This is a genomic window from Kribbella sp. NPDC056861 (genome assembly GCF_040687575.1).
GTDB lineage: Bacteria > Actinomycetota > Actinomycetes > Propionibacteriales > Kribbellaceae > Kribbella.
In genome coordinates this window covers 577,439-692,781 of record NZ_JBFBNQ010000005.1, presented here as the reverse complement: position 1 = coordinate 692,781, position 115,343 = coordinate 577,439, and the positions used below count along the sequence as shown (strand labels likewise).

The 115,343-nt window shown below is 68.2% G+C and carries 97 protein-coding genes (2 of these 97 running past the window's edge); 50 read left to right on the top strand and 47 right to left on the bottom strand.

The window, feature by feature from the left end; genetic code table 11:
• On the top strand, nucleotides 1-939 hold the 3' portion of the coding sequence (locus AB0P21_RS27440; RefSeq protein ID WP_363700083.1) for an acyl-CoA dehydrogenase family protein. 273 nt of this gene lie to the left of the window's left edge; only the last 939 of its 1,212 coding nucleotides appear in the window; its start codon lies beyond the left edge, outside the window; its stop codon occupies nucleotides 937-939.
• Nucleotides 940-984: 45 nt separating this feature from the next.
• On the opposite strand, the gene AB0P21_RS27435 is transcribed toward AB0P21_RS27440, so the two are convergent.
• Nucleotides 985-7,284, bottom strand: coding sequence for an RHS repeat-associated core domain-containing protein (locus tag AB0P21_RS27435; RefSeq protein WP_363700082.1), 6,300 nt, complete (start codon nucleotides 7,282-7,284; stop codon nucleotides 985-987).
• A gap of 162 nt (nucleotides 7,285-7,446) precedes the next feature.
• Here AB0P21_RS27435 and AB0P21_RS27430 point away from each other — a divergent pair, with 162 nt between their 5' ends.
• Entirely contained in the window at nucleotides 7,447-11,457 is a 4,011-nt protein-coding gene (locus AB0P21_RS27430; RefSeq protein WP_363700230.1) for an RICIN domain-containing protein, read from the top strand.
• 53 nt (nucleotides 11,458-11,510) lie between these two features.
• A complete protein-coding gene (locus AB0P21_RS27425) occupies nucleotides 11,511-14,774 on the top strand; it encodes a DUF2961 domain-containing protein (RefSeq protein ID WP_363700081.1) in 3,264 nt (1,087 codons plus the stop codon).
• Nucleotides 14,775-14,807: 33 nt separating this feature from the next.
• Here the strand turns inward: AB0P21_RS27425 and AB0P21_RS27420 are convergent, their stop codons facing one another.
• The 4 genes from AB0P21_RS27420 to AB0P21_RS27405 all read right to left on the bottom strand — a co-directional run bounded on the left by AB0P21_RS27420 (nucleotide 14,808) and on the right by AB0P21_RS27405 (nucleotide 19,235).
• Nucleotides 14,808-15,608: an alpha/beta hydrolase gene (locus tag AB0P21_RS27420; RefSeq protein WP_363700080.1), complete on the bottom strand. Its 801-nt coding sequence runs from the start codon at nucleotides 15,606-15,608 to the stop codon at nucleotides 14,808-14,810.
• Between the two features lie 13 nt (nucleotides 15,609-15,621).
• Complete coding sequence (locus AB0P21_RS27415) at nucleotides 15,622-16,122, bottom strand: SRPBCC domain-containing protein (protein WP_363700079.1); 501 nt, start codon at nucleotides 16,120-16,122, stop codon at nucleotides 15,622-15,624.
• Between the two features lie 11 nt (nucleotides 16,123-16,133).
• Nucleotides 16,134-16,469, bottom strand: coding sequence for a metalloregulator ArsR/SmtB family transcription factor (locus AB0P21_RS27410; protein ID WP_363700078.1), 336 nt, complete (start codon nucleotides 16,467-16,469; stop codon nucleotides 16,134-16,136).
• 69 nt (nucleotides 16,470-16,538) lie between these two features.
• The gene (locus tag AB0P21_RS27405; RefSeq protein WP_363700077.1) at nucleotides 16,539-19,235 is read right to left on the bottom strand and encodes a sialidase family protein; all 2,697 of its coding nucleotides are present in this window, start codon (nucleotides 19,233-19,235) and stop codon (nucleotides 16,539-16,541) included.
• Nucleotides 19,236-19,391: 156 nt separating this feature from the next.
• Between AB0P21_RS27405 and AB0P21_RS27400 the strand changes: the two genes are divergently transcribed.
• The 4 genes from AB0P21_RS27400 (at nucleotide 19,392) to AB0P21_RS27385 (ending at nucleotide 24,536) form a co-directional block, all read left to right on the top strand.
• A complete protein-coding gene (locus tag AB0P21_RS27400) occupies nucleotides 19,392-21,881 on the top strand; it encodes a glycoside hydrolase family 20 zincin-like fold domain-containing protein (RefSeq protein WP_363700076.1) in 2,490 nt (829 codons plus the stop codon).
• 138 nt (nucleotides 21,882-22,019) lie between these two features.
• Nucleotides 22,020-23,000, top strand: a complete 981-nt coding sequence (locus AB0P21_RS27395) for a transcriptional regulator (protein ID WP_363700075.1) — start codon at nucleotides 22,020-22,022, stop codon at nucleotides 22,998-23,000.
• A gap of 154 nt (nucleotides 23,001-23,154) precedes the next feature.
• On the top strand, nucleotides 23,155-23,529 hold the full coding sequence (locus AB0P21_RS27390; protein ID WP_363700074.1) for a hypothetical protein: 375 nt from the start codon (nucleotides 23,155-23,157) through the stop codon (nucleotides 23,527-23,529).
• A complete protein-coding gene (locus AB0P21_RS27385; protein WP_363700073.1) occupies nucleotides 23,520-24,536 on the top strand; it encodes a DNA topoisomerase IB in 1,017 nt (338 codons plus the stop codon). Before AB0P21_RS27390 ends, AB0P21_RS27385 begins: the two co-directional genes overlap by 10 nt.
• 9 nt (nucleotides 24,537-24,545) lie before the next feature.
• Here AB0P21_RS27385 and AB0P21_RS27380 read toward each other — a convergent pair whose 3' ends face one another.
• Entirely contained in the window at nucleotides 24,546-24,983 is a 438-nt protein-coding gene (locus tag AB0P21_RS27380) for an SRPBCC family protein (RefSeq protein WP_363700072.1), read from the bottom strand.
• Nucleotides 24,984-25,049: 66 nt separating this feature from the next.
• On the opposite strand from AB0P21_RS27380, the gene AB0P21_RS27375 reads away from it, so the two are divergent.
• Nucleotides 25,050-26,222 (top strand): zinc-dependent alcohol dehydrogenase, encoded by a 1,173-nt coding sequence (locus AB0P21_RS27375; protein WP_363700071.1) that lies wholly within the window; start codon nucleotides 25,050-25,052, stop codon nucleotides 26,220-26,222.
• Complete coding sequence (locus AB0P21_RS27370; protein ID WP_363700070.1) at nucleotides 26,219-27,163, top strand: SDR family NAD(P)-dependent oxidoreductase; 945 nt, start codon at nucleotides 26,219-26,221, stop codon at nucleotides 27,161-27,163. Before AB0P21_RS27375 ends, AB0P21_RS27370 begins: the two co-directional genes overlap by 4 nt.
• Here AB0P21_RS27370 and AB0P21_RS27365 read toward each other — a convergent pair.
• Entirely contained in the window at nucleotides 27,160-28,719 is a 1,560-nt protein-coding gene (locus AB0P21_RS27365) for an NAD(P)/FAD-dependent oxidoreductase (RefSeq protein ID WP_363700069.1), read from the bottom strand. The two genes, AB0P21_RS27370 and AB0P21_RS27365, sit on opposite strands and share 4 nt — an antisense overlap.
• A gap of 90 nt (nucleotides 28,720-28,809) precedes the next feature.
• Nucleotides 28,810-29,481 (bottom strand): GAF and ANTAR domain-containing protein, encoded by a 672-nt coding sequence (locus AB0P21_RS27360; protein ID WP_363700068.1) that lies wholly within the window; start codon nucleotides 29,479-29,481, stop codon nucleotides 28,810-28,812.
• Between the two features lie 280 nt (nucleotides 29,482-29,761).
• On the opposite strand from AB0P21_RS27360, the gene AB0P21_RS27355 reads away from it, so the two are divergent.
• On the top strand, nucleotides 29,762-30,319 hold the full coding sequence (locus tag AB0P21_RS27355; protein WP_363700067.1) for a sigma factor-like helix-turn-helix DNA-binding protein: 558 nt from the start codon (nucleotides 29,762-29,764) through the stop codon (nucleotides 30,317-30,319).
• 309 nt (nucleotides 30,320-30,628) lie between these two features.
• Here AB0P21_RS27355 and AB0P21_RS27350 read toward each other — a convergent pair whose 3' ends face one another.
• Nucleotides 30,629-31,066 carry an SRPBCC family protein gene (locus tag AB0P21_RS27350; RefSeq protein WP_363700066.1) on the bottom strand — a complete coding sequence of 146 codons (438 nt, stop codon included), beginning with the start codon at nucleotides 31,064-31,066 and terminating at the stop codon, nucleotides 30,629-30,631.
• A gap of 216 nt (nucleotides 31,067-31,282) precedes the next feature.
• On the opposite strand from AB0P21_RS27350, the gene AB0P21_RS27345 reads away from it, so the two are divergent.
• From AB0P21_RS27345 to AB0P21_RS27330, 4 genes are all read left to right on the top strand, one after another.
• The gene (locus AB0P21_RS27345; RefSeq protein ID WP_363700065.1) at nucleotides 31,283-31,756 is read left to right on the top strand and encodes a hypothetical protein; all 474 of its coding nucleotides are present in this window, start codon (nucleotides 31,283-31,285) and stop codon (nucleotides 31,754-31,756) included.
• The gene (locus AB0P21_RS27340) at nucleotides 31,753-32,946 is read left to right on the top strand and encodes a Dyp-type peroxidase (RefSeq protein WP_363700064.1); all 1,194 of its coding nucleotides are present in this window, start codon (nucleotides 31,753-31,755) and stop codon (nucleotides 32,944-32,946) included. The genes AB0P21_RS27345 and AB0P21_RS27340 overlap by 4 nt, the downstream gene beginning before the upstream one ends.
• 36 nt (nucleotides 32,947-32,982) lie before the next feature.
• Nucleotides 32,983-35,610, top strand: a complete 2,628-nt coding sequence (locus AB0P21_RS27335) for an AAA family ATPase (RefSeq protein WP_363700063.1) — start codon at nucleotides 32,983-32,985, stop codon at nucleotides 35,608-35,610.
• A gap of 76 nt (nucleotides 35,611-35,686) precedes the next feature.
• Nucleotides 35,687-36,709 (top strand): zinc-binding dehydrogenase, encoded by a 1,023-nt coding sequence (locus tag AB0P21_RS27330; protein WP_363700062.1) that lies wholly within the window; start codon nucleotides 35,687-35,689, stop codon nucleotides 36,707-36,709.
• A gap of 19 nt (nucleotides 36,710-36,728) precedes the next feature.
• Here AB0P21_RS27330 and AB0P21_RS27325 read toward each other — a convergent pair whose 3' ends face one another.
• Nucleotides 36,729-37,481, bottom strand: a complete 753-nt coding sequence (locus tag AB0P21_RS27325) for a GAF and ANTAR domain-containing protein (protein ID WP_363700061.1) — start codon at nucleotides 37,479-37,481, stop codon at nucleotides 36,729-36,731.
• A 126-nt stretch (nucleotides 37,482-37,607) separates the two neighbouring features.
• Complete coding sequence (locus tag AB0P21_RS27320) at nucleotides 37,608-38,231, bottom strand: NAD(P)-binding domain-containing protein (protein WP_363700060.1); 624 nt, start codon at nucleotides 38,229-38,231, stop codon at nucleotides 37,608-37,610.
• Between the two features lie 160 nt (nucleotides 38,232-38,391).
• Between AB0P21_RS27320 and AB0P21_RS27315 the strand changes: the two genes are divergently transcribed.
• Nucleotides 38,392-39,285 carry a LysR substrate-binding domain-containing protein gene (locus AB0P21_RS27315; protein WP_363700059.1) on the top strand — a complete coding sequence of 298 codons (894 nt, stop codon included), beginning with the start codon at nucleotides 38,392-38,394 and terminating at the stop codon, nucleotides 39,283-39,285.
• Nucleotides 39,286-39,296: 11 nt separating this feature from the next.
• On the opposite strand, the gene AB0P21_RS27310 is transcribed toward AB0P21_RS27315, so the two are convergent.
• Nucleotides 39,297-41,084: an alpha/beta fold hydrolase gene (locus AB0P21_RS27310; protein ID WP_363700058.1), complete on the bottom strand. Its 1,788-nt coding sequence runs from the start codon at nucleotides 41,082-41,084 to the stop codon at nucleotides 39,297-39,299.
• 184 nt (nucleotides 41,085-41,268) lie between these two features.
• Here AB0P21_RS27310 and AB0P21_RS27305 point away from each other — a divergent pair, with 184 nt between their 5' ends.
• Both AB0P21_RS27305 and AB0P21_RS27300 read left to right on the top strand, forming a co-directional pair.
• On the top strand, nucleotides 41,269-42,474 hold the full coding sequence (locus tag AB0P21_RS27305; RefSeq protein ID WP_363700057.1) for a histidine kinase: 1,206 nt from the start codon (nucleotides 41,269-41,271) through the stop codon (nucleotides 42,472-42,474).
• Between the two features lie 26 nt (nucleotides 42,475-42,500).
• Nucleotides 42,501-43,148 carry a response regulator transcription factor gene (locus AB0P21_RS27300; RefSeq protein WP_363700056.1) on the top strand — a complete coding sequence of 216 codons (648 nt, stop codon included), beginning with the start codon at nucleotides 42,501-42,503 and terminating at the stop codon, nucleotides 43,146-43,148.
• On the opposite strand, the gene AB0P21_RS27295 is transcribed toward AB0P21_RS27300, so the two are convergent.
• A complete protein-coding gene (locus AB0P21_RS27295) occupies nucleotides 43,059-43,607 on the bottom strand; it encodes an RDD family protein (RefSeq protein WP_363700055.1) in 549 nt (182 codons plus the stop codon). The two genes, AB0P21_RS27300 and AB0P21_RS27295, sit on opposite strands and share 90 nt — an antisense overlap.
• A gap of 145 nt (nucleotides 43,608-43,752) precedes the next feature.
• Between AB0P21_RS27295 and AB0P21_RS27290 the strand changes: the two genes are divergently transcribed.
• The 6 genes from AB0P21_RS27290 to AB0P21_RS27265 all read left to right on the top strand — a co-directional run bounded on the left by AB0P21_RS27290 (nucleotide 43,753) and on the right by AB0P21_RS27265 (nucleotide 53,256).
• Entirely contained in the window at nucleotides 43,753-44,208 is a 456-nt protein-coding gene (locus AB0P21_RS27290; protein ID WP_363700054.1) for a HutD family protein, read from the top strand.
• A gap of 3 nt (nucleotides 44,209-44,211) precedes the next feature.
• Nucleotides 44,212-44,775: an ester cyclase gene (locus tag AB0P21_RS27285; RefSeq protein ID WP_363700053.1), complete on the top strand. Its 564-nt coding sequence runs from the start codon at nucleotides 44,212-44,214 to the stop codon at nucleotides 44,773-44,775.
• 97 nt (nucleotides 44,776-44,872) lie between these two features.
• Nucleotides 44,873-45,952 carry a LacI family DNA-binding transcriptional regulator gene (locus AB0P21_RS27280; protein ID WP_363700052.1) on the top strand — a complete coding sequence of 360 codons (1,080 nt, stop codon included), beginning with the start codon at nucleotides 44,873-44,875 and terminating at the stop codon, nucleotides 45,950-45,952.
• Between the two features lie 10 nt (nucleotides 45,953-45,962).
• Nucleotides 45,963-49,421: a sugar-binding protein gene (locus AB0P21_RS27275; protein WP_363700051.1), complete on the top strand. Its 3,459-nt coding sequence runs from the start codon at nucleotides 45,963-45,965 to the stop codon at nucleotides 49,419-49,421.
• A gap of 125 nt (nucleotides 49,422-49,546) precedes the next feature.
• Nucleotides 49,547-52,219, top strand: coding sequence for a sugar-binding domain-containing protein (locus AB0P21_RS27270; RefSeq protein WP_363700050.1), 2,673 nt, complete (start codon nucleotides 49,547-49,549; stop codon nucleotides 52,217-52,219).
• Nucleotides 52,216-53,256 carry a LacI family DNA-binding transcriptional regulator gene (locus AB0P21_RS27265; RefSeq protein ID WP_363700049.1) on the top strand — a complete coding sequence of 347 codons (1,041 nt, stop codon included), beginning with the start codon at nucleotides 52,216-52,218 and terminating at the stop codon, nucleotides 53,254-53,256. The genes AB0P21_RS27270 and AB0P21_RS27265 overlap by 4 nt, the downstream gene beginning before the upstream one ends.
• Here the strand turns inward: AB0P21_RS27265 and AB0P21_RS27260 are convergent, their stop codons facing one another.
• From AB0P21_RS27260 to AB0P21_RS27235, 6 genes are all read right to left on the bottom strand, one after another.
• The gene (locus tag AB0P21_RS27260; RefSeq protein ID WP_363700048.1) at nucleotides 53,257-53,892 is read right to left on the bottom strand and encodes a LysE family translocator; all 636 of its coding nucleotides are present in this window, start codon (nucleotides 53,890-53,892) and stop codon (nucleotides 53,257-53,259) included.
• Nucleotides 53,893-54,072: 180 nt separating this feature from the next.
• Nucleotides 54,073-54,666: an ATP-binding cassette domain-containing protein gene (locus tag AB0P21_RS27255; protein WP_363700047.1), complete on the bottom strand. Its 594-nt coding sequence runs from the start codon at nucleotides 54,664-54,666 to the stop codon at nucleotides 54,073-54,075.
• Entirely contained in the window at nucleotides 54,660-55,466 is an 807-nt protein-coding gene (locus tag AB0P21_RS27250; RefSeq protein WP_363700046.1) for an ATP-binding cassette domain-containing protein, read from the bottom strand. The genes AB0P21_RS27255 and AB0P21_RS27250 overlap by 7 nt, the downstream gene beginning before the upstream one ends.
• Entirely contained in the window at nucleotides 55,463-56,323 is an 861-nt protein-coding gene (locus AB0P21_RS27245) for an ABC transporter permease (RefSeq protein ID WP_363700045.1), read from the bottom strand. The genes AB0P21_RS27250 and AB0P21_RS27245 overlap by 4 nt, the downstream gene beginning before the upstream one ends.
• On the bottom strand, nucleotides 56,320-57,294 hold the full coding sequence (locus AB0P21_RS27240; RefSeq protein ID WP_363700044.1) for an ABC transporter permease: 975 nt from the start codon (nucleotides 57,292-57,294) through the stop codon (nucleotides 56,320-56,322). The genes AB0P21_RS27245 and AB0P21_RS27240 overlap by 4 nt, the downstream gene beginning before the upstream one ends.
• Nucleotides 57,288-58,868: an ABC transporter substrate-binding protein gene (locus AB0P21_RS27235; RefSeq protein WP_363700043.1), complete on the bottom strand. Its 1,581-nt coding sequence runs from the start codon at nucleotides 58,866-58,868 to the stop codon at nucleotides 57,288-57,290. Before AB0P21_RS27235 ends, AB0P21_RS27240 begins: the two co-directional genes overlap by 7 nt.
• A gap of 137 nt (nucleotides 58,869-59,005) precedes the next feature.
• Here AB0P21_RS27235 and AB0P21_RS27230 point away from each other — a divergent pair, with 137 nt between their 5' ends.
• From AB0P21_RS27230 to AB0P21_RS27210, 5 genes are read left to right on the top strand one after another with little or no spacing between them, the layout of a single operon-like run.
• On the top strand, nucleotides 59,006-60,505 hold the full coding sequence (locus AB0P21_RS27230; RefSeq protein ID WP_363700042.1) for a CoA-acylating methylmalonate-semialdehyde dehydrogenase: 1,500 nt from the start codon (nucleotides 59,006-59,008) through the stop codon (nucleotides 60,503-60,505).
• A gap of 3 nt (nucleotides 60,506-60,508) precedes the next feature.
• On the top strand, nucleotides 60,509-61,651 hold the full coding sequence (locus AB0P21_RS27225) for an acyl-CoA dehydrogenase family protein (protein WP_363700041.1): 1,143 nt from the start codon (nucleotides 60,509-60,511) through the stop codon (nucleotides 61,649-61,651).
• Entirely contained in the window at nucleotides 61,648-62,691 is a 1,044-nt protein-coding gene (locus AB0P21_RS27220) for an enoyl-CoA hydratase/isomerase family protein (protein WP_363700040.1), read from the top strand. The genes AB0P21_RS27225 and AB0P21_RS27220 overlap by 4 nt, the downstream gene beginning before the upstream one ends.
• Nucleotides 62,688-63,584 carry a 3-hydroxyisobutyrate dehydrogenase gene (gene mmsB, locus AB0P21_RS27215; protein WP_363700039.1) on the top strand — a complete coding sequence of 299 codons (897 nt, stop codon included), beginning with the start codon at nucleotides 62,688-62,690 and terminating at the stop codon, nucleotides 63,582-63,584. Before AB0P21_RS27220 ends, mmsB begins: the two co-directional genes overlap by 4 nt.
• Entirely contained in the window at nucleotides 63,581-64,357 is a 777-nt protein-coding gene (locus AB0P21_RS27210; RefSeq protein ID WP_363700038.1) for an enoyl-CoA hydratase, read from the top strand. The genes mmsB and AB0P21_RS27210 overlap by 4 nt, the downstream gene beginning before the upstream one ends.
• On the opposite strand, the gene metE is transcribed toward AB0P21_RS27210, so the two are convergent.
• The 5 genes from metE to AB0P21_RS27185 form a co-directional block, all read right to left on the bottom strand.
• Nucleotides 64,344-66,635 (bottom strand): 5-methyltetrahydropteroyltriglutamate--homocysteine S-methyltransferase, encoded by a 2,292-nt coding sequence (gene metE / locus AB0P21_RS27205; protein WP_363700037.1) that lies wholly within the window; start codon nucleotides 66,633-66,635, stop codon nucleotides 64,344-64,346. The genes AB0P21_RS27210 and metE overlap by 14 nt on opposite strands.
• Nucleotides 66,636-66,667: 32 nt before the next feature.
• The gene (locus tag AB0P21_RS27200; RefSeq protein WP_363700036.1) at nucleotides 66,668-67,792 is read right to left on the bottom strand and encodes a bifunctional 2-methylcitrate synthase/citrate synthase; all 1,125 of its coding nucleotides are present in this window, start codon (nucleotides 67,790-67,792) and stop codon (nucleotides 66,668-66,670) included.
• A complete protein-coding gene (gene prpB, locus AB0P21_RS27195; protein WP_363700035.1) occupies nucleotides 67,789-68,688 on the bottom strand; it encodes a methylisocitrate lyase in 900 nt (299 codons plus the stop codon). The genes AB0P21_RS27200 and prpB overlap by 4 nt, the downstream gene beginning before the upstream one ends.
• Nucleotides 68,688-70,178: an MmgE/PrpD family protein gene (locus AB0P21_RS27190; protein ID WP_363700034.1), complete on the bottom strand. Its 1,491-nt coding sequence runs from the start codon at nucleotides 70,176-70,178 to the stop codon at nucleotides 68,688-68,690. The genes prpB and AB0P21_RS27190 overlap by 1 nt, the downstream gene beginning before the upstream one ends.
• Nucleotides 70,179-70,284: 106 nt before the next feature.
• Entirely contained in the window at nucleotides 70,285-71,712 is a 1,428-nt protein-coding gene (locus AB0P21_RS27185) for a short-chain fatty acyl-CoA regulator family protein (RefSeq protein ID WP_363700033.1), read from the bottom strand.
• Between the two features lie 147 nt (nucleotides 71,713-71,859).
• Between AB0P21_RS27185 and AB0P21_RS27180 the strand changes: the two genes are divergently transcribed.
• Nucleotides 71,860-73,200 carry an MFS transporter gene (locus AB0P21_RS27180; RefSeq protein WP_363700032.1) on the top strand — a complete coding sequence of 447 codons (1,341 nt, stop codon included), beginning with the start codon at nucleotides 71,860-71,862 and terminating at the stop codon, nucleotides 73,198-73,200.
• Here the strand turns inward: AB0P21_RS27180 and AB0P21_RS27175 are convergent.
• Nucleotides 73,181-74,359, bottom strand: a complete 1,179-nt coding sequence (locus AB0P21_RS27175; RefSeq protein ID WP_363700031.1) for a hypothetical protein — start codon at nucleotides 74,357-74,359, stop codon at nucleotides 73,181-73,183. The two genes, AB0P21_RS27180 and AB0P21_RS27175, sit on opposite strands and share 20 nt — an antisense overlap.
• Before the next feature lie 233 nt (nucleotides 74,360-74,592).
• Here AB0P21_RS27175 and AB0P21_RS27170 point away from each other — a divergent pair, with 233 nt between their 5' ends.
• Entirely contained in the window at nucleotides 74,593-74,799 is a 207-nt protein-coding gene (locus AB0P21_RS27170; protein ID WP_363700030.1) for an antitoxin, read from the top strand.
• A gap of 4 nt (nucleotides 74,800-74,803) precedes the next feature.
• Here AB0P21_RS27170 and AB0P21_RS27165 read toward each other — a convergent pair whose 3' ends face one another.
• Nucleotides 74,804-75,355: a hypothetical protein gene (locus tag AB0P21_RS27165; RefSeq protein WP_363700029.1), complete on the bottom strand. Its 552-nt coding sequence runs from the start codon at nucleotides 75,353-75,355 to the stop codon at nucleotides 74,804-74,806.
• A 66-nt stretch (nucleotides 75,356-75,421) separates the two neighbouring features.
• On the opposite strand from AB0P21_RS27165, the gene AB0P21_RS27160 reads away from it, so the two are divergent.
• Entirely contained in the window at nucleotides 75,422-76,471 is a 1,050-nt protein-coding gene (locus AB0P21_RS27160; protein WP_363700028.1) for a biotin/lipoate A/B protein ligase family protein, read from the top strand.
• A 3-nt stretch (nucleotides 76,472-76,474) separates the two neighbouring features.
• Here AB0P21_RS27160 and AB0P21_RS27155 read toward each other — a convergent pair whose 3' ends face one another.
• From AB0P21_RS27155 to AB0P21_RS27100, 12 genes are all read right to left on the bottom strand, one after another.
• Nucleotides 76,475-77,239: an IclR family transcriptional regulator gene (locus AB0P21_RS27155; protein ID WP_363700027.1), complete on the bottom strand. Its 765-nt coding sequence runs from the start codon at nucleotides 77,237-77,239 to the stop codon at nucleotides 76,475-76,477.
• 70 nt (nucleotides 77,240-77,309) lie between these two features.
• Complete coding sequence (locus tag AB0P21_RS27150) at nucleotides 77,310-78,560, bottom strand: aldolase (protein ID WP_363700026.1); 1,251 nt, start codon at nucleotides 78,558-78,560, stop codon at nucleotides 77,310-77,312.
• A 10-nt stretch (nucleotides 78,561-78,570) separates the two neighbouring features.
• Nucleotides 78,571-79,920 (bottom strand): 8-oxoguanine deaminase, encoded by a 1,350-nt coding sequence (locus AB0P21_RS27145; protein ID WP_363700025.1) that lies wholly within the window; start codon nucleotides 79,918-79,920, stop codon nucleotides 78,571-78,573.
• Complete coding sequence (pucL, locus tag AB0P21_RS27140; RefSeq protein ID WP_363700024.1) at nucleotides 79,917-80,822, bottom strand: factor-independent urate hydroxylase; 906 nt, start codon at nucleotides 80,820-80,822, stop codon at nucleotides 79,917-79,919. The genes AB0P21_RS27145 and pucL overlap by 4 nt, the downstream gene beginning before the upstream one ends.
• A gap of 7 nt (nucleotides 80,823-80,829) precedes the next feature.
• A complete protein-coding gene (uraH, locus tag AB0P21_RS27135; RefSeq protein WP_363700023.1) occupies nucleotides 80,830-81,150 on the bottom strand; it encodes a hydroxyisourate hydrolase in 321 nt (106 codons plus the stop codon).
• Nucleotides 81,147-81,638: a 2-oxo-4-hydroxy-4-carboxy-5-ureidoimidazoline decarboxylase gene (gene uraD, locus AB0P21_RS27130; protein WP_363700022.1), complete on the bottom strand. Its 492-nt coding sequence runs from the start codon at nucleotides 81,636-81,638 to the stop codon at nucleotides 81,147-81,149. The genes uraH and uraD (AB0P21_RS27130) overlap by 4 nt, the downstream gene beginning before the upstream one ends.
• Complete coding sequence (guaD, locus tag AB0P21_RS27125) at nucleotides 81,635-82,918, bottom strand: guanine deaminase (protein ID WP_363700021.1); 1,284 nt, start codon at nucleotides 82,916-82,918, stop codon at nucleotides 81,635-81,637. The genes uraD (AB0P21_RS27130) and guaD overlap by 4 nt, the downstream gene beginning before the upstream one ends.
• Nucleotides 82,915-83,742 (bottom strand): xanthine dehydrogenase accessory protein XdhC, encoded by an 828-nt coding sequence (gene xdhC, locus AB0P21_RS27120; RefSeq protein WP_363700020.1) that lies wholly within the window; start codon nucleotides 83,740-83,742, stop codon nucleotides 82,915-82,917. The genes guaD and xdhC overlap by 4 nt, the downstream gene beginning before the upstream one ends.
• A 17-nt stretch (nucleotides 83,743-83,759) precedes the next feature.
• Nucleotides 83,760-86,108 (bottom strand): xanthine dehydrogenase molybdopterin binding subunit, encoded by a 2,349-nt coding sequence (gene xdhB, locus AB0P21_RS27115; protein WP_363700019.1) that lies wholly within the window; start codon nucleotides 86,106-86,108, stop codon nucleotides 83,760-83,762.
• On the bottom strand, nucleotides 86,105-87,538 hold the full coding sequence (locus AB0P21_RS27110) for an FAD binding domain-containing protein (protein ID WP_363700018.1): 1,434 nt from the start codon (nucleotides 87,536-87,538) through the stop codon (nucleotides 86,105-86,107). The genes xdhB and AB0P21_RS27110 overlap by 4 nt, the downstream gene beginning before the upstream one ends.
• The gene (gene uraD / locus AB0P21_RS27105) at nucleotides 87,535-89,457 is read right to left on the bottom strand and encodes a 2-oxo-4-hydroxy-4-carboxy-5-ureidoimidazoline decarboxylase (protein WP_363700017.1); all 1,923 of its coding nucleotides are present in this window, start codon (nucleotides 89,455-89,457) and stop codon (nucleotides 87,535-87,537) included. The genes AB0P21_RS27110 and uraD (AB0P21_RS27105) overlap by 4 nt, the downstream gene beginning before the upstream one ends.
• A gap of 141 nt (nucleotides 89,458-89,598) precedes the next feature.
• Nucleotides 89,599-91,131 (bottom strand): helix-turn-helix domain-containing protein, encoded by a 1,533-nt coding sequence (locus AB0P21_RS27100; protein WP_363700016.1) that lies wholly within the window; start codon nucleotides 91,129-91,131, stop codon nucleotides 89,599-89,601.
• Nucleotides 91,132-91,342: 211 nt separating this feature from the next.
• On the opposite strand from AB0P21_RS27100, the gene AB0P21_RS27095 reads away from it, so the two are divergent.
• The 13 genes from AB0P21_RS27095 to AB0P21_RS27035 all read left to right on the top strand — a co-directional run bounded on the left by AB0P21_RS27095 (nucleotide 91,343) and on the right by AB0P21_RS27035 (nucleotide 103,463).
• Nucleotides 91,343-92,146 carry a TIM barrel protein gene (locus tag AB0P21_RS27095; RefSeq protein ID WP_363700015.1) on the top strand — a complete coding sequence of 268 codons (804 nt, stop codon included), beginning with the start codon at nucleotides 91,343-91,345 and terminating at the stop codon, nucleotides 92,144-92,146.
• Nucleotides 92,147-92,155: 9 nt separating this feature from the next.
• Nucleotides 92,156-93,040, top strand: coding sequence for a 2-hydroxy-3-oxopropionate reductase (locus AB0P21_RS27090; protein ID WP_363700014.1), 885 nt, complete (start codon nucleotides 92,156-92,158; stop codon nucleotides 93,038-93,040).
• Nucleotides 93,040-94,773: a glyoxylate carboligase gene (gene gcl / locus AB0P21_RS27085; RefSeq protein WP_363700013.1), complete on the top strand. Its 1,734-nt coding sequence runs from the start codon at nucleotides 93,040-93,042 to the stop codon at nucleotides 94,771-94,773. The genes AB0P21_RS27090 and gcl overlap by 1 nt, the downstream gene beginning before the upstream one ends.
• Nucleotides 94,773-95,963, top strand: a complete 1,191-nt coding sequence (locus tag AB0P21_RS27080; RefSeq protein ID WP_363700011.1) for a glycerate kinase — start codon at nucleotides 94,773-94,775, stop codon at nucleotides 95,961-95,963. The genes gcl and AB0P21_RS27080 overlap by 1 nt, the downstream gene beginning before the upstream one ends.
• Before the next feature lie 22 nt (nucleotides 95,964-95,985).
• Nucleotides 95,986-97,320, top strand: a complete 1,335-nt coding sequence (gene allB, locus AB0P21_RS27075; RefSeq protein WP_363700010.1) for an allantoinase AllB — start codon at nucleotides 95,986-95,988, stop codon at nucleotides 97,318-97,320.
• The gene (locus AB0P21_RS27070; RefSeq protein ID WP_363700009.1) at nucleotides 97,317-98,138 is read left to right on the top strand and encodes a bifunctional allantoicase/(S)-ureidoglycine aminohydrolase; all 822 of its coding nucleotides are present in this window, start codon (nucleotides 97,317-97,319) and stop codon (nucleotides 98,136-98,138) included. Before allB ends, AB0P21_RS27070 begins: the two co-directional genes overlap by 4 nt.
• 96 nt (nucleotides 98,139-98,234) lie before the next feature.
• The gene (locus AB0P21_RS27065) at nucleotides 98,235-98,432 is read left to right on the top strand and encodes a hypothetical protein (protein WP_363700008.1); all 198 of its coding nucleotides are present in this window, start codon (nucleotides 98,235-98,237) and stop codon (nucleotides 98,430-98,432) included.
• Between the two features lie 7 nt (nucleotides 98,433-98,439).
• On the top strand, nucleotides 98,440-98,958 hold the full coding sequence (locus AB0P21_RS27060; RefSeq protein ID WP_363700007.1) for a DUF6879 family protein: 519 nt from the start codon (nucleotides 98,440-98,442) through the stop codon (nucleotides 98,956-98,958).
• Nucleotides 98,939-99,790: a helix-turn-helix transcriptional regulator gene (locus tag AB0P21_RS27055; protein ID WP_363700006.1), complete on the top strand. Its 852-nt coding sequence runs from the start codon at nucleotides 98,939-98,941 to the stop codon at nucleotides 99,788-99,790. Before AB0P21_RS27060 ends, AB0P21_RS27055 begins: the two co-directional genes overlap by 20 nt.
• A 55-nt stretch (nucleotides 99,791-99,845) precedes the next feature.
• A complete protein-coding gene (locus AB0P21_RS27050) occupies nucleotides 99,846-100,214 on the top strand; it encodes a hypothetical protein (RefSeq protein WP_363700005.1) in 369 nt (122 codons plus the stop codon).
• Nucleotides 100,215-100,312: 98 nt separating this feature from the next.
• Nucleotides 100,313-100,489 carry a hypothetical protein gene (locus tag AB0P21_RS27045; protein WP_363700004.1) on the top strand — a complete coding sequence of 59 codons (177 nt, stop codon included), beginning with the start codon at nucleotides 100,313-100,315 and terminating at the stop codon, nucleotides 100,487-100,489.
• A 98-nt stretch (nucleotides 100,490-100,587) separates the two neighbouring features.
• Entirely contained in the window at nucleotides 100,588-101,646 is a 1,059-nt protein-coding gene (locus AB0P21_RS27040) for a hypothetical protein (RefSeq protein WP_363700003.1), read from the top strand.
• Nucleotides 101,647-102,005: 359 nt separating this feature from the next.
• On the top strand, nucleotides 102,006-103,463 hold the full coding sequence (locus AB0P21_RS27035) for a glycosyltransferase 87 family protein (RefSeq protein WP_363700002.1): 1,458 nt from the start codon (nucleotides 102,006-102,008) through the stop codon (nucleotides 103,461-103,463).
• Between the two features lie 48 nt (nucleotides 103,464-103,511).
• On the opposite strand, the gene AB0P21_RS27030 is transcribed toward AB0P21_RS27035, so the two are convergent.
• Nucleotides 103,512-104,441: a threonine/serine dehydratase gene (locus tag AB0P21_RS27030; RefSeq protein ID WP_363700001.1), complete on the bottom strand. Its 930-nt coding sequence runs from the start codon at nucleotides 104,439-104,441 to the stop codon at nucleotides 103,512-103,514.
• 84 nt (nucleotides 104,442-104,525) lie between these two features.
• On the opposite strand from AB0P21_RS27030, the gene AB0P21_RS27025 reads away from it, so the two are divergent.
• Nucleotides 104,526-105,317, top strand: a complete 792-nt coding sequence (locus tag AB0P21_RS27025) for a class I SAM-dependent methyltransferase (protein WP_363700000.1) — start codon at nucleotides 104,526-104,528, stop codon at nucleotides 105,315-105,317.
• Nucleotides 105,318-105,335: 18 nt separating this feature from the next.
• On the opposite strand, the gene AB0P21_RS27020 is transcribed toward AB0P21_RS27025, so the two are convergent.
• From AB0P21_RS27020 to AB0P21_RS27000, 5 genes are all read right to left on the bottom strand, one after another.
• Nucleotides 105,336-105,596 carry a WhiB family transcriptional regulator gene (locus AB0P21_RS27020; RefSeq protein WP_363699999.1) on the bottom strand — a complete coding sequence of 87 codons (261 nt, stop codon included), beginning with the start codon at nucleotides 105,594-105,596 and terminating at the stop codon, nucleotides 105,336-105,338.
• A gap of 78 nt (nucleotides 105,597-105,674) precedes the next feature.
• Entirely contained in the window at nucleotides 105,675-106,550 is an 876-nt protein-coding gene (locus AB0P21_RS27015; RefSeq protein WP_363699998.1) for a hypothetical protein, read from the bottom strand.
• Nucleotides 106,551-106,555: 5 nt separating this feature from the next.
• Entirely contained in the window at nucleotides 106,556-107,935 is a 1,380-nt protein-coding gene (locus tag AB0P21_RS27010) for a glycosyltransferase 87 family protein (protein WP_363699997.1), read from the bottom strand.
• Nucleotides 107,932-109,245 (bottom strand): DUF2064 domain-containing protein, encoded by a 1,314-nt coding sequence (locus tag AB0P21_RS27005; RefSeq protein ID WP_363699996.1) that lies wholly within the window; start codon nucleotides 109,243-109,245, stop codon nucleotides 107,932-107,934. The genes AB0P21_RS27010 and AB0P21_RS27005 overlap by 4 nt, the downstream gene beginning before the upstream one ends.
• Nucleotides 109,242-109,907 (bottom strand): glycosyltransferase family 2 protein, encoded by a 666-nt coding sequence (locus tag AB0P21_RS27000; RefSeq protein WP_363699995.1) that lies wholly within the window; start codon nucleotides 109,905-109,907, stop codon nucleotides 109,242-109,244. The genes AB0P21_RS27005 and AB0P21_RS27000 overlap by 4 nt, the downstream gene beginning before the upstream one ends.
• Nucleotides 109,908-110,029: 122 nt before the next feature.
• On the opposite strand from AB0P21_RS27000, the gene AB0P21_RS26995 reads away from it, so the two are divergent.
• Nucleotides 110,030-110,728 carry a response regulator transcription factor gene (locus tag AB0P21_RS26995; protein WP_363699994.1) on the top strand — a complete coding sequence of 233 codons (699 nt, stop codon included), beginning with the start codon at nucleotides 110,030-110,032 and terminating at the stop codon, nucleotides 110,726-110,728.
• Nucleotides 110,725-111,864, top strand: a complete 1,140-nt coding sequence (locus AB0P21_RS26990) for a HAMP domain-containing sensor histidine kinase (protein ID WP_363699993.1) — start codon at nucleotides 110,725-110,727, stop codon at nucleotides 111,862-111,864. The genes AB0P21_RS26995 and AB0P21_RS26990 overlap by 4 nt, the downstream gene beginning before the upstream one ends.
• A 1-nt stretch (nucleotide 111,865) precedes the next feature.
• Here the strand turns inward: AB0P21_RS26990 and AB0P21_RS26985 are convergent, their stop codons facing one another.
• The gene (locus tag AB0P21_RS26985) at nucleotides 111,866-112,234 is read right to left on the bottom strand and encodes a VOC family protein (RefSeq protein WP_363699992.1); all 369 of its coding nucleotides are present in this window, start codon (nucleotides 112,232-112,234) and stop codon (nucleotides 111,866-111,868) included.
• Between the two features lie 62 nt (nucleotides 112,235-112,296).
• On the opposite strand from AB0P21_RS26985, the gene AB0P21_RS26980 reads away from it, so the two are divergent.
• A complete protein-coding gene (locus tag AB0P21_RS26980) occupies nucleotides 112,297-112,749 on the top strand; it encodes a MarR family transcriptional regulator (protein WP_363699991.1) in 453 nt (150 codons plus the stop codon).
• Between the two features lie 10 nt (nucleotides 112,750-112,759).
• Nucleotides 112,760-113,167, top strand: a complete 408-nt coding sequence (locus AB0P21_RS26975) for a hypothetical protein (RefSeq protein ID WP_363699990.1) — start codon at nucleotides 112,760-112,762, stop codon at nucleotides 113,165-113,167.
• 16 nt (nucleotides 113,168-113,183) lie between these two features.
• Here AB0P21_RS26975 and AB0P21_RS26970 read toward each other — a convergent pair whose 3' ends face one another.
• The gene (locus AB0P21_RS26970; protein WP_363699989.1) at nucleotides 113,184-114,221 is read right to left on the bottom strand and encodes an alcohol dehydrogenase catalytic domain-containing protein; all 1,038 of its coding nucleotides are present in this window, start codon (nucleotides 114,219-114,221) and stop codon (nucleotides 113,184-113,186) included.
• 9 nt (nucleotides 114,222-114,230) lie between these two features.
• The gene (locus AB0P21_RS26965; RefSeq protein ID WP_363699988.1) at nucleotides 114,231-115,199 is read right to left on the bottom strand and encodes an aldo/keto reductase; all 969 of its coding nucleotides are present in this window, start codon (nucleotides 115,197-115,199) and stop codon (nucleotides 114,231-114,233) included.
• Nucleotides 115,200-115,331: 132 nt separating this feature from the next.
• On the opposite strand from AB0P21_RS26965, the gene AB0P21_RS26960 reads away from it, so the two are divergent.
• Nucleotides 115,332-115,343, top strand: partial view of a helix-turn-helix transcriptional regulator gene (locus AB0P21_RS26960; protein WP_363699987.1) — the start only. The gene runs 867 nt beyond the window's last position; 12 of the gene's 879 nt are visible here — the first part of the coding sequence; its start codon is at nucleotides 115,332-115,334; its stop codon lies beyond the right edge, outside the window.

Sequence of the window (115,343 nt, the reverse complement as noted above, 5' to 3'; positions counted from 1 at the left end):
GAGATGTGCTGGGGCGACGTCGGGCTGCTGCTGTCGATGCCGCGCCAGGGCCTGGGCAACTCGGCGATCGCGTCGGTCGCTTCCGACGAGCAACTCGAACGCTTCGAGGGCGTCTGGGCCGGGATGGCGATCACCGAGCCCGGCTGCGGGTCGGACTCGGCGAACATCCAGACCACCGCCCGGCTGGACGGCGACGCCTATGTCATCAACGGCGAGAAGATCTTCGTCACTGCCGGCGGCCGCTGCGACGCGGTGGTCGTCTGGGCGACGCTGGACAAGTCGCTCGGCCGCGCCGCGATCAAGTCGTTCGTCGTCTTCAAGGACACCCCCGGCATGACCGTCGAGCGCTTGGAGCACAAGCTCGGCATCCGTTCCTCCGACACCGCCACGATCCGCTTCGAGAACTGCCGGGTGCCCGCCGAGAACCTGCTGGGCAATCCGGAGGTCGATGCGGACAAGGGTTTCGCAGGCGTCATGCAGACCTTCGACAACACCCGCCCCCTGGTCGCCGCGATGGCAGTCGGCTGCGCCCGCGCCGCCCTCGAGGTGACCCGCGACCTGCTGTCGGAGGCCGGCGTCGAGGTCGACTACGACCGCCCCGTCCACCTCCAGACCGCGGCGGCAGCGTCGTACCTGCAGATGGAAGCCGACTGGGAAGCCGCCTACCTCCTCACCCTGCAGGCAGCCTGGATGGCCGACAACGGCCGCCCCAACTCCCTCCAGGCCTCGATGGCCAAGGCCAAAGCAGGGCGAGTAGGCAACGACATCACTCTGCGGTGCGTAGAACTCGCCGGCAGCGTCGGCTACTCCGAACACGAACTCCTGGAGAAGTGGGCGCGAGACTCGAAGATCCTCGATATCTTCGAGGGCACCCAGCAGATCCAGCAGCTGATCATCGCGAGAAGACTGCTCGGCAAGAGTTCTGCCGAGCTGAAATAGCCCCAGATCTGTGCTCCTTGACCAGCGCAACCGAAGACAACGGCCTTACTTGGCAGGTGGTTTGAGGACCTGTTTGATCAGCTGGAGCAGCAGTGAGGCTCCGAGAGCGAAGCGTCCACCGCGGGATCTCGGTACGCCGACCTCGTTCGGATTCGCCGGATTGCCGAACTTCTTCGTGCCGTCCGGGTAGTACTCGGGCGACTCGAGCTGTGGGCCCTTGTAGGCGTCCATGCTCCAGGGGTCGAACGGCTGCGCGAGCTCCATCGCCGCGTCGAGCCGGTCCCGCAGCTGTCCGACCTGGTACTTCGGGCCGCTCTCGATCGAGCGGAAGGCGAATTTCGGGTTCTGGTGGAACAGTCGTTCGCCGGCTCGCTTCTGCTCCGCGGTGGCCCAGCGATGCCGGCCGGCCCCGGACGACTTCGGGCTGTTGGTCTCCAGCTTGACCCGGGACTTGTGCGGTTTGGGGGTGTTGCGGATCTGTGCCCTGGCACGGTGTTTGCCGACACTGGCGGGTTTGCGAGCTCGGGGCCCGGCTCCTCGATGGGGAGCGGGTTTGGCCTTGACCGGCACCCGCCGTACGGTCCGGACGACTTGTGGGACGAACCGCCGGACCGTCTCCACCGTTCGCTTGATGACGGTGATCGCCCGGGTGATCCAGGTGGTGACCGAGCGGAAGACCGTGGAGACGGCCTGGGTCAGCCATCCCCAGAAGCTCCGCAGGTTGCGGATGACCGTGGTGGCCACCGTCCGGACGACAGGAGTGGTGACCCTGACCACCGTGGGGATCGCCCGGGCGATCCGGACCACGACCGGAACCAGCCGGATCGCGAGAATGATGATCGGGATGAAGGCGATCTGGCCGTCGGGATCGGTGTAGGTGACCGGGCTGTTGTTGGCGTAGGCGTACCCGTTGAGTTGCTGACCGTCCTCGTAGTCGGCGACGGGATCCACCGAGATGAAGCGACCGGTGGAGGGGTCGTACTCGCGGGCTTGGAGATGCACCAGATCCGTCGAGGTGTCGGTGACTCCACCGACGAACCCACGTTCCCCGGGCCAGTTGGTCGGAGCGGCGCCGCGCAGTTCTCCGTACGGCGTGCTGCGACGGCGCTGGAAGGTCTGGGTGTCGGCGTCGATCGCCAGGTTGGGAGTGCCGTTGTGGTCGGCGCCGAGCCAGGTCAGCTTGCCGTTGGTGCGGACGGCGATCGTCTGGTTGGCGTGCCCGTAGTACCGCGTGCCGACCAGCTTGCCGTCGGGTTGCAGCAGCAGCTCGTTGTCGCCGAAGTACAGCGCGGTGCCGGTCGCGTCGCGGCGCAGGATGCGGGTGCCGTCCGCGTCGTACAGGAACGACGTGGTGGTCGATCCCCGGGTCACCTTCTGCAGCTCGCCCTCGGCGTCCCAGGTGAAGGTCTCGCCGACGCCGGCCTTGGCGCGGGCGGTTTGGTTGCCCGCGGCGTCATAGCCGTAGGTGTCGGTCTTCGTCCCGGTCGGTCCGGTGGTGGTGACCTTCTGCAGCGCGTGCGGCCGGGGTTGCCCCGTCGCGGGGTACTCGTACGTGCTGGTCGTCGTCGACGCGGCCGTGCGGCGGACCTCCGAGGTCCGGTTGCCCGACTTGTCGATCGTCCAGGAGTGCCAGTACGGCGCGGGGCCGCCCAGCGCCCCGGCACTCGGAGCCGCACCGCAGTCGCCGTCGGCCGGGGTCCACGCTCCGGTCAGCCGGCGAAGATGATCGTGGCTGAAGCACTGGGTGTCGGTGGGCTCGCCGCTCTGCGACGACGGCGTGTCCGTGATCTGCCGCACGTTGCCCGCCGGGTCGTAGGCGTAGGTGACACTCGAGATCCGCCGCGGCGCGGTCTCGCGATCGGTGACGACCCGGGACAGCCGGCGAGTACCGACCTCGTACTCGTACTTCTGCTGGATCCACTTACCGGCACCCTGGGCCATCGTGAGGGTCTCGAGTTCGCCGTACGGGGTGTAGGCCGTGTTCGTGACGTACGGCGTCAGCCCGGTCAGTGTGGTCGGCAGGTCCTTCGCGTTGTATCCGAACCGCAGGGTCTCGGCCGGGAGGCCACCCATCGCCGGTTGCTCGCTGGTGGCGACCTCGCCATCGGCGTTGTAGGTGTTCTTGAGTGAATAGGTCCCGGCCAGCGCCCCCTCGGAGGCAGGCAGGGTCAGCTGCATCCCGGTCGGCCGCCCGCCCGCGTCGTAGCCGGAGATCGAAGTGATGTAGGCGTTCCCGTCCACATAACGGGTGGACGAAGTGGCCAGTCCCTTGCCCATCGTGTCGTAGGTCCACGCGGCGCGTTTGGTTCCGGACAGCGATCCTTCGTGGATCGCCGTCTTGCGGCCGGCCTCGTCGTACGCGTAAGCCAGCGTCTGGCCCCGGCCGTCGGTCATTGTCAGCAACCGGTCGGCGGAGTCGTAGGTGTAGGTCGTGGTGCCCTTGTCGGGGTCGATCTCACGGATCTTCCGGCCGGCCAGGTCGTAGTCGAAGCGCCAGACGTTGCCGCCCGGATCGGTGACCGAGGCCAGTTGGCCCGCCTTGTGATAGGCGTACTTCGTGGAGTCGTAGCTGCCGGTGGGGGTGCCGGCGACGAACTGACGCTGCTCGACCAGGCGTCCCTGCACGTCGGAGTACTTGGCGATCGGCTGTTCACCAGCCGGCGGTACGACGGTGTGCCGGGCCGCGGTGGTGTCGTAGCTGGTCCGCCACTTCTCGGTGCCCTCGGAGACGAACCGCTCGGTGACCGGACGGTCCGCGGCGTCGTAGTCGAGCAGCTTCTGGGTCGGCAGCTCTGCCTCCACCGGCAACAGCACGTCGTCGCCGGGCGGCGCGTCGTTGTAGTACTGGCCGTTCTCCTTCACCACGTTGCCGCGGGAGTCGTAGACGTAGTCGGTGACGATCCGCCCGCCGCCGGCCGCGGCTTCCTGCTTCTGCCGCGATCGCGAGAGACCGTCGAACAGCTCCTTCTCCACGTCGATCGAGCCGTCGGTCTGCAGTGTCCTGGTGGTGATGACGCCGGCTCCGTCGCCGTTCAGCACGTAGTCGTAGTCCATGTCCGGTGTCTGGGTGCGGTCTCGGCCCTGCAACCAGACCTTGTCGGTGCGGCCCAGCGGGTCGTAGGCGATCTGGCTGGTCCGTCCGTCCGCAGTCCGGACCGCGGTCTCCTCACCCCAGGCGGGGTCGAGGTCGGTCGTGGTGGTGTGCCCGTTCGCGTCGGTGTCGACCGTCTGGGTGACCGGGCCGCCGTCGGCCGGCGTGAACGACTTGCTGGTCGACCGGTTCATCGCGTCGGTCAGCTTGGTCTGACGGCCCAGGGCGTCGTACTCGGCGGTGTAGACCGTCTGGTACTGCGGTACGCCGTTGGCGTCGAACCCGGTCAGCCGCTCACCCCTGGTCGGGTTCCCCTTCGTCGGCGGGGCGGTGTGGCTGGTCGCGTTGTCGTAGTAGATCCGTTCGTCGCTGATCACATCGCCGGTCGTCCAATTCTGGGCGCACGGGACCGAGACGACCTGCTGCCGGCTTCGCAGCTCCTGGAGTCCGGTCGCGGGGTTCTGTGCGTACTCGTACCGCGTACAGGTGTCATCGGTGGTCGTCGACAGGTCGTTGGCGTCCTGGCTCGCCGTCAGCCGGCCGGTGCTGTCATAGCTGTTGGCCGAGGAACTCTTCCGCAGGCCGCCGTCGACCGCCTCGTCCTGACGGGTGGCGGACTCCTCCACCTTGAACGCCTGCGTCGTACCCCAGGTCCGGACCCTGGTCGAGGTCGGCGCGGAGATCCACTGATCGGTGACACTGCGCGAAACCATGACGGAGCCGTCGTAGGTGAGCTGCTCACGCAGTACGCCGGACAGCGCGTTCACGTCCTCGACCACCGCACCGGTGGAGTCGGTCAGCCGGACGTCCTTCTGGCCACCGCCGGCGAGCTTGTCGCCGTCCATCCCACGGTGATAGCGATGCTCGACCACCGACTGCCGCCCGGCCGAGCTGCCCTTGGTGACCCGGACCCGCTCGTAGCCGCGCCACTGCGACCAGGTCTTGCGGCCGATCTCGACCAGGCCGTCCTCCTCGTCGTGGCGCCAGGCCGGGGGAGTGAGGTACTCCACCCGGGTGACCACCGGCTCCAGCCCGGAGACCCGGTCGGACTCGGTGACCTCGGTGACGACGTACTTGTTGAACCAGTCCTGCCGCTCGGCCTGGCCTTCCGGGGTCCATCTGGTCGGATGGCAGCGCTTGCCGTTGGTGTCCGGAGCCGGAACATTGCCGGGCAGGCTGCAGTCCTGCGGGGAGTAGCTCACCGCGAGCTCACCACCGGTGCCGTAGTGGATCGCTTTGACCCGCCACCAGTTCATCACCGGGATGCCGTCGGTGCCGGCGACGCGGTTCGGCAGTTGCAGGCCGGTGAAGTTCACCTCAGGCGTGCTGATCGCGCCGCCGACGTGGCCGGCATTGCTGATCGCTGCCAGCCACAGACCAGGACGAGTGCCGTCACCCGGGTCCGGGAAGCTGTGCCGCAGTGTCCAGCTATCCACCGGGGCGAAGCCCGTGCCCCGCCAGACCTCGGTGGTGACCTTGGCCAGCCGCTTCTGGGTCCAGAAGGTCGGGTTGAACTTGTTCGGACAACTCGTGGTGCTGGAACACACCTGGTCCAGCGGAGTGTCCGGGTACGTCGCCGGCTGGCTCGGCGTACAGGCGCTGCCGGGAATGCATCGCTCGGCGGTACTGAACACGACCCGGGCGACCGCGGGGGTGGTCAGGGCCTGGCCGTCGCGCTGGCCGTACTCGATCCGGTTCAGGTTGCCGGCCCGTACATAGCTGGAGACCGCGGTGGCGGTGACGTTGCGGCCGTAGTTGTTGATTTCGGTGTCGTAGAAGAAGCTCATGGTGTTGCCCTGCCGGTCGACCACGTAGTCGAGGTTCCACCGGTAGGCCTGCTGGCAGTGCGAGGTGGCAAAGGTCCCGGTGGAGCAGGGCTCGCCCTGGTGGTTGCCGAAGACGGGGACGGTCCAGGTGGACTTCGTCTCCGGTTTGCCGGAGGTCCAGCCGGCGAGCCGATTCAGACCGAAGTACGACTTGGTGCCGTCGGCACTGGTGATCACCCAGTACTCGCCGTCGTTGTCCCCGTTGACGGCACCGGTGATCCGCTCGACCCTGGTGCCGTCGTCGACCCGGGGCCGCCAGACGCCGGTCTGGTCGTCGCGGATCAGTTCGCCGCTCTTGCCACCGAGGGCGAAGGTGGCGTTGTCAGTGGCCCAGCACAGGTCGCCGGTCGGCTTGGTCCCGTTGCTCCCGGACTGCTCGGACTTCGACCCGCAGGACGCGTAACGACGTTCGATCGCGCCACCAGGGTTGAGATCGAACCCTTCTCCGGCCCAGGACGGCTGGTTGTTGGTGGAGGTCGTCCGGCCGTCGACGGAGCCCGACGAGTACTCCAGCGATACCTCGGCCGCAGGGCCTCCGGTACTCGGTGGCAACTCCATCGGGTAGCTCCAGCTGAAGTCACCCGACGGCCCGCCGACCTGCCAGCTGCCGGACGGGGACAATGCCGAGGCCTTGAAGTCTCCGGCGCCGCCCGCGGCCGCTGCCTGCACAGCGTAGAGGCCACCGTCTGCCTGCTTGCCTGTGGCAACTGCATCGGCGGTCAACAGTCCGGATCCGTCGTTCCGAGTAGGCAGCGGCACCGCGGCGCAGCCGGCCGCGGCGGGAGTGCTGAGCGCGCACTCGGGCAGTCTGACGAGGCGCAGCCGGCTGCTCCAGTCACCGCCGTACGCATTCGCGAAGGCCTGGTAGTCGAACTCGATCGCCACCGGCCCGGCCACCGCGACTCCGTCGGTGCGGGTCAGGCGGAAGGGCACGGTGGCAGCTTGACGATCCAGAATCTGGACCGATACCCGACCGGGAGTGGCAGCCGCGACCTGACGATCCCTCACCGAGGCCGAACGGTTGGCAGCTCTGGTCGGGCCGACCCGGATCGGCGTACCGGCTGCCGGTGCCATCACGCCGCGCGGTGTGCCCGGTTGCCCGGCCAGGACTGCGCCCCACTCGACGGAGGTGACGGCCGGCGCGGGCACGACGACCTCCGCCGTTCGGGCCCGCGGCCAGGCGACCGGTGGTGTCGCGGTCCGGGCCTGCTTCTCCGCCGGGTCGGCACGGCGAGGTTCGACCGCGGCCGAGGTGCCCCGCACGGACTTCTCCGTGCGTGGCGTGAACGCGGGGTCGTCCGGCGTGCGACCGGCGGAAGCTGCCTCGGCCGCCGGTCCGTGCAGACAGACGAGTACCGCCAGAGCTGTCACTGCGGCGGTACCGGACAGAAGGATTCGGCGAAGGTGCCGGCGGGTCGGACGGGACATGGGCGGGTCCTCCTGCGCGCAGTGGCGTTGGTGGTCGAAGTGTCACGAGGTCCGGCGGGACGGACAATCTATTGGTCCCAGCACGAATACCTGTCCGATCCACCCACGACATGCCATGGTTCTGGCCAACCACGACCCAGGGTGAGGGCGACGCCGGTGACCATGCACAGAACGACCATCCTGCTGGCCGCGTTGTCGCTGGCGCTGATCGCGTCGCCGGGCATCGTCGTCGCCGCTCCGGCTGCCGACGTCCGGAGTGCGGCAGTCGGGCAATCTCCGGTCGCGGGAGCGAGCAGTACGGGTGAGCGGATCGAGTTGGTTCACCTCCGCGACGAGACGACGCGGGTTTTCGCCGAGCCGTCCGGGCTGCACACCATGGAGCAGTACGCCGAACCAGTACGGGCCCGGAAGGGGAGCGGCTGGGCGGCGATCGACACCGAGTTGAGCTTCGGCCCGGACGGAATGGTTCGGCCAGGGGTCACGGTCGCCCCGCTGATCCTGTCCGGTGGCGGTAGCGGCGCCCGGCTGGTCACCCTCGGACAGAAGAACCGTCAGGTGACCATGGGCTGGAGCGGACGGCTTCCCCGGCCGGTGCTGAGCGGTGACACCGCGTCGTACCGCGAGGTGCTGCCCGGTGTCGACCTCCTGCTCAGGGCCGAGCCCGCGGGGTTCGCCCAGGTGCTGGTGGTGAAGAACCGCAAGGCTGCCCTCAACCCTGCCCTGCGAACGCTGCGCTTCCCGATCCAGGCTGCCGGGCTCGCCGTGAGCACTGCCGCCGACGGCACCACTGTGGCGAAGGACGACAGCGGTCGAGTGGTCTTCAGCGCGGGCTCGGCGGTGATGTGGGACAGCCCCTCCGAGGACGCGGCGGCGGCAGAGAAGACGGCGGCCCGGCGCAGTGGGGCCCAGTCGGCACGGCATGCGACGATTCCGACGACGAAGTCCGGCTCCGAACTGTTGGTGCGCCCCGATCCGGAGCTACTGACCGGTGCGGCTACCCGCTTCCCGCTCTACATCGACCCCTCCTGGGCCGGCGTCGACTACCGGTGGACCCACGTCAACCGGCTGTACCCCAATCAGTCCTACTGGAACTACGACCGGGCGCAGGGGCCGAAGGTCGGCTACGCCTGGGACCAGTCGGGCAATATGTACCGTTCGCTGTTCCAGATGGAGACAGCACCGATCCACGGGAGCCGGGTGATCGGGGCGAGGTTCGACATCGTCCTGGACCACAGCCCGTCCGGAACGGCGACGCCGGTCGACCTGTGGCAGACGGCGGCGATCGACCCGGCTGTTCCGCTGACCTGGAACAACTCCGGTGGTCACTGGCTGGCCTTCCTGGCGCAGGCCAGCGGGAACGCCTGGACCGGCGGCGGCCAGCCCAACCAGGCGATGGGTTTCGCCTCCGGGCCGCTGACCAGCCTGATGCAGGCTGTCGCGGACCAGCGCAGCCCGGTCATCGGTTTCGGTCTGCGTGCCGCGAACGAGGGCAACCGCTACCAGTGGAAGTACTTCGTTCCCGGCACGGCTCGCATCGTCGTCACGTTCAACAACGGGCCGCGGATGCCGATCAAGGTGAACCTGACGAGGCCACGTCCCTGCGGTACGGCGACGGCGCCGACGGTGATCGGCAGCACCCAGCCGCAGTTCTCGGCCGTGGCCAGTGATCCCGACGGCGACAACATCGTGACCCGGCTGTCGATCCACCGGGCCGCCGACGACGTCGCCGAGTACGAGCTCGACTCCGCGGCGACCACCTCGGGGGCCGCGTTCGCCTGGCCGCAGGTGCCGGCCGGAGAGCTGACCGGCGGCACCACCTACTATTATGTTGCTCGAAGCAACGATAATGTCGCGGGCGACGGGATCGAGTTCGGCCCGGCCAGCGCGCGCTGCTACTTCACCGTGGACACGGTCCGGCCGGGGACGCCGCGGCTGACCTCGACCGACTGGCCGGACGGTGACATCGGCCGGCCGGTGGGCCGGACCGGCGTGGTCACCTTGCGCCCGGCCGCCGGCGACACCGACGTGGCCGAGTACGTGTACGGCTTCCAGCAGGACAAGGTCACCTCGCGCATCAAGGCGAGCCCCGACCAGAGCGCGCAGGTGCCGATCACGGTCTGGCCGGATGCGAGCGGCGTACCGGCCAAACGCCTGTACGTGAAGGCGGTCGACCGGGCCGGTAATGTCAGCCCGTCGACCCAGGCCTGGGACCTCAGCGCCGACGGCCAGAGTCCGCCGGTCCAGTACCGCCGCGGGGACGTGAACGGGGACGGCCGCGCCGACGTGACCGCGGTGCTGGACCACGGCTTCGGCCGTACCGCGGTCTGGAACGTGATCGCCAACGCCGGTGGACTGCACACCGGCACGATCGCCTTCGACACCGGTGACAACGGTGGGTTCGCGCTCTACCGCAGCCGTGCGGTGCAAGGTGACTTCGACGGCGACGGGCGTGCCGACATCGGCCTGTTCCGGGAGGAGGCCGGCCGCCGGATCGCTCTCTATCTGCTGAAGTCCGACGGCAACCGTTACGACGCGGCCTCGAGCCCGGTCTGGCACAGCGGTACCAGCGGCTGGGCGCTCAGTGCCTCCCGGATCGTCACCGGCGACGTCGATGGCGACCGCAAGTCCGACATCGCGGTCCAGCTCGGCAACGGCGACGGCACCTGGCGCACGCTGGTGTTCCGTGGCGGCGCCCTCAGCGACCCGCAGACCTGGCTGCAGACGGTGGCGGGTCAGGGTGACTGGGCGCAGAGCGCACCGTTGCTCGCGGACATCGACGGTGACAACCGCGACGACCTGGTGTCGATGAAGAACCTCGGTGCCTGCCGGACGACCACCGAGATGTTCCGCTCGACCGGGTCGGCCTTCGCCGGTACGCCGGTAGCTCTGCACGACAGCGGTGCCGGAACCTATTGCTGGGAGCGCAGCAAGCCGGCGGTGGCCGATGTCGACGGCGACGGTCGCGATGACATCGTCGCGTCGTACGAACACGCTCAGACGGACCTGGCGCTGAACGTCTTCCGGTCCACCGGTTCGGCGCTGACTTTGACGCAGGGCTGGCGTGACACCGGCCGTTTCGACCCGGCCCGGACCGCGCTGAGCGTCGGTGACTTGACCGGCGACGGCAAGGACGACGTGGCCCTGGTGCATTCGCTCGACGGCGGCGGGCGTGAGGTCTGGACGGTGCCCTCGACCGGTTCCGCGTTCGGTCCGGCGACTCTCGGCTGGCGCGAAACCGCGGTCGGCGCGAGTACCGGCCCGAAGTTCGATATCGAGGAGCGTTCCTACGAGCTCGTCAACCGGGGCAGCGGCCGGTGCCTCGAGGTCTTCAACGCCAGCCAGAACGACTCCGAGCGATTCCAGCAGTACGACTGCTTCGGCGGGCTGCACCAGCGTTTCCGGCTGGCCGAGGTGGCCGGCACCGAGCAGTTCGAGGTACGGACCGTACATGCCAACGGAGTGAAGGTGGACGGGAAGGCCCGCTGCCTCAACGTCGGAGCTCAGCAGACCGGCGACAACACTCCCGTGGTGCAGTCGCCCTGCATCGGCACCGGGAACCAGCAGCTCACGGTCGAGTACGTCGAGGGCAGCAGTTACGACACCGTGGTCCGGCTGAAGTTCGCCCACAGTGCCAAGTGCGCGGCCGCGCAGGGCGGTGGTCTCGGCAACTCCGTCCCGATCGTGCAGGACAGTTGCACCGCCAACGCCAACCAGCAGTGGATCCTGCGGCCGGCGCTCAATGCGGTGCAACTCGACAACCGCTATCTGATTCGGTCGGTCAACGGCGGTCGGGTCGTCGACGTCGCCAACTGCGTCAACGCCGACGGGGCGGACATGAGGCTCTGGGACGCCGTGCCCGGCAGCCCCTGCCAGCGATGGCAGATCAAGCCGCTGGGCGACGACGTCTACCAGATCGTCGACCCGAGCAGCGGTAAGACGATCGACGTACCAGGCTGTCCCGGATCGGCGGGTACCGCGGTCCATCTGTGGAGCCTGGGCGATTCACCGTGTCAGCGCTGGCGGATCGAGCCGGCGATCGCCGGTAGCTGGAGCATCCTGCAACTCACCGGCGGCCGGTCGCTCGATGTGGCCGGCTGCAGCTCGGCCCTCGGCGCCGATCTCCTCACCTGGCCGTACTGGAACGGCTCCTGCCAACGCTGGACGCTCGGGTAGCGGGCGGGACCGGATCGTTGCCCATCATGCGAGTCTCACCGTCAGGAGCTGCGATGTCCGTTCGTCCCCGCCTGCTCGGCACGATGGTCACCGCCCTGGCGATCGTGCTCACCTCACTGATCGCCCTGCCGGTGACCTCGACCGCGGTGATCGCCGCCGCGCTGCCGAAAGGACCGGTCGGCTGGCAGACCTACCGTGCGCTCGATCAGCTGCCGTATCTGTCTCCCGGCACCAGTGCGCGGATGTTCTCCGGGTTCGCCCGGGACGGCAGCAACAACGACGGGTTCGACGGGAAGTACTCCTGTCTGAAGGAGATCCCGGCGGGGTGCGTGATCGCCGAGGACAGCGGGCCCGGTCAGATCGACTCGATCTGGTTCACCCGGCTGCGCAACGGCGTTCCGGACGTCACCGACACCGGCACGATCTCGATCACGCTGGACGGTGTCGCGGTGCTCAACCGCTCGCTCAAGGAGGTGACCGACGGGGTCGGGCCGGCACCCTTCAAGAGCCCGCTGGTTGCCAACCACACCAGGTCCGGCGGTGGCTTCCAGATCAAGGTGCCGATGCCGTACCGCCAGTCGATGCAGATCGTCGTCCAGCGCAACCCGCTCTTCTACCACGTGAACTACCGGCACTTCACCGACGCCGACGGCATCACCCGGTTCGATCCCGCCGATCCCGCCACCGACGTCCTGCAGAGGCTCGCGGCCGCGGGAACGGCCGACCCGAAGCCCGCGCAGCCCGGTTCCACCACGACCACCAGCACTCGCTCCGTCGCGAACAACGCCGAGGTCGCCTTCGGATCACTCGACGGTCCGGGCGCGATCAGCCGGCTTCGCCTGCGGTTCCCCGGCGCGACGCCTTCCGACGCGACGCTGGCCGGTCTGCGGCTCAGGATCAGCTACGACGGACGGACCACCGTCGACTCGCCGGTCGGCGAGTTCTTCGGCACCGGACTCGGCGCCTACCCGGTCCGGTCCCTGATGTTCGCCGCGGATCCAGCGGCGGGTGGCTGGTTCACCAGCTGGTGGCCGATGCCGTACCGGTCGAACGCCACCGTCACCCTGGTCAACCGCAGCGGTGTGGCGATCAGCAATGTTGAGGTGGAGCTCACCCAGGCGCCGGACCCGAAGTGGACCGCCGACCTCGCACCCGGTGGGCCGGCGGCGTACTTCACGGCTGTCTCGAAGGCGGGACGTCCGGCGTTCGGCGACGACTGGACCGTGGTCGACCAGTCCGGCCGTGGCAAGTTCGTGGGGATCTCCCACACGATGTCGATCGGCGCCGAGTCCGGCGTGAACCAGGGCTACCTGGAAGGTGACGAACGGATCCAGGTCGACGGATCGAGCACCCCGCAACAGCACGGCACCGGGACCGAGGACTTCTACGAGGGCGGTTGGTACTTCTACGGCGGTGCGTTCACCGCGCCGTTCAACGGCAACCCCGGCCACGAGCAGCAGGCAGCGGGATGTGCCCGGACCTGCGACGGGGTCTACCGGTTGATGATCGGCGACGCGGTGTCCTACAACAGCGGATTCCGGTTCGGGATCGAGCACGGCCAGCAGAACGACTGGTTCGTCGACTACGGGTCCACGGCGTATCTCTACACCCAGCCGACGGTGAGTACCCGGGAGACCGACGCGGTCGATGTCGGTGACGCTGCTGATCGGATCGCGCACCAGTACACCGATTCCGGTGCCCAGACCGAGCTGACCAGCACCTACGAGGGGGATCTGGACAGCTTGCCGCGAACCGACCAGGTTCGGTCCGGCACCGGTACCGCGTCGTTCCGGGTCGCGGTCGACCCGGCCAACCAGGGCGTCCTGCTCCGGCGTACGGCGGACCAGGCGGCGAAGTACCAGGAGGTCGCGGTCAGCGTGGACGGCGTGCCGGTCGGGAACTGGCGGCAACCGCTGGGCAATCCGCAGATGCGGTGGCTGTCCGACGAGTTCCCGCTGCCCGGCTCGGCCACCTCGGGCAAGTCGGCGGTGACGGTGACGCTGACTCCGGTGACGGGCGCCCCTGCCTGGACTGCCGCTCGATACGTGGCGGCAAGCGTCGTCGCGCCGTACGCCGACAACACCGCTCCGGTCGCCCCGACCGGGGCAGTGGCGACGCCCCGGGACCACTCGGTGCTGCTGGGCTGGAACCCGCCGGTCGACGCCTCCGGAGTCGCGCAGTACAAGGTCTACTCGGGGACCTCGGCGAGCACGGTCACCACCCTGGTCGGAACGACACCGGCGCCGGCTTTTCTCCACCAGGCGGTGCGAGGCGGGCAGCAACGGTACTACCAGGTCGCGGCGGTCGATGCTGCAGGCAACGAAGGCGCCAGAACCCCGGTGCTGGGCGCCACCGTGCGGAAGAGCACCGAGACCGACTTCACCGGCGACGGCCGCGACGACGTGGCCACCTTCACCCGGGGGACTCCGGCCGACGTCTTCGTGGCGACCTCGACCGGTACGTCGTTCGCCGGCGACGGCGTGAAATGGCATGACTTCTTCGCCACCGGGACCGAGATCCCGCAGACCGGCGACTTCAACGGTGACGGGCGGGACGACCTGGTCACCTTTACCCGCGGCAGCACCGCGGATGTCTGGGTCGCCCTGTCCACCGGGACCGGGTTCGCGCCGTCGGTGCTGTGGCACGAGCACTTCGCCGTCGGCTCCGAGGTACCGATGGTCGGTGACTTCAACGGGGACGGCAAGGACGACATCGTGGTCTTCACGCGGGGGAGCGCCGGGCTGGTCTACGTCTCGCTGTCGAACGGCTCCCGGTTCGTCGAGGACGGCTGGTTGTGGCACGGCAGTTTCGGCCTGGGGACCGAGGTCCAGAGCGTCGGTGACTTCAACGGGGACGGTATGGACGACATCGCCACCTTCACTCGCGGCTCGACCGCGAAGGTCTATGTCGCGCTCTCCAACAGCCGGTCCTTCGTCGGCAGCGCGGTGGTGTGGAACGGCTTCTTCGCCCTCGGAGCGGAGACCCCCGACGTCGGCGACTTCAACGGCGACGGGCGCGACGACGTCGTCACGTTCACCGGCGGAGACGCTGCCGACGTGTTCGTCGGAGTCTCCACCGGTGGATCGTTCACCGGAAGCACGGTGCAGTGGAACGACTTCTTCGCCAAGGGCACCGAGGTCCCCGGAACCGGTGACTTCGACGGTGACGGGCTGTCGGACGTCATCACGTTCACCCGCGGCCCGCTGAACGACGTCTATGTCGGCCGCTCCACCGGTACGGCGTTCGGTTCGGGCCTGTGGCACGGCAACTTCGCGACCGGCACCGAGTGGCCGATGCCGTCAGCCCTGCGCGGGTAGACCAGTCAGCTACTGGGCAGGCCGATCGATTGGTCAGCCGAGCAGGAACGTGCGGGCCTGCTCGGCGACGGGATCGGGGGCCGCCCAGAAGGCCCCGTGGTCGTGGTCGGCCAGAGTCAGCACGGTGACGTTCGGCAGGATCGCGGCCAGGGCCTCGGCGCCCGTGCGCATGAACGCCTCGCCGTTGCCGCCCACGGCGACGGCGATCGGCGCGTCGATCGCCCAGCGGTCGGTGGGCAGTGGTTTGCCGTCCTGGAGGCCGCGCCAGATCTGCAATTCATAGGAGTAGGTGTGGGCATAGGCAGCCATCTGCTCCCATGACGGGTCCGCCTTCATCATCGGAAGGTACTCGGCGGGGACGCCGACCACCTCGGTCATGAAGTACTCGCTGGCCTCGCTGCGCTTGCCGGCCGCGACCAGCGCTTCCAGGTGCTCGACGGAGTCGGCAGGAACTGGCGGCCGGGAGCCGTCGACGATGAACGGAGGCTCGTAGAGGTAGAGGCCGCTGACCTTGTCGCCGAGCGCGCTGGCCGCATCCAGTGCCAGCCCACATGCACCGGACCCGCCGGCCAGAGCCGCGGTGCCACCGAGGACGTCGATCAGCGCCGAGATGTCCTCGATCTCGCGTGCCGGGTCGTAGGGCTGCGGGTCGCCGCTGGCGCCGCGGCCGCGACGATCGAAGCTGATCACGGTGAAGTCCTTGGCCAACGCCGTGACCAGGCCGGCGACGGCGGCGTGGTCCTCCGCGACGTTGCTGACGACGATGATCGCGGGGCCTGAGCCGGTCTGCTCGTAGGCGATCGTGGTGCCGTCGGTCGAGGTGATGGTGCGCATGGTCGTTTCTCCTTCAGTGGGGGTTGTCCTGCGGGTCCACCAGGCCGGCGAGCCGTTCGAGCGCCTCGGCGTAGCCATCGGCCATCTGCAGCTCGACGGCCCGTTGCAGCGCCGCACCGTCGGGGAAGCTCGCCGCGACGTCGACGGTGCAGCCGGTGCCGGCAGCGGCGAAGGTGACCGTGGTGGGGAAGGTGTCGGTGCCGTCGGGCTGCCAGGCCTCGTCGGCGAACGTGTCGTCGTAGGCCAGTTCGGCCCACGGATCGACCACGCTGTAGGTGGCGACACCGCGCACCGCGGCAGCCGATCCGTCCACCGGCGCGATCTGGAACCGCCAGCGACCGCCGGGGCGCACGTCCATCTCGTACACGGTGGCAGCCCAGCCCTGCGGCCCCCACCAGCGGCTGATCGCCTCGGCGTCGGTCCACGCCCACCAGGCGCGGTCGACACCTGCGGCGTAGGTGCGGCTGATGTGGACGGTGTTGTTCGTTGTGTCGATCACGATGCCGTCGGGCACGGTCGACCTCCTCACGGGTTCTGCTCGGGTGCGCGGTCGTCGTCGAGGAGCGCGCCGAGGCGATCCATCCGTTCCGCCCACAGTGCGGCGAAGCCCTGCACCCAGTCACTGATCACATGCATCGCGTCGGGGTGCAGTCGGTAGATCCGCTGCTGGGCCTGCTTGGTCACCTCGACCACGCCCGCCTCCGCGAGCAGCCGTAGGTGCCGGGACACCTGCGGCTGCCCCAGGCCGAGCTGGTCGACTATGCCGCCGACCGAACGCGGGCCGTCCTTCAGCAACTCGACGATCCGGAACCGGTTCGGCTCCGAGATCACAGCCAGTCGATGCTGCACGGTCGCGGTCATGCCATCAATATATGCGATGATGTATATGTATGCAAGTAGATGTACGTGAGTAGCGAGGTGTGGGAGGTCTCATAGCGTCTCCTGGCGCACCAGGCCTTGGTTGCCGGTGAGCACAGGCGTCGCGGCCAAGCGGGGAGCGGCACAACCGCGGTTGGCCGCTCCCAGCATCAGCACGCCGGTTGTCGCGGTGATGTTGACGGAGCCGTGAACCACGCCGCCGCAGATCGAGAGGGTCCGGGCCTGGGTCGCGGAGACGCCGCCGGTGACGCTGGAATCCTTCGAGATCAGGCTTGCCTGCCGGCCGACCCTGATCGAACCGACGACGGTCGCCTGGTCGAGACACACCGTGCCCGTGTCGATCTCGAGGTCACCGTGGTGCCGCCCGCTGATCGTCCGGTCGCAGACGCTGTCGAGGACGACGCTGCGAGACCAGATGCGAGGTGCGGCCGGCCTGACCGGCGCCCAGTCCGCGCCCCGGTCCCCGAGCGCGACGATCCGGTCCGGGCCGGTGGCAACGATCGTGCCGTTGCCGGAATTGCGGTAGTCGATCGTGATCGGAGCGGTCCAGGTAGCGCCGGAACCGTCGTCGGAGACGAGCAGCGACTGGCCGGGGCGGCCGATGGAGAGCACGAGTCTCCCGTTCGGCATGGCCAGCAGGGTGGGATAGACCCCGGTCACGGTCAGCCCGTTCGGCCCGGCCTTCAGCGGGACGGGGGTCGTCCAGTGGAATCCGTTGTCGGTCGACCGCGACACGTACATCGGCTGGAAGCTGCCGGTCCGGATCACCGCGAGCAGAGAACCGTCGGCGACCCGCTCGATCGCGGCCTCGTCGAAGCCCTCGTACCGCGGGTCCGTGGACAGGCTCGGGTTGACGGCGATGGTCGCCCGGACCGACCAGTTGGTGCCGCCGTCGGTCGAGGCGAGCAGGATCTGACGGTACTTCGGGTCACCCTCGAAGTAGCCGTAACCGGACTGGTAGAGGGTGCCGTCGGAATCCTCGACGGCGTTGTGGACCAGGACGAAGCCGCCCATCGTCCGCCCTGGCCGGCTGGAGTTCGGGTCGATCGGCCGCATCGGCTGCGGAGCGGTCATCGTGCCGGTGCGATGGGTCCAGTTGCGGCCCTGGTCCCGCGAGATCGCGGTGACCACATCCGCCTTCCTGTTCTGTGAGCCGGGAGTCATGAAGGTGTGGTAGAGCACCGCCAGCAATGTGCCGTCGCGGAGCCGGGTGAAGTGGTACGACTGCTCGTTCGGCAGCGGATTGCGAGCGTCCTGCCGTTGCCAGCTGAGCCCGCCGTCCAGGCTCGACGTCAGTCGGGTGCCGACCGCTCCGGTTGCGTCTCCGTGGGCGGCGTAGGTGGTCAGTACCTCGGGGGCGGTGCCGGGGATCGCCACGGCCGAGTGTGGCATCTGCAGGGGTGATCCGGTCGAGTGTTCGACCGTGACGTCGGCCCCGACCTGCAGCGTGGAGCCTCCGACCGGCGGAAGAGGTACAGCCGCACCCGCAGTGAGGTCGTCGATGAAGACCTGGTCGCCGGCGGTTGCTGTTCCGTAGCTGGCGAACTGGTAGCCGGTGATGTTCGCGACGGCGCGCACGCCGACCGGACCGAGGACGCCCACCGGGCTACCGTCGACCAGCACCTGGGCAAGTTCCTGGTCCGGCGCAATCCGAAGTCGCACCGTGCTCCAGGTGCCGATCCGCACCGCACCCGGAGGAGTCAGGGGTGTCCAGCCGAGCCAGTCGAACCAGCGCACCGAGCCATCGGCGAACACTGCCACCTGGTAGACCACACGAGGTTCACCCGCCACGCCCTCCAACTGTCCGGTCAAGGCGAACGAGAAGCCGTTGGCCAGGCTCGTGGGGAGCACACCGAACTCCAGGTCCAGTCCGCGTTGAGGCGCTACCGGGCAGACGACGACTGCCTGAGTCGTGGTCGACCGATCGTCGACGAGAAGAGATCTGCTGCCCTGACCGGCTCTGGTGCTGCTGACCGTCGCCGGTTGCTTTCCCGACGGCGTCCCGCAACCGACCGGTACTCCGCCGAGTGGCTCGGTCTCGAATCCTCTGGCCTCGGCCACGGTGAGATCGTCGATCAGCACCTCGTCGCCCTGTGGGGCCGTGCCGCTGCTCGAGAACTGGTAGCCGCTGATGTCGATCAGCGCCGACGGGTCGGCCGGCTGGGCGGTTCCGATCACGCGATCGCCGACCGAGACGGTGACGGACCGCTGGTCGGCCGGAACCTCCAGGGCGATCGTCTGCCAGTTGCCAGAGGCAATCGTTCCGGGAGGTGCCAGGGCCGACCACCTGGCGCCGTCGTACCACTGGATCGCGCCGTTGGCGACGACCCCGAGATGAAACGCCAACCGGGTCTGGCTCGGGGCGGACTGAAGGTGGCCGAGGAGCGAGGCGGTGAATCCGTTGGTGAGACCGACCGGATAGATCGCGGCCCGCAGGTTCGCGCCGCGCTGTGGGGCGATCGGGCACTGTACGACGACCTGCGCGGTGGCAGAGCGGTCGTTGATCCACAGCGACCGCGTACCGGAGCGCCCTCGTTGGTTCGTCACGACGGCCGCCGACTTTCCGGTCGGTGTGATGCACCCGGTGGCCGGCTGGCCGACGGTTTCGGTCTCGAACGTACGCACCGAGGCGGCTGGGGATGTCAGGCCCGCAGCCAGCGCGGCTCCGGGGTGGTGCTGGACAGCTGTGCTCACGAGGGCCGCCAGCACCAGTGCGCAGACGGCCGGATTACGGCGCAACGAAGTCATCGGCAGCTACCTCCGGATCGATCGGTGCTGGCGAGTCTGAACGAGTGTCGCCACCAGAACCACGCTTTCGGCTGTGCACGAACAGGCTGCGGCCGGCGCCGATCAGCGGTTCGATGACTCGCGGACCTGCAACTCCGGCCAGCGAGGGTGATCCAGATGGCAACTGTCAGCCGCCGAACCGTGCTGGGCTCGATGGGAGCCCTTGCTGCCGGGCCCATGATCGGCCGGCCACAGACGCATCAGTCGCTCGGAGCGGAGGATGCTGCGTCGGCCCCGGTACCGACCATCCCTGCTGTCCAGCAGTGGACTTCCGGTAGCGGGGCCTTCCGCTTCACGTCCGCGACGAGGCTGGTGGTGGACGTCGCCGCGGCCGGTGCGTTGACGCTGACCGCGGCCACCGTCAGCGATGACCTGGCCGAGGTGTCCGGCCGACGGCTCAGCCCTGTCCAGCTGTCCACGCCGTCACCAGGAGACATCTTTCTCACGTTGAGCACCGCCGACCCGGACCTGGGGACGGAGGGATACCGGTTGACGATCGGTGACACGATCCGAATCGAAGCGCGGGCAGCGGCAGGAGTCTTCTACGGCACCCGCACCGTGCTGCAACTCCTGCGGGTCTCGTCCACCGTTGCCGCGGGAACGATCCGCGACTGGCCTCGTTACCCGGAGCGGGGTCTGCTGGTCGCCAACGAGAACAAGCAGTTCACCAGCAGGTGGTGGCGCGACCAGGTGCGGGAACTCGCGTTCCTGAAGATGAACATGCTCTGGTTGTACGTCGGCTACCCGAAGGCGACGGTCAGCGAGATGGCCGCCGTCGCCGAGTTCGCTCGCCGCTACCACGTGACAGTGATCCCGCAGTTCAACATGCCGGGTCACCTCGAGGGAGTTCCGGGCCGTCCGTATCTGCGGGGCAATCCGGCTCGGGGCGTCCCCGACCGGCCGCAGAGTCTGGACCTGTCGATCCAGGCCGGCTACGACTGGGCCCGGAGCAAACTCGACGAGCTGGTCCCGGCGATCGATTCGCCGTACTGGCACACGGGTGCGGACGAGTACCTGATCGGGGGCCGGTACGAGGACTATCCGCAGCTCCAGACCTACGCCAAGCTGCACTACGGCTCGGCTGCCACCGCACGGGACACGGTGTACGGCTTCGTCGGGCGGGTCAACGACGCGGTCCGGGCGCGCGGCCGGACGCTGCGAATCTGGAACGACGGCATCTATCCGAACGCGGTCGTCCCGATCAGTCAGAACGTGCTGATCGAGCACTGGCTGGACTCGGGCCGGTCCGCGGCTGAGCTGCTGGGGTCCGGGTACCGGTTGCAGAACTGCCACCTCAAGCAGCTGTACTACGACGTTGGTGGGCCGAGTGTGCTCGATCCTGCTGTCGTCTACGACCAGTTCAGGGTGGGGGCGTTCCACGGCAGCGCGGTCGCGGACGATCATCCGGGGCTGCTCGGCGCGAAGGCACACGTCTGGGTTCCGGTCGGTACCTCGATCGGCGAGGCAGAGATCGGCGCCACCCTGTCTGCTCCACTGCGCTCGCTGGCCCAGATCACCTGGGGCTCCCCGAAAACCGCGCCGAGGTACGGCGACTTCGTGCCGCTGATCAACCAGGTTGGCCACGCTCCGGGCACCGGCTACTGGCTGTCGGACACCAGTGGGTTGCCCGGCCGCGCCTTCGTCAAGGCCACTGAGCAACATGTTCTGGCCTCCGCGGGCACTACCGGCGGCATTCTGCACTGGCGCTATCGCTCCAGCCTGGTCGCCGAGCGATGGGCCGGCCCCGTTGTATCCGGTCAGCCGGTCGGCTTCCAGCACGGTGAGGAGCACCATGTGTTCGCCCGGACCGTCGACGACTCGCTGGCCCACTGGACCGGAGCACCTGGCCAGCTCGACGACCTTCCGCGGCTGGACGACTGGGGAGCCGCTCCCGGGACGGTGAGATCGGCTCCCGCCGGTTGCGCGTACGGCGATCAGCAGCATGTCTTCTACCGGAACGCGAACGGTGGGCTGGAGCACCGGTTCCACGACCGTTCGTCAGGAGCTGTGGTCACCGAGAACTGGGGTGGCGAGCTGATCGGTGGGCCGATCGCCTTGACCTTTCTCGACGAGCTGCACGTTTTCGGTAGCGGCCCGGACGGAACCGTCCGGCACTGGTGGTACTCACCTCGGCAGACCACGACGCCGTTGCGGGAGACCTGGGGACCGGCCGCAGCGGTGGCGAGTGGCCTCGCGGGCTACGCGATCGGCGATCAGGTCCATCTGTTCTTTCGCGGTCCCACGAACCGCCTGACGCACTACTTCCACGATCGGTCGGACAACAACCTCGTACGTCAGGACTGGGGTGGCGAGCTGGCCGGAGATCCGGCGGCCTATGTGTTCGGCGCCGAACAGCACGTTTTCGGGCGCGGGCCGGACGACTCGCTCAGGCACTGGTTCAGCACTCCGGGGATGGCTCAGCCACCGGCCCGCGACACCTGGACGGGGCCTGGCCCGGTCACCTCCAGCCCGGCGGGCTATGCCATCGGCAACCAGCAGCACGTGTACTTCCGCAGGGCCGACGGCAGCCTCGGGCACCGCTTCTGGGACTCCGCCCAGCGACGTCTTGTGGTTGACGACTGGCCGGGCAGCATTCCGGTGGGGTGAGTTCGTCCAGGCTTTAGTCCCTCGCCGAAAGGGTTGTCGCCCTGACCGCTTCATGTCAGCCTCCAGACACACTAGGTGCGCGCTGCTTCACTGATTGTCACGGCAGTTCGATCGAACCAGTGGCCTGGAGGAGGCACCGTGCTTCGGATTCACTTCACCGCCGAAGATCTGAGACGAATCACGATTGCCTCCGGCCCGGCGCCGATGTGGGAGCTGTTGCTCAGTCTGCACATGGTCCAGCACCGGGACGGCCGGCTGGTGTTCGGCGACTGGCGGCGCGAAGTACGGGCGAAGGTGCCGGCCGAGCAGTTGAGGCTGCTGCTCCAGTTGGCCCCGGCCACCGGGTACTCACCTGACTTCCTCACTCCGACCGAGCCGGTCGCAGACTTCGAGACCGGACTGCAGACGGTTCTGTCCACGCCGCGCCGATCGCTGCGTCATCAGTTGTCACTGCTGGGCAGCAAGCACACCGCCTCACCCTGGCTTCACCAACTGGCGCGAGGTGATTCGGACGCGCTCCGGAGGCTGGACGGGGCGATCCGGTCCTACCACGACACGGCCATCGCGCCGTTCTGGACCTCGATCGGAAGCCGGGTAGCGGCCGACCAGGCCCAACGCGGCCGGACGCTCGCCCGGCTCGGCGTCGACGACCTGTTGTCGTCGCTGCACCCGCGAGTGCGATGGCGACCTCCCGAGCTCCAGGTACTGGGGATGCGGGAGAGGCACCTGCACCTGGAGGGGCGAGGGATCCGGCTGCAACCGTCGGCGTTCTGCTGGCAGGCGCCCACGAAGCTGCGCGACCCGTTGCTGCAGCCGATCCTCGTCTACCCGATCCACCACGCGTCGGGTCTGCACGACCCGCGGCTCGATCTCGGCAGCCGGAGCAACGACGCGCTCAGCATGCTGCTCGGCCCGACCCGGGCCGGCGCCCTCGCCGCGACGCTGGCCGGCTGCACGACCACGCAGATGGCCGAGATCTGCCAGGTCTCAGCGGCGTCGGCCAGTCATCAGGCAGCCGTCCTCCGGGCGGCCGGGCTGATCACGACTCGGCGAACCGGCTGCTCCGTGCGGCACGAGATCACCGAGCGCGGACTGTGCCTGCTGTCCGTCCGGACCTGACTGCCATCGTGAACGCTCCGTACCAGCTGAGCTGAAACAGCCTCGACCCGAACTGGCGGTCGGAGGTTTGACTGCGCCGAATGGGTGGGTACCGGTCGATTCTCTCGTCAGGAAGCGCGCGAGATGGTTGGTGATGACTGACGGGGAGTGGGCTATGACGGTCGTGGAGCGCGATGCGGTCGAGCGAATGGATCCGCGGTGCGAGTACGACGCAGGTGTCGCGCGCATTGTTGTCGGTGGGGTCCTCGACGAGGCGACCGCGGCGGCGGCGCGAGAAATGTTGCTGGAGGCATGCGATCGGGGCACGACCGGCGTGGTGCTGGTGATCGAGGCCGAGGTCGACCCGGTGAACCATGATGTGTTGCGCCACCTGGTGGATGTCGCGCAGCGTCGATGCTGGGCGGCCAGCCGCCGACTGGATTTGGTCGCGACCGATCGTGACGTCTGCGAAGCGCTGGCGGCTGTTGGGGTCTGGTCGTCGGTACCGGCGGTCGTTGTGGACAAGGGGACGGACGGGCCGTGCGACTGAGGCGGAGCAAGGTTGACGGTCCTGGCTTCGGGCGCCGCGGCCGGGGCAAGGGTTTCAGCTATTTGGATGCCGATGGCAAGGTGATCTCCGATGCCGAGGTGATCGACCGGATCCGGACGCTGGTGATACCGCCGGCTTGGAAGGATGTCTGGATCAGCCCGCATGCGAACGGGCACATCCAGGCAGTCGGTACCGACGAAGCAGGGCGGCGGCAGTACCTGTACCACGTCGAGTGGCGTAGCTCGAAGGACGCCGACAAGCACGACCGGGTCAAGCAGCTCGCCAATCGTCTCCCGGACTTCCGCGAGGCCGTCAACCAGGATCTCTGCGTGAGGGGCCTGACGCGCGAGCGGGTGCTGGCGACGGCCCTCAGGATGCTGGACCACGGTGTCTTCCGGACCGGGAACGACCGGTACGCCGCGGAGTCCGGCAGCCGTGGAGCGGCGACGCTGCTGCGCAAGGACGTGCGGATCAGCAAAGGGCTGCTGAGGTTCGACTACCTCGCCAAGGGCAGCATCCAGCGCACGTTCGAGCTCGAGGACGACGAGCTGGTGGTTGCCGTGAGCGCGCTCAAGCGCAGCCGGCACGACAACCCACGCCTGCTGGTCTATCGCGACAAGGACGGCTGGCACGAGATCAACGCGGGCCTGATCAACGAGCGCTTCCAGGAGCTGGTCGGCGATCAGTACACGGTGAAGGATCTCCGCACCTGGACCGCCACGGTGCACGCTGCGGTGGATCTCGCCGAGGCCGAGCCGGCCAAGACGAAAACAGCCGCGAAGAAGGCGGTGAAGGAGATGCTGACGGAGGTCTCCGGCCACCTGGGCAACACGCCGTCCGTCGCCCGCAGCTCGTACGTCGATCCGCGGGTGATCGAGCAGTACGAGAACGGGCGGACGATCTCCCGGGCGATCGCTCGCACCGGATCGGACGAGCTCGAGAGTCAGCAGGTCCGGGAGAAGCTCGAGCCGTCGGTGGCTCGCCTGATCACCGACCGCCCAAGCTGAAGGACGGGCTCAGGGCTTGCGGCCCTCGGCGAGGAGGGCCAGGCGCTGGAGAGTTTCGGCGTTGCGGAGATGCAGGACGGGGTCGATGACCTGGTCCGGGATGAGGGCGGCGGGGCCTTTGGCAGTGCGTTCGCGCATCACCAGGTGACATTCGCCGTAGGTGTCCGTGGCCTCGAACTCGACGATGCCCTCGCCGGTGGGCCAGGCGCGGACCCGCAGCCTGAGCAGGCGCAGGGGTTCGTACGCCTCGACGGTGGTGGTGTCGTCGATGAGGAGCGGCCAGGAGCCGACCGAGTGATGGATGCTGAACCCGGGCTGCGGCCAGTTGGCCTCCACGTCGCGGATCCGGGACGCGCCGACGACCCAGGACGCGTAGCTCCAGCCGTCGGTGAGTACGGCGAAGACGTCCTCGACGGAGGCATGGATCAGGCGTTCGTTCTCACTCATGCCGGTTCTGGTACCCAGGACGAACCGCTGCCGGGTTCACTGGGGTTTCCACGGGTACCGGTAGACATGAAAGCACTGACTTGGCAGGGCAAGCGCAAGATCGAGTACTCCGATGTCCCGGATCCGGTGATCAAGGAGCCGACCGACGCGATCATCCAGATCACCTCGACCGGTATCTGCGGGTCGGACCTGCATCTCTATGAGGTGATGGGGCCCTACCTGGAAGCCGGCGACGTGCTGGGGCACGAGTCGATGGGCATCGTGGTGGAGACCGGCACCGAGGTCCCGAACCTGAAGGTGGGCGACCGGGTGGTGGTCCCGTTCGGGATCGCCTGCGGCTCCTGCTTCATGTGCGACCGCGGACTGCAGTCGCAGTGCGAGACGACTCAGGTCCGCGATGAGGGGATGGGTGCTGCGCTGTTCGGCTACACCCGGCTCTACGGTCAGGTGCCGGGCGGCCAGGCGGAGTATCTGCGGGTGCCGCAGGCGCAGTACGGGCCGATTGTGGTGCCGGCGGGTCCGGCTGATGACCGGTTCGTGTTCTTGTCGGATGTGCTGCCGACGGCTTGGCAGGCGGTCGAGTACGCCGGTGTGCCGGAGGGTGGCACGTTGGCAGTGATCGGTCTCGGCCCGATTGGGGACATGGCGGCGCGGATCGGACTGCATCGTGGCTATCGGGTGATCGGGATCGACTTGGTGCCTGAGCGATTGAGCCGTTCGCAGGCGCGGGGTGTCGAGGTCCTTGAGTATTCCGATCAGGTGGCTGACCACGTGCGCGACTTGACCGGCGGTCGTGGGCCGGATTCGGTCATCGACGCGGTCGGCATGGAGGCGCACGGCTCGCCGAAGGCGCAGGCCGCTCACAAGCTGGTCGGGCTGATGCCGGGCCCTGTCGCCGAGAAGATGATGGAGACCATCGGGGTCGATCGGCTGGCCGCGTTCTATCTGGCGATCGAGCTGGTACGTCGTGGCGGCACGATCTCGTTGAGCGGGGTCTACGGCGGTGCGGCGGATCCGTTGCCGATGCTGACGATGTTCGACAAGCAGATCTCGTTGCGGATGGGGCAGGGCAACGTACGGCGCTGGGTGGACGACATCCTGCCGTTGCTGACCGATGACGATCCGCTGGGTGTCGACGGGTTCGCCACTCATCATGTGCCGTTGTCCGAGGGGCCGGCGGCGTACGAGATGTTCCAGAAGAAGCAGGACGGCGCCGTGAAGGTGCTGCTGACGCCGTGAGCCGCGTCGTCGTGATCACCGGTGCATCGAGCGGAATCGGCCTGGCGAGCGCGCGAGCGTTTGCCAGGCGCGGCGACCGGTTGGTGCTGGCGGCACGCTCGGCAGACAGTCTCGACGTTGCCGAGGGCCTGTGCCGCTCCGACGGCGGTGAGGTGCTCGTCGTACCGACTGATGTGGCGCATGCCGACGAGGTCGACGCATTGATGAAGGCCGCCGAGCAGCGATTCGGCAAGGTGGATGTCGTCGTCCATGCCGCGGCTGTGCTCGCCTACGGCCGTTTCGAGGACGTGCCTGGTGAGGTTTTCGATCAGGTGGTCAGCGTCAATGTGCAAGGTACGGCGAACGTCGGGCGTTCGGCGTTGCGGGAGTTCCGTCGGCAAGGCGGCGGCACCTTGATCGTCGTCGGTTCGCTGCTCGGGAAGATCGCGACGCCGTACCTGAGTTCCTACGTCGCCAGTAAGTGGGCGATCCACGGCCTGATCCGGTCGCTGCAGATCGAGGTCAGGTCGGATCCAGGGATCGAGGTCGCGCTCGTGTGGCCGGGGTCGGTGAACACTCCTGCCTATTCGCAAGCAGCGAACTATGCGGGCCGGATCGGCCGTCCACCGCCTCCGGTGGACAGGCCGGAGAAGGTCGCTCGCCGGATCGTGCGGTTGGCGAGCCGGCCCACGCGTTCGGCGTCGGTAGGGATCGCCAACCGGCTGACGTTGTTCGGGTTCCGGAGGCTGCCGGCGGTGTTCGACGTCCTGGTCACGCCGCTGATGAAGATGGGCGCGTTGTCGCGCGACGAGATCGGCGCGCATCCAGGCAACGTGATGGAGCCGAGGCCGGTCGGCGAGGGAGAGTACGGGCGTTGGGGTCGGCAGTGGCTGCGGCCGGTCGCCGGTACGACGCTGGCCGCAGTACTGGTCGGTGTCGGCTGGAGACTGCGCCGGCGTTAGCGAGTGTGGAGGAGGGCGGCGCGTGCTGCGTTGGAACCGCAGGCGCCGTGGACTCCGCCGCCGGGATGGGCTGACGCCGAGGCGAGGTACAGCGATTTGATCGCCGTCTCGGCGCGGCCGAGGCCCGGCATCGGGCGGAGTACGAGTTCTTGGGTCAGGCCCGAGGTGCCGCCGTTGACCGCTCCGCCGAACAGATTCGCGTTGCGGCGTTCCAGCTCCCTCGGGCTGAGGATCCGGCGAGCAGAGATCCGCTCGCGGAAGCCTGGCGCGTACTCCTCGATCCGGGCCTCGATCCGCTCAGCCATCAGTTCGGACTCGGCGTCGTTCCATTCGCCGGTGAGTTGGCCGGCGGCGTCACCGCGGGTGTGGTGCGGTACATGGGTGTAGGCCCAGGCCGACTCGGTGCCGGCGGGGGAGCGGCTCGGGTCGGAGGTGGTCATCTGTCCCATCAGCAGGAACGGCCGGTCGGGGATCCAGTCGTCGGAGAGTTGGCGTGACCAGCGGCGCAGGTCGTCGACCGAATCGGCGATGTGGACGGTGCCAGGAGCCAGCTCCGGTGCGTCGTTCCAAGGGATCGGCGAGTTGAGTGCCCAGTCGACCTTGATCGTGCCGGGATCCCACTTGAAGAAGCGAAGGCGCTGCTGGACCCGCGCTGGCAGATCCTCGCGAGGGATCAGGTGGCTGTAGAGAGCGGGAGCCGAGACGTCGGCGAGTACAGCGCGGCTCGCGGAGTACTGCGTACCGTCGGCTGTCCGTACGCCGACAGCGCGCCCGTCGCGGATGATGATCCGGTCGACCCGGGCCTGGCAGACGATGGTGCCGCCGCGCGACGTGAAGCGGTCGGCCAAAGCCTGGGACAGGTGGCCGGCGCCTCCGCGCGGTACGGGATAGCCGTACTGCTGGGCGATCATCAGCAGCAGCCAGCCCATCAGGCCGGAGCCGGGTGCTGTGGGAGCGATGTCCGCGTGCTGGGAATTGGTGGCCAGGAGCAACTTTGCCGCCTCGCCCTCGAACCTGCTGTCGCCGAGGGACCTGACCGGGCCGATGAGGAGTCGCAGGCGCTTCAGCCCTCGCGGCCCGAGGAGATGCCCGAGCAGGTCGACGCCTGCCCGGACCGGCGGGAACGGATTGAACAGCGCCTCGGTGATCGCCGGACCGATCCGTTGCCAATCGGAGAACAGCTCGAGCCAGGCCTGTCCGTCACCCGGAGCGTGCAGGTCCAGGGCGGCAGCGGTGTCGGCAGGCTCGGGGTGCACCAGCGCCCAGCCGCCCGTGCGCAGGGGATTGCCGACCGGCGAGGGCGGGTTGGACCACTCCAGACCGTGCTCCTCCAGCTTCAGGCCCTTGATCGTCGGCGACACCATCGCCAGCGGGTAGAACGAGCTGAAGGTGTCGTGGACGAACGCGCTGTCGACGTCGGTCGAGCTGCGGACCGCACCGCCGATCGCGTCGTTGGCCTCCAGCAGGGTCACATCCCAGCCTGCATCCGCGAGCAGGTTGGCGGCTACCAGCCCGTTGGGTCCAGCTCCGATGACGACTGCATCAGTCCCGCTCACTTGGCCAACTCTCGTCGCGACGATCAGATCCACTGTGCCGGCCCGGTACCCGGCCCGTGCGCGAGGCAACCTCTGGCCGGCGATCAGCCGCTAGGTGGGGAGGTCGCCGGTGGTGACGACGTGCTGGGCGACGGTGTTGAGGCGCTGGTTGCGGTTCTGGGAGTAGCGCTGCATCAAGGTGTAGGCCTGGATGGCGTCCACTTTGTAGCGTTCCATCAAGCGCCCGACGGCCTGGCCGACCAGCTTGCGGGAATCGATGGCGTTGTTCAGCGAGACCTCGGTGCGTACGGCCGCGATCGCGATCGAGGCGTGCAAGGCGAGTAGTTCGGCTGCTTCAAGGTCGCCCTCGCCGAAGAGGTAGGGCTTGGTCGAGATGAGGTTCAGGACTCCGCTGGTGGAGTGGGCGGTGACCAAGCGGATCGCGAGCGCGCTGCGGATACCGTTCTCGGCGGCCGTCGGCGCCCATTTCGGCCACCGGTCGTCGGTGCCGGTGTCCTTGACGAGCACGTTGTCACCTTGGCTGACGGCCAGCAGGCTGGGGCCTTCGCCGAGGTCGATCTGCAGCTGGTCGGCGAGGGTGACGAGTGGATCGGTCGCGGCGATCGTCTCGGCGCGCTTGTGGTGCATCAGCATGACCGACGCGGCGTCGTAGTGGAGTACTTCGGTCGCGAACTCCAGCACCGTGCCGACCGTTGCCGCCACTCCGGTCTGGTTGTGCAGGTTCATTGCCATCTCACCGAAGCTGCGGGCCTGGTCGGTCATCGATCCACTCCTACCGCACCAGGGCGCGCCAAGGACCCCCGGCGCGGGAATCTGGGCGCTGATAGTGCTCTCATCATAAACGCGGCGCACGTTCTGGCACGAGCGGTGATGCCCGGCGCGCCTGCACCTGCGCGGTGCGGACTCTGGGGCGCTGCACAAGTTCGGAACTGTTTTCGCGCCGATTCGGCGGGGTACAGGACGGACCACAGCATCTGTCGCTGCCCGAGACCCCGGTAGCTCTTCTTCGAGTGCCCAATGGGGGTCGTACATGTCTCGGACAATGCCGCGCTCTTCGCGCCCGCCGGCCGGCGGGACCGATGGTTGGGCCGATGATCGTCGTGAGCTGCTGGAGGTCGCCGGAGCCGGAGACCCCTGGGCTGTCGGTCAACTGTGTGACCGACACGGTGGCGCGCTGTTCGCCTTGGCCCGAGCCGTCCTGGGTGACTCGCAGCGGGCCGAAGACGTTGTCGTCGAAGTCATCGCCCGCGCCTGTGTCGACCCCGGCGCCACGGCGTCTGTCCGGGCAAGGAGCCTGCGCCGCGAGCTGGCGCGGCTGACCTACTTGTACGCCGCCCGCTGCCTGGACGACACCTCACGCCCAGGCAGCGGGTCGGTCACGCCCACGATGGCCGGGCTGGCCGAACTCGCCCGCCAGCAGCGCTCGGCAGTGGCCCTGATCCAGTGCGGGGACCACACCATCGGCGACGTCGCCGACCTGCTCGACCTGTCGGTATCAGCGGTGGCGACGCTGCTGTGTGCCGGCCTGCAGGAACTGAGTACCCCTGGCAAGAGCGCGACGGGCCACGGACCCCGCCTGGCGGAGGACCGGCCGGTCTGAGGTAGCGGGCAAGCTCGGCAGAGCTCGTCATTGGTCATCGAGTCAGGCGAGGACCAGACAGTTGCCGTCGGAGGACAGGGCAGGGGAGTAGCGACTCTGTATCGCGATAAGGCAGCCTCTGGCGCACATGGGCCGAACGCCAAAGGCCTCGATCAATCCAATCCCGGCCGGGACTCAAAGATGATCGTGGCACCCCGGTGACCACTGCGGACCGATTGCAAACCTCGCTGGCGGGTGAGCCGGCTGACAGCGATCAGGACTCACCTGCTGCGAGACGCTTCGCCCGTCTTACTCGCGGAGGCTCGTCGGCTACGGCGCGAGCGCGTTCAGTACTTCGGTCATCTGCTTCTCGGTGTCGTTGCCGACCTTCTCGAAGAGCACCTTGGCCAGCGGCGCCGCGAGCTTGGCCGCGCCGTGGAACTCGATCTCGTTGGTGTAGGTGATGCTCGACCCGGCGCCGTCGGGGGTGATCTCGAGGATCTCGGTGGAGGTCGCGGTGTCGTTGCGGCCGACCAGGACCACGCGGTGGTCGGTTTGTTCCTCGAGGGTGTAGGTCAGCTCTGTGCTGACGCCGGCGATCTTCGAGCTGTTGTGCCAGGTCGACCCGACCGTGACGGGACCGGAGTCGTTACGGGTGCACTTCTCGGTGCCGGGGTCCCACTGCTCGGCGTTGCCGAAGTCAGCGAGGTACGGGACGACCACTGCGGGGGCGGCGTCGACGGAGAAGGTGCGGGAAACAGTGGGCATGCGAATCACTTCTTTCTGATAGGCCCCGGCCGTGCGTGCGAGCGACGGCCGGGGGTGATGACCCGGTTCCCACGCCGAATCATCGCTGCCCTGCCACGACCGTGACAGCCGTCCTGCCTACGTGGGCATCTGCGTAATTCTCACCGACGCGAGGGGTCGGGGCCGCGGGAGAGAGTCGTCGTGACAGATCGACGACGACTGAGCGGAGACAGGGATATGAAGCGCGGAAAGCTGGTAGCGGGAGTCGGGGCCGCCGTTCTGGTGGCGGGGGCGGTGACGGCGTACGTCGTGGTTGGCGCCGGGGGCAATCCGGTGGACAACGGGACGGCCCGGCTGGCGGTGGCGGATGTTCCTGACGTCGGTGGTGTGCTGGTGGATCAGGCTGGGCGCGTTCTCTACTTCTTCGAGAAGGATGAGAAGGACGTCGTGTCCTGCACCGGCGGTTGCGCCTCGAAGTGGCCGCCTCTGACGTTGGCCGAGGGTCAGTCGAAGCCGGAGCTGGGCACCGGCTCGGTCGCTCAGCTGGTGGGTGAGGCGGAGGGGGAGAACGGCGTCAGGGTGGTGACCTACAACGGGTATCCGTTGTATCGCTACGACTCCGATACCGCTGGTGAGGCCACGGGGCAGAACAAGAAGCAGAATGGTGGGCGCTGGTTCGCCGTCACCGCGGCCGGCGAGCGGGTCAAGTGACTGCGGCGATCGGTCGGCGGGCCGTCTTCGGTTTGACCGGCGCGGCGCTTGCGGTCGGTGCGGGTGGCGGCGCGATCGTCGCGACGCGTCAGGACAGCGAACCGCCACCTCCCGCACCAGGACTTCCGCAGACCGTGGAGTTTCACGGGATCCACCAAGCCGGCATCGCGACACCTGCACCCGGGCACCTGCTGCTGACCGCGTACGACGTACCGGGAACGGCCTCGAAGGCGGCGATGGGCAAGCTCTTCAGGGCCTGGACGGCTGCTGCCCGCGCAATCACCCAGGGGACGAAGGTGCCGGGGGATCCGACGATCGCGGTCGACGGTCAGCCGGCCGCGCTGACGGTGACGATCGGGATCGGGCGTGGGTTGCTCGGCCGGTTGGGTCTCGAGGTGCCGGCGGCGCTCGCGGAGTTGCCGGAGTTCCCGGGCGATGTGATCGAGGAGCGATTCAGCGGCGGCGATCTGGTGGTCCAGTTGTGCGGTGACGATCCGATGGTGCTGGCCGGCGCCGATCGGGTACTGCGGCGCAGCGCGGGCGCTGTGGTCCGTCCGCGGTGGCAGCAAGCCGGATTTCAGGGGATGGCGGCACGGAGAGACGGACGCAGTACGCGGAATCTGATGGGTCAGGTCGACGGCACCAACAACGTCTCGACGAGCGACAAAGCTCGGGGCGGACCGGTGTGGGTGGACGCGGCCGAGCCGGCCTGGATGACGGGCGGGAGTTACCTCGTCGTACGCCGGATCCGGATGCTGCTCGACTCGTGGGAGAGGCTCGCGGTGCCTGCGCAGGAGCGGGTGATCGGTCGGCACAAGCTCAGCGGCGCGCCGCTGGGGTCGCAGCAGGAAGCCGATCCGGTTGATCTGGACGCGAAGGGCGCGGACGGGACTCCGCTGATCCCGGTCAACAGCCATGTCCGGCTGTCGACGCCGGGCAAGGGGGAGGAGATGCTCCGGCGGGGATTCTCCTACCGGGCGGGGGTGTTGCCGGACGGCTCCTCGGACGAGGGGTTGCTGTTCCTTGCCTATGTCAAGGATCCGCGGACCAGCTTCGTGCCGGTGCAGAAGCGGCTCGCGGCGCATGACGCGCTGAACGACTTCACCCGGACGACCGGTAGTGCCTTGTTCGCGATGTTGCCCGGTGTGCAGAACATCAATGACTGGTACGGAAAGTCTCTGCTGGGCTGATGCGCTGCAGATTAGGCGCAGGTGGAGAATGCGGGCATGGCGGAACTGGTGGGGCGGCAGGCCGAGCTTCGGCGCCTGGAGCAACTGGCGCGTGATGCCGAGGGTGGGCTCGGTGCTGCGCTGGTGGTGGCCGGCGATGCGGGAGTCGGCAAGTCGGCCTTGGTCGGAGCTGCCGGTCAAGGGTTGCCTCAGGGGTTGCCGGAGTGGCTGATTCTGCGAGCTCGTGGGGCCGAGTTCGAGCAGGAGTTCGCCTACGCGGCGCTGCAGCAGTTGTGTGCTCCCGTGCTGGAGCGACGGCAGGAGTTGCCGGAGCCACAGCGGGTTGCATTGGAAGTGGTGTTCGGGATGGGGGCCGGGCCGTCGCCGAGTCCGTTGCTGGTGGGGCTGGCCGTGCTCGGGTTGCTGGACGTGGGACGGCCGGTTTGGTGCGAGCTCGACGACGCCCAGTGGTTCGATGCTGAGTCGCGTCGGGTGCTGACGTTCGTGGCGCGCAGGATTGCTGCCGAGCGGGTGGCGATGTTGTTCGTCGTACGGGAGGTGCCTGCGGAGTACGCCGAACTGCCGCTGCTCGCGTTGAGTGGCTTGGCCGAGGGTGACGCCCGCCGATTGCTGGGTGCAACGGTCGAGGCGGAGCTGGCCGATCGGCTGATCGCCGAGGCGAACGGCAATCCGCTGGCCTTGGAGCTGGGGCTGTCCGCCGATCCGCTCGGCTCGGCTCCTGATGCGCTGGAAAGAGAGTTTGTACGACGTATGTCGGCGTTGCCGGCCGACGTCCGATCGATCGTGATGCTCGCGGCGGCCGAGCCGCTCGGGGACCTCGGTTTGTTGCGCCGGGCCGCCAAGGTGGCCGGTCTGGATGCGGCGTCGCTGGAGCGTGCCGAGGACGACGGGCTGCTGGTGAGAGGTCCGCGCTTGGCCTTCCGGCACCCGTTGGTGAGATCCGCGGCGTACCGGTCGGCGACCCCCCAGGAACGTCGAGACGCGCACGCTGCACTGGCTGTTGCGACCGATGCGTCCCGAGACCCTGATCGGCGTGCTTGGCACCGGGCTCTCGCGGTCGTCGAGACGGACGAGGATGTCGCGGCCGAGTTGGCGGCATCGGCGGGACGGGCGCGGGGGCGAGGCGGACTGCTTGCCGCCGCGACGTTCCTGCAGAAGGCCGCCGAGTTGTCGCCCGGCATCGACGAGCGGACCGACCGGCTGCTGGGCGCCGCAGAACTGCTTTTGCAGGGCGGCGATGCGGCCAGGGCAGAAGAGATCGTGCAGAGGCGCGACCTGGCCGGGAATGCGCGCGCCCGGCTGCTGTCGGCCCAGATCGACTTCCATCGGACCCGGAACGCGGAGTCGACGATCGCGATGGTCGATGCGGCTGCCGAGGTCGAGGTGGACGAGGCGCGCGCCCGGTTCCTCGAAGCGGTGGCGACCGCGGTCTTCGCGATGCCCGATCCGGAGGACCAGCGACAGCTTGCCCAGCGGATCCGGACCCTGGCGAGCGATCGGGTCCCGGCGCGGCCGGTGGATCTGTTGCTGGATGCGATGCTCGACCAGATCCTGCTGCCCTCCGTGCAGGCGGTGCCCGCCATGCAGGCCGCCGTACGGGCTTATCAGCAGGATTCCTCTGACTTCTGGTACCTGGATCTGGCGTCGATGATGGCGCTGGATCTCTGGGACGCCGACGCCATGGACGAGTTGTCCGCCCGGCATGTCGAGGTCGCCCGCGCGGAGGGTGCGTTGACCGTGTTGCCGCAGGCGTTGCGAGTGCGGGCGATGGCTGACCTGGTGGCCGGCCGATTCGTGGCGGCCGACGAGCGGGCCGAAGAGGCGCTGGCGGTGGACGCGGTGGCGGGAACGGTCAGTCTGGCGTACGCCGAGCAATCGCTGGCCGGGTGGCGTGGCGAGGAGGCCCAGCTGACCGAGCTCGCACGTCTGTCCCATGAGCGGATCGGCCGGCTCGAGGACGGCGTGTACCGGTATGCGAGCGCCGTGCTGCACAACGGGAGCGGCGACTACCGGGCGGCGTACGACGTGGCCCGGACGAGTTGGGACGAGCATCGGCGGGGCGTGCGGATGGTCTGGCAGACCATGCCCGAACTGGTCGAGGCGGCGGTCCGGGTCGGCAACGCCGAGGAAGCGGTGGAGGCGGTCGAGTGGATCGGCTCGATCGCCCGGGTGAGTGCAACGCCATGGATGCGGGCAGCGCATGCCCTGGCCAGGGCGATGATCGACGCCGAGCCGGAGAAGCTTTACCGGCAGGCGATCGACGAGTACGCCGCGACTCCGGTCAAGGCTCTGCACGCGAGAGCGCGGCTGGCGTACGGCGAGTGGTTGCGCCGTGAGGGTCGCCGGGCCGAGGCGCGCAGCGAGCTCCGGGCCGCTCACGCCGCGTTCGTTGCCTTCGGCGCCCGTGGGTACGCCGATCGGTCGGCTCGCGAACTGCTCGCGACCGGCGAGACCGCGCGCCGGACGGCGGATCCGGAGGCAGGGGAGAGCTCGCTGACCGGGCAGGAGCGGCTGATCGCGGCCAAGGTGGCCGGGGGAGCGACGTCGAAGGAGGTCGCCGAGCTGCTGTTCCTGAGTCCGCGTACGATCGACACCCACCTGCGCAACATCTACCGCAAGCTCGGCATCACGTCGCGCCGGCACCTACGCAACCGGACGTTCTAAGTAGTTCTCACCGACGCGACCGCGGCCCTCTCCGCGACACGATCGACTTGTCGAAACCGAGTCGAGAGGACCAGTCATGATCACAGAGGTAGAGCTGCCGGGCGTCGTCGAGCCAGAGGGTTTCCGGTTGCGCAGTACGGCGGCCCGGCCGTTGGCGGCGGGTGAGGCGCGGATCCGGATGGAGGCGACCGGCGTCTCGTTCGCCGAGCAGCAGATGCGGCGGGGTAAGTACTACGACCAGCCGGCCTTCCCGTTCGTGCCGGGGTACGACGTGGTGGGTGTGCTGACCGAGCTGGGTCCGTACACCTCGTCGCCGATCCGGGTGGGTGCGCGGGTGGCTGCGTTGACCAAGGTGGGCGGCTGGGCGGACGAGCTGGTGGTGCCGGCTGACGAGCTGGTCGCCGTACCGGATGGGGTTGCGGCCGATGAGGCCGAGGCGGTGATCGTGAACGGGATCACCGCGCATCGCATGATGGAGACCGCGAAGGTGGGTCCGGGTGACACGGTCGTGGTGCTCGGCGCGAACGGCGGGGTGGCGTCGCTGCTGGTCCAGCTGGCACGTCGGCGGGGTGCCGAGGTGATCGGTGTCGCGTCGCAACGGCACCTCGGTTACGTCCGCGAGCTGGGCGCGATCCCGGTAGACCGGCATGGCGACGTGGCTGCCGAGGTACGGCGGATCGCTCCGGACGGGGTGGCGGCGGTGTTCGACCATGTCGGCGGGGAAGGCATCAAGCAGTCCTGGTCGTACCTCGGCCGCGGCGGCATCCTCGTCTCCTACGGCACCGCGTCGACTCGCGACTACGAGGGCAACGGACGTATCCCGGTCCTGGCCCTGATCGGCAAGCTGCTGCTCTGGAACTACCTGCCCAACGGCAAGTCGGCGCTGTTCTTCAACCTGTGGGCCGGCAAGCGGCGTAACCCGGATCGCTTCCGGACGCAGCTGCGCGACGATCTCGGCACGGTCTTCGGCTACCTGCGCGACGGTGAGATCTCCGCGCGGATCGCGCGATCCTTCCGGCTCTCGGCGATCGCCGAGGCGGTCCGGTACGCCGAGTCCGGCGCCGCGGCGGGCAAGGTGATCGTCGTACCCGATGCGTGACGCGTGTCTCGAGGCGAGGTCACCGGGGGAGGGCGCGGGTCTCGATCAGGTGGTGGGCGACGTCGCGGAGTTTGGTGTTGGTGTCCTGGGAGTAGCGGCGCAGTACGGCGAAGGCCTGGTCGGCTTCGAGGTCGAAGCGCTCCATCAGAATTCCGATCGCCTGGCCGACCAGCTTCCGGGCCTCCAGCGCCTGGGACATCGAGGTCTCGTGCCGGGACGTCGACACGGCGACCGCGATGTGCTGGGCCAGGATGTGCGCGGCTGCTTCGTCGGCGATGGTGAATGCCTCTGGTGCGGCGTTGTAGAGCGACAACACGCCCGCCATCTGGTCGCCGGCCGTCATCGGAACCAGGAGCGCGCTGCCGAGGCCCGCCTCCTGGGCGGTCGCCTGCCACTGTGGCCAGCGGTTGTCGCTGGAGATGTCGGGCACCGCGATCGTGTCGCCGGTGAGGGCGGCCAGAGTCGGCCCTGCACCGGTCTCGATCTGGATCCGGTCCATCGCCTCGACCGCTGGATGCGTGCCCCTGCCGATCTCCAGTTGGCGACCCCGTACGGCGAGTGCCACGCCGGCGTGAGTGCAGCCACCTGCCTGGAGTGCGAACTCGAGAGCTGCGTCGAGTGTCTCGTCCAGCCCGGATGCGTCGTACAGCTCGAGCGCGACCTGCGCGAACGCACCGGCACCGAACCGCGGAGTACCTGGTCGGGCGGCGACGGTCTCCGCCTTGACCGGATCCAGCAAGGCCATCTCGTTCTCCCCGCGGATGCTCATCATCTGCTCTGGTGGTGAGCGAAATGCTAGCGAGGGAGAAACTGAATGTCTACCTTGGCCAGGGTAGATATTGGCGGCGTGTCGGATCAGGTTTGGGCTGGGGTGTGGTCGCCCCGCCGGCCGGCCGGATCAGCTGGCGAATTCGTCGACGCCGAGGGCGAAGTCCCAGTGCCCGACGCCATTTCCGGCCAGGCCCATGGTGACCAGGCCCATTCCTTCCAGCCAGTGCGCCATTTTCAGACCGCCGACATCCAGCGGGCGCAATCCGAGGCTCTCGATGAATGCCGCCACACTCGCCTTCGCCTGTGAATTGTCTCCAGCGAGGAAAACACCAGGGCGGCCGTTCTCCAGCACATTGCGGAAAATGGTATTGAACGCCTTCACCACGCTGGCGTTGGCCGGTGCCACCTTGGCGGCTTCCTTTGCGACCGACGTCTGCTCGCTATGAGCCAGTCCATCGAAGGTCGCGTTGAAGGGGTTGCTGATGTCGACTATGACCTTGCCCGCGAGGGCGTCTCCGTACTCGGCGACGACCGGCACGACACCGGCGTACAGGAGAGCGGTGATGACGATGTCCCCGGCCGGGACGGCGCCCCACTCGCCCGTGGTCGTGCCGCCGCCGAGCGCCTTGGCCAGGTCGTCGGCCTTGGCCTGATCACGTCCCATGACCTCGACCGTGTTCCCGCCCGCGACGGCGAGCGTGCCGATCGCGCGAGCCATGTTCCCGGTACCGATCAGGGTGATGCTGCTCATGAGGTGCACTCCTTGTTGTTGAAAAGCTTTGCCACTCTTTTGCGTGGCCTGCTTTTGGATTTCCCTTTGAATTAAGCCTTTCATTAGCCCCAGTGGGTGTCCAAGACCTGTTTTCGGCGCGGTGATACCTTGGAGGCATCACCGACGCGGGAGGTGCGCGATGGATCTGGATCTGCGCAAGGTGCGCTACTTCCTCGCCGTCGCCGACCAGTTGCACTTCGGCCGCGCCGCGGAGCAGTTGCACATCGCGCAGCCGGCGCTCAGCCGCCAGATCCGCGCGCTGGAGCAGGACCTCGGCGCCTCGCTGTTCACCCGGAACCGGCACGGGGTGGCGCTGACCGATGCCGGCCGGCAACTGCTGACCGACGCCGGTCCGCTGCTCGCCTCCGCGGACGCGGTACGCCGCCGGGTGACCGTGGCGGCTCACGGCAGCCGGCGACTGGCGGTCGGCTTCCGGACCGGGATCCCGGTCATCCCGGCGGCTCAGGTGTTCGAGGCCCGGCATCCGGACGTTGTCGTGGACGTGCAGCGGATCGAATGGGACGACCAGGCCCCGATGTTGCTCGACGGCCGCATCGACGTCGGCTATGTGCGACTGCCCATCGACGAGACCGGCCTCCGCGTCATCCCCCTGTACGCCGAACCGCTGATGGTGGTGCTGCCCGCGGTCCACCGGTTGGCCGGCAAGGAGGAGATCACCGAGGCCGACCTGACCGGTGAGCCGCTGGTCTGGCATGCCGACCCGAGCACACACCCCACCAGACGCCCGCACCCCGACTCCGGGCTCCGGGTGCGCGGCGTGGAGGAGAAGCTCGAGCACGTCGCGGCCGGCCGAGGCATCTCGTTCGTGACGCGTTCGGAGACGCTGTTCTACTCCCGGCCGGACATCAGCTACGTGCCGATCCCGGAGCTTGCGCCCGATCAGGTGTGCCTCGCGATGGCGGCCTCGCGCACCTCGCCGCTGGCCGAGGACTTCTTCGCCGCGGCGCAAGCGACGGCCGAGATCACGGCGGAGTGCGGAAACTACGAGGCCTATTCAGACGGTCAAGCCTGAAGGCAGAACTGTCAGCGGAGCAGGTGGGTGTTGTTCTCTTCGGAGATTCGGTCGGCGAGGTCGCGGCGGGTCTGGTCGTCGGCCGGGGTGGTTGCCTTGGGTGAGACGAGGCGGTTGGTGCTCGCCTTGTTCGCCTTCAGGTAGGCGTCGACCGGGCCGCGGACCGGGTAGACCTTGGTCTCGCCGAGGAGCGGTACCGACGGGCAGATGCTGTTGGGCGTGGTGGATCCGTGCAGTAGATAGGTGTTGACGACACCGTCGACGCAGGGGTTGTCCTGGGTCGAGTACTGACCGTGGAACGGGGAGTCGTCGACCCGCAGGATGCTGATGCCCGGCGCCTTGCCGGCCGCCGCCATGGCCTGCTCGTACCCCGTCTGCGGGTCGAGCTCGCCTTGGACGAGCAGGACGTTCTTCCGGACCGAGGCAGGCAGGTTCGGGAGCTTCTGCAGCGGCTCGTCAGTCCACGGACCGCAGACCTCGCCGAGGCCGTACTGCCAGCCGAAATCGCGGTACTTCGGGCCTTGCCGATCACTGAGCTGCTTGTACCAGGCGGTGGTCTTGGTCGGCTGGTCGTTACAGGCCACGGCGAACCGGGTCAGCGGCAGCCGCACGTAGTCGCTCTCCTGCTCGCCCTCGCCGAGGCGCTGGGAAACCAGGATCTTGGTGGTCACCTTCGCCGCGGGGACGCCGAGACGCTTGAGCGATACCTTGTCTGCCTGGGCCCGGACGGCCGCGGGCAGTGCCGCGAAAGTCTTGGCGGCTTCGTCCTCAGGACTGTTGAGCGCCACCAGGGCGATCATCGTGAAGAGCCAGCCGATCGCGCTGCCGTTGCCGGTGAACAGTCCGTCGTAGGAGTCGGGATCGAGCCCGGCCTCGACCGCCTTCGCCCGGCCGGCCTCGATCACCTTGCGCGCGGCAGCCGGGGTCTTCCCGAACAGGTCCGGCTCCGTCCGGTTCAACCAGGACAGGAACGCGGTGTCGGTCTGCCGCTGGCCGATCCGCGGGAAGTCCTCGAAACCGGCCTGCAGACGTCCCTGCCAGTCGAGGCTCGAGTCGAGCACCATCCGGCCGGTCGTCCCCGGAAAGAGTGAGGCGTACTTGGCGCCGAGCCAGGTCCCGTAGGAGTAGCCGACGTAGTTGAGCTTCGTTGCCCCGGACAACTGCCGGTACAGGTCCATGTCGTGAGCGGTCTGCCAGGTGGTGATGTACGGCGAGACCGCCAAGCTCTGACAGGCTTCGGCGATGGCCCGCGGTGCCTGCTGGTGGTCCTTGATGCTCTTGGCCGACCGGTCGCGGGCATCGGCTGGTCCCTGCGGCAGGCGACTCACGGGAACGTCGCAGGTGACCCCGAGGCCCGCGTCGCCCTCCACCCCGGACTGCCCGGTACCGCGCGGGTCCATGCCGAGAATGTCGTACTTCGCGTTCACAGCGGGCTGCAACCCGGCGATCGAGGAGGCCAGCGAAGTACCCTGCCCACCGGGGCCACCCGGATTGGTGAGCAGCACGCCCTGGTAGTCCTCTTTGGTGCCAGTGGCAACAACTTTGCTGACGTACACCTTGAGCTCGGGACCCGCCGCGGGCTTCGCCCAGTCACGCGGCACGGTCATCATCGCGCAGACCGTCTTGACCCCTTCGGTGTCGAACGAGCACTGCTGCCAGTCCAGCTTCTGCTCCGCGTACTTCGCACCGGGCGCCGCCTTCACCGAGGCGTTGGCGACCCGGCCGACAGCGGTCGGCGTGATGGCGGCGACCAGGGACAGCGACACCGCGACCGCGGCACCGACTCTTAGTTTGTTCACAGTGAGCTTCCTTGCTGAGTGGGTTGTGCTGGTTCGGCTGACGGCTCGAAGCTATGGCGGGGGCGTCATCCGACGGGACGACCATTGGTGCGAACTTCCAGCTTCCGGCTAGTCCTTTCGGCCGAGGGCAGATCACCACCCCAGGGTTGAGGTGTCACGGCGGCCGACCAGGCATGCTGGGGTCATGACCAGTCCGTTGCCGTCCGCCACGATCAGTGCGCCGCGGCGCGCGCCGCTGGTAGCGGAGATCGCGATCGTGGCGGCAGCCACCGTGGCCGATCTGGTGCTCACACCGCTGCCGGATGACGGTGGCAACGGTCTGCTGGGCTCCGTTCTCGGCGCCATCGCCCCCGCGCTCGGCCTCGGTGTCGGCGTCCTCGCGGTACTGCGCCGCAGGTTCGACCAGGTCGTACTGATGACGCTGGGCGTAGCTCTGGCTTCCTTGCTGATCAGCGGTCTCAGCCTGACCGGCACCCTCATCGACTCACCCCAACCGGCGCAGCCGTCCTTCACCGAGGCCATCGCACTGGCCCTGCTGGTAGGCGCCGCCTGTCATCGGCTCCCTGCTCGCACTGTCGCTCCGCTCGCCGTACTGGCCGGTCTCGCGATGGCGCTGGCCCCGCTGCTTCGCTACGGGATCGACTCGCCGTGGGCCCTGGCTGCCGTGGCAGCCGCTCTGCTCTGGGGAGCCAGCGTCGGGACCGGCCTCGTACTGCGGGACGCGGAGCAGCGGCGCGAAGGAGATCTGGCGGCGGTGCGAGCCGCGGAACGGCTCGTCCTGGCGCGCGAACTCCACGACTTCGTGGCCCATCACGTCACCGGCATCGTCGTCCTCGCTCAGGGCGCGCGGGTCGTCGCATCCCGGGCTCCGGACGGTCAGCGTCTGGATCCGGCGGTCTTCACCGAGATCGAGAAGGCCGGCGGGGAAGCGCTGACGGCGATGCGTGGCATGGTCGGCATGCTGCGCGCCGACCGGTCCGGAGCAGCGGAGGCGAGGCCGGATCTGCGGCGGGCGCTCGGTGAGGCCTGCGGCGACGACCAGCTGGTCCGCCTGATCGTTGCCGATGACATCGATCTGGCGCCGATCCCGCCGGAGGTGGTCGACGCCGCCCAGCGCTTGGTCCGCGAGGCGCTCACCAATGCCCGCCGGCACGGGGTACCGGGTGGGGGCATCGAGGTCACCGCGGCGCTGGAGCGGCGCGGCTTCACGGCGGCGGTGTTGCTGGACGTCGTCAACCGGTCGTCGCCCGATACTGTTCGGGGCGACGGTTACGGCCTGGTCGGGATGACCGAGCGGGCGGAGGCCGTCGGAGGTACGTTGTCCGCCGGTCCGGCAGGCACAGGCGAATGGCGGGTGGCCGCCCGGCTGCCGCTGCCCGAGATCTTCTGACCCCGACTCTCGACCAGGAGGTCCTGATGGTGACCCGTGTCCTCATCGCCGACGATCAGGCGTTGGTCCGGACGGGCTTTCGGATGATCCTGCAGGCCGAGCCGAAGTTCGAGGTCGTGGCCGAGGCAGCCGATGGCGAAGAAGCCGTCCGGCTGGCCCGGGAGCTGCGGCCCGACGTCATCCTGATGGACATCCGGATGCCACGGATCGACGGCATCCAGGCCACGCGGCTGCTGGCCGGCCCGGGGGTGCAGACTCCGATGCGAGTGGTGGTGGTGACCACCTACGGCGTCGACGAGAACGTGTACGCCGCGCTGCGCGCCGGGGCGTGCGGCTTCCTGCTCAAGGATGCCGGTCCAGGGTTGCTGGTCGAGGCCGTGCAGGCCGCCGCGGACGGCGAATCGCTGGCGTCGCCGTCGATCACCACGCGCCTGATCGAGCACTTCGCCCACAGCGCCGTACCGGCACCGCTGGCCGACAACCCGCTGACGGAGCGCGAGATGGACGTCGTACAGGCGGTCGCCCGCGGCCGGACCAACGACGAGATCACCGGTGAACTGGTGGTCTCGCTCTCGACCGTCAAGTCACACCTTGGGAGCATCCAGCGCAAGCTCGGTCTCCGGAACCGCACCGAGATCGCGATCTGGGCCTGGGAGAACCGGCTGGTCGACTGAGCCCCTGCGCACCACCACGGTGCCTGCGACGAGATCGCCCACGCGCTGGCGGCGGGGCGTTCGCAGTACCACCACGAGACCGACCAGGCCCCAGAGCATGCCGTCGACAACCATCAGCAGATAGCGCAGGGCGAAGGCCTTGAGGGGTGGCTTGCTGCCGTCCAGCATGATCACCTGGATGCCGGCGATCCGCATGCCCACCGAGGCGCCGCTGCGGGAGCGGTGTGGGATCCACACCTCGTTGACGATCGGCCCGAGCAGAGCCGCGGCGACGAAGAAGACGACTCCTACGGCGAAGGCCACGTCGAACGTGATCCACCGAGCCAGCCCGACGGTCAGCCCGAACAGCACCACCAGACCGAGCAGAATCGCCGTCGTACCGATCAAAAGTCCGTCGATCACCAGGTGCAGCAGCCGACGCCAGAGAACCTTGGTCGGTTCGGTCTGCTCACTCGCCACCCATCCAGTCTCCCAGAAGGCGTTCTGCTGCGAGCAATGGAGGGCCGGGCTGACCGCGGGTGGGTAGTGTCGGCCGCATGATCAGCCTGGGTGACGACCTGCCGGTGTACTACGAGTTGACCCGGATGGAGAGGCAGCCGGCCCGATGACCGGTCCGTCCAGGGTGCTGAAGCCCGAGGTGTTCCCTGCTGTTGCCTGGCGCAACGGAGCTGGGCTCACCCGCGAACTCGTCGACGATCCTTCCGGATGGCGGCTCAGTGTTGCCGAGCTCGAGTCCGACGCGGTCTTCTCGGCCTTTCCTGGCCTCGACCGGATCTTCCTGCCGCTGGTCGACGTGGTGCTGGAGATCGATACAGTGCGGCGGCCGGTGGCTCGAGGGACGGCTGTCGCCTTTCCTGGAGAGGCGAAGGTCGCGGTCGAGTTGGTGGCCGGACCTGGCCGGGCCGTGAACCTGATGATGGCTCGTGGCCGGTGCAGCGGCCGGCTGGTGGCGAGGTCACCAGGGGAGTGGGAGCAATGCGGCCCGGACCGCCCGGGCTGGGTTGTCGACCTTGGCGAGGTTCTTGTCGAGGTGCAGGTAGGAAGCGACGAGTGGAGATGATCGATGTCTGACAACACGCCCTTCGAGATGCCGTCCGAGGAGGTTCTGCGGGCCCGGCAGAAGGTTGTGCTCGACCATTTCCACGACGAGGTCCGGCAGGACTGGGACGACGTGCTGGCGACCTTCCCGCATCCGCGGTACGAGCTGATCGCGCAGATGACGGTGCACGACGGCGACGGACCGGTCCGGGCGTACTACCAGGACACCCGGGTCGCCTTTCCCGATCAGGACCACGAGATCATCGCGCTGCGGCACAGCCACGACGCGGTGATCGTCGAGTTCTGGTTGCTCGGGACGCACCTCGGTCCGCTCGGCAAGGTGCCGGCGACGGGTGGCCGGCACCGGACCAGGATGACGGCGTTCTTCGTCTTCGACGACCAGGAGAACCTGGTCGCCGAGCGGATCTACTTCGACCAGCTGACCATCCTCAAGCAGTTGGTCGCCGGTCTGAACAAGAAGAACCCGCGTGACCTGCTCAAGCTCGGGCGGGCGGTGATCGGGCTGCTGGCGATGAGTGGCAGCGAGCCCGACCCGCGACTGCAGAACACGACTCCACCGAACCTCTAGCGTTAAAAATCCCTCAGCCGCATCCGAGTCTTGACGGCATGGGTGCGGCTCAGTAGCGTGCGGCGCAGGAATTTTAACGTTAACAAGAGGTGAGTCGATGGGGCCGCAGGAGACCAGCCGGGGGCCGGTGCCGCACGGGCACGTGACGTTGGCGCAGGTGGCGCGGTGGGCCGGGGTGTCGGCGCAGACGGTGTCGAACGCGGTCAACAACCCGGAGCGGGTGGCGCCGCAGACGCGGGAGCGGATCCTGGCGGCGGTGGAGGAGCTGGGCTACGAGCCGAACCTGTCGGCGCGTGCGCTGCGCAACCGGAGCTCGTCGCTGATCGCGTTCAAGACCCGGCCGGCCCGGCCCGACAAAGCCTCGCTGCTGATGGACGAGTTCCTGTACGCGCTGAACGCTTCGGCCGCGCAGGCCGGGTACCACCTGATCCTGTGTCATGCCGAGGACGGCTCGGCGAACGAGATCAAGGCCTATCGCGATCTGCTGAAGAAGACGTCGGTCGACGCCTTCGTGCTGGCCGAGACGCATCACAACGACGACCGGGTCGCGGCGTTGCGGTCCTGGGGAGTGCCGTTCGCGACGTTCGGACGGTCCTGGGACGGCGACGACACCACGGCCTGGGTCGACGTCGACGGCCGGTCGGGGACGCGCGCCGCGACGGAGCACGTCGCGGCGCAGGGACACCGCCGGATCGGTCACATCGGCTGGCTGGCCGAGTCCGAGATCGGGGCCGAACGCCGCGAAGGCTGGCTCGACGGTTGTCGGGAGCGCGAGCTGGAGACGGATCTCCAGGCCGCAGTACCGGACACTTTGGAGGCCGGCCGTCAGGCCGCTCACCGGATGCTGGATGCCGCGCGGCCCGCTACCGCGCTGGTCTGCGCCTCCGACACCCTCGCGCTCGGTGTCCTCCGGGCGCTGCACGAGCGCGGCCTGCGTCCCGGGGTCGAGGTCGGGGTGACCGGCTTCGACGACTCACCGACCGCCGCGCTGGTCAGCCCGGGGCTGACCACGCTGCACCAACCGATCGACGTCGTCGGCCGAGAGCTGATCAAGGCGATCGACAACCTGCTCGCCGGCGACCTGCGCGAGCCGCACCACGTCTTGCTGGAGCCGGAACTGATCGTCCGTGGCTCCAGCGTCACCGGACCGATGCAGTCAGGACCACCGAGGCAGTGAGGGGCCATCGATGAGGACCAGAAGAACCAAGTTGCTTGCAGCAACGATCGCGGGGGCGCTGCTGCTGCCCGCGATGACGTCGTTGCCGGCGGCCTCCGCTCCGGCGGCCAATCCCTTCGTGCTGAACGTCGAGAACCTTGCCAACGGCACCGGTGTCGCCGGCGTGATGGACCTGACGGCGTACGGCGAGCTCGACTGGGCCCATGTGACCGGTGCGGGGACCGAGCACAAGAAGGGCGTGACGCCGTCGATCAAGGTGGACAACCTCAATCCCGCGGCGGGCCAGGACACTTTGTCCGACAGCCCGCTGACGTTCCGCTGGTCGGACGGGACCACGACGGGCTCGACCGGTGGACTCACCACCGGCGGGGTGTTCAAGTACGACGACACCACCGTCGGTGACGCGACCGGGCACGAGGCCGGCTACCGGATCACGGTCGCGCCTTCGGACTCCCCGCGTCGGCTCGTGTTCGTGGGCGGTATCTGGCAGGCGCGCGGCACCGTGACTGTGGCCGCGGCAAGCGGCGGCGGTACGGCGTACACGACCAAGATCAGCGCGACCGGCAATGCGGTGGCGAAGCGGTACGCCGTGACGATCCGTCCTGGTGAGGGCATCGTCGTGACGACCAAGTTCACCGAGAAGCTGCAGGCGGCCAGCAACGTGTCGCTGTCCGCCGTCGCGCTCTCGCGGGTCGCCTCGGCGGCCGGTCCGAGCTTCGCCGTGGCAGCGCCGCCGGTCGCCATGGACCTAGCCGCCGAGGGGCCGAGCGACTGGCTGCACCTCAACGGAGCGGCGATCAACCGTCGCGCTGTCGTGCCGGCCGGAACTCCTCGGCTCGCGGTGGCGAATCGGCAGACCGGCGCCACGATCGGCGCACAGAACGACAACCCGGTGACGTATTCGTGGACCAAGGGCACACCGACCGAGTCCCAGTCGGGTAGTCGGCAGGGTGGCATCTTCTTCGTCGACGGCACGAACCCGGCCTTGGTCGGCAAGGACCTCACCGACCCGTACGGCTACGACCTGACAGTCCCGGCAGCGGCGAACGGCCGCACAGTGCGCTTCGTCTCGGGCGCTTGGCGAGCCACGGCGACTGTGTCCGTCTACCTCAACGGCAGTTCGACGCCGGCCTTCGTGAGCTCCGACCTGGTCAGCAGCACGGACTCGGTGACCAGACTGTTCGAACTCACGCTCGGCGCCGGGGACTCGGCGCGGATCAGCGCGCAGGTGAAGCGCAAGACCCATGAGTCCGGCAACGTGACGCTCGCCGGTGTGACGCAGGCCGATACTTCGGCAGCCGGGTACCGCGAGCTGACGCGTAACCTACTCGACCAGATCGCGGCCGCTGACCTCAACGCCGCGAACGAGTCCGCGCAGCGGCAGCTCGACGGCGAGGTCACGTCCGCCACGGCGGTTCTCGCGAACAACGCTGCGACCCGGGACGAGCTGCGGCTGGTGCACCTGTTCCTGAAGGCTGCCTTCGACGACGCTGCCGCCTCGGCCGCCGGCGCGGAGTACACGAATGTGACCAACCCGGGCCTCACCTCGTCGTTCGGCTGGGAAGGCGACCTGAACGCGCCGATCGCCTTCATCGACGGCAGCTACCGGCTGCGGAGCCGGGGCAACGCGCTGATCACGTTCGGCGTGCCGAACATCCCGGGCAAGATCAAGTGGACCAACGCGGAGGGTTATCTGCCCGCGTTCATCAGCGAGTACGGCAAGGACGGCCTGCAGTACAAGGTCGAGAACTTCGCTGATCTGGTCGTGATCGGCGGGAACCGGTTCGAGGTCGCCTACTCGCGGATGACCGTGACCAACCCGACTGCCGCCGAGGCACGGCTGCCGCGGGTGTCGAGTCTGCTGACGCCGCTCAACGCCGCGGCCGCGCCGTCCGTGACGACGATCGGCGCGGGGCAGACCGTGGTTCGCGACTACGCGATCGCCGCTGACCGATTCGGTGCCAGCTACGAGTGGCCGACCGCAGTACAGCTGCAGCAGGCCGGGTCGCTCAACAAGCACTTCAAGGACATGCGGAGCTACTGGAACACCCGGCTGGCGGCGATCGCCCAGATCACCGATCTTCCGGACCAGCGGCTCGTCAACGCCTACAAGGCCGGCTACATCTACACGCTGATCATCCGGGACGACATCGACGGCCAGAAGCGGCTGCATGTCGGTGAGAACGGGTACGACGAGATGTTCGACCACGACACGATCGGGATCGTGGCGACCCTGCTGACCATCGGCGACTTCAGCTACGCCCGCGACTACCTCGCCACGCTGCCGGCGCAGCTCCAGTACGACGACGCCAAGTGGAAGTACAGCTGGCCGTACGCCCTCTACCTGCAGCGGACCGGCGACAAGGCGTTCGTGCGCCAGCAGTTCGAGACGATCAAGAAGAACACCCACACGGTCGAGACCGACCGGATCGACGGCGGCAAGGGGATCATCAAGCAGACCGTCGCGATCGACTCGCTCGGCTACTGGACGATCGACAACTGGTCCGCGCTGGCCGGGCTGACCACCTACCGCTATCTGGCCACCGCACTCGGCGAGACGCAGGAGGCGGCCTGGGCCAAGGCGGAGTACGACGATCTGCTCGGGGTCGCGACGGCCCGGATCGAGCAGACGATGAAGCAGTTCGACCTCGACTACCTGCCGATCTCGATGGTCGAGGCCAACGAGACCGGGCCGCGCAAGGACCCGCGGGACGCCAACTGGGCCTCGATGTTCCTGTTCGGCCGCTGGGCCTGGGACGGGTACCTGTTCGGCGCCGAGCAGCGCGGGGTGATGTTCGACAAGATCGACGCCACCTACACGCACGGGTTCGAGCGTCGCAAGGACATCTCCGACACCATCTACAACTTCGGCGGCTATCCGCACGGCTACTACTCGAGTGCCTACAACGCCGGCTACGGCAGTACTGCGCTACGCGGCGAGCAGTACCGCGACGCGGGGATCAAGGGCTACCAGTTCATGATCGACAAGGCGATGAGCGGGCCGTTCGGCTGGTGGGAAGGCGTCGACTACCCGAGCGCGAACTCGCCGTGGGACGTCGATCACGCGCAAGGTGGCGGCGGCTCGAACCAGCACATGTGGGGGCAGTCCACCGCCACCAAGGTGCTGTTCGACTCGCTGGTGGCGCAGAAGTCCGATGGCACGGTGATCATCGGCCGCGGTGTCCCGGACGAGTGGGTCACCGGCCGACAGAAGATTGCCATCGACAACTATCCGGTGGCCGACGGCAAGCGGCTCGGCTTCCGGCTGACCGCCTCGGGCAAGACGGTGTCGGTCGAGCTGACCGGGGACGGCTCGACCGGGTACAGCATCGAGCTGCCGGCCTTGAGGGGCAACATCGCGAACGTGTCGGTCAAGGGTGCCGCGATCAACCAGACCGGGGGCACGGTGTTCCTGCCGGCGGGGACGAAGCGGGTGACGATCACTTTGCAGCACGAGGTGGTCGGCTAGCCGCAGCAGCCTGTTGGGAGCCCGGCCGGAATCGGTCACTGTCGGTCGGGCTCTTGACGGGCGGAAAATCCGGCTCCTATGGTCGGGATCCCTGAATCGATTCAGGGATTCGGTGAGGAGTCGTCATGGGTGTCTCACGGGCAGGCTGGTTCGGCCGGTTGTCGCTGGTGTTCGTGCTGCTGGTCGCCGGGTTGGTGGCGATTCCGGCGAGCGCAGTACCGGCGAAGGTTCCGCCGTTGACGACGCCTTGGACCGCGTCCGCGCTGAACGGCACGCCGCTGCCGGAGTACCCGCGGCCGCAGATGACGCGGCCGGACTGGGCGAACCTCAACGGCGAGTGGCAGTTGCAGCAGTCCACGGCTGACACCGCGCCGGTGTTCGGGGCGACGCTGCCCGAGCGGGTGAACGTGCCCTTCGCGGTGGAGACGGCGTTGTCCGGTGTCATGCGGGCGGCCAACGACAACCGCCACTACCTGACCTATCGGCGGACCTTCACCATCCCGGCGGGCTGGAGCGGCCGCCGGGTGAATCTGAACTTCGGCGCGGTCGACTGGCGGACGACGGTGTGGGTCAACGGGCAGCAGGTCGGTCAGCACACGGGTGCGTACGACTCGTTCGTCTACGACATCACTCCGCAACTGACCGGCGGGACGAACGAGCTGATCGTGCGGGTGTTCGACCCGACCGACACCGGTACGGATCGGCCGTTGCTCGGCAAGCAGACGGCGAATCCGGGCGGTCTGCTGTACACGCCGACGTCCGGGATCTGGCAGACGGTGTGGCTGGAGCCGACGCCGGTGTCGTCGATCTTCAGTGCCGACACGTACCCGAATCTCGCGAACAACACCTTGCGGACCAAGGTGTTCACCTCCGGCAACGTGGCTGGGTTCACGGTGCTCGCTGAGGCGTTGAGCGGCTCGACCGTTGTCGGCATTACCACCGGTACGCCGGGCGCCGACTTCGCCGTACCGGTTCCGAACCCGCGGCTGTGGACGCCAGAGGACCCGTACCTCTACAACCTGCGTCTGACGCTGCGCAACGCCGCCGGGCAAGTGGTCGACACGACGATGCACTACTTCGGGATGCGCGAGATCGGCATGAAGCTGATCGACGGCCGGATGATGCCGACGCTGAACGGCCAGTTCGTCTTCCAGGCCGGCACCCTCGACCAGGGCTACTGGCCCGACGGTGGGATGACGGCGCCGACCGATGCCGCCCTCGCGTTCGATCTGGAGAAGCACAAGGAGCTCGGCTTCAACATGGTGCGCAAGCACATCAAGGTGGAGTCGCAACGCTGGTACTACCACGCTGACCGGCTCGGGCTGCTGGTCTGGCAGGACATGCCGTCGCAGCGGATCGGCGCGTCCCGGACGGCCGCGCAGCTTGCTCAGCAGGAGCAGGAGATGCGGAACATCGTGGACCAGCATCGCAGCTCGCCGGCGGTGGTGATGTACGTGATCTTCAACGAGGGCTGGGGAGAGCCGTCGCCGGCGGACGTCGTACGGATCTCGGGTGCGATCAAGAGCTATGACCCGACCCGGCTGGTCAATGCGTCGAGTGGCTACAACATCACCGTCAACAACGACACCGGCGCTGGGCAGGTCGATGATCAGCACAACTATGCCGGGCCTGACTCGGGACATGCCTCGACGACCCGGATCGCGGTGAACGGCGAGTACGGCTCGCTGGCGTTGCGGACACCCGGTCACGAGTACAGCCCGAACGGCAACTACGGGTACGCCGAACTGTTCACGTCGGGTGGGGCGATGACGGATCGCTATGTCGCGATGATGACCAAGATGCAGGGGCTGATCCGGACCAAGGGCACCAGTGCGGGAGTCTTCACCGAGATCAGTGATGTCGAAGGCGAGCCGGTCGGCTTCTACACCTACGATCGGCAGGTGACGAAGTACGACTGGGGTCGCGTGCGCGCGGCGAACCTGGCGCTGATCGCCATGTCGCGCACGATGAACAACGGCGGCGGGGGCAGCCCGGCGACGGTCCACAACGAGCTGCCCGCAGGCTTCACCCAGTGCGCGACCGAGGGACAGACTTGCTCCTTCACGGGCGCACGCCAGGTCGCGTACGGTGCCGGCGGCTACTCGTACAAGACCGCGACAGCCACCACAGCCTGTACTCCGAGCGCCTTCGGCGGCGGCGACCCGGCGCCCGGCGTACTCAAGTCCTGTTATGTTGCGCCGCTGGGTGGACCGTCAGGCTGGACCCAGTGCGCGGTTGAGAACGGCAGCTGTAATCCGGGCGGTCCGGCGCGCATTGCCTATGGCAACAACGGCAAGTTCAACTACGTCACGGCGCAGGGCCCGACCGCCTGTACCAACGGGGTGTTCGGGGATGCGTTCGCCGGGGTCGCGAAGGCTTGTTATGTCGCGCCGAGCGGTGGGCCGAGTGCCGCGTGGGTCCAGTGCGGGAGCGAGGGCGCTACTTGTGCCGTCGACAGCGGCACGGTAGTCGCGTACGGGGCGAAAGGCGCGTTCAGCTACAACAGCGCGCTGGCAGGCAACGCGTCCTGCGGCAGCGCGACCTTCGGCGGCGACCCGATCGCCAACGTGGCCAAGGCTTGTTATGTCCGCAACGGTGGACCGGCCGGCTTCGGCACCACCTGTGCCGGCGAGAACGGGACCTGCACGTTCGCCGGCTTCCGCACGGTCGCGTACGGCGGCCGGGGATCCTTTGTCTACAAGTCGTTCACCGGCAGCGCGCCGTGCAACTCGTCGTTCAGCGGGTTCGACGTCGATCCGGCCTTCAAGGTCGTCAAGTCCTGCTACCTGACGCCATGACAGCGCGCAGCAGTGGTCCCGGCCGAGTCACGCTGATCGATGTGGCGACCCACGTCGGCATGTCGCGCAGCGCGGTCTCGATGGCACTTTCGGACCACCCGGAGATCGCGGCGCGTACCAAGGAACGCGTCCGGACCGCGGCGCGCGAGCTGGATTACGTCACCAACTCCGCGGGCCGCGCGCTGCGGTCGCAGTCGGCCGGATCGATCGCGCTGATCGTGCCCGACACCGGGCCGCTCACCTTCGGTCACCCGTACTTCATGCACCTGCTCGTCGGTGTCACGGAGGTCTGCAGCGGCCACGACGCCAACGTGATCATCTCGACGAACAAGGACGAGAACAGCGTCGCCGCCTACGAGCGCGTACTGCGTTCGCGAGCCGCCGACGGCGCCATCGTGACCGTCGCCAGGGTCGGCGATCCGCATCTCAGCTCGTTGGTCGACTCCGGTCTGCCTGTCGTCCTGATGGGTCGCTACCCGCAGTTCCCGGATGCCGTCAGCGTCGGCATCGACGACCTGTCCGGCGCCCGGCAGGTGACCGAGCACCTGATCACCGAGCACCAGCGCCGTCACCTGGTTCACCTCGGTGGTCCGCTGGGCCACCAGGTCACCATCGAACGCCGCAAAGGCTTCCGGCAGGCGCTCACAGCCGCCGGACTCAAGCCTACGAAGAAGGTGTGGACGGGAGACTTCAGCGAGGAGTCCGGCCGCGAACTGACCCGGCAACTGCTCGCGTCGGGGGAGCGGTTCGACGCGATCTTCGCCGCGAACGACGAGATGGCGTACGGCGCGATCGGCGTACTCCAGGCCGATGGACTCGCCGTACCGCGCGACGTGTCGGTGGTCGGCTTCGACGACTTCGGCCTCGCCCGGGTGACGACACCTGGCATCACCACGGTGCGAATCCCTGCCGAAGAACTCGCCCGGGCCGCGACGGAGCGACTCTTCCAGCTGATCGGCGGCGTCGACCCGCCGGAGCGGCACCTGACCCTGCCGCTCGAACTCATCGTCCGCGAGTCGTGCGGCTGCAACGGCTAGTCAGGCGGTCCGCGCGCTGGTGGCGATCTTGACGGCGAACCCGCCGAGCGTCGCGCCGGCGGCGATCCGCTGCACCTTCAGCACCCGCGGATGGCGCCGGAGGTACCCCGCGACCCGGGCGGCGGCGAGCACGATCAGGCCGTTGACCGTCACGGCGACCACGATCTGCAGTCCACCCAGCTGGAGAAACTGCAGCCAGGGCGCGCCGGCCCGCGGCCGGACGAACTGCGGGAGCAGGGCGCCGTACATCAAGGCGATCTTGGGGTTCAGCAGGTTGGTGACGGCACCCATCGTGAAGAGCCGCGCCGAGGAGTGCGGCGCCAGCTCCCGGACCTCGAACGGCGATCGGCCGCCCGGCCGCAGCATCTGCCAGGCGAGATACCCGAGATAGATCGCGCCGGCGAACCTGACGATGTCGTAGGTGATCGGTACTGCGCTGAAGAGCTGCCCGAGCCCGACCGCCGCCGCCAGCAAGTAGGCGCCGAAGCCGAGCGCAACCCCCGCCAGCGAGACCAGCCCGGCCCGGCGTCCCTGCGAGATCGACCGGGAGGCGAGGTAGACCATGTTGGGGCCAGGCGTCAGCACCATGCCCAGCGCGATCACCACCACCCCGGCCGCTGCCGACCAGCCGATCACGACGTCAACCCTGCGGTCGGAACTGGCTCCGCGGTGTCGCTGAGTCTGCGCATCCTCCGACCGTAGACGAGGCCGGCACCGCACCGAAGTAGCCAGTTCCCACCTACTGGCCCGCTCCCGCCTGGCAGCCCGCTGCCCTGACCAGATCGTCCCGCAGCCGGTCCAGAAAGACCCTGCCGGTCAGGGCAGCAGGATCAGCCGGTCGGTGACAGCGGCCAGCAGGTCCTGGTCGTGGGAGATGGCCAGGACGCCGATGCTGTCGGCCTCGGCACGGTCGAGCAGCAGGTGCCAGATCCGGGCCTGGGTGATCGGGTCGAGGCTGGCGCTGATCTCGTCGGCCACGATGTAGTCGGGGTGGGTGAGCAGGGCGCGGGCGAGGTTGACGCGCTGGAGTTCGCCCCCGCTGATCTCGTGTGGGAAGCGGCCGAGCCACTCCGGCCGGACCAGATCGGGGTCGACGGCCTGGAGCTCGGCCGGGTCGGCGCCACTCTCGGCGAGGATGTCGCGGACCCGCCACTGCGGGTTCATCGCGCGCTCGGGGTGTTGCAGCACGAGCTGGACCGGGTGGGCGCCGGACCGGTCGGAGTCGAGGAGGACCTCCCCGCGGTCGGGGGTGAGCAGGCCGGCGAGCAGGCGGCCGATGGTGCTCTTGCCTGAACCACTCGGGCCGCAGAGGCCGACGATCTCGCCGGGAGCGATGGACAGTGAGACGTCCTGCACGATCCACGGCCGGCGGCGGTCGTAGCGGAACCAGAGATCCTTCGCGGTCAGCACGGTTGCTCCTCTGGCAGGTGGAAGCCGTTGCCTGGCAGGGCGCGCCACAACGCTCGGGTATACGGGTTCAGTAAAGCCGCACCCTCGTCGGTGAAGGCGGCAGGGGGCGCAGTGTCGATCGTCCGGCCGTCGCGGCAGATCACCACGGTGTCGGCGACCTCGAGCGCTCCTCTGAGTTCATGGGTGATCAGTACGACGGCCCGGCCGCCGTCGGCGAGGGCACGGAACTCCCGCAGTACGCCGGCGACATCGGCCGGCGGCAGCCCGGGAGTCGGCTCGTCGGCGATGATCAAGTGCGGATCGCCCATGGTCGCCATCGTGACCAGCACCCGCCTGATCATCCCGCCGGACAGTTCGTGGGGATAGCGGCCGAGGACCTCGGGGCCGAGGCTGCGATCAGCCAGCGCGGTGGCAGCGACGCGCTGCGGGTTGTCATGCCCGGCTAGCTGCGCGGACCGGCGTACCTGACGGCCGATCGTCGCGACCGGATCGAGGTAGTCCACGGACTGTGGCAGCAGCGCGATCTCACGACCGGCCAACTGCTTCCTGGCCGCGCTGTCGATCACGGTGCCGTCATAGGTGATGGACCCGGTCTCGGCGGCGTTCGGCGGCAGCAACCCCAGCACTGCGTGCGCCAGCAGCGTCTTGCCCGCGCCGGACGCGCCGACCAGCGCGACCACCTGGCCGCGCTCGGCGGTGAGGTCCATCCCCGCCAGCGCGACGACCTCGCGTCGCCGCAGTCCCCGCTCGTACTGGACGAACGAGACCGTCAGCTCCTTGATGCTCAGCAGCGGGCTCACAGGTGGTGGCTCCGTGGATCGAGGAGGGCTCGGGTGTTCTCGCCGATGGCGTCGACGAGCTTGACGATCACCAGCAGGCACAGACCCGGCAGTACTGCGAGCCACCACGCTCCGGCGGACAGGAACCGCATCGACTCGGCCAGCAGTACGCCGATCGACGGCTCGGCCGGATCCACGCCCAGCCCGAGGAACGACAACGCGGCCTCGTGCAGAATCGCGTGCGGGAAGAGCAGCACGGTACCGACCAGGAAATGCCCGACGAGTTGCGGCGCGACGTGCCGGCGGGCGATGCACCAGCGACCTCGTCCGAGCTGTCGTGACATCGCGACGTAGTCCGACGAGACGATCTGACGGGCGTGACCACGCAGTACGCGGGCCAGGGAGGGCCAGTGCGTGACGGCCACCGCGATGATGACCGCGCGGGTGCCGCCGCCGAGGGCGAAGGCGAGCAGCACCAGCAGGACGAGATGCGGGAGCGCGAGGAAGAGATCGACCAGCCAGGTGACTGCGCGGTCGACCACCCGGCCGCCGACCGCTGCGGCGCAGGCCATCAGCATCGCCAGTACGCCGGACACCAGCGCGGCCGAGACACCCACGACCAGACTGAGCCGCAGCCCGGACAGCACCCGGGCAAGCATGTCGCGGCCGAGACGGTCTGTGCCGAAGAGGTGCTGCCACGACGGGCTCAGGTTGCGGGCCGCGAGGTCGGTGCTGCCTGCCGCGTCGACCGACAAGGTGCCGGCGACAACGACCCCGACGACCACGATCAGGGAGAGCGCGAGATAGCCGAGCGTGCGGCGTCGACGGTCGCCGAACCAGCTCTTCCGTTTGATGCCATCAGCAACTAGACCGGTCACCGGGCGACCTCGAGGGTCCGTGGATCCAGCAGGCCGTGTAGGAGATCGCCCAATTGGTTGCCGGTGTAGACGAAGACGGTGGTGAAGAGCGCGATCCCGAGCAGTAGCGGTACGTCCTGACCAAGGGCAGCAGCAGTAGTCGCGGCACCCAGTCCGGGGTACGAGAAGACTTGCTCGGCGAGCAGCGAGCCGCCGAAGAGTTCGCCCAGCGAGCTGAACTGGAGCAGCAGGGCCGGGCCGGCTGCGTTGCGGAGTACGCGGTGGATGACGAGGCCGGTGGTGCTTTCGCCTTGGGCGCGGGCGAAGGTGATGTAGTCGCTGGACATCGCGACGGCCACCGCCTGCCGGGTGTGCAGGACCACCGGCGCGATGCCGACCAGGCTCAGGGTGACGGCCGGAAGAAGAAGATGGTGCAGGCGGTCGAGGATGCCGACCTCGCTGGCGAGTTGCCCGACCGGTACCGCGCAGCACACGGGCGTCCACTGCAAAGAGACAGAGAACGCGTAGAGCAGGAGCAGGCCGACCCAGAAGGTCGGCGCGGACGCCAGTGTGTAAGCCCACCAGGTGATCGCCCGGTCGGCGATCCGGCCGCGGTGCAGACCGGCGACGAGGCCGAGGCCGAACCCGATCACGCCGGACAGGCACCATGCCACGGCCATCAGGGCCAGGCTGGTCAGGAACTTGCCGGCGATCACGTCCGCGACCGGCTGGTTGAAGGTGTGCGACTGGCCGAGATCGCCGCGGACGACCTGCGCCACCCAACTGCCGAAACGCTCGAGTGGCGGATCGTTCAGCCCCCAGCGCTCGGCGATCTGCGCGCGCTGCTCCGGGCCGATCGCCGCGATGTCCGCGCCGACGTAGGCATCCACCGGATCGACCGGCGAGCCCATCATCAGTGCGAACGACGCGGCGGCGACCGCGACCAGCAGGAACAGCAGCCGGACCAGTCGGCCGAGGAGGTTGGTCAGCAAGTCCAGCGCCAGCCGGTGATGCCGGCCGTGATCGGCCAGCCGTGGCCGTGTGGCTCGATCTGCGGCTTGCCGATGTCCAGGCAGTCGCTGACGAAGTAGGTGTGCTGGAGATTCACCAGCCAGGCCCAGGCAGCGTCACCCGACGGACCGAAGCCGTTGCCGTCGGCATCGCGCTGCGCGGCCTTCCAGTAGTTCGTCGCAGCGTCCTGGTCGGTCGCGCCGAGCGCGGCGTCGAGGTTCTTCTGGACGGCCGGGTTCGAGTAGTACCCGGCGTTCCAGTACTCCGTACCGGCCTGCGTCGACGAGTACAGGTTGTACATCTCGCTCGGGTCGTGGCTGCCCCAGCCGAACAGCACGGCGTCGACGTGCTTGCGCTTGTCTATGACGTCCCAGCTCACGCCCTGCGCCTTGAGTTGGATGCCGATCGGCTTGAGCATGTCGGCGACGCTGAGCGCGAGGCCCTGCCGCAGCGTGTCGTCGGCCGGGTAGAGCAGCGTGAAGGCCGCCTTGACTCCGTTGCGCTCGCGGACGCCGTTGCGATCGACCCAGCCCGCCGCGTCCAGGATCGCTTTGGCCTTGGCCGGGTCGTTGCTCCGGATCGCGGAGGACGGCTCGTACCACGGCAGTCCGTCGACCGGCCCGGTCGCGGGGGAGCCGTACCCCTCCAGGATGCCTTCCACCAGGGCGTCGCGGTTCACCGCGTAGTTGACGGCCTGCCGGATGGCCTTGTCGGAGGTGACGTTGTTGCCGATCGGCAGACCGTCCTTCGACTTCTTGCCGGTGTCGGGGACGGTGGGGAACATCAGTCCGCGGTTGTCGACCGACTTCACCGGGATCAGCTTCATCCCCGGCGCGGTGGTCTTGGCCAGGCCGGAGGGCACGGAGGCGATCGACACCTGACCGGCCTTCGCGGCGGCCAGCGTCGCGTCCTCGGCGGTGAAGGTGAACACGACTCGCTCGAAGGCCGGCTTGGTGCCGTAGTACGCGTCGTTGCGCTGCACGATCAGTTGCTGGCCCTCGTCCCACTGGACGAAGGTGAAGGGGCCGGAGCCGATCGGCTTGCGCGCGTAGTCCTTGCCGTGGGCATGTTTCGGCACGATGCCCAGGGAGATCAGCCGGTTGACGAAGGTGCTCTGCGGCTTGCTGAGCCGCAGCTCGACGGTGTCGTTGTCAATGGCAACAGCTTTGGAGAGGGCGGTGACGTCGGTCAGGCCGCCGCTCTTGGCGGCGGTGGTGAAGGTGTAGGCAACGTCTTCGGCGGTCACCGGCTTGCCGTCGCTGAACTTGGCGTCGTCGCGGAGGTCGACGGTCCAGACCAGCCCGTCGGCGCTGACCGTGTGCCTGGTGGCGAGGTCGTTGACGATCTTGAGGTCGGCGTCCCGGGCCAGCAGCGTCGACTGGAACAGCGGAGCGCCGTACCGGCCCCAGCCGAGCGTCGGGTCGTAGCCGTCCTCCGACTCACCGCCGATCGCCAGGCGTAGCTCCTTCGGGGTACTGCCTCCGGCGTCGACACCTGAGGTGCATCCGGTCAGTACCGCCGCGCCAACAAGGACTGCACACCATCTTCTGAGCACGGAGGGAACCTATGTCCAGATGCGACTGGATCGCAAGTGATGAATCAGGAGTGCTCAACGTCACGGAGAATTACTAGGACGTCCAGCTATATAGTCGGCCGTCCTAGTAGTTGAGCCGCGAGTACGGGAGTGACACGTTGAGTAACGAGCTGAGCCATTTCGTGGCCGGGCAGCACATCGCGGGGACGTCGGGGCGGTTCGCCGACGTCTTCGATCCCAACACCGGTGGTGTGCAGGTGCGGGTCCCGTTGGCGAGCAAGGCCGAGGTCGTGGCAGCGATCGACGACGCCGAGCGGGCTCAGCTCGAGTGGGCCGCCTGGAACCCGCAGCGCCGGGCCCGGGTGCTGCTGCGGTTCCTCGACCTGGTGAACCGGGACATGGAGTCGCTGGCCCGGACGCTGTCCAGCGAGCACGGCAAGACCGTGCCGGACGCCAAGGGCGACATCCAGCGTGGGCTCGAGGTGATCGAGTTCGCCGCCGGCGGGCCGCACCTGCTGAAGGGTGAGTTCACCAGCGGCGCCGGCACCGGTATCGACGTGTACTCGATGCGCCAGCCGCTCGGAGTGGTGGCCGGCATCACGCCGTTCAACTTCCCGGCGATGATCCCGCTCTGGAAGGCCGGACCGGCGCTTGCCGCCGGCAACTCGTTCATCCTCAAGCCGTCCGAGCGGGACCCCTCGGTGCCGCTGCGGATCGCCGAACTGTTCCTCGAGGCCGGGCTGCCGGCCGGGGTGTTCAACGTCGTCAACGGCGACAAGGAAGCGGTCGACACGCTGCTGGAGGACGAGCGGGTCCGGGCAGTCGGCTTCGTCGGGTCGACCCCGATCGCGCAGTACATCTACGAGACCGCGGCTGCCAACGGCAAGCGCGCGCAGTGCTTCGGTGGCGCCAAGAACCACATGATCGTGATGCCGGACGCCGATCTCGACGATGTCGCCGACGCGCTGATCGGGGCCGGCTACGGCTCGGCCGGTGAGCGCTGCATGGCGATCTCGGTCGCCGTACCGGTCGGGCAGGAGACCGCCGACGCGCTGGTCGCGAAGCTCAAGGAGCGGATCGCGGAGCTGACCGTCGGCCACAGCCTGGACGAAAAGGCCGACTACGGGCCGCTCGTCACCGCCGAGGCCCGGCAGCGCGTGATCGACTACATCGGCGCCGGTGTCGAGGAAGGCGCCGAGCTGCTGGTCGACGGGCGTGACTTCACGCTGGCCGGCCACGAGTCGGGCTTCTTCCTCGGCCCCACGCTCTTCGACAAGGTGAAGCCCGGGATGCGGATCTACGACGAGGAGATCTTCGGCCCGGTGCTGGTGGTGGCCCGCGCCGACACGTACGAGGACGCGCTGCGGCTGCCGAGCGAGCACGAGTACGGCAACGGCGTCTCGATCTTCACCCGTGACGGTGACACCGCCCGCGACTTCACCGCCCGGGTGAACGTCGGCATGGTCGGCGTCAACGTGCCGATCCCGGTGCCGATCGCGTACCACACGTTCGGCGGCTGGAAGCGGTCCGGTTTCGGCGACCTGAACCAGCACGGCCCGGACTCGTTCCGCTTCTACACCAAGACCAAGACGGTGACCTCGCGGTGGCCGTCCGGCGCCAAAGAGGGCGCCAGCTTCGTGATCCCGACGATGAGCTGACCGATGGCCGCGGAGAACGAAGAACTGCAGGCGATCGCCCGGGAGGTCCGCAAGTTCGCCGAGAGCGAGCTGGCGCCGAACGCGGTCGAGTGGGACCAGACCAAGCACTTCCCGGTCGACGTACTGCGTCGCGCCGGTGACCTCGGGCTGGGTGGCATCTGCGTCGGCGAGGACGTCGGTGGCTCCGGTCTGGGCCGGCTCGACGCGGTCACCATCTTCGAGGAGCTGGCTCGCGGCGACACCACGATCGCGGCGTACGTCTCGATCCACAACATGGTGACGGCGATGATCGACAAGGCCGGGACGGACGAGCAGCGGCAACGCTGGGTGCCGAGACTGGCCAGCATGGAGGGCCTGGGTAGCTACTGCCTGACCGAGCCCGACGCTGGGTCGGACGCCGGGGCGCTGCGCACCACCGCGCGCCGCGACGGCGACGGGTACGTGCTCGACGGGGTGAAGCAGTTCATCTCCGGCGCCGGCACCTCCAGCGTGTACGTCGTGATGGCACGCACCGGCGAGGCCGGGCCGCGCGGCATCACCGCCTTCATCGTGCCCGGCGACGCCGTCGGCCTGTCGTTCGGCGTCAACGAACGCAAGATGGGCTGGCATGCGCAGCCCACCCGGCAGGTCGTCCTCGACGGAGTACGGGTGCCTGCGGAGCAGCGGCTCGGCGCCGAGGGCGAGGGCTTCGGGATCGCGATGCGCGGTCTCAACGGCGGCCGGCTCAACATCGCCGCCTGCTCGCTGGGCGGCGCGCAATGGGCGCTCGAACAGGCCGTCCGGCACCTGCAGACCCGTACGGCGTTCGGCGCGCCGCTGATCACCCAACAGGCGTTGGTGTTCCGGCTCGCCGACATGGAGACCGAGTTGCAGGCGTCGAGGTGTCTGCTGCACCACGCGGCCAAGGCGCTGGACGACGACGCGACCGACGCGGTGAAGCTGTGCGCGATGGCCAAGCAGTTCGTCACCGACGCGGCGTTCACGGTCGCCAACACGGCGCTGCAGCTGCACGGCGGCTACGGCTACCTCAGTGAGTACGGCATCGAGAAGGTCGTTCGCGACCTGCGGGTGCACCAGATTCTCGAAGGCACCAACGAGATCATGCGAATGATCGTCGGACGCGCCCTGGTGGAGGAGGCAGCATGAACGACGAAGCTCCGGTTCTGTTCAGCCGTACCGGCCGGGTGGGACACATCGTCCTCAACCGGCCGAAGGCGATCAACGCGCTGACGCTCGAGATGGTCAGGCTGATCCAGACGACGCTGGACCGGTGGGCCGAGGACGCCGAGGTGCAGACCGTCGTACTGACCGGCAGTGGTGAGCGCGGTCTGTGCGCGGGAGGCGACATCGTCTCCCTGTACGAGGACGGGCGCGCCGGTGGCACCGAGTCACTCGACTTCTGGGCCGAGGAGTACCGGCTCGATGCGACGATCGCCGACTACCCGAAGCCCTTCGTGGCGATCATGGACGGCATCGTGCTCGGTGGCGGGATCGGGCTGTCGGCGCACGCCGATGTCCGGGTGGTGACCGAGCGGTCGAAGATCGGGATGCCCGAGACCGGGATCGGCTTCTTTCCCGATGTCGGCGGCACCTATTTGTTGTCACGCGCGCCCGGGGAGCTCGGTACGCACCTCGCGCTGACGGCCGGTTCGGTCCGCGCGGGTGACGCGATCGCGGTGGGGTTGGCGGATTGGTACGTGCCGAGCGATCGGCTGCCGGCCTTGATCGCCGACCTTGCGACAAAGGCGCCGGCGGAGGCACTTGCCGCGGTGGCCGAGACGGCGCCGGAGTCCGCGCTACTGGCCGAGCGTGAGTGGATCGACGCGGCGTACGAAGGCGATGACGCGTCGAAGATCCTTGCCCGGCTGGAGTCCTCGGACCTGGAGGCGGCACGGCAGGCGGCCGGAGTACTGGTCGCGAAGTCGCCGACCTCGGTCAAGGTGACGCTGCGGGCGTTGCGGAGCGCGGCTGACCTGCCGACGCTGCGGGAGGCGCTGGATCAGGAGTACCGGTTGTCGGCGCGCTTCCACGGCTCGCACGACTTCCTTGAAGGCGTCCGGGCTCAGGTGATCGACAAAGACCGCAATCCGCACTGGGTGCCGTCGTCCATCGACGAGGTCTCGGAGGAGACCGTGGCCGCCTATTTCGTTTCACTTGGCAACGATGAGCTGGGGAGTGCACTGTGACGGCGATCGGCTTTATCGGACTCGGCAACATGGGCGGCCCGATGGCCGCGAACCTGGTCAAGGCGGGCTTCACCGTCACGGGCTTCGACCCGGTCGACGCAGCGCGGGCCGCGGCGGAGGCGGCGGACGTAGTACTGGCTGCTTCTCCGGCCGAGGCAGTGGTCGCAGCAGACGTGGTGATCACGATGCTGCCGAGTGGGAAGCACGTGCTCGACGTCTACCAGGGTGACGATGGTCTGCTGGCGGCGGCGCCGGCCGGTGCGTTCTTCGTCGACTGCTCGACGATCGCTGTGTCGGATGCCCGCGAGGCTGCCGCTCTGGTGGTGAAGGCCGGGCATCGCGCACTGGACGCACCTGTGTCCGGTGGAGTCGTGGGTGCCGCGGCCGGCACGCTGACGCTGATGGTCGGCGCGCTGCCCGACGACCTGGCCGCAGTACGCCGGATCCTTGAGCCGATGGCCGGCCGCATCGTGCACTGCGGTGAGCCGGGCGCCGGGCAGGCGGCGAAGATCTGCAACAACCTGATCCTCGGCATCTCGATGATCGGCGTCAGCGAGGCCTTCGTACTGGGCGAGAAGCTCGGCCTGACCCACCAGGCCCTGTACGACGTGACCTCCACCGCGTCCGGCCAGTGCTGGGCGTTGACCACCAACTGCCCGGTACCCGGCCCGGTGCCGGCCAGCCCGGCCAACCGCGACTACCAGCCGGGCTTCGCTGCGCCGCTGATGGCGAAGGACCTCGGTCTTGCCATCCAGGCCGCCGAGAGCACCGGTACGACGTCCAACCTCGGCGCGCTGGCCGCTGCCCTCTACCGGGAGTTTGCCGACGGCAACGGTGCTCGGCTGGACTTCTCGGCGATCGTGAACGAGATCCGCGACGGGAGCGCCGCATGAGCGACTACGAGAACATCATCGTCACCCGCGACGGGCGGACCGCGACGATCACGCTGAACCGCCCGAAGGCGCTGAACGCGCTGAACGAGGCGCTGATGCACGAGGTCGTTGCCGCGGCCACAGAACTGGACAGTGACCGCGGGGTCGGCGCGATCGTCATCACCGGGTCGGAGCGCGCGTTCGCCGCGGGCGCCGACATCAAGGAGATGCAGGCGCAGTCCTACCAGGACATGTACCTGTCGGACTGGTTCACCGCCTGGGACCGGCTCGCCGCCGTCCGGACGCCGCTGATCGCGGCCGTCAGCGGGTACGCGCTCGGTGGTGGCTGTGAGCTGGCGATGATCTGCGACATCCTGATCGCTGCCGACTCGGCCAAGTTCGGCCAGCCCGAGATCACCCTCGGCGTCATCCCGGGCATCGGCGGCTCGCAGCGGTTGACCCGGGCGATCGGCAAGGCCAAGGCGATGGACCTGATCCTCACCGGTCGCACGATCGGCGCGGACGAGGCCGAACGCGCCGGGCTGGTGTCCCGCGTCGTACCGGCCGACACGCTGCTGGCTGAAGCGGCCGAGGTGGCCCACAAGATCGCCGAGATGTCGTTGCCGGCCGTCTATGTGGCGAAGGAGGCCGTCAATCGGGCCTTCGAGTCATCGCTTGCCGAAGGCATCTTGTTCGAACGGCGCACCTTCCATGCGACGTTCGCGCTGGACGACCGGACCGAGGGCATGACCGCCTTCGTCGAGAAGCGCAAGCCGAAGTTCACCCACCGCTGAGTTCGTTGCGCACCTGGTGAGTGGCCGTCACCAGGTTGGTGAGTGCCTCTCTGACCTCGGGCCAGGCGCGAGTCTTCAGGCCGCAGTCCGGGGTGACCCAGAGGCGTTCGGCTGGGATGAGGGTGAGCGCCTCCCGAAGCAGGGAGGCGATCTCCTCGGCGCTCGGGACGCGTGGTGAATGTACGTCGTACACGCCGAGCCCGACGGCGCGCGGGAAGTCGGGGGTGCCCAGTTTGTGGGCGATCGCCAGGTGGGAGCGGGCGGCTTCGAGGCTGACCACGTCGGCGTCCATCTCGGCGATCGCGGCGAGGATGTCGCTGAATTCGGCGTAACACATGTGGGTGTGGATCTGCGTGGTCGGCCGGACCCGGTTGGTGGTGAGCCGGAAGGCTTCGGTGGCCCAGGCGAGGTAGGCGGCGCGGTCTGCCTGCCGGAGCGGGAGGGCTTCGCGTAGGGCAGGTTCGTCGACCTGGATGATCGCGATGCCGGCGATCTCGAGGTCCACCACCTCGTCCCGGAGGGCGAGTGCGACCTGGCGAGCGGTGGCGGTGATGGGCTGGTCGTCGCGGACGAACGACCGGGCCAGCATGGTGACCGGGCCGGTGAGCAGGCCCTTCACCGGCCGACTGGTCTGACTCTGCGCGTACTTCGTCCAGCGGGATGTCAGCTGGACGGAACGGTAGACATCGCCGGCCAGGATCGGCGGCCTGACATAGCGGGTGCCGTAGGACTGGACCCAGCCCTGCCGGGTGGACACGAAGCCTGCCAGTTGCTCGGCGAGATGCTGGACCAGGTCGTCTCGCTCCGGTTCGCCGTGCACGGCGACGTCCAGACCGGCTTCCTCCTGGAACGCCAGCACAGTGCGGATCTCGGCTTCGATGCGTTCGTCGTACCGCGCCTGGTCGATCCGGTCGTGCAGCAGGTCGGCGCGGGCTGCGCGGAGCTCGTCGGTTTGAGGGAACGAGCCGATGGTGGTGGTCGGCAGGAGGGGCAGGTCGAGCGCGGCTTGCTGCACGGCCCGGCGTTCGGCGTACGGGGTGGCGCGGTGGGTGTCGGTCGGGCGGATGGCGGCGAGGCGGGAGCTGACGTGCGCCTTGTTGGTCAGCGGCGACTGGTTCCGGGCTCGGAAGGCTGCGTGGTTGGCTTCGAGTTGGGGCGCGATCGCGGTGGGGCCGTCGGTGAGGCCTTGTTTGAGGATCGAGAGTTCGCGGACCTTCTGGCGGGCGAAGGCGAGCCAGGGGCGGACCTCGGGGTCCAGGTCGGTCTCGGCGTCGAGGTCGATGGGGACGTGCTGGAGGGAGCAGGAGGCCGCGACGTCGAGCTGGTCGGTCAGTTCGGTCAAGCGGGTCAGGGTGTTGAGCGACTGGGCGAGGTCTGCGGCCCAGACGTTGCGGCCGTCGATGATGCCTGCGACCAGGCGTTTGCCGTTGAGCTGGGTGAGAGCTTCGAGGTTGGCGGCGGCGGGGCCGGTGAAGTCGATGGCCAGGCCCTCGACGGGGGCCGCGGTCAGGATCGGGAGTGCTTCGCCGAGTTGGTCGAAGTACGAGGCGATGAGGAGTTTGGGGCGCGTGGTCAGGTTGCCGAGGAAGTCGTAGGTCCGGCGGGTTGCGTCGAGTTCTTCGGCGGTGCGGTCCTGGACCAGGGCCGGCTCGTCGAGCTGGACCCATTCGGCGCCCGCCTGCTGCAGGTCGGCGAGGATCTCGGCGTAGATCGGTAGCAGTTGGTCTAGCAGTGATAGTGGCGTGAAAGAGGACGGCGCCTCAGGGCTGGGCTTGGCGAGCAGGAGGAAGGTGATTGGGCCGATCAGCACGGGACGGGCCGACAGGCCAAGGGCCAGAGCTTCCGTCAGTTCGCTTGTCTGCTTGCTGGAGTCGGCCGTGAAGGTGGTGTCCGGACCGAGCTCGGGGACCAGGTAGTGGTAGTTGGTGTCGAACCACTTGGTCAGCTCGAGCGGCGCCAGTTCGCCGGTGCCGCGGGCCATCGCGAAGTACGTGTCGAGCGGGTCGTCGGTGCGGTACCGCTGCGGGGTGGCGCCGACCATCACGGTGGTGTCGAGCAGGTGGTCGTAGTACGAGAAGTCGCCGGTGGGTACCTCGTCGATGCCGTCGGCAACGAGTTGCTGCCAGCCGGCGGCCCGAAGCTCGGCGGCCGTCCGGTGCAGCTCCGGCGCGGTCACCACGCCTTGCCAGTAGCCTTCGACCGCCTTCTTCAGCTCACGGTGCGGACCCTGACGCGGGTAGCCGTACACAGTGGACCGGGCGGGCGTGGTGACCTTCAAGCAAGCTCTCCTTCACGGGCTGGTGGCAGGGATCAGCCTACGCAATCGGGCACCTTGCGCTGCTCCGGGCCGATGTAGCTGCTCAACGGGCGGATCAGCGCGTTGGACTCCAACTGCTCCATCACGTGGGCGGTCCAGCCGGTGATCCGGCTCATCACGAACAGCGGGGTGAAGATCGGGATGTCGAATCCCATCAGCTGGTAGACCGGGCCGGTCGGGTAGTCCAGATTGGGATGGATGCCCTTCTGCTCCAGCATCGCCGCGGCCAGTGCGTCGTACGTCGCCATCAGGTCGTCGGCCTCGCCGTGCGCGGTCAGGTTGCGCAGCTCGGCGGTCATGGTCGGCACCCGGGAGTCGCCGCTCTTGTAGACGCGGTGGCCGAAGCCCATGATCTTGCGCTGGTCGGCAAAGGCCCGCTCGAGCCAGCTGTCGACGTTCGACGCGTCGCCGATCTCGGCCAGCAGGTGCATGACGGCTTCGTTGGCGCCGCCGTGCAACGGGCCCTTGAGTGCGCCGATCGCGGCGGTGACCGCGCTGTAGATGTCGGACAGGGTCGAGGTGACCACGCGGGCGGTGAAGGTGGAGGCGTTGAAGCTGTGCTCGGCGTACAGGATCATCGACACCTCGAAGGCCCTGACCAGCTCGGCCGACGGGACCTGGCCGAAGCACATCTGCAGGAAGTTCTCGGCGTACCCGAGGGTGGCGTCGGGCAGGATCGGGTCGAGTCCGCGCCGGCGCCGTTGCTCGTAGGCCACGATGGTCGGCAGCTTGGCGAACATGTCGATCGACTTCACCAGGTTGTGGTCGCGATCGTCCAGGCCCTCGGTCGGGTCGTCCGCGCCGAGGTAGCTGATCGCGGTACGCAGTACGTCCATCGGGTGGCAGTCCTCGGGCAGCCTGGCCAGCGCACCCGAGACCGTGCGGCCGAGCGTACGGCGGCTGCGCTCGAGCTGCCGGAATTCGGCCAGCTCAGCGACGTTCGGCAATTCGCCGTGCCACAGCAGCCAGGCGACTTCCTCGAAGCTGCAGGACGCGGCCAGCTCCTGCACGGGGTAGCCGCGGTAGGTCAGCGAGTTGGTCTCCTGGTTGACCATGGAGATGCTGGTGGTGTCGACGACGACGCCGGCGAGTCCACGGAAGATGGCTGTCGTGGTCATGGCTTCTCCTGCCCAGTGGGGATCGTGAAGTTGAAGACGGACTCGTCCAGCCGGCTGTACTCGGCATAACCCAGTACGTCGTACAGCCGGGCGCGGGTCTGCATGTCCGGGACCAGATGCGCCTGGGTGCCGACGGTGGCGATGCTGTCCAGCGCCCGCTCGATCGCACCCAGCGCGATCCGCAGCAAGGTGACCGGGTAGATCACCAGGCTGACCCCGGCACTGGCCAGCTGCTTGGTGGTGAACAGCTCGCTCTTCCCGAACTCGGTCATGTTGGCGAGGATCGGTACGTCGACCGCTTTGCGGAACGTCTCGAACTCGTGCAGGTCGGTCAGCGCCTCAGGGAAGACCAGATCGGCGCCGGCCTCGACATAGGCCTTGGCCCGGTCGATCGCGGCGTCGAGACCCTCGATCGCCCGGGCATCGGTGCGGGCACAGATGACGAAGTTCGGGTCGGTCCGTGCACCGACGGCAGCCCGGATCCGGCGGACCATCTCGTCGGTGCTGACGACCGACTTGCCGTCCAGATGGCCGCAGCGCTTGGGATTGACCTGGTCCTCCAGATGGCAGGCCGCGACTCCGGCCGCCTCCAGCGACTGGATCGTGCGGGCCACGTTCATCGGCTCGCCGAAGCCGGTGTCTGCGTCGATGAAGGTCGGCAGGTTGGTGACCGAGCTGATGTCGCGACCGCGTTCGGAGACCTCGGTGAGAGTGGTCAGCCCGATGTCCGGCAGACCTCGCTCAGCGGCCAGGACCGCGCCGGAGATGTAGACGCCCTCGAACCCCCGCTCCTCGATGAGCTTGGCCGTGATGGGCGTGAAGGCTCCGGGGAAGCGCAGCAGCCGACCTGAGGCGAGGCCTTCTCGGAGCGCGATGCGGCTTTGGGTACCCGTCATCAGAACAGACCTTCCGGGGCCACTGCCAGCTTGGTGTCGTCGACGGTCACCGTCAGCTGGCGAACCTCTGCCGCGGTCAGCTCTGGCAGCCGTTGGACGAGGTCGAGGAAGCGTCGCTGCTCCTGCCCCGAAACGATGCCGGAAGCAAGCGTCTGGAACTTGTCGACGTAGTTGGGTCGAGAGAACGGTCGCGCGCCACGCGGGTGTGCGTCGGCGACTCCCAGCTCGTCGGCCACCACGGTGCCGTCAGTCAGCGTGATCTCGACGCGACCGCCGAACTCGGGCTCGGTGGCGTGGTACCGCCGGGTCCACTCGGGATCCTCGACAGTCGTGATGCGGTGCCACAGGTCGACGGTGTCGGGGCGATTGGCTCGCTCCGGCGCGTAGGAGTCGACGTGGTGCCAGCTGCCGTCCTGCAACGCGACGGCGAAGATGTACATGATCGAGTGGTCGAGTGTCTCGCGGCTGGCTCGCGGGTCCAGCTTCTGCGGATCGTTGGCGCCGGTGCCGATCACGTAGTGCGTGTGATGGCTGGTGCGGATCAGGACGGAATCGATCTTGCTCAGGTCGGCGATCCGGGTCCGCAGTCGGCGAGCAAGGTCGATCAGCGCCTGGCTCTGGTACTCCGCGGAATGCTCTTTGGTGTACGTGCGCAGAATGGCCTCCTTCGCCTCACCTGGCGCGGGCAACGGCACCGTGTACTCCGCGTCCGGGCCGCTCAGCAGCCAGGCGATGAGGCCGTCTTCACCTTCGTAGATCGGCGACGGCGCGCCTTCGCCCCGCAGCGCGCGGTCCATCGCCTCGATCGCGACCTTGCCGGCGAAGGCGGGCGCATACGCCTTCCAACTGGAGATCTCGCCCTTGCGGGACTGTCTCGTGGTGGTCGTCGTGTGCAGGGCCTGGCCGATCGCTTGGTAGATGACCTCCGGCCGGGCATCGAGCAGCGTGCCGAGACCTGCCGCCACCGACGGGCCGAGATGGGCGATGTGGTCGATCTTGTGCTCGTGCAGGCAGATCCCGGTCACCAGGTCGACCTGCACCTCGTACCCAGTGGCGATCGCGCGCAGAAGCTGGTTGCCATCGGCACCAATGTGTTGGGCGACCGCGAGCAGCGGCGGGATGTTGTCGCCGGGGTGCGAGTAGTCGGCGGCCAGGAAGGTGTCGTGATAGTCGAGCTCACGAACCGCCACCCCGTTGGCATAAGCGGCCCACTCCGGCGAGACCCGTACGTCGGAGGTCGCGCCGATCACCGCCGCGCCACGGGACCGGGGGTGGGCCAGCGCCTGACCTCTGGCCGCGATCACCGGCTTGCGGTTGACCGAGGCAACGGCCACCGAGGCGTTGTCGATGATGCGGTTGACAACCATCTCGGCCACGTCGGCGCGGACCGCGACCGGGTCGGCCGCGACCTCCGCGAGCCGCCAGGCGAGCTGCTCCGACCGGGGGAGCGCGGCGCTGCTGGGGTGGACGCGAACGGGGTGCTCGATCAAGGGTCAGTCCTTCGCCTCGGGGTGAGGTTTCGACGTTGTCACCCGGCGAAGGGTTGCGAAAGAGAGCCAAGGTGCGAAGTGTTGAAAGCCAAGATTCGCAACCGGCTCAGCGCAGTACCGGCCTGATGCCGAGTGGGTACGGCACGAAGGTGCTGCGGTTCGCGTCGACATTCAGCGGGTGCCCGATCGGTGGCGCCGCTCGCTGTGGGCAGCGGGGCCGGTCGCAGGTCTTGCAGCCGGGGCCGATCGGCATTGCCGAGGACCGGTCGCTGAGGTCGAGACCGTCGGCGTACACCAGCCGGCCGGCCTGGCGGATCTCGCAGCCAAGGCCGATTGCGAAGGTCTTCGCAGGCTGGCCGTAGCCGCCGCGGCTGCGGGTGAGGGAACGGGCCACCCACAGATAGCGCTGACCGTCCGGCATCTCGGCGACCTGGGTGATCACCTGGCCTGGCGCGGCGAAGGACTCGTAGACGTTCCACAGTGGGCAGGTGCCGCCGCTGCGGGAGAAGTGGAAACTGGTGGCGGACTGGCGTTTGGAGATGTTCCCGGCCCGGTCGACCCGGACGAAGATGAACGGCACGCCGCGCAGGCCGGGGCGCTGCAGCGTGCTGAGCCGATGCGCGATCGTCTCGTAGCTGACGCCGAAGTGGTCGGCCAGCAGCTCTACGTCGTACCGGAAGCGTTCGGCGGCCTGGAAGAACGGCGTGTACGGGAGGATGAACGCGCCGGCGAAATGGTTGGCCAGGCCGATCCGCGCGAGCTGGCGGGTCTGGTCGTCCTCCCAGGTCTGGGTGTCGAGCAGCTCGTCGATCAGCGGCTGCGCCTCCAGGAAGGCCAGCTGGGTCGCCATTCGGAAAGCTTGCTGACCGGCTTGCAGGTGGGACGAGAAGTACAACGCTCGTTGCGACTGCTCGTAGTGGTGGAGTTCGCTGACGTCGGCCTCGGGCTCGCCGCGGCCGCGGATCGCGACCCGGATGTCATGTGTCTCGGCGAGGTAGTCGCGAAGCTTGCCGCGTACTTCGCCGCGCCGCGTGCCGATCTCCTTCGCCGAGACCTCGGCCGCGCGGTCGAGCGAGTCGAAGTAGTTCTGGTGGCGGTAGAAGAAGTCGCGGACCAGTTCGTGCGGGCTCGTGGTGGGCGAGTCGGTGCGGCTGTCGGTCACGGTGCCGAGGTGTTCGCTGACCTCGCGGTGCCGCCGGTACAGCCCGATCACCGCCTCGGCGACCTCGGGCATCGAGCTGACCAGCTGCTGCAGATCGGTGGCCGAGACCGGGTTCCCGCTCGGGCCGGTGGGCAGCGCCTCGCGCAGCTCGGCCAGCTGCCGGGCGGAGTCCTGGGGAGCGAAGAACGTCGGGTCGATCCCGAAGACCTCGGTCAGCCGGACCAGCACGGGGACGGTCAGCGGCCGGGTGTCGTGCTCGATCTGGTTGAGGTAGCTGGGGGAGATGGCCAGCACCCGGGCCAGGCCGACCTGGCTCATCGCGCGGTCCTGGCGCAGCCGCTTGAGCCGGCTGCCCGCGAACACCTTGTCCATGCTCCAAACTACAACGGATCAGCGAATCCATGTCTTCGCAAAATTCGCAATTCGCGGCGTCCGCGTTGTCGGAACTTGGCAGCGCGCGGGTGAGGTGCTGGTCACTAATGGATGACTGGGGCGAACACGCGGGCGTAAGTGTGGAGGATGGTCAGTGCGAAAGCCTTGGTCTTCGTCGCGCTCGTGGTCGCCGCCGTCGGAAGTCTCGGCTCGCCGCTGATCACCAGAGTGGCGACCGACCTGGACGTGTCGTTGGCGGCAGCGCAGTGGACGCTGACCGTGACCTTGCTGGCCGGTGCGGTGGCCACGCCGGTGCTGGGACGGCTGGGGGCCGGTCCGCATCGGCGGGAGGCGATTCTGGTGACGCTGGGCGTGGTCGCGGCCGGCAGTGTGCTGACGGTCGTGCCGTTGCCGTTCGCGTTTCTGCTGGCCGGGCGGGCGGCGCAAGGTGCTGGACTGGGGTTGACCGCGTTGATGATGGGCGTTGCCCGGGATCACCTGCCGGCGGAGCGGTCGGCGAGGGTGATCGCGCTGGTGTCGGTCGCCTCCACGATCGGGATCGGGGTCGGGTATCCGCTGGCCGGGTTGCTGACCCAGGTGGCTGGGCTGCGTACGGCGTACGGGCTGGGGTTGGTGGTGAGTTTGGTTGCTTTGGGCACCGCGTGGCGGCACATCCCGGCGGCGCCGGCTGAGCGGCGCGCGAAGGTCGATGTCGTGGGCGCCGTGCTGCTCGCTGCCGGGGTGACGGCGCTGCTGATCGATGTCAGTCAGACCAAGCTGTGGACGCAGCACCTAGCTGTTGCCTTGGGCATCGGTGTGCTGGCGGTCGGGTTGCTCGGCTGCTGGGTGGCGTGGGAGCGGCGGCAGTCGTCGCCCCTGGTCGACCTACGGCTGTTGCGGTTGCGGGCCGTGGCGGCAGCCAACGTGACGATGTTCCTGGGTGGGATCGGCATGTATCTGCTGCTGACCCTGATCACCCGCTACGCGCAGACCCCGAGTACTGCGGGCTACGGGTTCGGTCTCTCGGTCTTCGAGGCCGGGCTCATCCTGGTGCCGTTCTCGGCGCTGGGATTCGTGGCGGGCAAGCTCAACGCGCCGCTCGGCAAGCGGTTCGGGGCGCGGAGGTTACTCAGCGGCGGCGCGATCGCGGTGCTGGCCGCCTGTCTGCTCTTCGCGACCGCCCGCGGGCACCTGCTTGAGGTGGTGCTGGCGATGGCGCTGCTCGGTTTCGGTGTCGGCGTCTTCATGGCCGCGATGCCTGCGGTGATCCTGGCCGTGACACCGGCCGACGAGACCTCCAGCGCGATGGCGGTCAACCAGGTGGTGCGCAGCGTCGGGTTCTCCCTGGGCAGTGCCCTCGGGGGACTCGTTCTCGCTGCGCACACACCGGTCGGCCAACTGGTTCCTACCGGCAACGGCTACACCGTCGCCGCCCTGCTCGGCGTCATCGCACTGGCGGTGACTGCGGTCAGCGCGTGGTGGTCTTGAGGCTGTCGTACTCCTGCTGCGTCATTTCCTTCAGCTCGCTGGCCGGCGTGCGGGTCTTGGACTGGGTGCTGCCGCCGCCGACGTCACCGCCACCGAACTTGATGTTGGCCCAGTTGTTCTGAGCCGACAGGGTGGTCTTGCTGGTGTCGCCGTTGATGCTGGTGGAGGCGGTGTCGACGGTGTCGCCGTCACAGTTCCAGTCGATGCCCGCGTTGGCCGCGCCCGAGGTCCGGGTGGTGCCGTCCGGGCACTTCCACTTGGTCTTCCAGGTCGAGGCGGTGCTGGAGTTCAGGCCGACCGACTCGCGCAGGCTGGTCTCGGTCAGCGCGGGCGGGGCGAAGTTCGAGTAGCTGAACCAGCTGGCGCCGCTGGTGCGCGGGACGCCGTCGAACTGGAAGAAGTAGTTCATCACGCTGAGGTAGTTCGGCTTGTAGTTCACGTGGTCGGTGCCGCCGTGGGTCAGGCCGAGGTCGTGCCCGAGCTCGTGGATGAAGGTGCCCACGTTCCGGTTCTCGGTCACCGTCCAGTTGCACTTCGGGCCCATCGTCACGATGAAGGTGTCGTTGGGGATGTTGAAGGCGTTCCCGCTGCTGCAGGTGTTGTCGTAGTCGTCGGCCCAGAGCATGTAGTGGAAGACCGCCTTGCGGGCCGGCGCGAAGTTGGCGTTCTTGATCGCGTCGGTCTGCGCCTCGGCGGGCTGCAGGTTGCTGTCGTAGGGCACCTGGTTGCCGCCGCCGAGGTTGTACGCCGCGCCGGCGGCCGCGCCACCGTCGAGGTGGATCCTGATCCCGGTGCTGCCGTCGGGGTTGCTCACCGGCGCGTTGGCGAAGGTCTGCACGATCCGGTCGAAGGCGGCCGTGGTGGCCAGCCGGCCGCTCATGTAGTCCATCTCGACGAACAGGTCCTTCTTGTTCGGCGAGGCGCCCATCGCGGGCAGATTGACGTCGACGACACCGTCGCCGTTGGCGTCGTACCCGTTGGTCTCCCAGGTGTCGGGCAGCGAGTCACCGTCCGTGTCGGTCGCCGCGGGGGTAGCGGCGAGCGGGGCGGCGGTGGGCTGGTCCGGCGCCAGGCCGGCGACGGCGCCACTCGCGGCGGCGGCGGTCAGGGCGAGCGAGGACAGCGTGGCGAGCACGACGGGGCGGGGGCGGAATCTCATCGGTCTCCTCAGGGGCAGGGCGTTTCCACAGAGTGCAGTTGGTTGCCCACTCAGCGCAATGGTGATCCGGTAATGCGAGGGGTTTCCTGCACGTCTGAACACTGGGCCAACACTGCGGCGAGGACTTGTGGCCGGGGTGGGTGGTCCGGTAGGAAACGTGCATCGATGACATCGGCAACGACTGGCGCTCTGCGGAGGGAGTGGCCGGGGCCGACTCCGAAAGGGAAACGGGAATGAACCTGTTCGACAACATCAAGGACAAGGCCGAGGGCCTGGTCGACTCGCAGGGCGACAAGATCGGCGAGGGTCTCGACAAGGTCGGCGACCTGGTCGACGAGAAGACCGGCGGCAAGTACGGCGACCAGATCGACTCCGGCGTGGACAAGGCCAAGGACGGCCTGGACAGCCTCGATGGTCAGGACGACGACATCAACAACTAGTTCGTCAGTCTGTAGGGACGGCCGCGGAGGATTCCTCCGCGGCCGTCGCGTTGTCGGACAGCAGCACGATCCGCCGGCGGAGGCGGCCCGGCGTCATCGCGAACACGACGATCAACGGGACGTAGCAGAGCGAGAAGAGCAGCTTCCAGGGGTCGATGATGGCGTTGCCGACGACGCTGACCAGCATCAGAGCCAGACCGATGAGCATGATGGGCCGCGTACGCCGTACCTGCCGGAGCTGGTGCTCGGCGATCCGCAGAGCGGCTGAGCGGATTTCAGGGTCGGCCGGGACCGGACCGGACCAGGCAGCGCGGAGCGCCGGTCGCCGCAGGGCCGGCGAAGCGTCGCCGAGCGCCTTGTCCTGGATTCGCCATCTCGTCCTGAGGCCGAAGGTCAGCGCGACGGCCACCGCGAGGCCGAACACCACTGCGGTAACGGCGGTCCACAGCCAGGAGACCCCCGCAAACGCGCCGGCGCCGAAGGCGAGAGGTGTCGCTGCCAGCCAGATGAGCAGGCAGAGCACGGGGGTGGGCAATGACCTCCAGCGATCGACCATGGCTGATCATCTCGTCTGAGAGGGTCCAGCGGAACATCTGTTGGGGCCGAGTGGTTGGCTACTGGTGTGCATGGTGAATACAAGGTTCCCGGTGGCAAGTTGGTGGTAGCCGATCTCGACGTCGTCGACGAGGTGGTGCGACGGGCTCAGATCAGTGGCGACTTTTTCCTCGAACCGGATGAAGCGCTTGACCGGATCAACGGCGCGCTTTCCGGGGTGCACGTCGACGCGCCGGTGGCGCAGCTCGCGGCTCGGGTGCGGGGCGTGCTGGGGGACGGGGTCGAGATGATCGGGTTCTCGCCCGAGGCGGTCGCGGTCGCCGTACGGCGGGCGCTGACCGGCGCGACCGCGTGGACGGATCACGCCTGGGAGTTCGTGCACGACGTACCGCGGGAGCCGGCTCTGCAGATGGCGCTCGACGAGGTGATCGCCGAGCAGGTCGGGGCGGGGGAGCGGCCGCCGACGCTGCGGATCTGGGAGTGGGCCTCGAACGCGGTGATCATCGGGAGCTTCCAGTCGCTGGCCAATGAGGTCGATCGGGACGGTGCTGCCAAGCACGACGTGACTGTGGTCCGGCGGATCAGTGGTGGCGGGGCGATGTTCGTCGAGCCCGGCAACACCATCACGTACTCGCTCTACGTGCCTGAGTCGCTGGTCTCCGGGCTGTCCTTCGTTGACTCGTACGCGTTCCTCGACGACTGGGTGGTCGGTGCGCTGAACGAGCTCGGTATCGCCGCGACGTACCAGCCGATCAACGACATCACCTCGCCCGCGGGCAAGATCGCGGGCGCCGCGCAGAAGCGGTTCGCCGGTGGCGCGGTGCTGCACCACGTCACAATGGCGTACGACATGGATGCCACCAAAATGCTGCAGGTACTGCGAATCGGCCGCGAGAAGCTGTCCGACAAGGGCACCACGAGCGCCAACAAGCGGGTCGATCCGCTGCGCAGCCAGACCGGGCTGGAGCGCGCCGAGGTGATCAAGCGGCTGGCCGGGACGTTCGCCAACCGCTACGGCTTGGCCGCCGCGACCATCGATGACGAGACCCTGGCCGAGGCGCAGCGCCGGGTCGAGACGAAGTTCGGTACCGAGGAGTGGCTCACCCGGGTGCCGTAGACCTCACTGGAGATCGTCGGAGAACGCCTTCGCCGCTTGGGTGAGGAACGGAACCGCCTGCTGCAGAAGCTCTTCCGTCATCCGGCCGGCTGGGCCTGAGATCGACAAGGCCAACCGGGACGGCGCATCAGGAACCGGTACTGCGACACAGCGAACGCCCTGCTCCTGCTCGCCCTCGTCGGTGGCATAGCCACTGGTCTCGGCCTGCCGGAGTTGCTTGGCGAACTCGTCGGGATCGGTGATGGTCGTCGAGGTGTGCTTGGGCATGCCGGTGCGGTTGAGGAGTTCGCGGACCTCGGGCTCGGGCAGCCGGGACAGGATCGCCTTGCCGACGGCGGTGCAGTGCGGGAGGACCCGGCGGCCGACCTCGGTGAACATCCGCATCGAGTGCCGCGACTGGACCTGCGCCAGGTAGACGATCTGGTCGCCGTCGAGCATCGCCAGGTTGGCCGATTCGCCGAACTCGTCGACCAGCCGGGCCAGGTGCGGCCGGGCCCAGATGCTCAGCATCTGCGAGGAGGTCTCGCCGAGGCGGATCAGCTTGGGGCCGAGCACGTACTGGCGGGACGGCTCCTGGCGCACATAGCCGAGGTCGACCAACGTGCGGACCAGCCGGTGGATCGTCGGCAGCGGGAGTCCGGAGGCGGTGGCCAGCTGGGACAGCGCCATCATGCCGCCGGCGTCGGCCATCATCTCCAGCAGCGCGAAGGCGCGCTCGATGGACTGCACGCTGCCGGAGCGGCTCTTGGGACCAGGCTCTTCCGTCACGACGCTGCCACCCTCCTGAAGTTTCCGGATGATGGAAGTTTAGCGTCAGCTGGCGGAAGAGCCTGGGATCTCAGGCCCGCAGTGGGCGACGGGCGAGTTTCGCCAGGCCCGCGGTGTCGACGCCGATGAGCTGGTCGAGCTCGGTGGTGTCGAGCGCGCCGCACTCGAGGCCACGGAGGACGAAGCCGGCCAGGGCGGCTGCTGTCGCAGGCTCGTCCAGGTAGCCGGAGTCGCCGCCTTCGACGTACGCGCGGAGGCGGGCCGCCGCGGTGGCGAGGCCTTCGCGGTAGAAGAGGTAGGTGGCGACGTACCGGCTGGGGAGCTGCGCGGGGTGCATGTCCCAGCCTTGGTAGATGCCACGCACGAGGGAGCGGAGTACGAGGCGTTTGTGGAGTTGCCAGGCCGCGTGGACCTGCTCCTGGTCGCCGATCGGGAGGACGTTGGTGGAGCCGTCGCAGACGAAGACGCCGGTGCCGGCGGCGGCCAGTTGCATCACGTTCTTCGCGTGGTCGGCGACTGGATGCTCCATGCTCTGGTACGCCGCCGCGATGCCGAGCGAGGCCGAGTAGTCGTAAGTGCCGTAGTGCAGTCCGGTGACGCGGCCCGCGCCGGCGCTGATCATCTTCGGCAGCGGGGTGGTGCCGTCGGCTCCGAGGATCGCCTGCGGGGTCTCCACCTGGATCTCGAACTTCAGGGAGCCCTGAGCGACCTTGTGCTCCCACTCGATCGCGTCGAGCACCACCACCATCGCCTCGATCTGCTCGACCGACGTGACCTTGGCGAGGGTGATCACGAAGCCGTCGGTCACCGCCTCGGCGCGGGCCAGTTCGCCCACGAACAGGTCGAGGGTGCGGATCCCGCGCCGGCGGCTGGGCGCTTCGAGGGACTTGATCCGCAGGCCGTGGTACGGCGGTGCCGTGCGGGCGTGGACGAGTTTCGCCAACGCACGCGCCGCGTTGAGCGCGTCGGCGTCCTCCTGCTCGTCGGGTCGGGTGCCGTAGCCGTCCTCGAAGTCGATGCGCAGATCCTCGATCGGCTCGCGCTCCAGCTTGGCGCGGACCCGGTCGTGCACCTCGGCGGCGTGGTCGGCGGGCAGGTCCAAGGTCGCAGCCAGCTCAGTGGCCGATTCGCCGTGCTTGTCGAGAGCGGCTTGCGCCTCGGCGGCCCAGTCAGCGGTCGTGTCGGCGTCGAAACGATCGCCCGGCACATAGACGGTGTGGATCGGCTGGCGGACTCCGCGGTCGCCTGGGTAGAGCGAGGCCAGTACGGCGTCCGCTGGTGCCAGTTGCTGATCGAGCTGGGTAAGAAATGCGTCTTCCACGGGGCGCCTCTCAGGTTGCTGCGACGACGAGCTTGTGCTGGGTGCTGGCGACTCGGCGGGCCAGGGCGGGTTCGTCGATGGTGACGACGGTGTCGTGTTCTACCACGGGTTGGCCGTTGACCAGCAGGAGTTCCAGCGGGGGTGGGGAACCGAGGACGAGGGCGGCGACCGGGTCGGGGATGCCGGCGTGGGCGAGGGTGTCCAGGCGCCAGACGGCCAGGTCGGCGAGTTTGCCCACCTCCAAGGAGCCGATGTCCTTGTCTCGACCGAGGATGCGGGCGCCGTCGAGGGTCGCTAGCTCCAATGCTGAGCGAACGTCGAGTGCCTGCGGGCCGCCGCGTGCGCGGGCGAAGAGCAGGGCGTGCCGGAGCTCCTCGAGCAGGCTGCCGGCTTCGTTGCTGGCGGCACCGTCTACGCCCAGGCCGACCGGGCAGCCGGCGGCACGGAGGTCGGCGACTCGGGCGATGCCTGCGCCCAACCGGGCGTTCGAGCTGGGGCAATGGGCGATGCCGGTGGCTGATGCGCCGAGCCGCTTGATCTCGGCGTCGTCGAAGTGGATGCCGTGGGCGAACCAGACATCCTGGCCGGTCCAGCCGAGGTCAGCGGCGTACTCCGACGGAGTACAGCCGAATCTCTCGTCGCACCAGTCGGCCTCGTCGGTGGTCTCGGCGAGATGGGTGTGCAGGCGGACGCCCTTGCGACGGGCGAGTTCAGCTGCCTCGCGCATCAGGTCGGCGGTGACGCTGAAGGGGGAGCAAGGGGCGACGACGAGCTGCAGCATCGAGTCGGGTGAGGGGTCGTGCCAGCGGTCGATCGCGGCCTCGGTGGCGGTCAGGATCTCGTCGCGGTCCTCGACCACCGAGTCGGGCGGTAGGCCGCCGTCCTTCTTGCCGAGGTCCATCGAGCCACGGGCCGGATGGAATCGCAGTCCTATTTTGGAGGCGGCGGTGATCTCCGCTGCCAGCACATCGCCGCCGTCGCGCGGGAAGATGTAGTGGTGGTCCGCGGCCGTTGTACAGCCGGAGCGGGCGAGCTGAGCCAGGGCGCCTTGCGCGGCGACGTGGACGGACTCCTCGTCGATGCCTGCCCAGATTGGGTAGAGGGTGTTCAGCCAGCCGAAGAGGGTCGCATCGACGGCCAGTCCGCGGGTCACCCATTGGTAGAGGTGCTGGTGGGTGTTGACGAAGCCGGGGGTGACGAGACAGCCGCTGCCGTCGATCACCCGCGCTCCGTCGTACGCCGGCGCCGGCCCGGGGCCGACCGCAACGATTCTGTTGCCGTCGACAACGACGTGGCCGGAGGTCAGTTCGCGACGGCCGGGGTCGAGGGTGACGACCGTCGCGTGGTCGATGACTATCAACAGAACCCCGGTGTGGCGTGCCAGGCCGAGCCCGGGTCGGTCGCGTCGTCGCGGACCACACTGGCCTCGATCAGGCCGTACGGGCGGTCGGCGGCGATGAAGACCTCGCCCGGGTTCTCGACCTCGAACGGGCTCAGGTCGACCAGGAAGTGGTGCTTGTTGGGGGCCGAGAACTTGATCTCGGCGACCTCGGGGTGCCGCTCGAGAACGGCTTCGCCCATCCCGTACAGGGTCTGCTGCAGAGCGAGGCTGTGGATCTTGGCGAACTGCTCGAGCAGCAGGCCCTTGATCTCGTCGTACGACTTGTCCCAGTCGACGTCGGTGTGGTCGTAGCGCCAGCGGGCGACGAGTGAGGTCGCGAGGATACGGTCGTGGGTGTCCGGCAGGGTGGTGTACTTGTCCCGGCGGAAGCCGTGGAACTCGGAGCCGGTCGACTTGAGCAGGGTGAGGTCGCGGATGCCGGAGACGACGTGGGTTCTGCGGTCGGCGCCGCGGCCCTCGACGTTGACGACCGTCGTACGGATGCCGCTGCCGCCGCGGACGAAGGAGTGGTCGTGGCCGGCGCCGTCGACGGAGATCCGCTCCCAGGCGTACTCCTCGATCTCGACCCGGGCGCCGTCGGCGGCCTCCGAGGCGGTCAGGAAGTGGTCGCCGAGGGTCAGGGCGAACTCCTCGATCGAGTCGATGCCCTTCTCCTTGGCGAACGCGAAGGCGGTGTTCTTCTGGCTGTCGGTCGGCAGGACGTCGGACTGGTCGCCGGTGGTGTGCGCGTTCTCGAACCGGCCGCGGAGCGCGGAGGAGACGTTGAGGTCGCGGATCTGGTGCCGCGGGGTGTCGCGGTAGATGCGGACGACGCGGCTCTCGGCCTTGCCGTACTGGTTGGGACCCAGGTGAATGGCCATGGCGGGGTCAGCTCCCTCTGTAGGTCGAAAAGGCGAACGGGCTGAGCAGCAGGGGGACGTGGTAGTGCCGCTCGTCGGTGATGGTGAAGGTGATGGTCACCTCGGGGAAGAAGGTCTCTTGGTTGGTCGCCGCCGCATATCCCGCGGTGTCAAAGGTCAACTGATAGTTGCCTGGTTCCAATCGACCACTGGTCAGTTCTTTGATGCGGCCGTCCTGATCCGTCACACCGCTTCCCAGTTCATCTACTACTGATTTGAGAGTGACTTTGATGCCTTGGGCTGGTTGGCCCAGGGCGGTGTCCAGGACGTGGGTGCTGAGGGTGCTCATGGGATGACCTTGGTGAGGCGGAGGAGGGCTATTTTGCGGAGCTCTTCGTGGACCACGGCGGCTTCGGTGGCGGGGTCGTTGGTGAGGCGGGCGCGGAGGTTGGTGAGCATCTGGTCGGCGGTGAGGCCGGTGGCGCAGATCAGGAAGACGCGGCCGAAGCGCTCTTCGTAGGCGTGGTTGCCGGCGGTGAGCGCGGCTCGGGTGGCCGGGTCGTCGCCTACGCCGGACTGCTCTTTGCGGGACCACGCGGCTTCGGTGGTTCGGCCTTCGGCGCGGTCGCCGATTCGGGGGTGGGCGGCGAGCGCTTGGGCGACCTCGGCGTCGGTGAGGGCGCGAGCGGCTTCGTCGGCGACCTTGGTGAGGGTTTCGAGATCGCCGTACGGGCGGGCAGCGAGGATCGCCGCGACCCAACTGGGGACGTCGCAGCAAGCGGCGAGTACCGGGCGTAGCTCGTCGGGGGGAGCGGTGTTGAAGTGCTCGAGATTCATCGCGCCTCCAGGAGTTGGCCGTCGATCCACACGGCTTGGACATCAGCGGGGGTGCCGAGGGTGAAGACTCTGGCCAGCGCGTCCTCGGCGTCCTCGGCGTGCTCCAGACCGACCGCGAGCGGAGAACCGTCAGCCGGGCGCAGGAGCTGGGCGTCGAAGCGTTTGCCGACGCTCAGGTCTCCGACCTCGTCGAGACCCAGCGCGGTGGCTCCGGCTGTGGTTGCCAAGTGCAACAAGTGCGCGGAGTTCAGGGCCAGCCCGTGGTCGCCCATCAGCTGCTGGCAGAAGTAGGCCTGCAGCCCTTCCTTCAGCAACGAGAAGCCCGTACCGGCGCCGACGTCCGAGCCGAGTGCCACTCGGACGCCGTGATCGAGATGCCGGCCGAGTGGGAACAGCCCGCTGCCCAGCACGGCGTTGCTAGTCGGGCAGTGCGCGACCGTGGCGCCGGAGTCGCCGAGCAGCTTCAGCTCGACGTCGGTCGGGTGCACGTTGTGGGCGAGCACGCTCCGGCGATCCACCAGCCCGTGCCGGTCGTACGTGCTGACGTAGTCGCTGCCGCCGAACAGTTCGGCGACAGTCGCGATCTCCGCCTCGTTCTCGTTGAGGTGCGAGGTGAACAGCGCTCCCGGGATCTCGTCGAGCACGGTGCGGCAGGTCGCGAGCAGGTCGTCGGTGCAGGACAGCGAGAAGCGTGGTGTCACGGCGTACCGGTTGCGGCCGACGCCGTGCCAGCGGGACGCCAGCGCGAGCGACTCGGTGTACGCGCGCTCCGGGGTGGTGAGCAGGTCGGCCCGGATGATCCGGTCACTCACCACCAGCCCGCTGGTGATCCGCAGACCGACCCGCGAGGCCGCGGTGAAGAGCGTGTCCACCGCTTCGGCGAAGTGCGCGCCGAAGACCAAGGCGCTCGTCGTACCGGCTGCCGCGAGTCCGCGGACGAACTCGTCGGCAACGCTCGACGCGTACGCCGCGTCGGCCATCCGCGCTTCCTCGGGCAGCGCGTAGCGGTCGAGCCACTCCAGCAGCGGCATCCCCATCCCGCCGACCGCGCGGATCTGCGGGAAGTGCACATGCGTGTCGACGAACCCGGGCAGGACCAACCCGCCGGTCAGGTCGACGACCCGCTCGGCCGGGTGCGCGCTGCGCAGCTCCGAGAAGCCGCCGCGGGCCGTGATCACCCCGTCCTCGACAAGCAGGGCGGCGTCGGTGGCGACCCGCAGCGCGCCACCGGTGAACGGGTTGTCTGGAGTATCGAGGAACGTGCCTCTGAACAGCGTCATGCTTCTGCCTCACGGTGAACCGGCGCGGAGTTGCGCTCGGCAACGAACAGTTGGAGCAGCCAGGCGGCCACGCTGACCGCGATCACGGCCGGCTCCTTGCCGGGCAGGTCGGACAGCCCGATCGGAGTCGTGATCGTGGCGATCGCCTCGGCCGAGTTGCCGTCCTCGGCCAGTTTGTGCCGGAACCGCGCCCACTTCGCGCGGGAGCCGATCAGGCCGATCGTGGCGAGTTGGCCGTTGCGCAGGGCTGCGTCGCAGAGAGCGGCGTCCTCCGCGTGGTCGTGGGTCATCACCAGGGCATGGGTGCCCGGGGGCAGCTCACCGACCACCAGTTCGGGGAGTACCGGTACGTGATGGACGTGCACTCCCGCGACGGCGTCGGCCAGGACGGCGAGCCGGGTCGGGGCGAGTTGGTCTGGCCGCGAGTCGATCAGATGGAGCTCGATGTCGTGGCGGGCGAGGATGCGGGCCAGCTCCAGACCGACGTGGCCGAGGCCGAAGATCGCGACCGACGGGACGACTGGGAGTGGCTCCAGGAGGAGCTTCACTTCGCCGCCACAGCATTGGACTGCTTGCTGGTACGGCGCTTTGTCGGACAGCGCGAACTCCAGTACTTCGGGCTCGGTCGTGCCGGCGGTCAGCAGGGCGCGGGCGTGGTCGATGGCGACCATCTCGAGGTTGCCGCCGCCGACCGTTGCCCAAACAGCCTCGGCCGAGACGACCATCTTGGCGCCGGGATCGCGAGGGGAGTGGCCGCGGACGGAGAACACGGTCACCAGGACGCCGGGGCGGCGTTGTTCGCGGAGGGTCTGGACTGCTCTCATCCATTCCATGTCGGTCGTCACACTCCGCTCAGCTGATGGGAGGTGCGAGCGCTTTCGAGGGCCCAGTAGACGGCTTCCGGGGTGGCTGGGCAGCCGAGATCCACGGAGGTCCCAGCCGGACCGAAGGCTGCAGCGGCCTGACGGAGCGCTTCGCGGACGGAGAAGGCGAGCATCAGCGGCGGCTCGCCGACCGCCTTCGAGCCGTAGATCGCGCCGTCCTCATGCGCCTTCTCCAGCAGCCGGACGTTGAAGACCTCCGGCATCTCGGAGAAGCTCGGCAGCTTGTATGTGCTGGCCGCCTGCGTGGCCAGCCGGCCGCGGTTCGGCCCGTCGCTCTCGTCCCAGCGCAGGTCCTCCAGCGTCAGCCAGCCGGCGCCCTGGACGAAACCACCCTCGATCTGGCCGATGTCGATCAGCGGGCTGAGGCTGTCGCCGACGTCGTGCACGATGTCGACCTGCCGCAACGTGTAGGCGCCGGTGAAGCCGTCGACCTCGACCTCGGCCGCGGCAACGCCGTACGCGAAGTACTTGAAGGGTTCGCCGCGCATCGCGTTGGCGTCCCAGTGCAGTCCCTCGGTGCGGTAGAAGCCGGCCGCCCACAGCTGGACCCGCTGGAAGTAGCCGGCGCTGACGACCTCCTCCCAGGTCAGGCTCGGGCTGTCGAAGGTCAGGCCGTGGACCGTCCCGTCGACGAAGCGGACGTCCTGCGGCGGGATGCCGAGTTTGCCGCCGGCAACTTGTTCGAGACGTTCGCGGATCTGCTCGCAGGCGTTCTTGATCGCCGCGCCGTTGAGGTCGGCCCCTGAGCTGGCCGCTGTCGCCGAGGTGTTGGGCACCTTGTCGGTCCGGGTCGGCGCCAGCCGGACGCGAGCCAGCGGGACGCCGAGGGTGGTGGCCGCGACCTGCAGCATCTTGGTGTGCAGCCCCTGGCCCATCTCGGTACCGCCGTGGTTGATCAGCACCGAGCCGTCCTTGTAGACGTGCACCAGGGCACCGGCCTGGTTGAAGGCGGTGAGGTTGAACGAGATCCCGAACTTCACCGGCGTCATCGCCACCGCGCGCTTGGTGTTCACGTGGGTCGTGTTGAACTGCTCGATGTCCAGCTGACGCTGCGCGATGTCGCCGGTCGACAGCACTTCGCTCCAGCACGCCTCCAGCCGCTCGGCATGACGAACTGGCATCCCGTACGGCGCACTGTCCAGCGGCTGGTAGAGATTGCGCCGCCGCAGCTCCATCGCGTCGTACCCGAGCAGCGGTGCGCAGCGGCCGAGCAGGTCCTCGATCACGAGCATGCCCTGCGGCCCACCGAAGCCCCGGAAGGCTGTCTGAGAGGTCTTGTTCGTCTTGGCGATCCGGCCGTCGACGCGGACGTTGGGAATCGAGTACCCGTTGTCGATGTGGCACATCGCCCGGGCAAGCACCGGCTCGGACAGGTCTAGGCTCCAGCCGCCGTCGGCGGTCAGGGTCGCGTCGAGCGCGACCAGGTGCCCGTCGTCGTCGAAGCCGACCCGCCACTCGCTGTGGAAGCCGTGCCGCTTGCCCGACATCGTCATGTCCTGGGTGCGATTGAGCCGCAGCCGCACCGGCCGCCCGGTCAGCGTCGCGCCGAGGGCGGCGATCGCGGCGAAGCCGTGCGGCTGCATCTCCTTGCCGCCGAACCCGCCGCCCATCCGCAGGCACTGCACGGTCACCGCGTGGCTGGCGACACCGAGCACGTGCGCGACGATCTCCTGCGTCTCGGACGGATGCTGGGTGCTGCTCTGGACGAAGATCTGGCCGCCTTCGTCGATCAGCGCCAGCGCCGAGTGGGTCTCCAGGTAGAAGTGCTCCTGCCCGGCGAACTCGAACTCACCTTGGAACACATGAGGTGCCGACGCCAGTGCTGCCTCGACGTCGCCGCTCTCCAGATGCCGGCCGGTGCCCTGGAAGTTGCCTGCGGCAATTGCTTCGCGGACCGAGATGAGCGACGGCAGTTCGTCGTACTCGACCTCGACGGCTGTGGCGCCGAGTCGCGCTGCCTCCAGGGTCTCGCCGAGCACCCAGCAGATCGCGTGGCCGTGGAACATCGCTTCGGACGGGAACAGCGGCTCGTCGTGTTTGACTCCGGCGTCGTTGATCCCCGGCACGTCTTCGGCGGTCAGGACCCGGACAACCCCTGGTACGTCGTACGCGGGCTTGACGCGGAGCGCCACAATTCGCGCGTGGGCGTGGGGTGACTGGACGGGCCAGGCGTGCAGGATGCCATGGGTGCGGACCACGAGGTCGTCGGTGTAGAGCGCCTCGCCGGTGACGTGCAAAGCTGCGCTTTCGTGCGGCAACGGCAGGCCGACCGAGCCGTGCTCGGGACGTTGCGAGAGGTGGCTCATGCGCTGACTCCTTCCGCGGCGAGGTGTTGGGCGTAGAAGCGGAGCAGGGATTGGCCGAGCATCGCTGAGCGGTAGGAGGCGCTGGCGCGGTGATCGTCCATCGGGGTGCCCTCGGCCGCCAGTACTGCGGCTGCTTCGCGGACTGTTCGCTCGGTCCATGGTTGGCCGGTCAGCGCGTCCTCGGTGGCGCGGGCGCGCAGTGGGGTGGCGGCGACTCCGCCGAGGCCGATCCGGGCTTCGCGGACGGTGCCGTCGATCACCTCGACGCTGTAGCCGACAGCAACGCTGGAGATGTCGTCGAAGCGGCGTTTCGCGATCTTGTGGAAGGCGGTCATCGGTGCCAAGGGCAACGGGATGACGATGGTGCGGATCAGCTCGTCGGGCGCCTTGAGGGTCTCGCGGTAGCCGGTGAAGTAGTCGGCTAGCGCGATGGTCCGCTCGCCGCGGGTGGAGGCCAGGACGAGGGCGGCGTCGAGGGCGAGCAGTGCGGGCGGGGTGTCGCCGATGGGGGAGCCGGTGCCGAGGTTGCCGCCGATGGTGGCGCCGTTGCGGATCAGTCGTGAGGCGAACTGGGGGAAGAGTTGGGCGAGGAGGGGGATCCGTCCGGCCAGCCGGCGTTCGATCTCGGTGAGGGTGAGAGCGGCGCCGATCCGGACCTCGGTGGCTGTGAAGTCGAACTCCCGGAGCTCGTCGAGGCGGTCCACGGCGATGACGAGGGGTGGGCGGTTGCCGCGGATGTTGACCTCGACGCCGGCGTCGGTGGAGCCGGCTACCAGTCGTGCTTCTGGTCGCTCAGCTAGTACCTCTAGTACTTCGGTCAGACGGGCGGGGCGGAGGAACTCGTTGCCGTCGACAAGCAGTTGCGTGGTCGCCGGGGGAGGGGGTGGGGTGGAGCGGCGGGCGGCCAGGGTGTCGTCGGTGGGCGGCTCGCCGAGGGCGTAGGCGGCGTCGCGGATCGGGCGGTAGCCGGTGCAGCGGCAGAGATTGCCGCTCAGCGCATGAAGGTCGAAGCCATTCGGACCATGTTCGTGTTCGTGTTCTTCGGTTGCAGTGCGGGTGGGGCGGTAGTACTCCGCGGCCATGCTGCAGACGAAGCCCGGAGTACAGAAACCGCATTGGGAGCCGCCGCGGACCGCCATCTCCTGCTGTACCGGGTGCAGCGCGTTGCTCTTGCCGAGCCCCTCGGAGGTGACGATCTCCTGGCCGTCGAGGGAGGCGACCGGCAGCAGGCACGCGTTGACGGCGGTCCACTCGGTCGGGGTCTCGAGACCGGGGCGGGCGACGAGGACGGAGCAGGCGCCGCACTCGCCCTCGGCGCAGCCCTCCTTCGCGCCGGTCAGGCCGCGGTCGCGGAGCCAGTCCAGCACGGTGGTGTGGACGGGTACGCCGTCGAGGGTGGCGCTCTGGCCGTTCACCTTGATCGTGGTCATGGCTTGCTGCTCCAGCGGGTCCTCGCACTGTGGATGGGGTTCGCGTCGGAGAGGAAGTCGTCGAACCGGTAGCCGGCGATCTTCGCGATCTCCAGCAGGGCGGCGGCGTGCTCCTGGTTCTCGCAGTTGCCGAGCCGCTCGCGGCCCTGCTCGACGATCCGGTCGAACGACTCCGCGTCCCGGACCGAGATCACCAGCGGGAAGCCGAACCGTTCCTTGTACGCCGCGGTGATCGCGGCCAGCTCGTCGCGGTCGGGCTCGGCCAGGAAGGTCAGGCCGCGGGTCGCCTGGTCGCGCAGCGACGCCTCGCCGCTGAGGCCGTCGGCGACGAACTGCGAACCGAGCTGCGGGTAGGAGCCGATCAGCGAGCGCTGCTCCTCGGGCGAGCCGGAGAAGAGAGCCTCCTGGAACGACCGCCGCAGCGCGTGGGTGTCGGCGAACGGCCGCATCTCCCAGGCCCGCTCGACCATCCAGGTCGGGCCCTGGAACAGCTCGCCGAAGGTCTCCACGAACTCGGCTTTGGTCATCTTGTTGACCTGGTCGAGCCGGATCAGGCCGGCGCCCTTCGGCTGCCCGGCGACCGCGGGGCCGAAGTCCTTGCCGACGTGGTGGAAGAGCACGTTCAGCCCGATTGCGGTCAGGCTGCCGAGGGTGATGCCGCTGCCGAAGATGATCTCGGCCCAGTCCGGGACGGCCTGCGCGACCTGTGGCTGGGCGGTGACGTACATCGCCAGGCCGACGCTGGTCGCCACGATGACGACGTTGCGGTGGTCGTGGAAGTCGACCTTCGCCAGGGTCTGGAAGCCGACCACCGCGACGGTGGCGAACATCGCCAGCGCGGCGCCGCCCAGTACCGGGTGCGGGATGCCGGCCACGATCGCGCCCGCCTTGGGGACCAGGCCGAGCAGGATCATGATCGCCCCGGCCGTCGCCACCACCCAGCGGCTCTTCACCCGGGTGAGCCGGACCAAGCCGACGTTCTCGGCGAAGCACGTGTAGGGGAAGGAGTTGAAGATGCCGCCGATGGTGGTGGCCAGGCCGTCGGCCCGCAGCGCCCGGGCGATGTCGTCGCGGCTGATCCGCTTCTGCACGATCTCGCCGGTCGCGAACACGTCGCCGGTGGTCTCCACCGCGGTGATCAGCATGACGACGACCATCGAGATGATCGCGGCGATCGAGAACTTCGGCCAGCCGAAGTAGAAGGGTGTGGTGACCCCGGCCCAGGCCGCGTCGCCGACCGCGCCGAAGTGCGCGTCGCCGAAGGCCCAGGCGACCAGGGTGCCGACGACCAGACCGACCAGTACCGCGACGGTGGCCATGAAGCCCTTGAAGACCCGCTGGATCAGCACGATCAGGGCGAGCGTTCCGAGCGCGTAGGCGAGGTTCTTGCCGCTGGTCGGGTCCGAGGTCGGCCCGGCCCCGCCGGTGGCGTCCCCGGCGGCCACCGGCAGCAGCGCCAGACCGATGATCGTGATCACCGAGCCGGTGACGACGGGCGGGAAGAACCGGATCAGCCGGCTGAAGAACGGCGCGATGAAGAAGGTGGCGAGTCCGGCCACCAGGACGGCGCCGTAGATCACCAGCAGGCCGCTGGTCCCGCCACCGGCCGCCAGGCCGATCGCGATCATCGGCGAGACCGCCGTGAACGTCACGCCCTGCAGCAGTGGCAGCCGGACGCCGACCTTCCAGAAGCCGACCGACTGGATGATCGAGGCGATCCCGCAGGTGAACAGGTCGGCGTTGATCAGGTGCACCAGCTGCTCGGTGGTCAGCCCGATCGAGTTCGCCAGCAGGATCGGGACGATCACCGCGCCGGCGTAGAAGGCCAGCACGTGCTGGGTGCCGTACACGGCGAGCCGTCCAGGCGACAGCACCTCGTCGACGGGATGACGGGTGGCGCGGCTCGGTTTTGCCTTCATCTGGCACCTTCCAAGGGGTCGCGGCGGATCTGACCTGCACGACAGCTTGGGCCGAGACGAGGCGCCAGTGCACCCGATGAACCTCCGAACTTGGCGCGGTTCGGCGCGCCCGGTTTTGGAGGATCCTCCAAAAGAGCCGGGTCAGAGCGACTTGAGGGCGAGAAAGACGTCCACCCGGTCCTCGAACTGCGACAGATCGCGACCGGTCAGTTGCTCGATGCGTTCGATCCGGTACCGGACGGTGTTCACGTGCAGGTGCAGCGACTCCGCTGTGCGTGACCACGAGCCCGACCAGGTGAGGAACTCGTCCAGGGTGGCGATCAGGTCAGCTCGGGTCTTGCGATCGTGCTCGAGGACGGGCCCGAGTACCCGGTGCGCATAGGTACGCCGTACGTCGTCCGGGACCGTCGCGAGCAGCAGGACATGGGAGGCGACCTCGTCCGAGGTGACCACCGAAACGCGGCCTCTGCCGGCCTGGGCAGCGCGCTGGGCGAACCGGGCTTCCTCCAGTGCGCCGGTCAGCGCGTCGGCGGTGGTCTCGCCGCTGATGCCGACCGCGAGCCGGGCCTTGGCGAGACCGGGAGAGATGCGGCCGAACGCCTTACGGAGAAGGGCCGGCAGCTCGGGTGACGATGGCAGCAACGCGACCAGCAGTCCGTCTCGTCCGGTGGCGACCACGGCCGGTCCGACCGTCAGCGCGACGTCCTCGAGGACCGTCAGCGCGATCTCCAGCGGGCCGTCGTCCCGAAGCTCGGCCACCGCCACAGCCATCGGCCGATCGGAGTGCACGCCGGCCTGGCGTAGGCGGGTGGCGACCTCGGTCTGCGAGCCGCCGGACTCGACCAGGGCCAACGCGTCTGCAACCAGCGGCCGTAACGCGAGGCGGCCCTCGTCGCGGCGTACTCGGTCGAGGGCAGCGATCGCGCACAACTCCTGCAGGGCTTCGACATGAGCGCGGGACCACTGGGTGTGGTCGCCCTCGACGACCAGCAGCCAGGCGGTGAGCCGATTGCCCAGACCGGAACCGATCGGGAACAGGCTGTACGCCGTACCGGCCGCGTCGGCGACGGCAGGTGTGCGATCGGCGGTCAGGAACCGCCGGGTGATCGCGTCCAGGGTGTCGTCGTCGAGCGGCCCAGGCCCCGGTACTACGTGCCGCCCGGTGGACGTGATGACGCGGCAGTCGTGGCCGATCTCGGTGGAGATCCGGGCGGTGAGCTCGTCCAGACTGCGGCCGGAAGCCATCGCGGAGAGCAGCTGACGTTGACGAACCAGACTCGCGGACAACCGGGCGCCGGTGTCGGCCGACCCGGCAGCAGCGACGTACTCCGTGACGTCCGCGAAAGCGACCTCGGTCGGTACTTCGACCAGCGTGACCTGGTGGCGGCGGCAGGCCTCGATCAGGTCGTCGGGGATCCCGTTGAGCAGGGCGGCGCCGGCCAGGATCGTGGTCGCGCCACGCTCGGCGACCGAGGCCACGAAGGTCTCGCTGTCGGCCGCGCTGCGCCGCCAGACCAGACCGGTCAGGACCAGTTCGCCGCCGTTGAGGTAGTTGCCCGGTTCGAGCAGGTCGGTGGTGATCAGCCGGCCGATCGGACGGTCGTAGGCGCCGCGGGCCGCGTGCAGCAGGCGGAGTCGTAGTACCGGGGGTTCGAACAGCTCCGAGAGCAGCATCTGCGCCTCCTCTGGCCGGTGCGGGGATCCGACTGGTCCTTGGAGGAACGTACAACGCGAGCCCGCGCGCGCGAAGCAGCCGGCAGGGCGCCGGCCGGGCCCGTTCGGGCTTTGCGGTCAGCGCTTGACGGCTTCCTGGAGAGCATCCTATGGTCATTTCTGCATAGCAGAAGCAAGTTTCCACAATGCGGAATTACGAGAGAAGGATTTCATGAGCCACGCGCTGCGCCACGCCGTGAACTGCTCGATCCTGTTCACCGAGCTGCCGCTGCTGGAGCGCCCGGCGGCGGTCCGGGAGGCGGGTTTCGAGGCGGTCGAGTTCTGGTGGCCGTTCGCTGCGGCGGTGCCGTCCGATCGCGAGGCCGAGGCGTTCGTGAGCGCTGTTCAGGACGCCGGTGTGCAGCTGGTCGGGCTCAACTTCTTCGCCGGGGACATGCCGGCGGGGGATCGCGGGGTGGTGTCGTCACCGAAGCGGGCCGGTGAGTTCCGGGACAACGTCGAGGCCACGATCGGTATCGGTGAGCGGCTTGGATGCCGGGCGTTCAATGCGCTGTACGGCAACCGGGACGAAGACGCTTCGGACGAGCTGGCGGTCGAGAATCTCGGGCTGGCGGCTCGCGCTGCTGCTCGAATTGATGCGACGGTGCTGCTGGAGCCGGTGAGTGGAGCCGAGCGGTATCCGCTGCGGACCGCTGCCGACGTACTGGCCGTCATCGACCGGGTCCAGGTGCCGAATCTCGGGTTGCTCGCCGATCTCTACCACCTCGCGGTCAACGGCGACGACGTCGATCGGGTGATCGCCGAGCACACCGACCGGATCGCGCATGTGCAGATCGCCGACGCACCCGGCCGGAACGAGCCCGGTACCGGCACGCTCCCGCTCGATCGGCAGCTCGCCGCGCTCGAAAGCAACGGCTACGCCGGCTGGGTCGCGCTGGAGTACAAGCCGTCCACCACCACCAACGACAGCTTCGGCTGGCTGCCGCGCGAGCGTCGCGGCCTGCCTACTTCCTAGGAGACAGAGATGACCAACATCGCCTTCATCGGCCTCGGCATCATGGGCAACCCGATGGCCGTCCACCTCGCCAACGCCGGTCACGCCGTCGCGGGCTTCGATCACAATCCCGAGCGCTACGCGGCGCTGGCCGAGGCAGGTGGCCGGGGTGCGAGCTCGCTGGCCGATGCGGTCAAGGGTGCCGACGTGATCTGCGTGATGGTGCCCGATTCGCCGGACGTGCAGCAGGTGCTCAGTGCCGACGACGGGGTCTTCCAGCTGGCCGAGACCGGCACGCTGATCATCGATTTCTCGAGCATCCGGCCCGATGTCACCCAGCAGCTCGCCGAGCAGGCGCGGGCGATCGGCTTCCGGATGCTCGACGCGCCGGTCTCCGGTGGTGAGGCCGGTGCGAAGAACGCCGCGCTGTCGATCATGGTCGGCGGGGAGGCGGACGACTTCGCCATCGCCAAGCCGGTGTTCGATGCCGTCGGCAAGACTGTGGTGCACGTCGGGCCGAGTGGCTCGGGTCAGACCGTCAAGGCGGCTAACCAGTTGATCGTTGCCGCGAACATCCAGGCGGTAGCCGAAGCGCTGGTCTTCCTGGAGGCGTACGGCGTCGACACCGCGGCCGCGCTGGAGGTGCTCGGCGGCGGGCTGGCCGGGTCGGCGGTGCTTCAGCAGAAGAAGGCGAACATGCTGTCGCGGTCCTTCGAGCCTGGTTTCCGGATCGATCTGCACCACAAGGACATGGGCATCGTCACCGCTGCCGCTCGCGAGGCGGGCGTCGTCGTACCGCTCGGGGCGCTGGTCGCTCAGCTGGTGGCCTCGGCGCGGGCGAACGGTGATGGCGGGCTCGACCACTCTGCTCTGCTCCGCGGTGTGGAGCGGCTCTCCGGAAAGGCGACGGTCTGATGGCCCGCATGCGCGCGGTTGACGCCGCAGTACTGATTCTGGAGAAGGAAGGGGCGACGCAGGCCTTCGGGTTGCCGGGGGCCGCGATCAATCCCTTCTACAGCGCGATGAAGAAGCACGGTGGGATCAAGCACGTGCTGGCCCGCCACGTCGAGGCCGCCTCGCACATGGCGGAGGGCTACACCCGGGCCGCGGCGGGGAACATCGGGATCTGCGTCGGTACGTCGGGTCCCGCCGGCACCGACATGATCACCGGCCTGTACTCCGCTTCGGCCGACTCGATCCCGATCCTGTGCATCACCGGCCAGGCGCCGGTGGCGAAGCTGCACAAGGAGGATTTCCAGGCTGTCGACATCGCCGCGATCGCCAAGCCGGTGGCCAAGTGGACGGTGACGGTGATGGAGGCGGCGCAGGTGCCGGGGACGTTCCAGAAGGCGTTTCAGGTGATGCGGGAGGGGCGGCCCGGTCCGGTGCTCGTCGATCTGCCGATCGATGTCCAGCTGGCCGAGATCGACTTCGACATCGACACCTACGAGCCACTGCCGGTACTCCGCCCTGCCGCGACGCGGGCTCAGGCTGAGAAGGCTCTCGCGCTGCTCAACTTGGCGGAGCGGCCGTTGATCGTTGCGGGTGGTGGGGTGATCAATGCGGATGCCGCTGCTTTGCTGGTCGAGTTCGCCGAATTGGTCGGGGTGCCGGTGGTGCCGACGTTGATGGGTTGGGGTGTGATTCCGGACGACCATGCGTTGATGGCCGGGATGGTCGGGCTGCAGACCTCGCACCGGTACGGGAACGCGACGATGCTGGCGTCCGACTTCGTGCTCGGGATCGGGAATCGGTGGGCGAACCGGCACACCGGATCGGTCGCGAAGTACACCGAGGGGCGCACGATCGTGCACGTCGACATCGAGCCGACGCAGATCGGGCGGGTGCTGGCACCGTCGTACGGGATCGTGTCTGATGCCCGGGCCGCGCTGGAGATGTTCGTCGAGGTTGCCGGTGAGTGGGCTGCCGCGGGGAAGTTGGCCGACCGGTCGGCGTGGGTCGCGGAGTGTGCGGAGCGACGAGCGACCATGCTGCGGAAGACGCACTTCGACGAGGTGCCGATCAAGCCGCAGCGGGTCTACGAGGAGATGAATCGGGCGTTCGGTCCGGAGACGCGGTACGTGTCGACGATCGGGTTGTCGCAGATCCAGGCGGCGCAGATGTTGCATGTGTATCGGCCGCGGCATTGGATCAATGCTGGTCAGGCTGGGCCGCTGGGGTGGACGGTGCCGGCTGCGCTCGGGGTTGCTGTGGCTGACCCGGACGGTCTGGTCGTGGCGCTGTCCGGCGACTATGACTTCCAGTTCTTGATCGAGGAGCTGGCGGTGGGAGCGCAGTTCAATATTCCGTATATCCATGTGGTGGTGAACAACTCTTACCTCGGGCTGATCCGGCAGGCGCAGCGTGGGTTGGAGATGGACTACTGCGTGCAGTTGTCGTTCGAGAACATCAACAGTCCCGAGCTCAATGGGTACGGCGTTGATCATGTGAAGGTTGTCGAAGGGCTTGGCTGCAAGGCGGTTCGGGTGACCGATCCCGACGAGATCCTGCCGGCGCTGGAGAAGGCGAAGAGGTTGCTGGACGAGTTCCGGGTGCCGGTGGTGGTCGAGGTGATCCTGGAGCGCGTCACGAATGTTGCTATGGGCACCGAGATCGACGCGGTGACCGAGTTCGAGCCAGTCGCTTGATGGTGCGGGTGGTTGTTGCCTCGGACAAGTTCAAGGGGTCGCTGGGGAGTGCGGAGGTGGCGGCCGCGGTACGCGACGGCGTACTGCGGGCCCGGCCGGACGTGACAGTTGAATGGGTGCCGGTGGCTGATGGTGGGGACGGAACGCTGGCTGCTGCTGTGGCGGCCGGGTTCGAGTTGGTGCCGGTGGTGGCCTCCGGGCCAACCGGAGCGCCGGTGTGGAGCGGGTTTGCTCGGCTTGGTGACACGGCTGTTGTTGAGTTGGCTGATGTTTGTGGGTTGGTGCGGTTGCCGGGTGGGAGGTTTGCTCCGCTGAGCGCGTCGTCGCGGGGTGTGGGTGAGGTGGTGGCTGCGGCGGTCGATGCTGGGTGCAGGCGGGTGGTGCTTGGGGTTGGTGGGAGCGCGAGTACTGACGGTGGTACCGGGTTGGTGCGGGCGCTGGGGGCGCGGGTGCTGGATTCGCGGGGTGATGAGGTTGCCGAGGGTGGTGCTGGGCTGGTTGGTGCTGAGTCGCTGGAATTGGGTGGGCTGCGGGAGCGGCTGGCGGGGGTGGAGGTTGTGGTTGCTTGTGATGTGGACAATCCGCTGACCGGTGCGGCTGGGGCGGCGGTTGTGTATGGGCCGCAGAAGGGGGCCGGGGTGGTGGAGGTTGAGCTGCTTGACGCGGCTTTGGGGCGCTGGGCTGATCTTGTGGCACGGACGGTTGGGGGCGAGCTGGGCGGTCGGCGTGGGTCGGATCTGGGCGTCGAGCCTGCGTTGGACCTGGGCGTCGAGCCTGTGCGGGACCTTCGGGATGCGCCGGGAGCGGGGGCTGCTGGGGGAGTGGGGTTTGCGGCGCTCGCGTTGCTCGGCGCGGAGCTGCGGCCGGGGATCGAGCTGGTGCTTGAGCTCGCCGGGCTGCGGGAGCAGTTGCGGGGAGCTGACCTTCTCGTCACAGGGGAGGGCAGGCTCGACGAGCAGACTCTGCGGGGCAAGGCAGTGACCGGGGTTGCTGCGGCCGGCGCGGCAGGCGGCGTACCGGTGGTAGCTGTTTGTGGCACCAACACGCTCGACGCTGAGCAACTGCAGGCCGCCGGGATCGCCCGGGCGTACGCGCTGACCGATCTTGAGCCGGACGTACAGCGCTGTATTGCAGATCCGACCCCGTTGCTGCGATCGCTCGGTGAACAGATCGCGGCCGACCTACGATGAGCACAACGGAGAGGGGCGTCGTATGACCGCGCTGGATCTCGTCATCCGGGCCCGCCGGATCGTCAGTACCGCGGGTGTGGTGCCTGGGGTGGTGGGGGTCAAGGACGGCCGGATCGTGGCTCTCGAGCCCTACGACTCAGACCTGGTCGGTATTGAACTGGCCGACGACGAAGTGCTGATGCCAGGCGTGGTGGACTCGCACGTCCACGTCAACGATCCCGGGCGCACCGACTGGGAAGGGTTCACCAGCGCCACTCGCGCGGCCGCCGCGGGCGGGGTCACCACGATCGTCGACATGCCGCTCAACAGCATCCCGCCGACCTGCGACGTCCCGGCGCTGGAGGTCAAGCGCAAGACCGCGCTCAGCCAGGCGTACGTCGACGTCGGGTTCTGGGGCGGCGCGATCCCCGAGAACGTCGCCCAGTTGCGGCCATTGCACGAGGCCGGGGTGTTCGGCTTCAAGTGCTTCCTGCTGCACTCGGGGGTCGACGAGTTTCCGCCGCTGGACCAGGCGGGGGTCGAGGCGGCGATGCGCGAGATCAGTTCGTTCGACGGGCTGCTGATCGTGCATGCCGAGGACGCGCATCGGATCGACAATGCGCCGGCGCCGGACGGGACGAGCTACCAGCGATTCCTGGGGTCCCGGCCGCGCGAGGCGGAGAACGCAGCTGTTGCCCAGGTCATCGAGTTGGCCCGGCGTACTGGTTGCCGGGTGCACATATTGCACGTGTCGAGCGCGGAGGTCCTGCCGATGCTGGCGCAGGCGCGCGCGGGCGGAGTACGGATCAGTGCGGAGACCTGCCCGCATTACCTGACGTTTGCGGCCGAGGAGATTCCGGACGGCGGTACGCAGTACAAGTGTTGCCCGCCGATCCGCGAGGCCGCCAACCAGGAGCTGCTCTGGGAAGGCTTGCGAGACGGCGTGATCGATCTGGTGGTGTCGGATCATTCGCCGTCGACCGCGGATCTCAAGCTGCTCGACACTGGAGACTTCGGCGCGGCCTGGGGCGGGATCGCCTCGCTGCAGGTCGGCTTGTCGGCAGTGTGGACCGGGGCACGCGAGCGTGGCTTCACCCTGGTCGACGTCGCTCGCTGGATGTGCCAGGCGCCGGCCGCTCAAGTTGGGCTGCCGCACAAGGGCAGCATCGCGATCGGCTTCGACGCCGACTTCTCCGTCCTGGCGCCCGACGAGCAGTTCGTCGTGGACGCCGACGCGCTGCACCACAAGAACAACATCACGCCGTACGCCGGACGCTCGCTGACCGGAGTGGTCCGCAGTACCTGGCTGCGCGGCCGACCCATCGACATCTTCACCGAGCCGCGAGGCCGGTTGCTATCCCGAGGAGCCGACGCATGACCTACTACTCCCCGCAAGGCGGCCTGCCCGCCCAGACCGAGCTGACCACCGACCGCGCCGTCTTCACCGAGGCGTACGCCGTACTGCCGCGCGGCACGATGCGCGACATCGTCACCAGCCAGCTCCCGTTCTGGGAGAACACCCGGCTGTGGGTGATCGCGCGTCCGCTGTCGGGGTTCGCCGAGACGTTCTCGCAGTACATCGTCGAGGTCTCGCCCGGCGGCGGCAGCGACAAGCCGGAGACGGACCCCGGGGCCGAGGCGGTGCTGTTCGTCGTCTCCGGCGACCTGGTCCTCACCGTCGGCGGCGAGAAGCACGACCTGGCCCCCGGCGGCTACGCGTTCCTCCCACCCGGCGCCGACTGGACGCTCCGCAACACCACCGACCGTGTGGCGACCTTCCACTTCGTCCGCAAGGCCTACGAGCCGGTCGAAGGCATCGAGACGCCACCTGCGTTCGTCACCCACGAGTCCGACGTTGAAGCCATCGAAATGCCCGGCACCGAAGGCCGCTGGCGCACCCAACGCTTCGTCGACCCCCTCGACGTCCGGCACGACTTCCACGTCAACATCGTCACCTTCGAGCCCGGCGGAGTGATCCCGTTCCCCGAGACCCACGTGATGGAACACGGCATCTACATCCTCGAAGGCAAGGCGGTGTATTTGTTGAACAAGGACTGGGTCGAGGTCCAGGCCGGCGACTTCCTGTGGCTACGAGCTTTCTGCCCGCAGGCTTGCTATGCGGGCGGACCTACGCCGTTCCGCTACCTGATCTACAAGGACGTCAACCGCCACGCAAAGCTGCCCCGGCTGAGCTGAGCTCGCAACATCGCGCAACACCTCTTGACCGCAACCATGCTGCAAGCAGAGGGTGATCATGAGCAACAGAACGTAATCACCTAGCAGGAGGTCTCCATGCGTCTCACGCTCGTCGCCGGTGATCCCGAGTCGATTCCCGACAACTCGCCGACCCTCTACAAGACCGACCGCGGCAGTTGGGTCGTACAAGGTTGGGTAGTCACCGATCCCGACGCACTGAGCGCGCTCAACGTGCCCGAGGGCGAGACGGTCGTCGAGATTCCCGACCGAATGATCCCGTTCTTCACCGCGTAGGAGGATCGTGCAGGAAGTCACCTACAGCGAGTTCCAAGAGCTGACCGCGTCGATCAAGCGAAGCGCCGTGCACCTTGAAACTCGGGACGCCTATGGCACCGAGACCGAACTCCCGCACATGGCCAAGTGGGCAGCAGGCGAGCCGGACGATCTGGACTGGCTGCGAGGGTGGTGCGACAAAGTGCGGGGCCACGTTCAGCAAGGCCGGACCGTACGCCGGGCCAAGATCGTCTCGGAGCCACTGAGCGACTACCAGCGCTGGGCGCACACTCTGATCGGGCCGATGGTCGACGCAGGTGAGGACATTCGCTGGGTACCGCGCCGATCGGTGTCGTCCATCTGCATTCCCGGCAACGACTTCTACGTGCTCGATGACGAGTCGGTCGTCTTCATGCACTACGCCGGCTCAGGACTGAACAACGCCCTCACGCTGTCCACCGATCCGGCGGACGTCGACCGGTGTCGCACTGCCTTCGAACAGGTGTGGGCGATGTCCGTGCCGCATCGTGAATACCAGCCCGAATAGCGCCGCAAAGAAGGCGCAGGAAGCTCTCGGCCGGCGCCTTCGGACGCTGCGTCTCGATGCCGGTCTGACCGCTCGTCAATTGGCGGCCGCGACGGCTTGGCATTTCACGCGAATCAGCAAGATCGAGAACGGCGTCCAGCGGCCCACCGACTCCGACATTCGTACGTGGTGTGCTGAGTGTTCCGCGCCGGGCGAGGCTGCCGATCTGATCGCTCAGGCGCGCTCGATCGAATCGATGTACCTGGAGTTTCGCCATCGGACTCGTACCGGCTTGAAGCAGTTGATGCGTTCACCAGTTCCGCTCTATGAGCGCACCACCCAGTTCCGCATCTACGAGCACAATGTCATGCCCGGCCTTTTCCAGACCGCCGGCTACATCCGGGCGATGCTGCCGTTCTGGTTCAATTTCCTCGGAGTGGCACGCGACGATCTCGATCAGTCGGTCGCTGCCCGACTGGACCGGCAGTCCGCTCTGTACGACGGCGCGAAGACCTTCTCCGTCGTCCTCGAGGAGGCTTGCCTGCGAACCACGCTGGGAGACGCCGAGGTGCTGCGCGGGCAACTCGACCGTCTGCTTTCGATCATGAGCCTGCCGAATGTTGCGTTAGGCATCGTTCCGGCAATGACGCCTCGGGACGTCATCGGATCGGCGGGCTTCTGGATCTTCGACGACACGCTGGTGAAGTTGGAGACGCCGACCGCGAGCATCGAGGTCTCGCAACCTCAGGAGATCGACTTGTACGTCAGAATGTTCGACCACCTTCGAGGATCGGCCGTTTACGGCCATGACGCGCGCCGGCTGATCCTCAACGTGATCGACGAAGTGAGTTAGCAACCTGCCGCAACTCGATAGCAGCCAGGTGTACGCCCTCAATACGGTCGAACACATGAGTCCCGATGGTGAGCCGAAAGCCGAGCGTCAGCGGGCGTACGCATACTTGCGAAAGCACCTCCTGATGGTCGACTCGGAGTTGAGTCGCGCCGAGGAACGTCTTGCGTACTTTGCCGAGGCGACCGGTCTCGAACTCGCTGCCGTGTTCGTCGAGGACATCGAGACGGCTCCTGCCGCTTTCGAGCGGTTCATCCGGGCGGTCGTCCTCGACAAGGTCGAGGTCGTTCTTCTTCCCAGCCTGCTACACCTCGCCGTCCTCGGCGCTCCTACCCACATCAAGGACAACTTCGAGGCCGCGACGGGAGCCAAGGTCCTCACGACCCTTGACGCGGTCTCCTACGAACCCGGCGAGGCGGTGTCTTGATCCCTGTATCAGCGCCGCCTCGCCGTTCCACTCCGGAACAAAGTCGCGCTGCGGAGCGTCTATCTGCCACCAGACTTGTTCTCTCCGGAGGAGCGCCGATGACCGATCCCATGCCCGCCAAGCAGGAAGAGCCGGCGGCCGAGAAGTACAAGCACCTGCCGGCCGCGGTGAGGCTCGAGGACACCATCGCTACTCACGACCCTGATGCGCCTGCTGACCCCACTCTGGGTCGGGACCCAGAGACGGAGTTCTTGCTTCGTCACGGCGGCGGCTGAGCTGCGGAAGGCTGGTCGCGACGCCGGCTTCGCCCTCTCGGCAGTCATCCTGGTACTGCGGTGGGTGAAGGCCGCGGATGATCCAGTAGAGGAGAACCATGCCCGGTGACGGCGTCCAGGAGCTGTTGGTACCAAGCGATCTAGGCGTGGTTGTCGATCTCGCGCCGGTGGAAGATCGTGGCCGGCCCGTGTGGCTGGTGCTGGCGGAGGACGGCAGGATCAGCCGATGGGACCTCGGTACCGGCGAACACGAGCTGGTCGGGATCACCACCGTTGCGCCGGAGCCCGATCACGACCCTTGGCCTGACAAGGAGCTTCGCAGGCATCTCCATGCGTCTGGCAACGGCGCGTTCGCGGCGGTGGTCAACGACTACGGCCACTTCGGCGAGGTGCTCGATCTGCGGGCGGGCGAGGTCACGATGGTGCTGGAGAATGAGCACAACGATCTCGAGACAGTGCCGTTCTCGCTGGCCTTCGGGCGGAGCCACGGGCGGGACGTCGTCATCCACCGCACCGAGTGGAACCGGCTGGACGTCTCCGATCCACAGACCGGGAAGCTGCTCACCGACCGACCGAGTCGGGTGTACGACGGTAGCGAGGTGACGCCGGAACATGACCTCGACTACTTCCACGGCGCTTTGTACGTGAGCCCCGACAGTCGCTGGGTGCTCGATGACGGCTGGGTCTGGCATCCGATCGGGTTCCCGGCAGTCTGGGATCTCGAACGCTGGATCGGGAACAACGTGTGGGAATCCGAGGACGGTCCGACCAGGGTCGAGCTGTGCGATCGGGAGTACTACTGGGATCACCCGATGGTCTGGATCGACTCGGTCAGGGTGGCCGTCGAAGGGGTCGGCATCTCCGACCTCAGTATGCGGCCCGGCGCTCGGATCTTCGACGTCAGCCAGCGGGGTCTGCAGGAGGGCTGGAAGGTGCCGTCGCCCGCCGAAGTCCTGACGTTCGAAGGTCCGGCCGGCCGCTTCTTCAGCGACGGCACCAGTCTGTTCAGTTCGGCCGAGGCCGGCTTGTCGGTGTGGGAGCTTACTGAAGGGAAGCTGGTCGACGAGGTCCCGGGGTTTGTGCCGACTCACCATCACCGCGCGGCTGGGCAGTTCCTGCAGCTCGCTGACGGGGCGGTCCACACGTTGAGGCGGTAGTGCGGTAGAAGACAGCCCGCACCCGGGCACCCACCCGCGACGTAGGAGCGGCACCAAGGGTGGGTGGGAGCGCCCAGAGCTGGGAGCGACGGAGGAGCGAGCGGCGGCGGGTGCGCGGGCGCAGTACGCGCGGCCCACGGTAGAAGACAGCCCGCACCCGGGCACCCGCCCGCGACGGAGGAGCGGCACCAAGGGTGGGTGGGAGCATCCGGAGCTGGGAGCGACGCAGGAGCGAGCGGCGGAGGAGCGAGCGGCGGAGGACGCGCGGGCGTAGTACCGGACCGGATGACGCATTAGGGAGGGCAACCTGGGTAACCTGGCGGGCGCCGCCTGCCAGGCGGTCGAGCGGATAGGAGACGATGGCCACCGTGACGCCACCACGTGCCCAGGACTCACAGCCACGCCGGCCTGAGGTCGAACCGGCGGTTGCGGGGCTCACTGTGGGCCTCGGGGGTCCCTCCGGCAGGCTTGCCCGGCTCAGTTCGTCCTGGTGGACGCCGTTGCGGATCGCGCTGGCGGTGTGCACGATCACGTTCGCGCTCGGAGTACTGCAGAAGGCGCCGTGTATGGACGCCGGCTGGGATCGGCAGAGCTGGCGGCCGTTCAAGGCGCTGTGCTACTCCGACATCGGCTACCTGTACCAGGAGCGCGGTTTCGCCGAGGGCAACCGGCCGTTCCTCGACACCGGCAACTACCCGGTGCTGGAGTACCCGGTGCTGACCGGTGGCTTCATGGAAGTCGCGGCGCAGATCACCTGGGTGATCACCGGTGACCCGAAGCAGGACATCACGGCTGAGCAGAAGCGCGACACGGCCGGCGTCTTCTTCGTGGTCAACGTCGCGCTGCTCTTCCTCTGCACCCTGCTGCTGGTCGGCCTCACGATGGCCACCGCACGAGGAGTCTCGAAGCTGCCAGGCGGGGCCCGTGGGCAGCCGATGGTTGCCCTGTACGTCGCTGCCGCGCCGGTGCTCGCCTTCACCTCCACGATCAACTGGGACTTGTTCGCCGTCGTCCTGACGGCGGGCGCGATGTGGGCGTGGTCGCGGGGCAAACCGATCTGGTTCGGCATCCTGCTCGGGTTGGGTACGGCCGCCAAGTTCTACCCGTTCCTGCTGCTCGGCCCCCTGCTGATCGTCTGCCTGCGCGGCCGCAAGCTGTGGCAGTGGTTCCTCGCTGTCGTGGCCACCGCGTTCAGCTGGGGGCTGGTCAACGCGCCCATCTACCTGCTGGCCAAGAACGAGTGGCTGTCGTTCTGGGTGTTCAACGACGAGCGGGAGAGCGACTACGGCTCGATCTGGTACGTGCTGAAGCTCGCCAAGCACGAGGTCGCCGACGTCAACCAGCTGAACATCGTGATCTTCGCCGGGCTCTGCCTGTCGATCGCCATCCTCGGGCTGATGGCACCGCGGCCGCCGCGGTTCGCGCAACTGGCGTTCCTGGTGGTCGCCGCGTTCCTGCTGGTCAACAAGGTGTACTCACCGCAGTACGTGCTCTGGCTGCTGCCGCTGGTCGCGCTGGCCCGGCCGAAGCTGCGGGACTGGCTGATCTGGCAGGCGTGTGAGTCGTTCTACTGGATGATGGTCTGGCTGCACCTGGCCCAGTTCCTGGCGCCCGGAGCGCCTGACGAGCCGGACAAGATCTACTGGCTCTCCGTCGTACTGCGAATGGCAGGCACGCTGTGGCTGATGCTGGTCGTCGCCCGCGACATCCTGCTGCCGGAGAACGATCCGGTCAGGCAGGGCGACCTGGTCAACGACCCGGGTGACGGCGTCATCTCGGATCTGCCACCCCGAAGACTCGATCCAGCACACGTGTAGCCGGGGACGGCGCGCCTCCACCCGGTACGGCGGGCTACGCCGTACCGGTCAGAGAGCCAGCTTCCCGACGTCCAGATTGCCGCCGCTGACTACGGCGGCAGTCAGGCCGTTCAGCTCGACCTTGCCCTCCAGCAACGCGGCGAACGGCGCCGCCGCCGCAGGCTCCACCGCGAGCTTGGTACGGGACATCACGAGCTTCGTCGCCTCGATCAGCGCGGCCTCGCTCACCCGCACCACCTCATCGACGTACTGCGTGATGATCGCGAAGTTCTCCGTCCCACAAACCGGCGCAGCCAGCCCGTCGGCCACACTCCGCGCCGTCGGCAACTTCTGCGGCGAACCAGCCGCCAGACTGCGACTGACTACGTCAGCAGTCTCCGGCTCGATCCCGATCACCCGGATGCCAGGCCTGAGCAGCTTGACCGCGAGCGCGACCCCCGAGATCAGCCCGCCACCCCCGACCGGCACGAGCACCGTGTCGAGGTCCGGTCGATCTTCGAGCAACTCCAGCCCGAGACTGCCATGCCCGGTGATCACGTCGAGATCGTCGAACGGATGCACCCCGGTCAGCTTCCGCTCGTCCCGGATCGACTCGTACGCCCCGATCAGATCGCCCTCGACCAGCTCCACCTGAGCGCCGTACGCACGAGCCGCCGCGATCTTGGCCGGTACTGCGGTCTTCGCCATCACCACGGTCGCCGGCACGCCGGCATCGCGCGCCGCCCAGGCGAGGGCTCCGGCCGCGTTGCCCGCCGAGACGGTCACGACCCCGCGCGCACGCTCCTCGGCGGTCAGCTTGAGCGTCTTGGTGAGCAGGCCGCGGACCTTGAAGCTCCCGGTCTTCTGGAACAGCTCCGCCTTGAGCGTCAGCCGCCCGCCGAACTGCTCGTCGAGCGCCGACGACTCGATCATCGGGGTGCGATGGATCCGCCCCCGGAGCCCGGCGGCGGCGCGGCGAATGTCCTCGAGACTCGGCATGAACCAGACAGTAGCGACCGCGGGAAACCGGATGACGGTCGCGTTCGTCTGACGTTCCAGACGGTGGGCTGACACAGTGGAGTGGTGGACTTGGGCTTCGGAGGCGAGGTGGCCGGCTTCTACCAGCGCTATCGGCGCGGGTACCCGGCCGAGGTGATCGACGGGCTGGTCGACGCCTTCGAGCTGACCCGGGACGACGTCGTTGTCGATCTGGGCTGCGGCACGGGCCAGCTCGCGCTGCCGCTCGCCGAGCGGGTCCGCGCCGTGATCGGGATGGATCCGGAGCCCGACATGCTCGCCGAGGCCCGCCGGGTCGCGACCGGCCGGAGCAACCTCAGCTGGATGGTCGGCGCCGACACGGACGTACCGATGCTCGGCACGCTGCTCGGCAAGACGAGCCTCGGCGCGGTCACGATCGGCCAGGCGCTGCACTGGATGGACCACGACACGCTGTTCCACGAGCTGTACCCATTGCTGCGGCCCGGCGGCGGTGTAGCCGTCGTCACCAACGGCACGCCGCTGTGGCTGCAGGACAGCGACTGGTCGCGCGCGCTGCGGCGGCACCTGGAGTTATGGCTCGACTCCGAGGTCACCGCGACCTGCGGCACGGACGAAGACAGCCGCACCCGGTACGCCGAGAGCCTCGCCGCCGCAGGTTTCACCGTGAAGCAGAGCCGGTTCGGCTACACCGACGTACTCGACCTCGACCGCATCATCGGCGGCGTCTACTCCGCCTTGCCGGTGAACCTGCTGCCGCCGCTCGACCAGCGCTCGTACTTCGCCAAGCAGGTCGGGCGCGCGCTGGAGGGCCACGCGCCGTACGACGAGACAGTCGAGGTCACGCTGCTGCTGGGAATGCGCGAAGACAAGAGCTGAGCCGCGCAGTACGCCGTGCTAGCTGGCGGCTGACTCCGGGTGGCCGCGGCGGCGGCCGTAGAGGAGCCGCTGGCCGGCGGCGGTGCCGGTGAACTTCTCCCGGCGCGCCCACTCGTGGCACTGGTCGATGACGGGGCAACTGGTCAAGCAGAGCTCACGCGCCTTGCGCTGTTCCCAATGGGTCGCAGACTCGTCGTACAAGGATGCTTGTCCGACACAGGCTGCCTTGGTCATCCAGCGGTCCGCGGGGTCTGCGATCACTGTCAGGGTCGGCCTCATAACCCGAACGCTATGTCGACAAGACCCCGCTCCGGGGCGCGTCTTACTATTTGAGAGTTAGTCCACTGAATTACTGCACTATGCCTTCACCGGCACCTGGTGCACCCGGGTGGCGACGGCGGTGGCGAAGCGGGTGGCCGAGTCGGCGGCCAGCGGCAGGAACAGGTAGGGCTCGATCAGTTCGAGCTCCATCAGCAGGTAGCGGCCGTTGCTGACGATGCCGTCGACGCGGGCGTAGACGGGAGCGCGACGGGTGTTGGCCGCTGCCAGCGCCTCGAGCGAGCCATCGAGTACGACGGCGGGCGGGTCGAGCAGTTCGGAGGTGCCGCCGAAGTCGTTCTGCACCCGGAAGTCACCAGCTGCCGGGCGCTTCAGTACCGCGTGGCTGAACTCGCCGCCGAGGAAGATCAGCGACCACTCGCCCTCGCTCTGGATCTCCGGCTGGAACGGCTGCACCAGGTACACGGTGTCGGGCAGGTCGTCCATCGCGGTGCTGAGCTCGGCGGAGCCCGCCGTACCGCGAACGGTGTGCCGCGCCGTCGCGCTGACGGTCGGCTTGATCACGATCTCCTGACCGTCCAGCCCGGCGACGACCTCGCGCAGGCAGGCGCCGGCGGCGACCTGGGACGGGACGATCGCGACACCGCGCTCGCGCAGTTCCAGCAGGTAGCGCTTGTCGGCGTTCCAGCGGACCAGGTCGGAGTCGTTGAGCACCTTGACGCCGGCCTTGTCGAGCTGGTCGAGCCAGGCGGTGAACTCGAGGTAGCGGTGGTGGTAGTCCCAGACCGCGCGCAGCAGCACCGCGTCGTACGCCGACCAGTCGACCGACGGGTCGGACCAGACTTCGGTCACCGGGTCGAGGCCGGCGGCCTGCAGTGCAGCCACCAGGGGCAGCTCTTCAGGGTGCAGGTCGGCATGATCGGCGGAGTTCGCCAGTGCGATTCGAGGGCTCACGTCGATCAGTGTTGGGTCGTCCCGATCAGTTCGTCAAACCGGAGGCGTGCCACTGCGCGATGACGGAGGGTGATGGCGATGACAACGATGACAACGGCGGTCAGGTAGATCAGGCCTTGTCGGCTGCTGTGTCCGAAGCTGGCGTAGGCGAGGTACGCGACCGGCGGTACGGCGAGCCACTCGAGGCGGCCGGCCAGGATTGCCAGGGCGATCAGGGGGAGTCCGTACCAGGGGTAGGTGGGGGTGGTGATCAGCAGCGCGGCGCCGTACAGCCAGCAGCAGGTGACGACGATCGGCTCGCGGCCGTGGCGGTGGAGAGCGAGCACGGCCAGGCTCACGGCAAGCAGTCCGGAGACGAGCTGGCGAGCCTCAGGAGGCAATACCAGCGCGAGAATCGCCGACCGGGAGCTGCCGTCGGAGAAGCCTTCCTGGGTCAGGTAGCCGGGCAGGAAGCCGATCACCAGGGCGCCTGCCGCGAGGAGGTGGGGGAGGTAGCTCGCGATGAAGGTGCCGACGGCAACTAATGGGGTACGGAGGTCCTTGCTGCGGAGGGCGGTGAAGGCCGGGAGCAGCAGGAGGGGGAGGAGTTTGGTGGCGGCCGCGGCGCCCAGCAGGAGGCCGGCGAGGATCGGGCGGCGTCTGGTGGCGAGGGCGATCGCGGCGATGATGAAGACGGCTGCGAGTACGTCGACGTGGGCTGCGTTGCCAGCCTCCAGGACCACGATCGGTGACCAACCCCACAACAGGGCCCAGCGGGGATCGCGGTTGCCGCGTTTGAGTTCTCTGGCGAGCAGGGCGGTCAAGGCCACGGCGAGTGCTGCTGCGGCTACTTGGAGTCCGAAGGTGCCTGCTGACCACGGGGTGAGGAGCGCGACGGCTGCGAAGTACGCCTGCGCGACCGGTGGGTAGATGGTCGGCACTCGGGGGCGGTTGATGGTGGTGCGGGGATCGTCTTCGGAGAGCGCAGCAACGGCGGCGGGATCGCTCGGAACGCGAGGCGGGCCGTTCACCCCGGAGCGTTCTGAGGGTGAAAGGCCGGGAAACAGGACAGGATCTCTCAGCGGTGCCAGAGCGTCGTCCAGCGGCACGTGAGAGTACGGGGAACTCCCGGAGAGTTGTACGCGGCCGTCCCAGACGTAGCGGTTGGCGTCGGTGCTGGTGATTGGTGTGGTGAGAAGGCCTGGGACTTGGCAGGCTGCTGCTACTGCCACCACGCCGAGTACTGCGTGGGCGCCGGCGGGGCGGCGGATCAGGAGCCAGGCGAGGCTGCCGATCAGCAGGCAGCCCGCTACCAGGATCAGGTTTGACCACCAGTTGGCGGACTCGGCGGCGATGACGGCGGTGGAGATGCCGACTGCTGCTGCTCCGGCCCAGAGGAGCCTCATCGGTAGGCAACCTGCGGTGCGGTGGCGGTCAAGCTGGCACTGGCGGTCGCGGTGTTGGTTGCGGGGGAGCGGCGGAAGGTGAGGAAGGCTCGGTGCGGGGTTCGCCAGTCCTCGGTGGCGAGGAGGTCGGCGGCCAGGGCGTGCCGCAGTACTGCGTGCGTCCCGACTCTTGCCCAGGGCAATGGCCTGGAGCGGCGGCCACCGGCGTGCAGGACGATCGGCGCGGTGTCGTCGAGGCTGTCGTCCGGGTCGACCTCGACCAGAACCAGTCCGTCGGGACGAACGAGTTCGGCGCAGCGGCGGAGGAGGAGCTCGGGGGCGCCGCCGATGCCGATGTTGCCGTCCATCAGGAGGACGCTGCCCCAGCGCCCCTCGCCTGGCAGCGGCTCCTGGACGGGCCGTCTGAGAGCCGGCGCACCTCGGTTGGTGGTCAGGAGAACAGCCTCGGGTGAGATGTCGACGCCGAGCGCGGGGATGCCGCGTTCCGCCAGCGCGGTGACGATCCGGCCAGGCCCGCAGCCGATGTCGAGCACCGGTCCCTCGCAGCGGCTCAACGCCAGCCGATCGACCTCGTCGGCGGGCGCCTGCCAGCGGTCGACCTCGCACAACGACGGCACCCGCCGCCCATCGATGCCGGTGGCAACCACTTGGGCGCCGCCCAGCGCCTTCTCGAACAGCAGCCCCGGAGCCGCCGAGTACTGCAGCCTTTGATGCAGCCGCGAGACCCGCAAGGCGGGAAAGAGCGCTGCGATTGTCGCCGCGTCCTCAGGGGTGTCCATGTCCCGGAGCATGGGCAGCAGCAACACCTTGTAGCCGAGCAGCCGCAGTCGTGCCAGCTGATCGGCGCCGGTGTGATCAGTGGACATCGGTACGCCGACCAGCGCTCGCCGATCCGGATTCCGCAGCCCGAGACACCAGTAGCCGCCGTCCTCGGTCAACCCGAGTACTGCGTCGTGCCCGGCCCAGTCGGTGCCTAGTAGCGCCGGGGTGAGCTGGGGAGTGTCCATGCCGACCAGCAGCATCGGCGTACCGGAGTACGCGTCCTCGAAGGCGTTGGCGAGCCGCTCTGCCAGCCCATCACCGCGCTGGTCGACTATCTGGAAGCCGGCGGGCATCCAGGGGCCGGGCTGTCCGTCCAGTGCGAGCACGTGTCGGCCTACGGGCGTGGCTTGGACGGCTGCGAGCGTATCGGCGAGTGAGGCGCGGGCGAGCGCCGCTGCCTCGGCTGGGGTGAATTCCGTCTGCAGGCGGGTCTTCACGCGTCCAGGGATCGGTTCCTTGGCGATCACGATCAGGGTGCCGGCGGTCATGCCGACAACACCTTCGACATGTCCAGCACGGCCCGCGCGGCGCCCAGCGGCGTACCGGTGACCTTGGAGCGGCCGGATCGCGGCAGGTAGTCCACGTCGACCTCTGCGATCCGCCAGCCTGCGTCCGCCGCCTTCACCACCGTCTCCAGCGGGTAGCCGGATCTGCGGTCGTGGAGATCCAGGTTGAGGAGGGCATCTCGCCTGGCTGCTCGCATCGGGCCTAGATCACGCAGCTGTACTCCGGTACGTCGCCTGACGCGTCGCGACAACTCGGCATTGGCGAGCCGCAGGTGCCAGGGCCAGACGTTGCGCGACACCGGTCGACGCCTGCCGAGCATGAGGTCCATCTGGCCGGCCAGTACCGGTGCAGTCACGCGTACGAGCTGCCGGGGGTCCAGGGAGGCGTCTGCGTCCAGGAAGGCGACCACTGGCGCAGTGCTGGCTTCCAGGCCGGCGTGGCAGGCAGCGCCGTACCCGCGGAGCTCGCAGGGCACCACTAGTGCTCCAAGGCCCGCAGCGATCTCGGCTGAGCCGTCGGTGGAGCCGTTGTCCACCACAACGGCCCGTACGCCGTCCGGGAGCCGGGTGAGCACCCAGGGCAGGGCGGCGGCCTCGTTGAGGCAGGGGAGGACGAGATCGACTTCGGCGTCTACTGGGGGCACTCTTCGACCGTAGGGAGGATCGGCGGGATTCTGGGGCTTTGAGTGGATACCGCTCGCTTACGTCCCACCCCGGACGGCGTCAGGTCGCGCTTTCGGCCGGACAGAGGATCTACGCTCGACCAGTGGCTACTCGTGTGCTCGTGGTGGACGACGACCCGACCGTGTCGAACGTCGTTTCGGCGTACCTGACCAAGGCCGGGTACGACGCCCGTGTCGTCGCCGACGGGGTGATGGCGGTCGAGGTGTGGCAGCAGTGGAAGCCGTCGGTCGTCGTACTGGACGTGATGCTGCCTGGGCTGTCCGGTCTGGACGTACTGCGCCGGATGCGCGCCGCCGACGACGGCGCGGCGGTGATCATGTTGTCGGCGCGAGGCGAGGAAGAGGATCGCCTGGTCGGGCTGGAGTTCGGCGCGGACGATTATGTGGTCAAGCCGTTCAGTCCGCGCGAGCTGACGCTCCGGGTGCAGGCGATGCTGCGGCGCGAGGAGCGCCTGGCCGGGCTGGATCTCACGCCGACCAAGCTGAGCGCCGGGCCGGTCACGGTGGACACGGCCGCGCGGACCGCGACGCTGAACGGTGCTGAGCTGTCGCTGACGCATCGGGAGTTCGACCTGCTGGCGTACCTGGTGGCGCATCCGGGCAAGGCGTACACGAAGGCCGAGTTGCTGCGGCGGGTGTGGGGCTGGGACTTCGGCGACTCGTCGACCGTCACCGTGCACGTGCGGCGGCTGCGCGAGAAGATCGAGGTCGATCCGTCGGACCCGCAACTGGTGCTGACCGTGCCGCGGACGGGCTACCGGTTCGCTGGTGAGGCCGAATGAACCGCGACCAGATGACGATCTTCGCGCTCACCGCCGGGTGGACGCTGGTGGTCGGCGTGGCGGGCAGCGCGGTGCTGTGGCGATTCCGGCGGAAGTCGTTGCGGCTGACGATCATCGTGGCCGGGCTGGTGCCGATGCTCGCTGCGCTGGCCGCCGTGACGCAGAGCGTGCAGGCGATGTTCATCTCGGGCCACGACTCGCTCGTGGTGCTGTGGACGCTGGCGTTCTCCGGGCTGCTCGGGCTGGCGATGTCGGTGCTGCTCGGGCACTGGGTGAGCGCTGGGTCGCGTGATGTCGGGCGGCGGTTGCGGCATCTTGGTACGTCGTACGAGCCGGTGGCTGGGAACTCTGACGTGCCGGCCGAGCTGTCGGCCATCACTGACGAGTTGGAAATGACTCGTCAGCGGCTGGCTGCCTCGCGGGATCGGGAACGTGCGTTGGAGGCCAGTCGGCGGGAGCTTGTTGCCTTCATGTCCCATGACCTCCGTACTCCGCTCGCTGGGTTGCGGGCCGTGTCGGAGGGGCTGGAGGACGGCGTCATTGACGATGTGCCGGGGGCGCTGCGGCAGATGCGGACGACGGTCGATCGGATGACCGGGCTGGTTGACGATTTGTTCGAGCTGTCGCGGTTGTCGGCTGCGCCGCCACGTCGGCGGTCTGCTGTGAGTTTGCGGGAGTTGGCCGAGGACGTGGTGGGGGAGAGCTGTGAGCATGCTCGGTCGGAGGGGGTTGGGCTGAGTGTCTCCACGCCTGCTGATGACGATCGGCTGGCGGTGCACGGGGATGCGGATGAGTTGACGCGCGCTGTTTCCAACTTGGTGGGGAACGCTATTCGTCATACCGAACGTGGTGGCGAGGTGAAGCTGTCTGTCGATCGTGAGGACGACGGGCGGGTGCGGCTGGCTGTCACCGATGGGTGCGGCGGAATCCCCGACAACGATCTGGCGCGCGTGTTCGACATCGGCTGGCGCGGCGACGAGCAGCGCGACCCGGCGTCGAACAGCACGGGCGGTGGGCTGGGGCTGGCGATCGCGCGTGGGGTGGTCGAGTCGCACGATGGGAACATTGCTGTGGCCAACGTCGATGGCGGTTGTGCTTTTCAGATTGAGTTGCCACCGGTGACTGCCGGCTCCTGAATCAGCCGCGGTCGTGAAGCGTGACCTGATACCCATCGGGGTCGGCGAAAGTGAACGTCCGCCCGAACGGCCCGTCGATCGGCGCCGACACGATCGTGTGCCCATCGGCAACAAGCGCGTCGTGAATCGCCTGCACATCCGTGGCGTGCAGCCAGATCGCCGCGCCGATCCCCGGCTGAGCGACCGACGCCAGATCCGTGCCGGGAACCACATCGCGGAGTGCGAAAGCGATCGGCTTCGTCTCGAAGACAACCGCGTGCGGCGGCCCGGCCGGCGAGCGGACCAGGCCGAGGTACTGCTCGTAGAACGCCTGCGAAGCATCGAGATCGGTCGCTTGCAGCGAGATGAAGTCAGGTCCGGTGACAGGCATAATGTGCTCCTTCTTGTTGTGTCAGTTAGCTGACACAGACCAAGTTATGTCAGAATACTGACATGAGTCAAGACGGCGTCCACCTGCAGACCTCACTGGGCTACCTCCTGAAAGAGGCGTCGAGCGCCCTGCGCGCTGCGATGGAGGAGGTACTGCGCCCGCTCGGGATGACCGTGACGCACTACTCGTGCCTAGAGCTGCTGTCCCAACGCCCGGGCCTGTCGAACTCCGAGCTCGCCCGGGGCGCATTCGTGACCCGGCAGTCGATGAACGTCCTGCTCCAGAACCTCGAACGAGACGGCTACGTGACCAGACCCGCGGAGGCACCCGTCGGCAAGGTTCTTCCCACCCGACTCACCCCACGCGGCCGAGCCAGCCTCGCGAAGGCGACCGTCGCGGTCCGCTCCATCGAGATCAGAATGCTGTCCGGCCTGACCGAGACCGAACAGACAGCCGCCTTCGGAATCCTGCAGAGCATGATTTATTCCTTACGCGACAGCGGTCCGACCGGGTGATGATGACTGGATGGGACGCAAGCGGAAGGCCGAACGCAGCGAGACCTTCGCCGACATCGTCGAAGAGGTAACCGCCGCGACCTCGGGTCCAGCAGGCCCGCCGATCGTCTGGTGCCAACCGATCGAAGATGGCGAGTACGTCGATGAGGCCGACATCCGGTGGGAGCTGCGCGGCGGAGAGCTGCCCTGGAAGCGGATCGAACGACTTTTCCGCGACCCGCACGTCCGCGTCCTGCGTGCCTATCAGGACGAGATCCGTGACGTCGCAGTTGAGGATCGGGCCAGGTTTGCGGCGATGATCCGCCCTTACCTGGACGGCACGCTGTCCCGCGAGGTGGGTGACTTCACCGACTTCGAGGTGGGGGAGTTCAAGGACGACCAGCACAGATCCCTGCTTTTCGTCGAGGTCTCGTGTTAGCAGCGTCCCTGAAGCCCTACGGCTTGACCAGGACCTTGAGTGTGGTGCGGTTGTCCATCGCGCGGTAGGCCTCGGCGACGTCGGCGAGGGCTACCTCGCTGTCGAAGACCTTGCCGGGGTCGACGTGGCCGGCGAGGACGTCGGGTAGCAGGGTTTCGATGTAGGCGCGGGCGGGTGCGGGGCCGCCGGTGAGGGTGATGTTGGGGCCGAAGAGGCTGGGGAAGCCGATCGGCGCGTCGGAGTACTGCGGTACGCCGACGCGGCTGATGACGCCGCCGGCCCGGACGATGCCGATCGCCTGGTCGTACGCGGGACGGTGCCCGACTGCTTCGAGTACTACGTGAGTGCCGTCGCCACCCGTGAGGTCTCGCACCTGCGCGATTCCTTCGTCGCCGCGGTCGGCCACGACGTCGGTGGCGCCGTACTCGCGGCCCAAGTCGGTACGGGCCTTGTGGCGGCCCATCAGGATGATCTGGTCGGCGCCGAGGCGTTTGGCGGACAGGACCGCCATCAGGCCGACGGCTCCGTCGCCGATCACGGTGACGCTGGTGCGCGGGCCGACGTTGGCCTTGATCGCGGCGTGGTACCCAGTGCCGTAGACGTCGGACAGAGTCAGCAAGGACGGGATGAGCGGTGAGCTCTCCTCGACCGCTACTGCGACAAGCGTGCCGTCAGCGAGCGGGACCCGTACGGCCTCTGCCTGGCCACCGCCGACGTCACCGGCGTTCCAGAAGCCGCCGTGTCGACACGAGGTCTGCAGGCCCTCGCGGCAGAAGTCGCAGGTGCCGTCGGACCAGGCGAACGGCGCGATCACGAAGTCGCCGCGCTTGATGGTGGACACGTCAGTGCCGATGTCCTCGACCACGCCGACGAACTCGTGGCCCATGGAGTTGCCGTCGGGAGTGGCGGCCAGGGAGTGGTACGGGTGCAGGTCGGAGCCGCAGACGCAGGCCCGGACCACGCGCACGATCGCGTCGGTGGGCTCCTTGATGATCGGGTCGGGGACCTCGATGACGCGGACATCGCCGGCGCCGTACAGGTAAGTGGCTCGCATGGAAATCCTTCAGTAGCCGGTGGGTTGGCGTGGGGTGTAGACGCTCTCGAGAGCGCGGAGTTCGTCATCGGTGAGCGTCAGGTCGACCGCCGCGGCGGCGTCGGCCAGGTGGAGTTCTTTGGTGGCTCCCACGATGGGAGCGGTGACGCCAGGGTTGCTCAGCACCCAGGCGAGTGCGACCTGGGCCATCGGGACGCCGCGTGCCTCGGCGACCTGCTGTACGGCGTCCGCGATCGGCTGGTCGTCGGCGCTGAAGAACCGGTCGGCGACCGGGTCGTTGCTCGCCCGGGTGGTCTGGGTGCCCCACGGGCGAGCCAGCCGGCCCTTGGCGAGCGGGCTCCACGGGATCGAGCCGACCCCCTGGTCGGCGAGCAGGCCGAACATCTCGCGCTCTTCCTCGCGCTGCATCAGGCTGTACTGGTTCTGCATCGAGACGAACTTCGTCCAGCCGTGCAGTTCGGCGGTGTGCTGCAGCTTGGCGAACTGCCAGGCCCACATCGACGAGGCTCCGAGGTACCGGACCTTGCCCGCCTTGACGACGTCGTGCAACGCCTCCATCGTCTCCTCGACCGGGGTGTCGGGATCGAAGCGATGGATCTGGTACAGGTCGACGTAGTCGGCGCCGAGGCGGGTCAGCGAGGCGTCGATCTGCTCCATGATCGCCTTGCGGGACAGGCCTGCGCCGCCGGGTCCGTCGTGCATCTTGAAGTGGACCTTGGTGGCCAGCACGATGTCCTCGCGGCGGCTGTACTTGCTGATCGCACGGCCGACGATCTCCTCCGAAGTACCGAAGCCGTAGACGTTGGCGGTGTCCCAGAAGGTGATGCCGAGATCGAGCGCCCGGCGGAAGATCGGCTCGGCGGCGTTGTCGTCGAGGGCCCACTCGTTGAAACCGCGCGAGGTGTCGCCGAAGCTCATGCATCCCAGCACGATCCGGCTGACCTTCAGCCCGGAACTGCCCAATCGGGTGTATTCCATCTCGCTACTCCTTCTCGGTGCTGCCGATGACTGCGACCAGTCAACGGCCTCGCGCGCCGCCGGGGGAGTGCCTGCTCTTCCGGGTAACGCCAGTACCTCCTTCAGCTCCGCGCACCCGTCTACGGTGGAGGTATGGACAACCGA

Coding starts and splice junctions, on each gene's coding strand:
- AB0P21_RS27435 (WP_363700082.1), bottom strand. CDS start 7,284: ATGTCCCGTCCGACCCGCCGGCACCTTCGCCGAATCCTTCTGTCCGGT.
- AB0P21_RS27430 (WP_363700230.1), top strand. CDS start 7,447: ATGCACAGAACGACCATCCTGCTGGCCGCGTTGTCGCTGGCGCTGATC.
- AB0P21_RS27425 (WP_363700081.1), top strand. CDS start 11,511: ATGTCCGTTCGTCCCCGCCTGCTCGGCACGATGGTCACCGCCCTGGCG.
- AB0P21_RS27420 (WP_363700080.1), bottom strand. CDS start 15,608: ATGCGCACCATCACCTCGACCGACGGCACCACGATCGCCTACGAGCAG.
- AB0P21_RS27410 (WP_363700078.1), bottom strand. CDS start 16,469: ATGACCGCGACCGTGCAGCATCGACTGGCTGTGATCTCGGAGCCGAAC.
- AB0P21_RS27405 (WP_363700077.1), bottom strand. CDS start 19,235: ATGACTTCGTTGCGCCGTAATCCGGCCGTCTGCGCACTGGTGCTGGCG.
- AB0P21_RS27400 (WP_363700076.1), top strand. CDS start 19,392: ATGGCAACTGTCAGCCGCCGAACCGTGCTGGGCTCGATGGGAGCCCTT.
- AB0P21_RS27390 (WP_363700074.1), top strand. CDS start 23,155: ATGACGGTCGTGGAGCGCGATGCGGTCGAGCGAATGGATCCGCGGTGC.
- AB0P21_RS27380 (WP_363700072.1), bottom strand. CDS start 24,983: ATGAGTGAGAACGAACGCCTGATCCATGCCTCCGTCGAGGACGTCTTC.
- AB0P21_RS27375 (WP_363700071.1), top strand. CDS start 25,050: ATGAAAGCACTGACTTGGCAGGGCAAGCGCAAGATCGAGTACTCCGAT.
- AB0P21_RS27360 (WP_363700068.1), bottom strand. CDS start 29,481: ATGACCGACCAGGCCCGCAGCTTCGGTGAGATGGCAATGAACCTGCAC.
- AB0P21_RS27355 (WP_363700067.1), top strand. CDS start 29,762: ATGCCGCGCTCTTCGCGCCCGCCGGCCGGCGGGACCGATGGTTGGGCC.
- AB0P21_RS27350 (WP_363700066.1), bottom strand. CDS start 31,066: ATGCCCACTGTTTCCCGCACCTTCTCCGTCGACGCCGCCCCCGCAGTG.
- AB0P21_RS27345 (WP_363700065.1), top strand. CDS start 31,283: ATGAAGCGCGGAAAGCTGGTAGCGGGAGTCGGGGCCGCCGTTCTGGTG.
- AB0P21_RS27335 (WP_363700063.1), top strand. CDS start 32,983: ATGGCGGAACTGGTGGGGCGGCAGGCCGAGCTTCGGCGCCTGGAGCAA.
- AB0P21_RS27330 (WP_363700062.1), top strand. CDS start 35,687: ATGATCACAGAGGTAGAGCTGCCGGGCGTCGTCGAGCCAGAGGGTTTC.
- AB0P21_RS27325 (WP_363700061.1), bottom strand. CDS start 37,481: ATGATGAGCATCCGCGGGGAGAACGAGATGGCCTTGCTGGATCCGGTC.
- AB0P21_RS27320 (WP_363700060.1), bottom strand. CDS start 38,231: ATGAGCAGCATCACCCTGATCGGTACCGGGAACATGGCTCGCGCGATC.
- AB0P21_RS27315 (WP_363700059.1), top strand. CDS start 38,392: ATGGATCTGGATCTGCGCAAGGTGCGCTACTTCCTCGCCGTCGCCGAC.
- AB0P21_RS27305 (WP_363700057.1), top strand. CDS start 41,269: ATGACCAGTCCGTTGCCGTCCGCCACGATCAGTGCGCCGCGGCGCGCG.
- AB0P21_RS27300 (WP_363700056.1), top strand. CDS start 42,501: ATGGTGACCCGTGTCCTCATCGCCGACGATCAGGCGTTGGTCCGGACG.
- AB0P21_RS27290 (WP_363700054.1), top strand. CDS start 43,753: ATGACCGGTCCGTCCAGGGTGCTGAAGCCCGAGGTGTTCCCTGCTGTT.
- AB0P21_RS27285 (WP_363700053.1), top strand. CDS start 44,212: ATGTCTGACAACACGCCCTTCGAGATGCCGTCCGAGGAGGTTCTGCGG.
- AB0P21_RS27280 (WP_363700052.1), top strand. CDS start 44,873: ATGGGGCCGCAGGAGACCAGCCGGGGGCCGGTGCCGCACGGGCACGTG.
- AB0P21_RS27275 (WP_363700051.1), top strand. CDS start 45,963: ATGAGGACCAGAAGAACCAAGTTGCTTGCAGCAACGATCGCGGGGGCG.
- AB0P21_RS27270 (WP_363700050.1), top strand. CDS start 49,547: ATGGGTGTCTCACGGGCAGGCTGGTTCGGCCGGTTGTCGCTGGTGTTC.
- AB0P21_RS27265 (WP_363700049.1), top strand. CDS start 52,216: ATGACAGCGCGCAGCAGTGGTCCCGGCCGAGTCACGCTGATCGATGTG.
- AB0P21_RS27225 (WP_363700041.1), top strand. CDS start 60,509: ATGGCCGCGGAGAACGAAGAACTGCAGGCGATCGCCCGGGAGGTCCGC.
- AB0P21_RS27220 (WP_363700040.1), top strand. CDS start 61,648: ATGAACGACGAAGCTCCGGTTCTGTTCAGCCGTACCGGCCGGGTGGGA.
- AB0P21_RS27210 (WP_363700038.1), top strand. CDS start 63,581: ATGAGCGACTACGAGAACATCATCGTCACCCGCGACGGGCGGACCGCG.
- AB0P21_RS27200 (WP_363700036.1), bottom strand. CDS start 67,792: ATGACCACGACAGCCATCTTCCGTGGACTCGCCGGCGTCGTCGTCGAC.
- prpB (WP_363700035.1), bottom strand. CDS start 68,688: ATGACGGGTACCCAAAGCCGCATCGCGCTCCGAGAAGGCCTCGCCTCA.
- AB0P21_RS27185 (WP_363700033.1), bottom strand. CDS start 71,712: ATGGACAAGGTGTTCGCGGGCAGCCGGCTCAAGCGGCTGCGCCAGGAC.
- AB0P21_RS27180 (WP_363700032.1), top strand. CDS start 71,860: ATGGTCAGTGCGAAAGCCTTGGTCTTCGTCGCGCTCGTGGTCGCCGCC.
- AB0P21_RS27175 (WP_363700031.1), bottom strand. CDS start 74,359: ATGAGATTCCGCCCCCGCCCCGTCGTGCTCGCCACGCTGTCCTCGCTC.
- AB0P21_RS27170 (WP_363700030.1), top strand. CDS start 74,593: ATGAACCTGTTCGACAACATCAAGGACAAGGCCGAGGGCCTGGTCGAC.
- AB0P21_RS27165 (WP_363700029.1), bottom strand. CDS start 75,355: ATGGTCGATCGCTGGAGGTCATTGCCCACCCCCGTGCTCTGCCTGCTC.
- pucL (WP_363700024.1), bottom strand. CDS start 80,822: ATGGCCATTCACCTGGGTCCCAACCAGTACGGCAAGGCCGAGAGCCGC.
- uraH (WP_363700023.1), bottom strand. CDS start 81,150: ATGAGCACCCTCAGCACCCACGTCCTGGACACCGCCCTGGGCCAACCA.
- uraD (WP_363700022.1), bottom strand. CDS start 81,638: ATGAATCTCGAGCACTTCAACACCGCTCCCCCCGACGAGCTACGCCCG.
- guaD (WP_363700021.1), bottom strand. CDS start 82,918: ATGACGCTGTTCAGAGGCACGTTCCTCGATACTCCAGACAACCCGTTC.
- xdhC (WP_363700020.1), bottom strand. CDS start 83,742: ATGAGAGCAGTCCAGACCCTCCGCGAACAACGCCGCCCCGGCGTCCTG.
- xdhB (WP_363700019.1), bottom strand. CDS start 86,108: ATGAGCCACCTCTCGCAACGTCCCGAGCACGGCTCGGTCGGCCTGCCG.
- AB0P21_RS27110 (WP_363700018.1), bottom strand. CDS start 87,538: ATGACCACGATCAAGGTGAACGGCCAGAGCGCCACCCTCGACGGCGTA.
- uraD (WP_363700017.1), bottom strand. CDS start 89,457: ATGAAGGCAAAACCGAGCCGCGCCACCCGTCATCCCGTCGACGAGGTG.
- AB0P21_RS27100 (WP_363700016.1), bottom strand. CDS start 91,131: ATGCTGCTCTCGGAGCTGTTCGAACCCCCGGTACTACGACTCCGCCTG.
- AB0P21_RS27095 (WP_363700015.1), top strand. CDS start 91,343: ATGAGCCACGCGCTGCGCCACGCCGTGAACTGCTCGATCCTGTTCACC.
- AB0P21_RS27090 (WP_363700014.1), top strand. CDS start 92,156: ATGACCAACATCGCCTTCATCGGCCTCGGCATCATGGGCAACCCGATG.
- gcl (WP_363700013.1), top strand. CDS start 93,040: ATGGCCCGCATGCGCGCGGTTGACGCCGCAGTACTGATTCTGGAGAAG.
- AB0P21_RS27080 (WP_363700011.1), top strand. CDS start 94,773: ATGGTGCGGGTGGTTGTTGCCTCGGACAAGTTCAAGGGGTCGCTGGGG.
- allB (WP_363700010.1), top strand. CDS start 95,986: ATGACCGCGCTGGATCTCGTCATCCGGGCCCGCCGGATCGTCAGTACC.
- AB0P21_RS27070 (WP_363700009.1), top strand. CDS start 97,317: ATGACCTACTACTCCCCGCAAGGCGGCCTGCCCGCCCAGACCGAGCTG.
- AB0P21_RS27065 (WP_363700008.1), top strand. CDS start 98,235: ATGCGTCTCACGCTCGTCGCCGGTGATCCCGAGTCGATTCCCGACAAC.
- AB0P21_RS27050 (WP_363700005.1), top strand. CDS start 99,846: ATGAGTCCCGATGGTGAGCCGAAAGCCGAGCGTCAGCGGGCGTACGCA.
- AB0P21_RS27045 (WP_363700004.1), top strand. CDS start 100,313: ATGACCGATCCCATGCCCGCCAAGCAGGAAGAGCCGGCGGCCGAGAAG.
- AB0P21_RS27040 (WP_363700003.1), top strand. CDS start 100,588: ATGCCCGGTGACGGCGTCCAGGAGCTGTTGGTACCAAGCGATCTAGGC.
- AB0P21_RS27035 (WP_363700002.1), top strand. CDS start 102,006: ATGGCCACCGTGACGCCACCACGTGCCCAGGACTCACAGCCACGCCGG.
- AB0P21_RS27030 (WP_363700001.1), bottom strand. CDS start 104,441: ATGCCGAGTCTCGAGGACATTCGCCGCGCCGCCGCCGGGCTCCGGGGG.
- AB0P21_RS27020 (WP_363699999.1), bottom strand. CDS start 105,596: ATGAGGCCGACCCTGACAGTGATCGCAGACCCCGCGGACCGCTGGATG.
- AB0P21_RS27010 (WP_363699997.1), bottom strand. CDS start 107,935: ATGAGGCTCCTCTGGGCCGGAGCAGCAGCAGTCGGCATCTCCACCGCC.
- AB0P21_RS27005 (WP_363699996.1), bottom strand. CDS start 109,245: ATGACCGCCGGCACCCTGATCGTGATCGCCAAGGAACCGATCCCTGGA.
- AB0P21_RS26990 (WP_363699993.1), top strand. CDS start 110,725: ATGAACCGCGACCAGATGACGATCTTCGCGCTCACCGCCGGGTGGACG.
- AB0P21_RS26985 (WP_363699992.1), bottom strand. CDS start 112,234: ATGCCTGTCACCGGACCTGACTTCATCTCGCTGCAAGCGACCGATCTC.
- AB0P21_RS26980 (WP_363699991.1), top strand. CDS start 112,297: ATGAGTCAAGACGGCGTCCACCTGCAGACCTCACTGGGCTACCTCCTG.
- AB0P21_RS26975 (WP_363699990.1), top strand. CDS start 112,760: ATGGGACGCAAGCGGAAGGCCGAACGCAGCGAGACCTTCGCCGACATC.
- AB0P21_RS26970 (WP_363699989.1), bottom strand. CDS start 114,221: ATGCGAGCCACTTACCTGTACGGCGCCGGCGATGTCCGCGTCATCGAG.
- AB0P21_RS26965 (WP_363699988.1), bottom strand. CDS start 115,199: ATGGAATACACCCGATTGGGCAGTTCCGGGCTGAAGGTCAGCCGGATC.